The sequence below is a fragment of the Rhodococcus sp. BP-241 genome (assembly GCF_019836145.1).
Classification (GTDB): domain Bacteria; phylum Actinomycetota; class Actinomycetes; order Mycobacteriales; family Mycobacteriaceae; genus Rhodococcoides.
Genome location: NZ_JABUEI010000004.1, coordinates 226465 through 341807 on the forward strand (window position 1 = coordinate 226465; position 115343 = coordinate 341807).

Here is a 115343-nt window from a genome sequence, read left to right on the forward strand (position 1 = left end):
GCCGTGGCCGTCGCGACCGCTGCACGACTGGGCGAACTGCTGAGTGTCCAGGTACGGGACGCTCAGTCGGTGAACGGCGCGTCCCCGGAGTTCATGATCACGATCCAGCCGATCAACATCCCCACCGGAGCCGTGGAGCGAGTGTCGAGCCGTCTTCGCAATGCTGCGGTGGCCGGAATCGGCGGCATCGTGCTGCTGGTCGGCGCCATCTCCGTGGCCCGTGCGCTGGACGACCGTCGACGGACCCCGTCGAAGCCCCCGGTGGAGCCGTCGACTCGGACCCGGCCGGACGACGGGACGACGAGCACGCTCGACCTCCGTCGCGCGACACCCGTGTCGGACGATCAGGAGGTCACGCGTCCGGTACCCGTGGTGTCGGCTCTGCCGGCTCCCGAACCGTCCCTGCCGTCCCCACGGCCGCAGACTCCGGCGGCCACGCCCGCGCCCACCAGAATCCCGGCGCGGCCGCACGGTCGGCCCACCACGACGCCGACCGGCACGCCGATCGACCGGGTCGACGGCACCGGACCGAATCCCGTACCGGCACGGGAATCCGCCACCACACGCTCCGCGACCACCGTGGAGCCGAAGACCTCGACGAGACAACGCCCACCGAGCATGCCGTCGGTCATCCCCGCGCGTCGGCCGACACCGGCCACCACACCGGCTCTGACCGTGCAACATCGGACACCGGACGAGACGACCACGACGACCGTCACCAGGTCACGGACCGGCAGCTCCGTACGACCCACACCGCGCATCGGGCGACCGAACGGAGACACGGCCGATCGCTCGGCTCGGACGCGAGACGAAGCCGATCGTCAGTAGACGCCGTCGCGGTGCCACCGCCGCCATGCGGCCTGTGACCGCAGTCGGCGGGCGACCCTGTCGGCGACGTAGGACGGGCGGACAGCCGATCCCGCTCCGCGGCGCACTCTCGCGTCGACGGTGGCCCACGCCGTCGTGCCGATGATGCCCGGGTCGACGTCGGCCGCGAACCTTCGACAGCGGTCCACGAGGTCGAGATCGACCGCGCGCCGGTCGAAAGCCCCGCGGGCACGCTGCAGGGCGTCGCGAGCGAGAGCGTTCCGAGCGGCGGCGTACATCTCCGCGGCGCCGTCCACCTCACCTGCTGGACCGGAGAACAGGGTGTCGAAGGCCGCGCGCCGCTCCGACAGGTCGCGCATCGGATCCACCTCGCGGGCGGACAGACTGGCGGGGTGGTCGCGATGCCAGGCCTGATCCACACCGCGGATGTAGGCGACGTCCGCGAACGCTGCCAGTCTGAACCACATCTCCATGTCGTGGGTGTGGGCGAGCGGCATCTGACCTCCGACCTCGTTCACCAGCGACATTCGCATCATGACTTCCGGCGAGGTCACCACGTTGAGTGCATCGACGCACCGGTCGCGCAGCCATTCCCCGTCGGACCAGATGGTCACGTCCCTGATCCGGGTGGACGGCGCCGGACACACGTCCCCGGACACGTGCAGGGGGTGGCCGTACACCATTCCCACACCGGGCCGGTCCCGCAGCACTCGTGCGGACCGCTCGAGCGAGCCGGGTGTCAGCATGTCGTCGGCGTCCAGGCGTACCAGGAACTCCCCGCGTGCGCAGGCCAGACCATCGTTGAAGGTCTCGACCGGGCCGCGGTTGGTGGTGTGTGCCAGGACGGAGACCATCGAGAAGCGTTCCGCCAGAGCGGTGGCCACGGCGAGGCTGTCGTCCGTCGACGCATCGTCGACGATCACGACCTCCACGTCGACCTCCGTCTGGTCGAGGACGGACATCACCGCCGACGGCAGGAAGTGCGCGTAGTCGAAGCAGGGGACGACGACCGACACGGTCGCTCGTCGACCGTCAGCGGTACTCGCGAGCGGGAACGGGACCCGACGCACGGTGTCAGGCGGTCCGGCCGTCGGCGGACGACGCGACCGGTGACGGATGTACGACCCTGTACGCGAGGAACTTCGCAACCTCGCGAGCCGATCGCGCGAGCGCGCGTGGTTCACGCCCCGGCGCACTCGACAGGACGTCCTCGTACATCGACTCGAGTGCCGACGCCAGGACCGTCAACGAGTACCGTCGCCGAGCCAGTTCGAGGCCGTACGCACCCAGTTCGGTGCGCAGGGCCCGGTCATCGAGCACGCGCACGATCTCCGGTTCGAAGTCGGCGGCACCGCGCCCTCCCCGGCCGAACCATCCCGCGTAGAGGAACTCGTCGACGGTGTCGGGAGTCAGCAGCTTCCAGTAACCGCCCTCACCCTGCACCACCAGAGGCTTCCCGAACGCGAGACCCTTCAGGGCCGAGCTGCCCATCCCGATCATGACGTCGGCGGCGTCGTACGCCGGCCGCGGATCGAGCAGCTGTCCCGTCACGTGGATCACGGTGCGGCCGTGATCGGCATTGACGATGTCCGCTCGTCGCCTGACCTCGTCGAGACCGGTACCGTCTCCCACGATCACCATCGTCACGCGTCGATCGTGCGCGAGTCGGCCGAGAACGTCGAGGGCGACGAGTGTGCCCTCGAGCTTCTCGAGGTCGGAGGTCAGTCGGCAGACCGTGGTCACCACGATCTCGTCGTCCTCGAATCCGAAGACGGCGCGGGCCACCGCACGATCACCGGCAGTGTTGAGATCGGTGTCGATGGGCGGCTCGGTGAGTAGCACTCTCTCGTGCACCGCGCGCCTCTGGTCCACCATCTCGCGGGTACTGAGAGTCATGGGCAGATGCCGGGGCAGGAAATCGTCGACGACCATCGACAGCACCGTCATGAGTACGGGCACCCCGAACCTCAGGTGCGGCCCGAACGTCGCCTCCAGGCTCGGACCCCACTCGTACGCATGGATCAGATCGATACGTTCACGTCGGACGATGTCGACGAGCCTCCGGACGGACCCTGGTGACAGGTCCGCGTCGGTTCGTTTGACGATGCGGGGCACCCCGACCTCGTCGACGAGCGGATCGAGGACGCCGTGCGGTGCGTACAGCACCACGTGGTGTCCCATGTCGCGCACCTTGGCGGCCAGCTCTATCGCATTGATCTGGCTGCCTCCCATGGACATCTGGTGCGGTATGACGAGAATTCTCACGGCGTCATCACTCTCTCGACCTCGTTCCGAACTGCGAGCGTCAGTGCTGTGACCAGCGACCGACCGGATCGGTCCCAGGACCCCGGACGGCGCGCGCGCCCCATGGCGCTCGCTCTTCCCGTCACGTCGTGGTGGTCGACGACGTCGCAGAGCGCCGTGGCGAGCGCACCGGGTGTGGGTTGCGCCCACACCACACCGGGATGCACCACATCGGCGCGTGCTCGCGGCGACTCGTTGACGACGGGAACGGCGCCGCACATCGCCATCTCCTCCACCACCAGCGAGATGTTCGTGAACGAGAGCCCTATTCCTCCGACACACGAGTTGTACAGAGCCGCCAGCTCTTCCGGGGTGAGCACACCGTGCTCGACGGCGGGAGCGGACATGGTCAACGGACGCGGGCCGATCAGGTGAATGGTCTGATCGGGTCGTCGGGCGTGGAACTCGTCCAGCGCCACGCCGGCCAGAATCGACCCTCGTCGCGCCGTGTCCGGCCTCGAGTAGAAGGCGATCCCGTGACGGGGAGTCGCTCCGCGCAACCGATACGTGTCCGTGTCGCAACCGAACTCGATCACCGAACTGTCGACTCCCACGTTCGTGCGGATCTCGTCGTGCACCATGTGACCCAGTGCCAGAAGGTGGAAGCCGAAGCGGTAGGTGTCCTCCGCCAGTGCGTACTCACTGCCCGGCGGGTAGAAGTACGGTTCGTAGTCCTGCACGAAGTAGAGTCTCGTTCCGGGGATGTCACTCCGGCCGGCGAGGACGTGAGCCGACTGCCAGGACGTGGCGACGTACGCGTCCGCGACACCGAGGCCGGCGTCGATGTCCTCCACCGCGGCCCGGACATGTGGCCACCTGGCCCTGATCGTCTCTCGATTCCGCGCCAGATCGACCCCGTGCGGGTCGTACAGGAGAATTCGGCACTCGTGTCCGGCATCCTCCAGCGCCGCCACCATCCGGAACATCGTCGCGTGTCCCCCGGATGCTGCTCCCGGCGGAGAACACACCCATCCGACCACCAGCGCGTCGGACATCTGCCTCGTGGACGGCGGTGGCAGACGCACCGACGACGAGTCGACGATGTCGCCGACGCGGATCGGGAACTCCAGTCTGTGAGCGCCGGTCCGGTCGTAGAGACGGCGTACCACTCGCTGCGTCAACTCGTGAACCGAGCCCGAGGACACGAGCCTGCCGACGCGGGACGACCTCGTCACGACGACCCCCGGATCGCACTCACCAGTGCGGCGACCACCGTCTGTTGCTGCTGTTCGGTGATGTGCGGGTGCAGCGGCAACGACAGGATCTCACCGGCAGCCGCCTCCGCCACCGGGTGCGCCCCGACCCCACGCCCACGGTGCGCGAGGGCGGGTGTGAGGTGCAGTGGGACGGGATAATGCACTCCCGCACCGATACCCAGTTCGCCGAGACGCGTGACGACACGATCCCGATCCTGGACGCGGACCACGTAGAGGTGCCACACGTCGTCGTTCCCCGACGCCGACTGCGGCGTCACCACCTCGGGCACGTCGGCCAACATCTGCTCGTACCGCGCGGCCGCGGACCTGCGGCGGGTGTTCCAGTCGTCGAGCCGAGACAGCTTGAGCGACAACACGACCGCCTGCACCGCGTCGAGGCGGGAATTGAAACCGAGAATCTCGTGGTGATACTTCGCCACGCTGCCGTGCGCGCCGAGCATGCGCGCAGTCCGAGCGACCTCGTCGTTCGACGTCACCACTGCACCCGCGTCACCCACGGCACCCAGGTTCTTACCAGGATAGAAACTGGTGGCGGACACGTCGCCCAGCGTTCCGGCCGTCCGTCCACCCCGCCGTGCGCCCTGTGCCTGGGCGCAGTCCTCGACGATCGAGATTCCCGCGCGCGCGCACGACGACACCAGATCCTCCACCGGGGCCACCTGACCGAACAGGTGCACGGGAACGATCGCACGCGTGCGGGGTGTCAGGACCTCCGCACAGGATGCCGGATCGAGAAGCAGATGGTCCGGATCGACGTCCGCGAACACCGTCACGGCACCGATTCGCTCGACCGCTTCGGCGGACGCGACGAAGCTGTTCGCGGGAACCACCACCTCGTCGCCCGGGCCGACCCCCACACTGCGGAGGGCGATCTCGAGCGCGTCGGTCCCGTTCGCCACTCCGATGCAGTGCGTGGAGCCGAGATAGTCGGCGTACGCACTCTCGAACTCCCGGACCGGAGACCCACCGATGAACGCCGTGTCGTCCACGACCCGGCGGAGCGCCGGCCACAACTCGTCGCGGATCTCGCTGATCTGGGCGCCGAGATCCACCAGCGGGATCGGGCCTCCTGCAGGGCGAACTGCGGCGATCGACTGATCGACAGTCGTCATCGAACTACTCCTCGTCTCGGTGCTGCGGTGGTGTTCTCGTCGTTCATCAGGGCGACGACCCATCCGTGCAGGGCTGCGGCGTAGACGCACGCCGCCGCGCCGCCTCCGGTGACCACGGCGAGCCAGGGGTTCGAGATGAGGGACACTGCGGCGAACGCCGCGGCCGCTGCGGGCACGAAGGCCATCAGGGGACGAATCGCCGCACGACCCAGCGCGCCGATGTCCGCCCCTACTCGGTGCACTGCGATCAGATACAGGGGCAGGACGACGACGAGGCCCACCGCGGTGTGCGACCACCCGACACCCTCGATGCCCCCCACACGGGCACCGACGATGCTCGCCGGCACCAGGATTCCGATCCACAGCACCTGGATCGTCAGCACCACGCGCGATGCACCGTGTGCGAGCAGGTAGGTCGCGAAGAGATCGAACATGACTCGCAGTGTCGCGAACACTCCGAGGGCCACCAGGGCTCCTGATGCGTCGGTCCAGCGGTCGCCGTAGAGCACCGAGATGACGGGTGCGGCCATCACGGCGAGCAGCACCCCGGTCGGAAGAGCGCCTGCCCAGGTGAGCGCACCGGCCCGCGCGAGTGCGCCCCGCCGTCCGCCCACCCCCCCGGCCTGTTCGGACTCCCGTGCGAACCACGGTAGAGCCACCGCGCGCACGATGGTGCCCATCGCATTGGTCGGCCAGGTGGAGATGTTGAAGGCGAGTGCGTAGAAGCCGAGTGCGACGTCCCCCACGACTCTCGCCACCACGAGGTTGTCGATGCTCACGACCGACCAGGACAGCACGTTCGCTGCCGCGATCGGAGCTCCGAACGCCAGGGCCGGCCGCAGTCTCGACCGGTCGAACCCGAAGTGCGGCAGCATGTCCGCACGAAAGAACTGCACGCCCGTCGCACACAGCTGACCCGCGATCCGGGCGATGGCCAGCGACATCGGTCCCACATCGGCCAGTACCAGGACGACGGTCACCGCCGCACTGACGACGAAGTCGGCGGACGCGGCGGCCAGAAGGGACTTCTGATCGAACCGCCGCAACAGGAACGCGTACGGGACGACGCCCGCCGATGCCAGCGGGATCGACAGCCCGAGCACGGCCACGACCGCCGCCGAGCCCTCGACGGCGAACGTGCGCTCGATCAGCGGTGCGGCGGCGAGAAGCACCAGGGCGAAGACGCACCCGACGACGAGGCTGATGGTCGCCGTCGTCGGTGCGTCGCCGTGCGGGTCCTTCGACCGAACGAGGCCCGAGGACAGGCCCAGGTCGGCGATCGAGGTGAGAACCGTCGACACCGTCAAGGCGACCGCGAACACGGCGAAGTCCTCGGGCACGAACATGCGTGCCAGGAAGATGCCCACCCCGAGGCTGCCGAGACGAAGCCCGATCGATCCCACACTGCCCCAGGCGATGGCACCCTTCACCGAATGGTCGTCGGTGATCGTCACGGAACACTCACGGGCGCTGCGCCATCACCGTGACCACACGATGGTGCTCGTCGTCCGTCATCGCGTGGAAGAGCGGCAGAATCAGCGTCGACGCGGTCAGGTGCTCCGTCACGCTCAGATCACCGACGACCGCGTCGCTGCCCTGATATGCGGGCTGCACGTGGGAGGCCATGATGCCCCTGCGCGCCGAGATGTCGTCGGCCGCCAGATCACGGAGATAGTCGTCGCGGCTGCGCGCGGCATCCGGTCCGATCTCGACCCAGAACGACTGGAAGTTCGCCTCCCCGTTCTCGGGATCGGCCACGCATCGCAGACCGCGCACACCGGCGAACGCGTCCCGATACCGCTGCGCGAGTGCGCGACGCCGCTCGATGACGGCGTCCAGCCTGCTCAACTGGATCAGGCCTACCGCGGCCTGCAGGTCGGTCATGCGGTAGTTGTAGGCCACCTCGGTGTAGGTCTCGGCCGCGGGCAGAGTGTCCTCGTGCCGTGACGCCGCGGATCTGCTGGTGGCGTGCTCACGCAGTGACCGCGCACGGTGGGCCCAGTCCGCACGATCTGTCGTCACCATCCCGCCCTCCCCGGTGGTGAGGATCTTGCGGGGGTGGAACGACCAGGCCGCGATGTCCGCACCGACACCCACGGGGCGACCCCGGTAGGTCGCGCCGGCGCCGCACGCGGCGTCCTCGACGACCACGATGCCCAGCGGGTCGGTGACCTGCCGGATGTGGTCGATCGCCACCGGCACACCGCCCTGATCGACGGCGACGACCGCGCGCGTCCGAGGTGTCAGAACGGCCGCGAGCGTGGTCGCGTCCATGTTGCCCGTCGTCCGGTCGACGTCGGCGAAGACCGGTCGAGCCCCGACGTACCGCACCGCGTTCGCCGTCGCGACGAAGGAGAACGACGGCACGACGACGTCGTCTCCCGGTTCGATCCCCGCCACTACGAGAGCGAGGTGCAGGCCGGTCGTGCAACTGCTCACCGCGACTGCGTGGTGCACGCCCATGCGGCGCGCGAACGCGGCCTCGAACTCCGCCACACGCGGACCCTGTGCGATCCAGCCGGACTCGAGCGCCGCCGTCACTGCGGCGATCTCCTCGGCTCCCAGCCAGGGGCGCATGACGTCGAGCCGAGTCACGTCGTGGACGCCGTCAGACCGGAACCGGACGCCGTCAGGCCCGACACCGCGTGTCGACGCGGTCGCCACCAGTCGACGAGTGCCCGCAGACCGTCCTCCAGTTCGACCGACGCCGAGTACCCGAGATCCACTGCTGCGGATGATGTGTCGGCCAATCGTCGGGTCACGGCGTTGACCGTCCGGGCCGGCCCGAACTCGATCGGAAGATCCGAGCCCATGACGCGCAGCAACGCCTCCGCCAGCTCCCGCAGGCTCGTCTCACGACCACTGCCGATGTTGTAGACGCCGTCCACGATCGAGGACGATGCGGCGGCAATGTTGGCGCGTGCGATGTCCTCGGTGTACGCGAAGTCCATCGTCTGAGTGCCGTCTCCGAAGATCAGGGGTGAGCGCCCGTCGGTGATCCGCTCCATCCACCGAACGAGCACCTCGGTGTACAGACCGTGGACGTCCATTCTCGGTCCGTAGACGTTGAAGTACCGCAGGGACACGTGATCGGTGCCGTACATGGCGCGGAAACTCCGGAGCATGCCCTCGCCGAAAGACTTCGCCGCGCCGTAGAAGGTGTCGTTGTTGTGGTGGTGATGACGCTCCCCGGTCGGGAACGTCTCCGCGAGGCCGTACACCGATGCGGAGGAGGCGGACACGATCTTGTCGACGCCGTTCGCAGCGGCGGCCTCGAACACGGTGAAGGTCCCGTCGACCAATACCTCGAGTGCGAGCCGAGGCTCCTCGGCACACTGTGTGATCCGGATCGCCGCCTGGTGGAACACCACATCTGCGCCCGACACCACGTCGTTCACGAGATCGCGATCGCGGATGTCGCCTTCGACGAGTTCGACGCGCGGATCCTCGAGCGATTGCTCCAGGTTCTCGCGACGCCCCCGCGTGAGGTTGTCGAGCGCGATGATTCGAGAGCACCCGGCATCGACGAGCTGATCGACGATGGTCGATCCGATCGTGCCGGCACCGCCCGTGACGACAGCCGTGGCACCGTTCAGTTCGGTCATTCCATGTCCCCGGTCTCGGAGTCGACGTGGCGGGGCCGGACGGCCTCACCGTGGTGAGCGGCGCTGTGCGACGCGGCCTCGAGCACCGAGAGCACGCGGAGCCCGGCGGCACCGTCGGTGCGAGCGGGCCGATCCTCCCGGATCGCGGCCGCGAACTCGCCGACCATGAGCCGCAAGGCTTCCGTCTCCGCCAGGGCCGGCACGGTGATGTCGCCCAGCCGATACGAGACGGCGGCGCGTCGACGGTCGTCCTGGCTGGGCTGTCCCATCGTCACCCCACGGTCGTGGAGCGACACTCGCCGGATCGGGTCGAGGTCGTCCCAGACCAGGGTGCGGTGGCTGCCACCGATCACCATCTGACGAATCTTGGTTGGTGACAACCAGTTCACGGAGATGTGCGCGGACGCACCGTCACCGATCTCGACGGTGAGGTGCGAGACGCACGACTTCCCGGACCCCAGCGGGTCGGACTCCGTGGCCGACACCCGAGTCGGGGCCAGCCCACCCGGAAGGATGTAGTCGAGCACCGAAAGATCATGCGGTGCAAGGTCCCACAACACGTCGACGTCGGGCTGAATCAGTCCGAGATTGATCCGGGTGGACTCGATGTAGAGAATGCGGCCGAGCATTCCCTTCGCGATCACGTCGTGGATGTACTGCACGGCCGGTGTGTAGCAGTAGGTGTGGTCGATCATCAGGGTCAGGCCGGCGTCGCTCGCCGTCCGCACCATCTTGGATGCGTCCGCCGAGCCGGGGGCCAGCGGCTTCTCCACCAGCACATGCTTTCCCGCGTCGAGAGCCGCCAGGGCAATACTCGCGTGCGTCGCCGCCGGTGTGGCGATGGCCACCGCGTCGACATCGGCGCGCGCCAGGACGGCCTCGACACTGGTCTCCACGTCCACCGTCGACCGCTCGCCGACAACGGCGTGCGCTCGGGACTCGTCACGATCACAGACGGCCACCAGATCCCAGGCCGGGTGTGCCCGAAAGTTCCTGGCCAGGTTCGGTCCCCAGTAGCCGGCGCCGATCACGGCCACTCCGTAACGTCTCGTCATCGTGCCGTGGTGCCCTTCTTCTCGGTCGACGGATCCGAGTCCGCCACCAGGTAGGCGCCGCGGAGACGGAACCATGCTTCCGGACCCTGGACGACGTAGCGACGCGCGAGCCGCCGCGGCTCCATGGCCAGGCGGAACAACCATTCGAGCCCGTGTTCGCTGAAGAAGTGCGGCGCTCGTGAGACCTCACCGGCCATGAAGTCCGCGGCGGCACCGAAGGCGAGCAGCAGCCGCGCACCGGTCACGTCACCGAACTGCTCGATCCAGAGTTCCTGGGTCGGCTTACCCAGACTGACGACCACGATGTCGGCGCCGGCCGTCCGGACCTGCTCTGCCATCTCCCGTGCGAGAGTCGGACTTTCGACGGTCGTCCGGTCCGGTTCCCAGTACCCGACCACATCGATCGCCGGGTAGTCACGACGGAGCCGCTTGCCGAGCAACTCGTGCACCCGAGGAGTTCCCCCGACGAATCCGACGGAACTGCCCATGGTCTCCGCGACACGCAAGATGTCCGGGAGCAGATCCGATCCCGTCAACCTCGGCCACTTGGTCCCGGTCAGGTCGTTCGCCCTGTCGACGATCGGCTGGCCGTCGGCCAGAAGTAGCCACTCGTGGGTCGGGCGCTCGTCCGGCAGGTTGAGGCGCGACCGCTCGATGCCGCCGAAGTGGTGGATGTGGTCGAGATTCACCGACCCGATCGCCAGCGGTTTACCGCCTGCCAGCCGGTCACGAACCATGTCGAGCACGTGCGGCGAACCGCACAGATCGACGCGAGTACCTGCGACGATCATGCGTGCCGTCCGTTGCGGACACGAGTTCACCCGGCCGGGAGGACCGGGCCGGACGAGACGCTGCCCCTGGTGGAGCGGGGCGGGTGCGGGGGTGAGCCGCAGTTCAGTCGGGAGGGACGCATCGTCCGGCGCCCCGAGCGCCGTGGAACCGTTCATGAACTTCCTCGAATGATCAGCCTCGAACTGGACTTGCGGCAGAGCGGCAGGAGCGCGGGGACGAACTGCGTCCGACAGGACTGCAGCGATTCCCTCAGCCGCGAGCAGCACGACAGTTCTCGCGGCGAACTGTGCGGTTCGAACTGTAGGCCGAAACAGTCCACGAATCGCTTTTTGCTCGCTAAATCATTCGTTCGAATGAGAAATACACCGTATCGCGGTATGTACGAATGTATTTCGCAGACGCACCACGCACGTGATTGCGCCCGCGCATCCGCGAACTCGCGTCAGGCCCGAAGCCCCCGCCACGCGAGGCTCTCGAGAAGGTCGACCGCCTGGTGCACGTCGATCTCGCCGCCGGCGACCCTGTCGGCCACGGCCTCGCCGGCACCGACCAGGGCGACGGCCATCAGTCCGAAGTTGTGTTCCGGCCGCGGGTCCTTGGTGCTCATCTCGAGCAGCGACGCGGTGAGGCTGATCAACCGATCGCGGCTGCTCTGCACCTGACCGGCGAAGGCCTGCTGGCCGATCGCCTGCCGGTAGAGCACCATCCACGACGAGCGGTGCTCGTCCACGAACGTGAGGAACCCGAGCAATGCCTTGCGCAACTGCTCGCGGGGAGTGAGCGTCGGGTCCGCCGCGGGAGTCATCGCAGCGACGAACTCGAGGCCCTCCCGATGGATGCACGCGGCGAAGAGCTCGTCCTTGCTGCCGTAGTACAGGTACAGCATGGGTTTCGAGATCTCGGCCCGTGCGGCGATGGAGTCCATCGACGTGCTGTGAAAGCCGTTCTCGGAGAACACCTCGATGGCGGCGTCGAGCATCTGCTGCTCACGGACGGCGCGCGGCAACCGCTTGGTTCCGCCTGCCATGCGTCCTCCCCGGAGCTGTCCGCCGTACGACCTCCCGACTCTACGTCACCGTCCGCGGGACGAGTCAGGCGCAGCCGAGGGCTCCCTTGGCCGTGAGGACGGTCCGGGCCGCATCGTCCACGCGCGCATCGCTCAACTCCCCGGACGCCACGGCCGCCTCGAGACGGTCGAGGACGCTCGGCACCGCGTCGGTGGTGATCCAGAGGGCGACGTCGGCCCCGGCGACGAGGGCGGCCAGCGCCGCGTCCTCGATGCCCAGTCGCGACGTGATCGCCGCCATGCCGGACAGGTCGTCGGTGAAGATCGGGCCGGTGAACGGCGCCGCCCCGTAGCCGGTGCCGTCACGCAGCAGTGCCATCGCGGCGGGACTGATACTGGCGGGCACGCCCTCCGTCGTCAGGCCAGGAACGTCGAGGTGTCCGACCATGGCACCCACTCCGGTGGACACGAGATCGCGGAACGGAACCAGGTCGCGGGCCTGCAGTTCGGACAGCGGCGGTGTCGTGACGGCGCCGGTGTGCGAGTCGCCCGATCCGGAGCCGTGCCCCGGGAAGTGCTTGATCACGGGCATCACCCCGGCGTCGCGGAGACCGCGCGCAGCAGCTCCGGCGTACGCGACGACGGTGGCGGGATCGTCCGAGTACGACCGGTCACCGATCACCGAGTCGTCGGGCTGGCTGCTGACGTCCACGTCGGGAGCAAAGTCGACGGTGATGCCGAGATCCTTCAGTCCACGTCCGCGCTCGAGCCACATCTCGTAGGTCTGCTCGGGGGTCATCGTGGCGGCGGTCTCGCGTGCCGAGGGCACCGAACCGAGCAGGTCGGCTGCCCGCGACACCCGGCCGCCCTCCTCGTCGATCGTCACCATGACGGGCACGGTGGCGGCCGACTGCATGCGATCGACACCGCCGCCGGTGAGCATCGTCTTGTCGGTCCAGCTACCCACGAACACACCACCCACCTGCTCGGCGCCCACCACCGCCACGGCGTCGTCGGTCCCGGTGACCCCGACCGTCAACAGCTGGGCGAGCCGCTGCCGCAGCGTCATGGCGTCGATGGCGGTGGCGCACGCATCGGGTGTGGCCGCAGGCATCTCGGACGTCGACACGACCGCCGAGGGAGCCGAGGGCGATGCCGTGGCCGCGCCGGTGGTCGTGGGTGCGGGAGCCGCCGCGTCCCCCGTCCCGCACGCCGTCGTGGCGATCGCGCACGTCGCGACCAGGGTCAGAACTCGGCGCAGGTACATACCCGAAACGTTATCGCGTGAGCCTCCCCGCAACCCGACCGCGACGGTAAGATCGTCAGCCACCGCCACAAGCCTGGAGGCTCTCATGTCGTGTGACGTCATGTTGATCGCGTACGACGGTTCGGACAATGCGCGCAGGGCGGTGGACTACGCCGGCAGATTCCTCCAGGCGAAACGCGCCATCGTGCTCACCGCGTGGGAACCGATGGTGCGACAGGCGGCCCGCATGTCCGGCCTGTCCGGAGTGATGGCGCCGGAGTGGCTGCCGGACGAGCAGACCGAGGACATCGCACTCGCCGACGCGAAGGTCACCAACAGCGAGGGCCTCGAGCTGGCCGTCCGCGCCGGCATCAACGCCGACGGGCGCTGCGAGGAGTCGCACTCCGCCATCTGGACCACCATCGTCGAGACGGCGGACGAGGTGAACGCCGACATCATCGTCACCGGGACGCGCGGCCGGACCGGTCTGCGGTCGCTGCTGCAGTCGTCCTGTGCCGATCTCGTGCTCAAGCACAGCCATCGCCCTGTACTGATCGTGCCGCCCGGCAGATGAGTGAACGGGCAGGCCGGAGGCCGGTCGAGGTGAACGGGCAGGCCGGAGGCCGGTCGAAGTGAACGGGCAGGCCGGAGGCCGGTCGAAGTGATAGGTTCTGCTCGTGAAATCCGCAGCGATCAGTGCCGTCATCGGCGTCGTGCTGGGAGTGGCCGTGGTGTTCGGCGCCACTGCCGCCGCCTCGTCCGACACCCGCCCCGAGGTCGATCGTTCCGGTAACGCCGAGTCCTCCCTCCTCAACCAGGTCGAGTACGGCAGCCGCTGACGTCCGATGCTCCCGTCACCGCGCCCGTAGGGGCCCGGTGGCGTTTCTTCTCCGCGGTCGGTGCGCTGGTCCTGGCGTTCCTGCAGGCTCCCGGCCTGACCGTTGCCGACACCAAGTACGACCTGACGCAGAACCCGCTGGGGTTCCTCTCGCGTGCGTCCCACCTGTGGACGTCCGACGCCACCTTCGGCCAGGTACAGAACCAGGCGTACGGCTACTTCTTCCCGCACGGGTCGTTCTTCGCCCTCGGTGACGTGCTGGGGCTGCCCGGGTGGGTGACGCAGCGCCTGTGGTGGGCGGTGCTGATCTTTCTCGGGTTCTGGGGTGTCCTGCGGTTGTGCGAGGCCCTCGGGGTCGGGAGCCGCGGGTCGCGGGTGGTGGGTGCGCTCGCGTTCGTCCTCGCTCCGCGGGTGATCACCACCCTGGGGTCGATCAGTTCCGAGTCACTGCCGATGATGCTGGCGCCATGGGTACTGATCCCCCTGGTCCGCGTCTTCTCCGGCCGCTCCGTGAGCATTCCGCGCGCCGCCGCGTGTTCGGCGCTGGCCGTCGCGGCGATGGGTGCCGTGAACGCCGTGGCGACGGCGGCGGCCACCCTCGTGGCGATCGTGTGGTGGCTCGCGCACAGGCCGGACGCCCGGTGGCGCCGGTTCTCGCTGTGGTGGATCGGGTGTCTCGTCGCCGCGACGACGTGGTGGCTGGTTCCCCTCTTCATTCTGCGCGGCGTCAGTCCACCGTTCCTCGACTACATCGAGTCGGCCGGCACGACGACGCAGTGGGCCTCGCTGGTGGAGGTCCTGCGCGGCACGAGCAGCTGGACACCGTTCGTCTCGCCGGAACGCATCGCCGGCGCTGTGGTGGTGACACAACCCGCCGCGGTGATCGCCTCTGCCGTCGTGGCCGCGGCGGGAATGGCCGGGCTCTGCATGCGGTCGATGCCGGCACGCGGTCGGCTGGCCCTGGTGCTGCTGATCGGGCTCGTGGGCATGACCGCCGGGTACGTCGGCGGACTGGCCTCCCCCGTCTCCGAGCAGGTGCGACTGTTCCTCGACACCTCCGGTGCGCCGCTGCGCAACATCCACAAGCTGGAACCGGTGATCCGACTGCCGTTAGCGCTGGGCCTCGCACAGTTGCTGGCGCAGGTGCCGCTGCCGGGTTCGGTGCCGTCGCCTCGCTGGCGTCGCGCGGCGTCGCACCCGGAACGGGAGCCCCTCGTCGCTTTCGCCGCACTCGTCCTGGTGGCACTCACCGTCTCGACCTCGCTGGCCTGGACCGGGCGGCTCGCGCCGCGGGGCGCGTACGAGGCCGTTCCGGCCGAATGGTCCGACGCGGCGGGCTGGTTGGCCGACCACGCGGGCACCGGAGCCGAGGGGTCCCGCGCGCTCGTCGTTCCCGGTGCGCCCCTGGCCGCTCAGCTGTGGGGGCTGACGCGGGACGAACCGTTGCAGGCGTTGGCGGCCTCGCCGTGGGCCGTCCGTGACGCGGTCCCGTTGGTGCCGCCCGGCGCGATCCGCGCCCTCGACTCGGTGCAGCGGCTTCTCGCGGACGGCAGACCGTCCGACGGGCTCGCCGACACGCTGGCATCGATGAACGTCCGCTACCTCGTGATGCGCAACGATCTCGACCCCGAGACGTCGCGTTCGACCCGGACCTCGCTGGCGCACCAGAGCATAGAGAACTCGCCCGGGCTCGAGCGGGTCGCGACCTTCGGCGACGACATCGGGCCCGGACGGGTGGACGGCATCGTCGCCGACTCCGACCTGCGCCCCACCTATCCCGCGATCGAGATCTTCGAGGCGACTCCCGGCACCCCCGCCGTCGCCGGCCCGTACACGGTGGTGGCCGACGACGTGCCCCGAGTGCAGGGCGGGCCCGAGGTCCTCGCTCGCCTGAACGAGCACCGCGAGCGCGGCGGCCTGGACCCGACTCCGGCGGGACCGGTACTTCTCGACGGCGACGCCCGGGCCGCCGGGCTCACGGTCGACGACGTCCTGGTGACGGACACCCCGATGAACCGCGAGGTGGACTTCGGCTCCGTCGACGATCACAGCAGCGCCCTGCGCACATCCGACGATCCCCGCCGCACACTCAATCTCGTGTCCGACTATCCGGTCGACGGTGCGCCGCTGGTCGAGGGCGCGTGGTCCGGTGCCCGGGTGTCCGTCTCCTCCTCGGCATCGGACGCCACCCAGTTCGGCGGCGCCTCGCCCGGCAACGGTCCGGCGGCGGCCGTCGACGGCGACGCCGCGACGAGTTGGGTGAGCAACGGCCTCGAGAGCTCGGTCGGTCAGTGGATCCAGCTCGACCTCGATCGCCCGGTGCAGTCCGGCCTGCTCGACTTCCGCACCAGCCCCGGCGCTCTGGGGTCACCGGTGAAATGGGTCGAGATCGAGACGGACAACGGGACCGCAGCCGCACGCATCACCGAACCGGGCGATCCGGTGACCGTCTCACTGCCCGCCGGCACGACGACGCGGATCCGGGTGACAGCCACCGAGACCGAGAACGGTTCGGTCGGAGCACAGTTCGGCGTCAGCGACCTTCGCCTCACCGATTACACGGATCCCGATGCGCCGACACCGGTGGTCGTCCGGCACCTCACGGAGATGCCGGCTCCGGCCGACGGCGTCACGGTGACGGGATGGAATCTGGCACAGGAGCTTCCGGGCCGGACAGGCTGCGTCGACACGCCCGATCGGGTGCGCTGCGCCGGTGGCGTGGCCGTCGAACCCGAGGAACTCGACGGTTTCCAGCGCACGCTCTCGGTTCCCAGTGGCACGGCGGTGACCCCCGAACTCTGGCTGCGCTCGCGTCAGTCGTCCGCGCTGGAGGATCTCCTGCAGGACGCCACACGTCCGCGGGCTCGGGGTGCGGCCGAGGTCACCGACGTCCGGGGGTCGACCTTCGCCCTCACGGACGGCGACGACCGCACGTCCTGGACCGCGAGTCAGGACTCGATCGAGGGCCGGGCCGGAACGTATCCCACCGTCACTCTCGAACTGCTGCAACCCGTTTCGGTCGACGGGCTCGATATCGCCCAGAGCCTCGGCGCACTGCCGTCTCATCCGACCAGGATCGCGGTGAACCTCGGGACCGGCCCCCAGGTCCGCGACGTCGACGCGGACGGCGACACCAGAGTGTCCCTCGAACCGGCGGTGACCGACCAGATCATCGTCTCGCTGCTGGACTGGGACGACGTACTCGACCGCACGGCACTGGGATTCGACCAGGTACGGCCTCCCGGTCTGGCCGAGATCACGGTGCTCTCCGAATCCGGTACCGCGTCCGCGGGGGCGGCGTTCGATCCCGACCGCCCGATCGTGACGTCGTGCGCGACCGGCCCCACCCTGACCATCGCGGATCAGCTCGTCCGCACCGCCGTCTCGACGACGGCCGGGGCGTTGGCCACCGGCGCACCGATCCGTGCGTCTCTCTGCGAGGGCGATGTCCCCGTCGCGGCGAACGTCTCCAATCCTGTTCCGCTGCCCTCGGGTTCGCAGTCCGTGTCGGTGGACCCGGGCGACGCCTTCGTCGTCGACAGCGTCGTGCTGCGCACGGCACCACTCGCTGCGTTCCCGGGCGCCGGCCCCACGCCCGTGGCGGTCACCGCGGACGAGTGGACCGCCGACTCCCGCCGCGTCGTCGTGACCGGGTCCTCGACTCAGCGCATTCTCGTGGTGCCCGAGAGCACCAACCCGGGATGGGTGGCCACGCGCCCGGACGGAGAGGTGCTCGCCCCGGTGATCGTGAACGGGTGGCAGCAGGGGTGGATTCTCCCCGCCGGCCTCTCGGGCGAGGTGACCCTGACGTTCCCCGCCGACACCTGGTACCGCACGGCGATCGTCGCGGGCCTGGCGCTTCTCGCGGCTCTGGCCGTGATGACGATGCGGCGCCGCCCGTCGGACCCCGCGACGGCACCGACACCCACCTGGCGACCCGCCCTCGTCGGCCACGCGGGACTGTTCGCCGCCGTGTGGGTCATCGGTGGGCTCGCCGCACTCGGCTGGCTGGCGGTTCTCACCGTCGCGGTCGCCGCCGTCGACCATCACTGGGGAGCCCGTGTCCGCGGTCGTGTGCTCGTCGCGATCGCGGGGCTCGGACTCAGTGTCGCCGGGGCGATGCTGTCCACCGGCCCCTGGCGTGATCCCGACGGGTACGTCGGCCACTCGGCCGTCATTCAGCTCGCAGCGCTGGCATCCGTCGGCGCCGTGGCGCTCGCGGCGCTTCCCTCGTTCGCCCGGATCCGGTCGGCCCTGCGCGCTTCCCGCCGACGCAGTGCGACACGGACCGGCTCCTCCACCAGCGCGTAGCTCGCCGCGGCGACCGGCAGCGTCAACACGACCGTCGCACCGGCGACGAGGAGGAACTGCCCGCCGAACGGGGACACCCCCAGCACGGGGAACACCACGGCCAGCACCGCGAGGTGCCAGATGAAGATGCCGTAGGACCACCGGCCGATCATCAGCGCGAACGGACCCGACAGCCACCGGGTACGGACACCCGTTCCGACGGCCAGGGGCGCGATGAGACAGAACGCGACGACGGCGCCCAAGGCCACCTTGACCGCGAACTGCCATGCCGCCGGCGTCGTGAGGTCCTGCGCGCCCGCGATCGGTGTCGACGACGCCGCGAAGACCACCGCCGCGATGCCGGTGAGCAACCATCGTCGGCTCGCGATCCGGACGACCAGCGGGACAGCAGGCAGGTCGGAGACCGGTCGGGACTGAGCGGGCAGGTCGGAGACCGGTCGGGACTGAGCGGGCAGGTCGGAGTCTGATCGGGTCTCGCGTAGTGCCAGCTCGGCAGCAGCCTCGGCCACCACCATCCCGGCCGCGAACCACGCCAGGTAGCCGGGCAGCCAGTTCTCGATGTTCACGCCGTCCGCAGTGGAGATCGGGAGAAAGGTCCACCCGAGCGACAGGGCGGACACCCCGACCAGCACCGGCGTGCGCAGACGGGCTCGAGGTCCGCGGAGCGCGGCCATGGCGACCCCGATGAACGGGAGCAGCAGATAGAACGCCACCTCGACCGACAGCGACCACATCTGGGTCATGCCCTGCGTCAACGTCAACGGGACGAACACCTGCACGAGGGTCAGGTTGGCGATCCACACCCGGACGCCACCACCCGCACCCGGCAGCAGGGCCAGCACGACGACGACCACGAGCCAGTACGCGGGCAGGATGCGTGCCGCGCGGTGCACCAGATAGGTACGGACGGACGGCCTCGGCCGCGAGCCGCGCGCGGCGGCCGCGTGGGGTCGCCACAGCAGGAACCCCGAGAGCGCGAAGAACACGGCCACCGCGAGATCGAGACGGCCGAGCAGCGGGCCCACGAGGGGTGTGCCCGTCGATCCCGTCTGGAACGCGACGTGGGTCAGCAGCACGCCGACGGCCGCGAGACCGCGCATCCCCTCGAGCGCGGGCACGAATCCGCCGATGCGCGGATCGACGCGGGCCTTCTCTGCAGTGGTCATCGTCAGGAGAGTCTGCCGCATCGCACCCGAACTCGGAGCGGCCCAATACGTTAGTGTTCGACCCATCACGGCCGGTATGCACTGACAAGTGCACATGCACAAAGGGGACCTCCAGTATGGCGAACAGATCCACACCGACGCGTGTGATCCCGCCGATCCTCATCGGGCTCGGAGCTTTCTTCCTGGTCATCGCGATCCTGATCCCGCTGTACACGGTCGGGCGCCTCGAGAAGACGCCGCTGGACCTCGAGATCACCAGCGTGTCCACCGGCACCGGGTCGGTGCTCGATTCGCGTTCGCTCACAGCGGGTTCCGCCGTCGTGGATCAGAACGTCCCCCTGATCTCCCAGCGCTTCGTCACCACGGAGGAGCCGTCGAACTCCGACGTCATCACCGTGCAGGCCGGCTCGTCGCTGCGACGCACCGATCGACAGGGTGACACCGGTCTGCTCACCGCGACCGTCGACCGCGTGAGCCTGGACCGCGTGTCCTCCATGCCGGTCGACCCGGTCGGATCCATCCAGAGCCAGGCCGACAAGCCGGCCGAGGAAGTGCCGCACACCGGACTGCAGTACAAGTTCCCGTTCGACTCGCAGAAGCAGACCTACCCCTTCTTCGACACCGTGGCCCGCGAGAGCTACGACATGACCTTCGTCGAGGAGACGCAGATCGAGGGCGTCACGGTCTACCACTACACGCAGACCATCCCCGCGGTGGACCTGTCCGCCGTCGTCCCCTCGCCGGCCAACAAGCTCGCTCTCCCCGCGAGCACGTGGGGCGTCGACGGCGGCGCCACACCGATCACGATGACGCGGTACTACGAGAACACCCGGGACATCTACGTCGAGCCCGTCACCGGCGTCATCGTCAAGGGCCAGGAGGACGTGCACCAGTACTACGCACGCCGCGCCGGGACTCCCGAGGTGGATGTGGTCAAGGCCGTCATCGGCTTCGACGACAACACCGTCACCTACCAGCTCGGTCGCGCACAGGACGGCAAGGACCAGATCGCCCTGATCGGCCGCACCGTGCCGATCGTCGCCGGCGTTCTGGGCGTCATCCTCCTGGCAGTCGGCATCGTGCTGCTCCTGCGCGGCGGCCGCACCACCCGCGGAACACGTCCGGTGGCCGACGGACCCACGACCGGACCTCGTACCTCCGGCGCCGGTTCACCCGCACCGGACCACGACTGGACGACGGACCGTACCGAGGAGATCCCCCGCACCAACCTCCGCAAGGACTGACGTCTCCGGCCTTCAGGTCATGAATCGGCCGGCCTCCGGCCTTCCCGTCAGGGAAGTAGCAGCGTCACTCCTGCAGACTCACCGAGGGCGTCCAGCGCGAGCTGGGCGTCCTCGAGTCGTCTGCGGCCTCCGATCATCGATCCCACGGCGGCGTGCGGGAGAGTGCGCAACAGTTCGGGGTACTCGTGGGCGGCCAGCCCGTGGCTGCCGAGCACGTCGATCTCTCGCGCGATCACCACGTCCATCGACACGTGCCCGCCGCCCGGAAGCAACCCGATCTGCACGTGCCGACCGCGCCGTCGCAGACCCCGGATCGCCTCGTCCGCCAACCCGGCATGCCCGGAGCACTCCAGCGCGACGTGCATGTCGTCGACCGGCGTCTGCACCGTCCGAGCTGCTCCCAGTCGGCGCGCCAGGTTCAGCGCCGAGGTGGAGCGATCCACTGCCGTCACCTCCGCGCCGGCCCCGGACGCGATGATCACCGCGGACAGGCCGAGCCCACCGCACCCGTAGACGGCGACGCGCTCGCCTGCCACCACGCGGGCGCGGCGATGAACCGCCCGCCATGCGGTCGCGTACCGGCATCCCAGAGTGGCCGCCACGTCGAACGACACCTCGTCCGGCAACGCGATCAGGTTGGTCGAGGCATACCGGACGGCGACGAATTCGGCGTACGACCCGTCGTGTGTGAACCCGGGCTGTTCCTGACGGGGACACACCTGGTGGTCGCCGGCAGCGCACGTCGGACACGACCCACACGCACACACGAAGGGGGTGGTGACGCGACGACCGATCCAGTCGCGGTCGACGTCCGCACCCACGGCGACGACCGTTCCCGCGAACTCGTGGCCCGGAACGAACGGCAGTCGCACGTCCCCGTCGTGTCCCTGCCAGGCATGCCAGTCACTCCGGCACACCCCGGTGGCGGCCACCCGGATCACCGCACCGTCGGGAGCCGCGTCGGGACGGTCGATCTCCCGCACGGTTCCCGGTCGGCCGAACTCCTCGATCACCAGTGCACGCATGCACCGACACTACTGTCGAACGACCGGCCTCCGGCCTGCCCGCTACCCAGCTAGGCAGGCTCCGCCACCGTGTTGGTCACCGACCCGATGCGCTCGACCTCGAGGCGCACCACGTCGCCCGGCCGCACCCAGCGGTCGAGTTCCATCCCGCACCCCGACGGCAAGGTCCCCGAGGTCAGCAGCTCGCCGGGGCCGATGCTCTCGGACCTGCTGGCGTAGGCGAGTCCGTCCACCAGCGACCACCGGCCGCCTCGTGTCGACGTCTCCGACCACACCTCGCCGTTGACGGTGACGGTGCCGCGCAGATCGGTCAGGTGCGGCAGGACCTCGTCCGCGGTGACCACCTCGGCACTCATGGAACTACCGAACGTCTTGGTCTTCACGACGGGTCCGAAGGGACCGTTGCGCTGCTCGTCCCACTGCACGTCGCGCGCGCTGAAGTCGTTGAACACCACGAAGCCGCCGATCGCCGCTTCCGCTTCGGCCGTCGAGGCGCTGACGACGGGCCGGACCACCAGGGCGCCGAACTCGAGTTCGAAGTCCAACAGCTCGGTGTACGCGGGCCACGACATGGGTTCGCCGTCGCCGACGACGGAGAGGTGATTGCCCGTGTAGTAGATCGGGTGCTCGACTGCCGCGGCGCCCGGCCGCAGAGGCGGGAACGGCTTCCGCGCGATCGCCTGGAACGCCTTCGCCAGTGGCACGACGGCGGGCAGGTTGCGACGCACCATCTGCTCGGCCGCCTGGTGCCAGTGCTGGTCCCACCCCGCGAAGCAGCGAAGCGATCGCGGCTCGAACGGCAGGGAGGCGAAGGACGTCGACGCAGTGGCGGTCCCGGCGGTGGCGGCCCGGTCCACGAGATCGCGCGCCACGTCGCGAGCACGCTCACCGGCACCGAGGAACTCGACGATTCCGCTCGGAAGTTCCTCTCCACCAGCAGCTCTCAGATCGACCCACGTTCCCGTGGTCTCGTGCAGCACGTCGATCCCCGTCATGCCCCTACGCAGCCTCACGGACCCACCCCCCGGATTCGGTCATCCACCGATCCAAGCACACGGACACGCCCGAGCGCGCTGGTCGAGACCACAACAGATGCGACCGCAGCGCATGCCGCGGCCACGACGACGAGCTCGGTCGCGCTGTCGACGATCGTCAGCACGAGGACGGCCTCGACCAGCAGCACGGTCCACGCCGCCAGCGCCGAGCGCGTGTCGCCGCGGGCCACGGCCGCCAGGAGACCGCACTGCACCACGGCCAACAGCGCGCCCTGCGCGGCGAACAGCCACAGCAGGTACTGCACCGGCGCGTAGTCCGCGCCCATCACCAGCGGAACGATCGGCCCGACGATCGCGGCACCCACCACCACGACGGATCCGACGCCGAGCAGCACCAGCAGGGCGGTGCGGACCGCCGACGCCGACCGACGCGGATCCGCCATCCTCGGGTACAGCACCACGCCGACCGACTGCGGGAGCCAGAAGGCGGCCTTCGCGGCGACGGCGCCGAGCGCGTAGACACCCGCGGCCTCCGGGTCGAGGACGCGTCGGGCCAGCAGGAGGTCGACCGAGGACAACGCGACGATCACGAGTTGGACCTGCGATGCGGCGAGCACGTCACGCCAGGTCCCGGCCGCGGCGGGCCGGTCGTGCTCGTCCGTCTGCTCGGCGCGGTCGACGACGATGCGCGCGGCCAGCGCCATGACCGCGGTCCCCACCGCACCCGCGACCAGGGCTGGTCCCACACCTCCGCCCAGCACCAGGGCGGTCACGGCGGGCACCACCTTCGCCAGGCCGCTCGCCGCGAGCACACCGCCGAGGGCACCGAAGTGCGAGTCTCCCTGCAACAGGCCCTGTTCAGTGGCCAGCAGCACGAGGAACGGCGCCGTCACGACGGCCGCCGCCGTGGTCACGACGTCGGTGTGGAGCAGAGCCGCCACGACGGGAGTCGCGACGACGGCGAGACCGGCGACGACCACGGCGTACAGGTGTCCGAGCCTGCGGGAGACAGCCACCGAACGACCGCGCACCCGGTCACGCGCCACGACGGTCTGCAACGCCAGCGCCGGCACCGCGAGTACCAGCTGGGCGGCGAGCAGCGACGCGAAGACCCCGTAGCCCTGCGGCCCGAGCACACGCCCGGCCGGGAGGTGCAGCAGATACGAGGCGATGTTCGCCGCCATCGACCCCGCCGTCACGATGCTCACCCCGGCCACCACGGTGGAGGTGCGCGCAGGGATCATGCCCTCATGATCGCAGGGTCGAGCAGGACAGCCGGGGCGTGGTCCCTCGCCTGGTCCGTCGTGCTCACCGGTGTCGTCCTCGGCCCGCTCCTGCGTGTGCTGCTTCCGGGTGGCGGCCACCTACTGCTGCGTGACGCGGTGTCGACGCCCCGGTCGTATCTCACCGACTCGGCCCTGGGCCTGTCCGACTCGGCAGCTCGGGCGGTTCCCCAGGACGCCGTCGTCGCGGTCGCCACAACGGTCGTCGACGGCGGTGTACTGGTCGTCGGACTGCTCGCTCTCGCTCTGATCGCCGCCGGGTGGGGCGCCGCGCAGATGACGGCGCGAGTGCTCGGCGGCGCCTCGACCGGCCCTCGTCTGGTGGCCGCCACGGTGGCCGTGTGGAACCCCTATGTGGCCGAACGTCTGCTGCAGGGACACTGGAGCCTGCTCGTCGGCTACGCGGCTCTCCCCTGGACGGTCGTCGCGACCATGACCCTCCGCGACCGCGGTGACCTGCGGTCCGCTGCGCCCCTCGTGCTGTGTCTCGGCATCGCCGGGCTGACCCCGACAGGCGTGCTGCTCTGCGCCGTTCTCGCCGTGGTGGTCCTGGCCGCACCGGGAGGGGCACGCCGCGTACGGCGGCTCGTCGTCGTGGCTGTCACCACGGTGATCGTGTCGCTGCCCTGGCTGGTGGCCACCGCCGTGTCCGGGGCCGGCACCGGCGCCGATCCGGCGGGTGTCGCGGCCTTCGCGGCGCGGGCCGAGCCCGGACTCGGGACGATCGGAGCGCTCGCCGGTCTGGGCGGCATCTGGAACGCGGACGCGGTTCCCGGCAGCCGAACCAGCCTGTTCGCCGTCGTCGGCACCGCCGTGCTGCTCGGCCTGGCCGCCGCCGGACTCCCCCGTCTGCGCCGGACCGCATCGCCCGTGGTCGCGACGCTCCTGCTCACCGGCGCCGTGTCCGTGGTGCTCGTCGCCCTCGCCGCCACCCCGATCGGGCTCGACGTCGGCCGATGGGCCGCCGAGTCGGTACCCGGTGCCGGGCTGTTCCGGGACGGTCAGAAATGGGTCGCCCTGTGGATGCCGGCACTCGCCCTGAGTGCGGGCGCCGCGGTCGATCGACCCGGTCGCAGCGGGACGCGTCCCCGGCTCGCAGCCGTGTCCGCCGTCGCCGGGCTGCTCGTCGTCCTGCCTGATCTGGCATGGGGGGTGCACGGCGCGCTGCGTCCGGTCGACTACCCCGCCGGGTGGTCCTCGGTGATCGACGGTGTCGGACCGTCCGACGCTCTCGTGGCCGTCCTGCCGACAGGTACCTTCCGCCGGTTCGACTGGTCGGGCGAGGCACCGGTCCTCGATCCCGCTCCGAGGCTGCTGGACGCCGACGTGCTCGGCACCGGAGATCTCCCGGTGGGCGGGACGGTCGTCCGGGGAGAGAACACCGTCGCGGGGCGAGTCGAAGGCCTGCTCCTGGCCGGTGCCCCGGCGAGCGACCTCGCCGCACTCGGAGTCGGGTGGATCCTGGTCGAGAGGTCGGCAGGCGAGAGCGGGAACTCCGCACGCACCCTCGCGGGCCTGGAACCCGTGTACGCGGACGCCGATCTCACGCTGTACTCACTCGCTGATCCGGTTCCTCGTGCACGCTCGGATCGTCTGCCGGCGATCGTCGCTCATCTGCTGTGGGCGGCCGCCGTCCTGATCTCGGCGGGCGTCGCCGTCACGAGAGCGCGTCGCACCCGGACTCGCTGATTCCGGACCGACCGGCCCCCGGCCTACCCGCGACCACCTACCGACCGGCCTCCGGCCTACCCGCGACCACCTACCGACCGGCCTCCGGCCTACCCGCGACCAGCCCGGACACCGCTCGGCCGTGTACTCGCTCGCGCAGCACCGACTCCACCGCTCGCGCGCACCACGTCCACGAGAACTCCCGGGTCCGCAGCCGCGCCTTCTCCCCGAGCTGCCGACGGAGATCGCCGTCGTCCAGCAGGGTGCGCACCGCGTCGGTCAGTTCGTCGACGTCGGAGTCGCGGCTGAGCCACTCGTCGCCCACCAGGACGCCGGTGACGCCGTCCACCACGGAATCGGTCAGCCCCCGAGAATGCCGGTAGCCGACGGTGGGGACACCGTGCTGAGCTGCCTCGACGACGGCGAGTCCCCACCCCTCCTTCCGGGACGGGAGCACGTGGATCCACGACTGCGACAGGATCTCGTGCTTGCGGGTCTCGGACACGTGACCGTGGAAGGCCACGGCGTCGGCCACGCCACGCGCGCGGGCGTGGTCGCGCAGGTTGTCGTCCCACCACCCACCGCCGATGACGTCGAGGCGCAGGGCGGGCGTCGCATCGCGCAGCGCGGCGACGACGTCGATCGCGTCCTCGATCTGCTTGTGCGGGACGAGCCGGGACAGGACGGCCAGCGTCGGGGCGTCCGCACGCGTGTCCGGATAGCCCACCGTGACGGAACCAGGAATGTCGTCGACACCGTTGCGGACGACGGCCACCCTCTCGCGGTCCACGCCGAGGGCGATCAGCTCGTCCGCCGAGGGAAGCGACACCGTCAGGTACTGCGAGCGTCGATGGACCCGCGGCGACAGCCTGGACTCGATCCACCATCCCAGCCGCGCCATGACCGCACCGGCCACCGGCCATTGTTCGCGGTGACAATGGTGGACCAGCACGGTGACGGGAGCCGCCGTCACGAGTCGTGCGAAGAACGGGATGCCGTTCTGTGTGTCGATCACCGCGTCGGGCTTCAGTCCCGCCAGGGGACCGAATCCGAGCCGCCCGGCGAGGAGCGCTCCGAGTGCTCGCGGATAGACCGTCAGGCGCCCGCCGCCGCGGCTGACGCGCATACCGTCGATCGTGTCCGACGCTGGTGCGCCGGGGTAACCGGCCGTGCGCAGCGTGACCTTGATGCCTCGCGACGCCAGCCCTGCCCCCACGTGCTCGAGATAGCGCTCGCTACCACCGCCCTGTGGATGGCCGCTGTCACGCCAACAGAGCAGCAGCACCTCACGTAACTCCGTCATCTGCTGTCACCCCCGTGGCAGTCTTTCATTCGTTCGAACGACACAGAATGGCTGTTTCGGCCCCCGAAAAACCGGTAAGTTTCCTTTTAGGGTCGGGAAAACCCACTGCAGTGAGGCTCATGTCATGACGTCCGGGTTGATCGATGGCAACACTCTCGACGGCGTATCTTCCACCACTCTGTACACGCTCCACAATCGAGCCGCCTTCGCCGACGGCCCCGACAAGGTCATCGACGACCCGATGGCGCTGCGCGTCCGCGACGCCATCGAGTACGACTGGTCCAAGTTCGGAACCCCCGTGGCCGCCGCGGCGTTGCGCGCCCGCACCTTCGACTCCGCGGTGAGTGCGTACCTCGCCTCGCGGCCCCACGCCTCCGTCGTCGCGCTGGGCGAGGGACTGCAGACGGCGTACTGGCGACTCGGGCGGCCGGACACCACGTGGTACTCCGTGGACCTCGAACCGGTCATGGAGCTTCGTGCCCGCGTCCTGCCGCGCGAGGACCGGATCGTTCCCGTCGCGGCCTCCGCGTTCGATCTGACCTGGGCCGACGGCATCGACCCTGAGCCGGGCGTCTTCGTCTCCGCAGAGGGACTGCTGATGTACTTCGACGAACCCACCGCGATGGATCTGATCACCCGGTGCGCCGAGCTCTTCCCCGGTGGCGGCATGATCTTCGACTCCATTCCCGAGTGGTTGTCCCGCAAGACCGTCGCAGGGGTCAAGCTGACCGAGCACTACACGATGCCGGCCATGCCCTTCAGTATGACGTCGAGCCGTGGGCGTTCGCTCGCCGACGAGATCCCGGGCGTCGCCTCGGCGACCGATGTCTTGTTCCCTGCACACAAGGGCGCGTGGAAGTTCAACTCCATGCCGCTGGTGGCCGACAGCCCGCTCTTCCGCAACCGACGCACCTCCGTCACTGTGCTGCGCTTCGCCGCCTGACCCGCGGGCCGTGAGCCCGGCGAGCCAGGTCGACCGGGCGCTACAGTCTCCACTCGTGCCCTCGTCTCCCGTCACCGCCGGACTCGCTCGACGGGCCACCCTTCGACGGTCACTCTCGCTCGTGTCGGACTTCCGGTTCGAGCAGTCCGATCCCGCACGCTTCTACGGGGCGCTGGCCCGCGACACAGCGATGCTGATCGACGACCTGTGGACCGGGGCGACCGGAACGACTCTCGACGGACTGACGGTGCTCGACGTCGGTGGCGGACCCGGCTACTTCGCCGACGCCTTCGCGGACGCGGGTGCCCACTACGTCTCCGTGGAACCGGACGCCTCGGAGATGCACGCCGCGGGGCTCGACGCCCGCGGGTCCGTCCGAGGATCCGGTACCGCGTTGCCCGTCCGCTCGGACAGCGTCGACATCTGCCTCTCCTCCAACGTCGCGGAGCATGTCCGCCACCCGTGGATCATGGCCGAGGAGATGCTGCGCGTGACGCGGCCCGGCGGACTGGTGGTGTTGTCCTACACGATGTGGTGGGGCCCGTTCGGCGGGCACGAGACCGGACCGTGGCACGTGTTCGGCGGCGAGCGCGCCGCTCGCCGCTACGCGCGCGTGCACGGCGCCGAACCGAAGAACCGTTTCGGAGAGTCGCTGTTCCCGATCCGCGCCTCGCACGGATTGCGCTGGGCTGCAGACACGACCGAGGGAACGCTGCTGGCAGCGTTCCCTCGGTACCACCCCCGCTGGGCGTGGTGGTGTGTCCGCGTCCCCGGTTTCCGTGAACTCGCGGTCAGCAATCTCGTCCTGGTGATGCGCGCCGGAGGTCAGGAGACGACGGCGCCGTAACTCTCCGGATAGAACGCGGCCGAGAGGTACTCCTCGGTGACATACGCGAAACCTGCGTCACCCCAACCCGTTCCCCAGCTGTTGCGCACGATGAACCGGCCGTCCGCGCGATACCCGACGATGCACACGGCGTGACCGCCGCGCACTGTCGCGGAATCGAACGTGCCGACCAGACCGTCCGACCCGACCGACGTGAACGCATCGTCGACCGAGAATCCGGCGAGAATCGGTCCGCCCCGTGCCAGCCACAGCCGCCACTGCACCCGGTCCGCCGCGAGATCGACGTAGCTGATGCGGCGCTGGGCGATCCCCGCGTAGAAGGCGTTCTCGTTGCCGAGGAACATCGTCGTGTCGATGTCGAAGGGCAGGTCCGACTCCAGCGCGAACCCGAACGTGCGGCTCACGTCCATCGCAGCCTTGAGCGACGTTCCCGAACCCTCGACGAATCCCGTCGGTCGCGAGACGAACTCGTCCGACTCCTTCGACCCCATCCAGGTGAATCGCGGTGAGAGTCGGCAGTCCTGCGTGATGCGGCCGGCGTCGACCATCGTGCGGCGCCCGACTCCGTCCGCCGCGGCCCAGCCGACACACGATCCGGTCCGCCCCTGGTCCCCGACCGTCCACCAGTCGGCGCGCAGATCGACACTCGACGGTGGCACCGGCGCCTCCAAGGGTCCGCGGCCGTCGACATCCGCCACCGACCAGTTCCTCTCGGTCCCCACCGACGGATTCAGGTTGAAGATTCTCTCGTCCGGACCGACGTGATCACGCGACCGCGAGCGTCGCACCGCCGACGGTGTACGGGACGTCGTTGTTGTGGTCATGGTGATCCTCCTAGCGATCGAGCGGGACGGAGACCCGCACTTTCTTCTCGAGCTCGTGGCCGGCGGACACGAGATACCCTTCGTGCGCCCCGCGCACGGCGATGGTTCCGTCGTTGATCAGCCCCACCTCGCGACTGCCGGGAATCGGTTCCGCGTCCGACGGGATGTCGGGGTGCGCCGACGCCGCTGCACCGAGAAGTGCGCCGACCGTGGGGACGACACCGCCTCCGCCCGCAACGGGCACCGCGAGACGCGGCGTCGTCCGGACGGACCGGACCGGACGGACGGCGACGTCTGCCGACAGCGCACGTCCGGCTGCGTCGAGATGCACTCGGACATAACCCGACTCGGGTGTGATGACCCGAGATCCCTCGACGATCTGGCGGTACTCGACCGAGTACCCGGCAACGTGGGGAGCGACATTCTCGGATCCGTCCCCGCGGGCACCCGCCGCGCGCTGGGTGCGAACCAGATGGGGCTCGGTGTCCACCCCGGGAAGGTCGAGCGCCGACATCACACTCTGCGCGGAGACCGTGACATCCGCCGCCGAGAGTTCGCTCGATGCGCGACGGTCGGCATCACGTTCGTGCGCCAACGCGACCCGTGCGAGGTTCCCGTGCACGGTGGTCGCCCCGACCTCGCCGAGTGCACCGGTGAGCGAGACCATGTCGTCCCACTGCACCGACATCGCCTCGGCCGGAGGCTCGTTCGCCCCCACAGTCGGGGCCCCGACACTGCGTGCCGCATCGTAGTACGTCCACCACCACCAGTTCGAGGACGCCGGCGCTGCCATGATGGCGCGTTCGGCGAACACTCTGTCCTTCGCTTCGCCTTCCGTGGCCCCCATGCCGCACGCGGACGGCGCCTGATCGCGACCACCGTCCCACCCCGAGTTGAGCCACGCCGCCGAGAACGACTGTCCGGTGTTCCAGTGGTCCCAGAACCTGCGGCCGTACACGTCGACGTCCCAGCTCACCGTCTCCCACCCGAACAGCATGCGCATGCCGGCCGCGTGCGCCGCCCACGTGCGCCATGGGCTGTGTCCGCCGTGCACACGCAGCGACAGGCACGTCGACCAGAAGGCGTAGCGCAGACGCTCGTTGCCCCAGGTGATCTCGTCGGACCTGATCCAGTCCTTGCCGCCCCACGCCGCCCCCAGTGGTGCGTAGAAGACACCCGCACCGTCCATGGTGCCGTGACCCGAGTGGTAGAAGACCGACACGGCATCACTGCCGTACACACCCTGCCAGTCGTCGTACGGCTCCGCGTACTGCCAGAACTGCACCCCGGAGTCGCGAAAGCGAAAGTTGCCGGGAGAGAACCGGTTCAGATACGCGGCGAACCCGTCCGCGTCTCCGTGCGTCCTCGACAGCCCGCCCACACCCGGCACGAAGGTCTGGATGCTGGACGCGCCGTGGACACCCGTCGCTCTGGCGGCCTCGAAAGGCGATGCGGTGCGGTCGGATCCGGTGGTTCCGGGTGGTGTGATCGTGGTCATGATACGGCTCCCCGTCGGTTGGAAGAGTCGGCGCTTGTCGCCTCACTCACATAACCGAAGGAGCGCGGACCGCGTGCGGAGATACACCTACCATCCGTTTCCGTAACACAGAATCGGAACTCCGGTGCCGTGCAATCCGTCGGCGAACTCCGGGACGAGGGCGTCTGCGGGCGTCACGCCCGCGGCGATACGCCGATGGATCCGGGGCAGCACGTCCGCGGCGCGCGCGTCGTCGATGTTGGCGGGTGCCGCAACGACGCACCGCGCACCTGCGTGCAGCCACGCACGCGCCATCCCCAACGTGTCGTATTCGCCTACCGCACGGCCCATCTCGCACGCCGACACCACCACGAGGGAGGGCACCTGCGGAAGTTGGCACACGTCGTGCCCGAACCACGGGCCGTCGGCGAGGCGCATCGACGAGAAGAGCGGGTGCTCGCGGGAGAGGCCGCCGTGGGCCGTCACGTGAAGCGTGGCCGACTCCGCCGCGAGTGCCGACGCCCGCTCCGTCGTCGCCTCCGCGCCGACCACGCACGTACCCGACCACGCGTCCGCGACCGATGCCGCCTCACGCTCACCGTGGTCGGTTCCAGGCCCCGAGATCACCGCCGCCGGGCCCGACCATCTTTGTGTCCCTGCACTTCCCATCCACCACCCGACCGACACCGCCGACGACAACGACCGCCCGGCGAACGACGGCAACATCGCCCACGGAACACCACCGAGCACACCGGGCACGGTCAGCAGTACGCGTCGTCGACCCAATTCGTCGAGCGGTTCGACGAGCATCGCATCGAGCCGGGCCAGGCGGCGTCGGAGCGAGGTCGCCACGCCCGCGGCGAGCGACGCCCCGAGGTCGGCCGCAGCGAGATCCAGGTCGGCCGGCAACCCGGCGACGACCGCGTCCAGATCGGCCCAGGGGCCGAGATCGTGCAGTCTCGGACCACTCTCGGTGACCGTCAACGCGACGACGCGGTCCCGCAGCCACAGGTACGTCACCAGGTCGGCTCCGGCACTCTGCAGCGCGGACCGGGCGTCGTCGAGCCCGGGACGGTCGACCGGCCCCGGACGTGATCCCGTCCATCCCAGATCGCGCACCCACCGGTGCAGCTCCGTGACACGCGCGTGGTCGGACGAGTCGCGCAGCGACCGCAGTTCCGCCAACGCCACGCTCACGCGAGGATCACGCGGCGCGCCGACCGGGTTCCACGCCGCCGCCGCACCGCGAGCCCGCTCCGACCATGCCAACACCTCGTGCGGGTCTCCGGTCTCCCACGCGGAGGTCATGCCCTGCACCAACACTTCCCGTACCCGGTGCTGCGTCGCCACCTGCAGTCCGAGGCTGCCGAAATGCGTCTGCCAGTCGATGAAGTCGTCCATGACGGCGGCGACCCGGCGCAACGCGGACCGCGGGTCACCGCGGCGACGCGCGACCTCGGCGCGGTATTGCGCATCGAGCAGCCGAGTGGGTACCGGCGCATCGGGACGAACATCGATGCGCTGCGCGTAGTCCTCGGACGCATCGGGCCCGTCGGTGTCGAGCAGTCGCAACGCCACCCGCACTCTCAGGTCCGCCGCCTCGGACGTCAGGTGCTCACCGTCCAGACGTGACGCGAGGGACTCCGCCGCGGCCACGGACGCCGGCTCCGTCCCCGCGACCAGCCGTACGCGCATGCCGATCGCGTCGGCACGCACGGCGGAGACCTCGCTTCCATGGTCGCGGAAATGTCGAGCGGCATCGTCCGCCAGGCGGGCGGCTCGCCCCGGATCGTCGACGGCGACGAGCCGCGCGAGAGCGAGTTCCGCCTCCGCCCGCGTGTGCCATTCCGACGTCGACTCCAACAGCGCCAGAACCTCGGTGAGAGTGTCGACAGCGTCCCCGACCATCCCCGCTGCCTCGAGCACCTCCGCGCGGTCGAGATCGCACACCGCACGATGCGCGGCCGACAGGTGACGCAGCGTCAGGCGGGCCGTGGTCATCCGATCCAGCGCGCCCGCGAGATCGCCGGCGAGCAGATCGACGTACCCGCGGTTGTGTGTCACCTTCGCCAGTTCCACATCATCGCCCACCTCGGCGAACGCGTCGGCGGCCCGGTCGAGGTCGGTGGCAGCCGCGACCAGTTCCCTACGGCGCAGCAACACGTACGCCCGGTTGATGAGTGTGCGACCGCGCGCTGCGGGCAGGTCACCGAGATCACCGACTGCGCCGGCGAACAGTGTCAATGCGAGGTCGTCGTTCCCCGCCCGCACCTCGATCGCCGCGAGCCGCGCCAGCACCACGGCCCGACCGCCCGGACCGAGGTCGGTCCGGCCGGCGTCGTGGTCCCCCAGTTCGCGGCGACACCGCTCCCGCGCACCGGCCAACTCGCCCGTCTCGACCATGACCCAGGTGGCGGCGGCGATGACGTCCGCACGCACGACCCCGTCCGGTTCGAGGCTCTCCGCGCGCACCAGCAGTCGCCGGGCGTCGTCGTGACGCCCGGCGCTGATGAGCGCGAGTGCGGTGTCGCACAACGCGCGTGCGGACTCCGTCACGATGCGGGCATCACCGGCTTCCCCTCACGCGCGCAGCCGCTTTCGCGCGAAGTGCAGCATGTTCCTCGGAGATACGACCCAGCACGACCGCCACCGCGTCGGCCGCGGACACGGCTCCGCCTGTCAGCGCGGCGGCGATGCGGCCGGCCACGATCGGCGCAGCGAACGACGTTCCACTCCACACCCCGAAACCGCCGAGGAAGTCGTCCGGGTCGATGGTCTCGCGTGCGGCACCCGAGGTCGATGCGGACCGTGCGAGTGGGCTCGACCCGGCGTCGAAGTCAGGCATCGTGCTCATCACTGCCGCTCCTGTCATCGACGTCGTGACCCAGGCTCCCGCGTTGCTGAACATCGCAGGCGTTCCGTTGGGATTGTCGGCCGCGACGGCGACGAGCGGCGCGGCCCCCGCGACGACGGGGTCCACCGCGAACGCCGCGGGGTAACACGGACGGCTCGTCGCGTCGTTACCAGCGGATGCGACGACCGTGACGCCGAGAACCCGCAGATCGGTGAGGACGTCGCGCAGCAATGACGGGAACATCCGGTCCTCGACGTCCTCGTGGTAGTACCCGAGCGAGAGGTTCAGGACGTCGACGCGGTGCGCACCGTCCGCCTCGATCCAGTGCGCCAGACCGGACAGCGCTGCGATCAGATCGAACTCGTGGACGATGCCGTCCTTCTCCAGTACGCGAACGGCGAGGATGTCCGCGTCGGGCGCCTCCTGGTGTACCAGACCGGCGATGAACGTGCCGTGCCCCACGAGCGGATCCATCGCCCCGTCGAGTGGACCGAGCACGTCCGGGTGGACCTCCGGATCCGTCGCCGGATCATGCACCCCGATCACCGGATTCTGGTCCACCCCGCGCTCGACGAACGTCAGCCAGTCGTGCGCGCCGCACCCGGTGTCGAGTATCGCCACACGCGGTCGGGTGCTCGTCATCCGATCGTCGGGCGTACGCACCGGAGGTCTGCCCACGAACGCCACGGGCTGTCGGCCACCCGCTCCGGGGAAGGCGTACGACCCGGCGGGAGACCCGCCGGACACGAACGGGGACATGAAGGGCGACATGAACGGACTCATGAACGGCGACATGAAGGGGGACATGAACGGACTCATGAAGGGCCCGGCCGCCAGGACGTGTTCGAGGGTGACCGTCACGTCCGAATCAGTGTTCGCTTCGCGGAACGCGCGGAGTACTGCGACGGCGTCGACGTCGGGAGTCGGGGACGAGGAGGTCGCTGTGAGCAGCACCCGCTGCATCGACCGTTCCACTCCCTCGTCGTCGCGGGTGCGATCGCGGACCCGCACCACCCGGTTCACACCGCGATCCGCGTCGATCTCCCATCCGAATCGCTCCGCCGCCGAACGCAGGTCGGTGAGCGGATCGTCCTGGTGCGATGCCGACCGGTCCACCAGGAGAGCCGTCCGAAGGTACACCGTCGGCTGCTGGCGACCGCGGTCACCGGGCACTCCGACAGCGATGTCCGGTACTCGCGACCACCGCTCGTTCTCTGAAGGTCGCGGCTCGTTCTCGAAGGACGATGTCATGGGGGTTCCTCTCTCAGAGCGGCATGTCGGGAGTCTGGAAACGGCGGGCGCCGTCGGGCGCGAGAAAGCGGAGGCGCCAGTGGTCGCCTCGGATGCCGCTGAACTCGAAACGACCCTCCGCGTCGATCACGCCGACACGTTCGGCGTCGTCGATCACGAGGACGACACGGCCCGGTGGATACGCGGCGTCGCCCGGATCGCCGGCACGGGTGAGCCATCCGTCGAGGCGTCTGCTCGACGGCGACTCTGGAGCGAGGCGCACCACGACGGAGACCGAACCGAGGTCGAACTCGAACGTCGACACCTCCGACGACGACCGGATGCCCGTCAGGTCGCCGCCGACGAGTCTGAGCAGTGCCCAGTCCTCCTCGAGACCGGCGCCGGCGAGCACGGCGATCAGATCGTCCGCGAGTCCCGCGGGCGGTGGGTCGCGATGAGACCACATCTCCTGCAGTGCCTCGAGCAGATCCCTGTCTCGTGCAGACCAGACGTCACCCACGGGTCCAGCCCTCCTTCTCGAGCGACGAGCGCAGCGCATCGAGGCACCGCCTTCTGATGGCGCCGATACTGCCGACGGCGAGTCCCAGATCGGTTGCGAGAGTGCGGTAGTCGGTGGTGTCGAGACAGGCGACGACGCGGAGCAATCGCTGACACCGCTCGGACTGCGCTCCCACCTGTCGCCACAGAACCTCGCGATGCGACGCCTCCACCGCCTCGGTCTCGGCGGTTCCGTCGGCGACCAGCTCGGGGACCTCGACGGGGTCGAGCGGTGTCACCCGGCGATCGCGCCCCACCACGCGCCACGACTCCCGCCGCGCGCTGACCACCAACCACTTGCCGACGGCATCGCCGTCGCGCACCCGGTGCGGATCTTTGATCAACGCGAGCCACACCGTCTGCATAACGTCGAAAGCCTGGTCCTCGTCGGTGCCGGCCGCGCGCACCACGTGCCACAGAGGCGGCGTCAGCACCCGCACGAGATCGTCGAAGCGGGCTCGATCGCCGTCGTCCCGCCATGCCCGGAAGTGGTCGGCGGCGGTCGCCCACACGGCATCACCGGCCGGGTCCCGACGGGCCCGACCGAAGTGAGTCCCGAGCGCGCGTGCGTCACTCGGGACGGCGCCTCTCGGCCCCGGACCCCCGTCCATGGCATGAATTGTGGTCACACTCCACAGGAGTACGCCAGCCCTGCGGTGATACAGAGCGACTCGGGCTTCCCGTTAGGGTGGCGTGAATGACGACGACCGAGAGAACATCGCTCGCACTCGACATCGGTGGCACCAAGTTCACCGCCGCGGTGGTGGGTGCCGACGGACGACCGCAGGACCCCGTCGTCGTTCCGACCCCCACCGAGAACGTCTGGGCGGCGTGCGAGGAGCTTCTCCTCTCGGTGGTGTCCGCGGCAGGGGTCGAGTTCCAGGACATCGGGGCCGTCGGTATCGCCTCGGCCGGGCCCGTCGACACCGTTGCCGGCACCGTGGCGCCGATCAACATCGCGGAGTGGTACGAGGGCTTCGGGCTCGTGGAGGCCGTCCGCGGCGTGGTTCCGAACGCCACCGTGACCCTGGCACTCGACGGTGCGTGCGCGGCCCTGGCCGAGCATCGTTTCGGGGCCGCCCGCCACGTGCAGAACGTGCTGGGCATGGTGGTGTCGACCGGCATCGGCGGCGGCCTGGTCCTGGGCGGCGAGATCGTTCGCGGCCACAGCGGCAACGCCGGGCACGTGGGACACATCGTCGTCCCCGGATCCATCGAACCCTGCACCTGCGGCGGGGTCGGCTGTGTCGAGACGGTCGCCAGCGGCCCGAACGCGGTCCGTTGGGCCCGCGAGAACGGCTGGGATGGTGCCACCGGCATCGACCTCGCCGAGTCGGCCCGCGCCGCCGACCCGGTGGCGGTCGCCGCCCTCCAGCGGGCCGGCGTGGCGCTGGGACAGGCGATCGCGTCCGCCGCGGCGCTGCTCGACATCGAGACGGCCGTCCTCGGCGGTGGCTTCAGCGCGGCCGGCCCGGCGCTGTGGAACCCCATCCGCGAGACCGTCGCGTTGCACGCCCGGCTCGGCTTCCTCGAGTCGTTCACGGTGGTCCCCGCTGCCCTCGGGGCCGTCGGGACTCTCACAGGAGCGGCCGCACTGGTCACCCCGAGACAGCACTGACGCCCGCCCCCGTGATCGGGAGCGGGCGTCAGTGGTGGTGGATCAGGAGTTCAGGCGCTGCTTGAGAGCGTCGAACTCGTCCTGGATGCCGGTGGGGAGCTTCTCGCCGACGAAGTCGAACCATTCCTCGATGAGCGGGATCTCCTTCTTCCACTCGTCGACGTTCACCGCGAGCGCCTCGGCCACATCGGCCGTGGCGACGTCGAGTCCGTCGATGTCGAGCGCGTCGGCCGTGGGCACCACACCGATGGGCGTGTCGACACCGGCGGCCTTGTGCTCGATGCGCTCGACGATCCACTTCAGCACGCGGGAGTTCTCACCGAATCCGGGCCACAGGAAGCGCTTGTCGTCGCCGCGGCGGAACCAGTTGACGTAGAACACCTTCGGGAGCTTGGACTCGTCGGCGTTCTTGCCGAGGTCGATCCAGTGCTGGAAGTAGTCGCCGACGTTGTATCCGAGGAACGGCAGCATCGCCATCGGGTCGCGGCGGATGGTGCCGACGGTTCCCTCGGCCGCTGCTGTCTGCTCGGAACCGACGGTGGCGCCCATGAACACGCCGTGCTGCCAGTCGCGAGCCTCGGTGACCAGAGGAACGGTGGTCTTGCGACGGCCACCGAAGAGGATCGCCGAGATCGGCACACCCTGCGGGTCGTCCCACTCGGGCGCCATGGACGGGCACTGGGACATCGGCACGCAATAGCGCGAGTTGGGGTGCGCCGCATTGCTGTCCGAGTCCGGCGTCCAGTCCTTGCCGGTCCAGTCGATCAGGTGCTGGGGGTCGCCCTCGAGGCCCTCCCACCAGACGTCGCCGTCGTCGGTCTGCGCGACGTTGGTGAAGACGGCGTTGCCCTGATCGATGGTGCGCATCGCGTTGGGGTTCGAGTCCCAGTTGGTACCGGGCGCGACACCGAAGAAGCCGAACTCCGGGTTGACCGCGTACAGCCGGCCGTCCTTGCCGAAGCGCATCCACGCGATGTCGTCACCGATGGTCTCGGCGCGCCAGCCCGGAATGGTCGGCTGGATCATCGCGAGGTTGGTCTTGCCACAGGCGGACGGGAACGCCGCGGCGATGTAGTACGCCTTGTCCTCCGGCGAGATGAGCTTGAGGATCAGCATGTGCTCGGCCAGCCAGCCCTCGTCGTGGGCCATGGCCGACGCGATACGCAGCGAGTAGCACTTCTTGCCCAGCAGCGCGTTGCCGCCGTAGCCGGAGCCGTAGCTCCAGATCTCGCGGTCCTCGGGGAAGTGCGAGATGTACTTGGTGTCGTTGCACGGCCACGGGACGTCCTGCTGACCCTCGTCGAGCGGGGCTCCGAGCGAGTGCAGAGCCTTGACGAAGAAGCCGTCGTCCCCGAGCTTCTCGAGCACCTTCGCACCCATGCGCGTCATGACGCGCATGGAGACGACGACGTACTCGGAGTCGGTGATCTCGACACCCAGCTTGGGGTCGTCGGCCTCGAGCGGGCCCATGCAGAACGGGATGACGTACATGGTGCGACCGCGCATGCATCCGCGGTAGAGATCGCGCATCGTGCCGCGCATCTCCTCCGGGTCCATCCAGTTGTTGGTGGGACCGGCGTCGATCTCCCGAGTGGAGCAGATGTAGGTCCGCGACTCGACGCGCGCCACGTCGGACGGGTCGGAGTTGCCCAGGAACGAGTTGGGCTTCTTCTCGGCGTTCAGCCGAGTGAACGTCCCCGCGTCGACCAACTGGTCGGTGAGGCGGTTCCACTCCTCGTCCGAACCGTCGGCGAAGACGATCCGGTCGGGCTGGGTCAGCTCGGCCACGTCACGTACCCAGGCCAGCAGGCCTGCATGCGTCGTGGGCGGCGTGCCGTCGGTTCCGTTGAGACCCGGAATGGTCGCGGTCATCTTGTCTCCTGGGGTGGTGCAGGAACGTGTGGCCGTCACCGCCTCGGTCCGTCGATCGGCGCCGAACCGAAGTGCGTGAGCGAACCATGGGTTCCCAGTGGGCGGGGTAGTCCCGTGACCTTCGATCGACAGATCGCAGGGCCCCGAGTGTCCTGGACCTAGAGGTTAACGCTGTGAAGAACGGCCAGGGCACTCGGGGCATGTCCGTTCCGTCACAAAACCGATTCAGTGACCTGGCCGTAAAGCGCACTATGTCAGGACATTTGGTGTCTATCGCGTCACAGCGAGCCGCGCTCGGACGCACGCCAGACGGCGTCGGGACCGTCCGCGAGGTCGGTGGAGGACACCCACACGGTGTAGTCGCCGTCGGCCTCGAAGACCGTCGCACGGTCGACGTCGCCGTCACCGTCGAGATCGCTGAGAACCGTCATCTCCGTCGCACTCCGATGGAATGCCGACGCGTGGACGTCGGACAGACCTCCGTGCAACACCGCCGTGTCGGCGGTGCCGTCCCCGTCGAGATCGAGGGCGGGGTCGAACCCGTCGTCCGCGACACCCGGCCCGTCCGGGTCGAACGATCCCGACCACTCGGCCATCTCAGTCCCCCGTGTTCCTCGCTGTCGTTCCCACCTCGTGCTTGGACGCATCCAGCGAAGAGACGGTTCCCCGCCGCCCGAAAGTGAGGGCGACGCGGTCCAGCACGTCGAGATCCCGTTGATAGGCGGCCACCCGCGAGGCAGCTCGGGACGTGATGTCTCGGATCTCGCCGTCGATCTCCGCGATCAGCGCGTTCCGCCGGGCGGAGGCGTCTCTGACCTGCGCCGACAGTCTCGCGGTCAGCCACGAGTCGGCGATCACGAGACGGGACGCGGTGTCCCGTTCCCAGCCGGAGGCGGCATCGGCCACCACGTCCGCAGCCCATCGGCGCAGGCGCGCGCGGCGCGTCGAGAGCAGCCTCGTCCGCACCACCGCGGCGGCCATCATCGCGGCGCAGAGCACGGTCACGAACCCGGCCGACGCGCCGCCGAGGGAGGCCGCCCACACCGCCACCCGCCCCACCCCGGCACCCGCCGAGGCGCCGACGACACCCGCCAACACGTCGTCGACTCCCCACCCGGCCGACGGGGGCGGTTGGTGGGTCGTCGACGCGCGTTCGACCGGGGGTGCGGAGTCCACGGCGCCGACCGCGGTCAGCGCGGTGGTCACCTCGTCCGCGAGCCGACCCGTCGCCGCATCGATCTCCGCGGCGACCACGGACGGAAGGCGTCGGAGGTCGGCGAAGCTCGCGTCCCCGACGGCGGCGGCGACCCGCGCGCCCGTCTCCCGCCGATGCACGCCGACCCGGTGGGCGAGATCGAGGCGCAGCTCGGCCGTCGACCGCCGGAGGAGCAGTCCGTCGTCCGTCGCGATCGACGCGGCCCGGCGCCGGCGTTCCCGCGCGTCGGCGAGGTCCGCGCTGCCCGTGTCGCGTCGGGCTGCCGCTGTCAGTGCCGTGCGGGCCTCGGCCAGCGTACGGTCCACCGCCGTCCGCTCCGCCTCTGCCGGATCCACCCGGTCCGCTGCCCGAGCGAGCGCGTCCAGGATTGCATCGTCGTCGGGACCGCACACCACCACCGCGTCGGCGCGCGGGACCGACGCCGCCCATCGGGCGAGGACGCGCCGCGCGTCGTCCGGTTCGGCGGCGATCCGGAGCACCACCGGAAGATCGGCCGGGATCGACCGCGCCGCCCGGACGAGGGCACCGCCCGGCGGCAGGGCGGGATCCACCAGGACGAGTACGGCCGAGGCCGCGCAGACGGGACGGACGGACCATCCCGCGGAGGTCACCACCGCACCGACCGCCTCCTGGTCGAGACCCGGTGCCGCCAGAACGGCGACGGTGCGCGCCGGTGCGGGTCCTCGCCCCAGCCGACTCAGGGAGTCGGGACTCCACGTCCGCACCACTCGGGCCGCGTCGGCGGGCAGGTCGAGACTCACGCGCGTGCACCGCTCCGGACGTGAGCCACCTCGGGGGCGCGCAGGAACGTCTCGATCGACGACCTTCCGAGCGCACTCCGAGCGGCCACCGTCTCGACCGCGGCGAGCAGGGCGATGTCGCGGCACCTCGCCGCGCGCGACACCGCCGTCGCCCAGGCACGGGTGAGCGTGTCGACGTCGTCCACGCCGATCACGGGCATCCCGGCCGGCAGCACCGCGGCGACGGCGTCCGCGTCGATCGGGAGGTCGGTGCGCCCGAGGACCACGAGGGTGTCACCGCCGGGCCGTGCCGCCACCACCTCGAGGTCCGCGGCGCTCACGGTCCGAGCGACGACGAGCGCGAGAACGTCGTGGTCCAGGACGGGAGGAGGAAGGTCGGGGGCGTCCACCCCGTGCACCTCGGCCGCCTCGGGAAGGACCAGCGCCGTGACGACGCGGGACTTGCCCGCACCGGGGCGTCCCGCGACGGCGAGACGCACCGGGGAACGCCATCGCTCGATCACCGCCCGCAGAGCGGCGTCGTCGACGCTGCGTTCCAGCTCGGTCACCGCGCGGTGCAGCGCGCTCGACTCGGTACCCGGCATCCGTGATCCCCCGATTCTGCAGATGCGACGGGGCGATTCTCACACGCCGATCCCGGTGTCGGTAGGCCAGAGTCTCGACCTGAAGTCGAGACCCTGCTGTCACGAAATGCGTCCATGGGAGACAATGACAGGATGACCGACCCCCGTGCCGTGGACGCAGCGCCCGAGAACGGCCTGTCCGACGGTGCCGACGAGAGCCGGTCCGGCGGTTCCCGGCTGTATCCCCGGGTGACCAGTTTCCGGTCCCGACGCGGCGCGCTCACCGAACCGCAGCAGGCCTCGTGGGACCGGATGTGGCCCGGCATCGGCCGCGAGGTGGCCGACGAGCCGCTCGACGCCGCGTCGTGGTTCGGCCGGACCGCCCCGGTGGTTCTCGAGATCGGCTCCGGGACCGGCACCGCCGCGCTCGCGATGGCGGCCGCCGAACCGCACGTGAACCTCGTCGCCGTCGAGGTCTACCGACCGGGCATCGCGCAGACGGTCCAGGGGATCGAGCGAGAAGGTCTCTCCAACCTGCGCATTCTGCGGGGCGACGCTGCCGACGTGCTCGAGAACATGGTCGCTCCCGGTTCGCTCGCCGGCGTCCGAGTCTTCTTCCCCGACCCCTGGCCCAAGGCCCGGCACCACAAGCGCCGACTGCTGAAGGCCGCCACATTCGCCCTGGTGGCGGACCGTCTCGAGCCCGGCGGCATTCTCCACGTCGCCACCGACCACGCCGACTACGCGGAGTGGATCGAGGAGGTCGGTGACGCGGAGCCCGCTCTGACGCGGCTGCCGTTCGATGCCGAACGACGTACCGTCGAGGGGTCCTCCCTGTCCGTCGACCGTCCGGTGACGAAGTTCGAGGGCAAGGCCCAGCAGGTCGGCAGGCCGACGAGCGAGTTCGTCTGGGGCAGGCCATCCACCGGAGCGACCGACGTCGCTGCGGCGACGATCACGCGACGAGAGAGCGAGAACCCACTCCGATGAGCGTGGACGAACAGAACACGGACACGGCCGTGCTCGACGGCGCCGGTGATTCTCGCCATACCAAGAAGGTCCTGCTCGTCTGGGATGCGCCCAATCTGGACATGGGCCTCGGCGCCATCCTGGGCGGACGACCCACCGCCGCCTACCGCCCGCGCTTCGATGCGCTGGGCCGATGGCTGCTCGGCCGCACCGCCCAGCTCTCCGCGCACCAGACCGCGAGCCTCGAACCCGAGGCCACCGTCTTCACGAACATCGCCCAGGGCAGCGCCGACGTCGTTCGTCCCTGGGTCGAGGCCTTGCGTAACGTGGGCTTCGCGGTCTTCGCCAAGCCGAAGATCGACGAGGACAGCGACGTCGACTCCGACATGCTCGATCACATCGAGCTCCGCTCACGGGACCACGGTCTCGCGGGAGTGGTGGTCGCGTCCGCGGACGGCCAGGCCTTCCGGCTCCCACTCGAAGCCATCGCGGCAACGGGTGTGCCCGTTCAGATCCTCGGGTTCCGTGAACACGCCAGTTGGGCCGTCACGTCGGAGACTCTCGAGTTCCTGGATCTCGAGGACATCCCCGGCGTGTTCCGCGAACCACTGCCGCGGGTCAGCCTCGAGTCCCTTCCGGACGAGGGCGCCTGGCTGCAGCCGTTCCGTCCGCTGTCCGCCCTGCTCGTCGGGCGTCAAGGAGTGTCCTGAGTGTTTTCTCGCTGGGGAGATCTGGTTCACCGATCACGGTTCACCGTCATCGGTGTGATGGTCGCGTTCCTGCTGGGCCTCGCCGCGTACGGACTCAGCCTCAACGATCACCTGAGTCAGAGCGGCTGGGACGACCCGAACTCGGAGTCGGTGCACGCCGCCGTCACCGCGGACGGCACCTTCGGTCGCGACAGCACCGGCGACGTCGTCGCTCTCTACACCGCACCCGAGGGATCGACGGTCGACGACCCGGCGTTCCAGCAGACCGTCACCGCTGGTCAGGACGCCATGATGGCGGCGCACTCGGACAAGATCTCGAAGATCAACATCAACTACTTCCAGCAGCGGCTCCCCGCGCTGGCCTCGCCCGACAAGACGAAGGCGATCGCCACGTTCGCGATCGCCGGCGCGAACGACACGGAACTGACCAACAACTTCCGTGACGTGAAGGACGCGTTCGCCATCGACGGCGTCGACGTGCAGCTCGCCGGCCTCCAGCCCATCGCGAACGCGCTGAACGACACCATGGCCGGCGACATCAAGCGCATGGAGATCCTCGCCATCCCCGTGGTGGGCGTGCTCCTGTTCTTCGTGTTCGGCGGCGTCGTGGCTGCGGCGTTGCCACTGATCATCGGTGGTCTCACCGTGGTCGCGGCCAACGGCATGGTCCGGCTGTTCACCAATTTCGTCGAGGTCAACAGCTTCGTCGCGCCCGTCGTCTCGCTCATCGGTCTCGGGTTGGCCATCGACTACGCGCTGTTCATCGTCAGCCGGTTCCGAGAGGAACTGGCCGACGGCCGCACGACACAGCAGGCCGTGCAACGCTCCGTCATGACCGCGGGCCGCACGGTCGTCTTCTCGGCGACGATGATTGTCGCGAGCCTCGGCGGTCTGCTGCTCTTCCCGCAGGGCTTCCTCAAGTCCGTCGCGTTCGGTGCGATCGCCACCGTCGCGCTGGCGGCCCTGACCGCCATCACCATTCTCCCGGCGATCCTGTCGATCCTCGGCCCGCGCATCGACGCTCTCGGACTGAAGAGCATGCGCAAGACCAAGACGACCGAGGAGATCGAGTCCGGGCCGTGGGGCAAGCTCACGCGCTGGGTCATGCGGAACCCGCTCAAGGTGTGCGTGCCCATCGTCCTGGGCCTGCTGATCCTCACGCTGCCGGTCGGTGCCATCAAGTTCGGCGGCATCAACGAGACGTACCTGCCGCCGGACAACCCCACCCGTGTCGCCCAGAACGTGTTCGACGAGAACTTCCCGTCCTACCGCACCGAGCCGCTCAAGATCGTGCTCGAGAACGCGGAGGGTCCGCAGTTGGGCACGGTCCTGCGCGAGGCGTCCAACGCTCCCGGGCTCGTCGAACGGTTCTCCATCGAGCGCAACGAGAACGGTGTCGCCGTGCTCAAGGCGGGCCTGGTCGACCGCAACGTGTCGTCGCCGGCCATCGACTACATCCGCTCCATCGACGTTCCCGACGGGGTGACCCTGTCGGTCGGCGGCACGCCCGCCATCGAGCAGGACTCGATCGCGGCGCTCGTGGACCGACTACCCCTCATGGCGACGCTCGTCGTGCTGGTCACGACGCTGCTGATGTTCCTCACGTTCGGGTCGCTGGTGCTCCCCCTCAAGGCCATCCTGATGACCACGCTGGGCCTCGGCGCGACGCTCGGCATCCTCACGTTCATCTTCGTCGACGGCAACGGCGCGGGTCTGCTGAACTTCACTCCCGGGCCGATCATGGCCCCGGTCCTGGTGCTGATCATCGCGATCATCTTCGGGTTGTCGACGGACTACGAGGTGTTCCTGCTCTCCCGCATGGTGGAGGCACGAGCCCGCGGAGCCAGTACGACCGAGGCCATTCGCGTCGGTACCTCGCACACCGGTCGCATCATCACCGCGGCCGCACTGATCCTCATCGTCGTCACGGGCGCCTTCGCCTTCTCCGAGCTGGTGATGATGAAGTACATCGCCTACGGCATGATCGCCGCGCTCATCATCGACGCGACGTTGATCCGCATGTTCCTGGTCCCGGCGACGATGAAGCTGCTCGGCGACGACTGCTGGTGGGCGCCGCAGTGGATGAAGCGCATCCAGCAGAAGCTGGGGCTCGGCGAGCCGATCCTCGACGCCGAGATGATGCCCACCGATGTCCCCGAGCTCGTCGCGATCGGGTCCGCACCGCTCCCGGCGCGGACGCGGGAACCGCTCACCCAGCCGATTCCGCGGGTCATGCAGAGCGGCCCGTCGGCCGCTCGTGCAATGCCCGAGCGCGTCGCACCCGATCGTCCCCGGCCGGTCGCCCCGCGTCCGGCTCCCGAGCGCGTGCAGAAGCCCGCTGTGCAGGAACCCCCGGTGCAGCAGCCCGCCGCGCCGGAGCCCGTCGCACCGCGCGCCGTCGAACCCACGGCACCTCCCGTCGCACCCGCGCCCGCGCCCGCGGAGGAGATTCGGGTCGCCCGCCCGGCAGAGACCCGACCCGCCCGGGCCTCCGACGATCAGCAGAGTCGTCCGACGGCCGGTCCCGAGCCGACGTCGGCCGAGCCGGCACCGCGGAACGGCGCACCCGCCCCGCGCCCCATCGAGAGCTGGCTCGCCGAACTCCGCGCGCCGTCGGTCGCTCAGCGTTCGAACGGCTCGAACGGCTCGAACGGGCACGAGACCACGTCGTTCCGGTACGGCTCGGTCTCGGGCGACGGCATCGATATCGATCGGCCCCGCAACGGCGACAGCAACAGGAACGGCCACTCCAACGGCAACGGGAACGGCACCGGGAACGGTCACGGCAACGGAGGGCCCCACGGGAACGGCTCGCGCACCAGCGCCGAGGTCGATTCCTGGATCGCCGGTCTGCGCATGCCCGAGCGCGAGGATCGGCCGGCACCCGAGCCCGAGACCCACAACCCCTCCACGCCCGAGGTCCCCGAGCCCGACGAGACACCGCCGACGACCACATCGGGTCGCCGGCGGGCTCGGGACGGGGACGACGAGTCGGGCGGTCGTCACCACGGTCAGTCCGGTGCCATCAGTGTGAGCGAGTTGCTGGCCCGCCAGCGTCGGCAGTGACGGCGCGGTCCGCGAACGACCTCGCGTAGCGGGTGCCGATACCGAGCAGCATCACTCCCGCCACCAGGAACGCTGCGGCGCGGGGCAGTCCACCGAGTGCGCTGAGGTCGAACAGGAACAGCTTGGCGATGGCCGAGGCCGCGACGGTCAGACCTGCGGTGAGGACCGCGCGGGCACCGGTGGCGTCGGACAGACCACGCATCAGCAGTGCGACGGCGACGGTCATCCACACGATGGTCGCTGCGCCGTGGCCGACGACGAACCCGGTGCGGCCGCCGATCTCGATGCCGGTGATGACGCACACCGCCGTCGCACCGAAGAGGCCGGCGACTCCCGCCAGGCCGGCGGCGAGGGTTCGGAGCGTCGCGTCCTCGATGGTGCGCAGTGCCGCGAGCACTCCCGCCACAGCCATCGCGATCATGGCGACCGACGCGGGCACCGAGGCCCAGCCGGAGTCGAGCGCGCGAACGGGGCTGCTCAGCGAGTCGACCGAGGTGATCTGCGAGTGTGCGCTGGTTCCGAGGAGGGCGAAGAACGCGCCGGCTGCGGCCGACACACCCGAGCGGGTCCGGGCGCCGACGAGAAGCGCCGTGGTGGCGACCAGCAGCAGGGCGAGAATGCGGACCTGATCGGCCGTGCCCGTCACCAGCGCCGACGCCACCGCCACCGAGGCCGTCGCTGTGAGCACCAGACGAACCGTGGTGACCAGCTCGCGTCGAGCGACCAGGATCGCCACCAGTGCGAGCGCGACCGCAGCGTCGACGCCGCCGGCGACGGGGCGAGAGAACAGCGTCGCGGTGACGAGGACCGCGGCGGCGGTGGCCGCGATCGAGGCGAGCGACGCCGGGTCCACGGCGCGGTGGGCGAGGGTGGTCCACCAGGCGACGACAGCGGTGCCGAAGGACAGTCCCGCGACGACGAGCAGCGGCAGCAGATCGGCGGTCGGGACCGTCTCCACGTGGGCGAGCAGCCCGGCGAGCAGCACCGCTCCGACGACCGGGACGGTGCGGACGACGCGCAACCAGACCCACTGTTCGCGGACCTCGACCGGCGAGGCGGCGATCTGCACGACCACCAGGAATGCGAGGAGCGCCGGCGTGATGCCGCCCGTGGCGACGGGTGCCAGTGTCGCGATGCCGGCCACGACCATCACCGCGAGTGACTGCGACGACCAGCGCAGTGCGACCGCGACACCGAGCGCGGCGACACCGAGTCCCACCACGAGCCCGACGACGGGATGCACCCACCCGTACAGCGCGGTGACGGCGGCGAGGTCGAGATACAGCCCGGCGAATCCCGTCGCGGCGAGTGCGACGGCGCCGACGCGGCCACCGGGTCGGGCGACCACACGGTGCGCGGCGGCGACGAGCGCTCCGGACAGCAACGCACCCGCGGCGACACGAGGACCGGGCCCGAACCAGCCCGACTGCGCCGCGAGCACCACCAGCATCACGACACCGATGGCGGTCACCGCAGCGCCCGCGGCGGCAAGCACACGACTGACGACACCGTCGCGTTGCCACCACGGGGTGGTGTCACGGGGAGGCGTGGGCATCGGGCGCGGGATCGGCCGTACCGGGTGAGTCGACACCGGAGGACTCTGCACCTGTGGCCTCGAGACGGGGTGCTGCTGGGGGGGCCCCTGGAGCGGGGCCTGCATCGGCGAACCGTCGAGCTGCTGTCGGAGGAGACCCAGGTCGTGGCCGACGCGGGCGAGATGCTGCTGCAGGGAGGCGACCTCACCGGACAACACGTGCACGAGTCGCGGATCTATCGAGGGAGTGGTCATATCTCGATCGTGCTGGCCGGGGCCAACCGGGGGAACACGGGAAACTACTCGAGTCCGACGCCGTTCTACTCAGCCGAGGGTGCAGTTCCTACCCGAACATGCGCTTGATGGACGTCCCGAACGGGTGCTTGGCCGTGACGGATCCGAAGCGGATGCGTCCGCGCACGACGACGTGCAGTCCCCCTTCGACGGGCCGGCTGCGCACCTTGTTGGTCGCACTGCCGCCCATGGTGTCGACGCCGTCGAGATCCACCGACGCACCCTCGGGCACCACGACGGTGATGGTGCTGCAGTAGTCGTCCACGTCGATCCGCACCTCGCGCGAGGTCAGAACCGCGGAACTGAAGTCGAGGGTCACCGTGGCCATCTTCGACGCGACCCGGATGGCCGACGGCGCGGTCCAGGTACCGGAACGGGTGACCGTCGACATCGTGGCTCGGATGTCCACGGGTGCACCGTCGGTGGCCGGGTGTCCGGGTGCCGACGTCAGCGCGTCGCTCGGGACCACGGCGAGCGGCCCGGCCTGCTGGGGTGGGCCGCCCTGCAGTGTCATGCCCGGCAGGTCGACCAGCACCGCGTTGAGCTCACCGCGCGTCTTGGCCGCCAGTACCGAGTCCATCCGCTCGGTGAACTCGCCGAGCGACAGCATCCCCTGTCCGACGGCGCGTTGGAGCAGGCCGCCCACGTGCTCTCGTTCGGCGTCGCTCACGCGCATGTTCCTGGGGTCGGTGCCGTCTCCGGTCATGGCGACCAGAGTAGTGAACACGACGCCGTCACTGCAGCCCCTGCTCGAGCGCCCACCGGGTGAGTTCGACACGATTCGCGAGGTGCAGCTTGCGCAGGGTCGCCTGCACGTGGTTCTCGACGGTGCGATGACTGATACCGAGCCGAGTGCCGATCTGTTTGGCGCTCAACCCTTTCGCGACCATGCGCAACACCTCCGTCTCGCGTTCGGTCAGCACGGGAGGCGGTTCCGCAGCCGTGGGGGCGGCTGCCATGCGCCGGTACTCCCCGAGCACCAGCCCGGCCAGTCCGGGCGTGAACACCGCATCGCCGCGACTCGTCGCCTGTACGGCGGACACCAGATCGTCGATGGAGGCGCTCTTCACGAGGTAGCCGGTCGCCCCAGCCTTGACCGCGCCGAGCACGTCGTCCCGTTCGGCGGACGCGGAGAGCACCAGTACCCGACTGTCGGGCGAGACCGCCAGCACCGACGCGGTGCCCTCGGCTCCGGTTCCGTCTCCGAGGTCCATGTCCATGACGACCACCTGCGGCGACGTCGCCCGCGCACGCGCGGTGGCCGAGCGGACTCCGTCGGCGGTGGCCACCACACGGAAGCCCCGCGCGTCGAGGTCCCGCGCCACTCCGTCACGCCACATCGGGTGGTCGTCGACGACCATCACCGTCACCGAGGCGTCGGCGCTGTCCGTGGCAGCGTCAGTTCCCATTCCGTTCCCTCTCCTGGCCTGCTGTCCACCCTCGCACGCCCACCGATGGCTGCCGTCCGGCCCACGATCGAGCCGGAGACGCCGAGCCGTCCCTCCGCACGCGCCTCGTCGAGACGGCCGGGTGCCATTCCTGCTCCGTCGTCGCGCACCGTCACCATCACCTCGTCCCCCAAGTCCTCCACCAGCACGAACACGTGGACGTCGGACCCGCCGTGTCGATGCGCGTTGTCGACGGCGGCGAGCGTCGCGGCCGCGAGCTCCGACGCGGCCGACGCCCGGAGAACGACGGCCTCGGACGGCGCCGAGACCACGGCGCGCGTGCCCACCGCAGCGCGCACCAGCGCGGCCAGGTCGGCAGTGCCGTCGGTACGCCCGGTGGCCGACCCGGACAGCAGGGCGCGGAGCGCAGCCTCCTGGCTGCCGGCGAGATCTGCCAGTTCTGCTGCTGCGCCGCCGATCTCGTGGCCGCGACGACTGACCATGGCCAGCACCTGCAGCACACCGTCGTGCACCTCGCGGGCCAGGCGCTCGCGTTCCGCGGTCGCCGCGGCCAGGGCCACCGCCTCGTCCAGGCGGCTGCGTGCGAGGCGCGCCGTCCGCGCCGCGAGCCCCAGTGCCAGACCGACGGACAACAGCACGGGCCCGGTCGAGTCGCGCCACAACTCGCCGTCGACGGTGCCGCGCACCACGGCGATGGCGGCGGTCATCACTGCCGCCGAGGCGAGCCCCGCTCGGGGGCCTCCCAGGACGGCGGCACCGATCACGGCGTTGGCCACCCAGATCGTCGTCGGGAGCACCTGGTGGTCCTGGCGCCATGCCGGACTCGCCACCAGCAGCGTGCTGCAGATCAATGCCGGCGTCATCATCTGGTCGGCGACGACGACGGGGCGCCGCGCGGGCGTCGTCAGGGTCGCGACGGCCGCGATTCCGGACCAGATGACGGTGACGACGACGAACAGCCAGCTCAGGCGCGGTGCGTCGTACCGGTCCTGGACGACCAACTGGAACCCGACCACGTACAGGACGGTGACCAGTCGGAACGCTGCCGCGGCGCGCCACAGCGGTGCCTCCGCGACACCGGTGGCGTCAGCTCGCGGGACCGTCGACCTCGCCACGGCTCAGCTTCTGGTTCTCGGGGTGCGGACTGTTCGGCGCGGCCGGGAACATCGGTTCCGACGGATCCGTGTCGGCGATCTCCTCGTACGCCTCCTCGGGATCGTCGGCGAGCAGTGAGCGGATAGCGGTATTGGCCATCGCGACGAGCGGCACCGAGAGCAGGCCACCGATGATGCCCGCCATGACGATGCCGGTGGCGATGGCGAGCACCACGGCCAGGGGATGCACACGGACTGCGCGACCGAGCAGGAGTGGTTGCAGCACATGGCCTTCGACCTGCATCACGGCGATGACGATCGCGAGTGCGATGAGCGCCGTGATGAATCCCTTGGTCACCAGGGCGACGAGCACCGCGACGAAGCCGGTGAGCACCGCACCCACGATGGGAATGAACGCTCCGATGAACACCAGTGACGCCAGCGGAAGAGCCAGCGGGACACCGAGGATCGCCAGTCCCGTGCCGATACCGATGGCGTCCACGGCGGCGACCGCGACGGTGGCGCGCACGTACCCCACCAGCGAGCCGAACGCCTGGCTGCCTGCCAACCGGACGCGGCGGCGCGCCCGCGTCGGGACGATCCGGGACACGAAGTCCCAGATCTGCTGTCCGCCGTAGAGGAAGAAGATGAGGGTGAAGAGCACGAGCAGAGCCCCGGTGAGCATCTCGCCGATCACCGCGGCGGTGGTCAACGCGCCACTGGTGAGGGCTTCCTGATTCGACTGCACCGACCGGACCACCGAGTCGCCGGCACTGCGGATCTGGTCCTCGCTGAAGTGCAGGGGCCCCTGCGTCAGCCAGTCCTGGATCTGGGTGACGCTGCCGGTGAACTGCTCCGTGAGGGCGGGGACGCCCTCGATGAACTGCTCGACGACGAACGTCAGGATGCCCACCAGCAGCCCGAGACTGCCGAGGATCGAGACGATGACCGCGACGACGCGCGGGATGCCGCGCCGCTGCATCCAGTCGACGAGCGGGGAGAGCAGCGCCGACGCCAGCAGGGCGAGTGCCACCGGGACGACGACGCTCTCGAGCCGGTGCACGATCATGCCGATCACCACGAGACCGGCGAACAACACCAACAGACGCCACGTCCACGCAGCGCCGACACGTACCACAGGGTGTACCGACTCCGCCGGATCGTCCGTCACCGAGGAAGCCTAACCGAGCACCCGGTAAGTTGACCTCGTGCTGACGCTTCTACGTGCGGTCTCGTTGACCCTGAGAAGTCGCTGGCCGCTGTACCTCGCGTCGATGCTCCTGGCCAATCTGCTCGGCGCGATCCTGGTGTTCGCCTTCGTCCGGTACGGGCTGCCCATTCCCGAGAACGAGTCGATCGTCGTCGATCGGGTGCGCAATGTCTTCATCTTCGGGGCGTACCTGCTCTTCGCGGCCGTCGTCAGCCTCGCGACCGCCGCCGTCATGCTGCGCAGTGTCATGCGGTGGCAGATCCGCGGTGGACCGCCCAGTCGATCCGAGCAGATGGCCGCCCTGCACGCACCGCTGCGCCAGGCCATCGTGCACCTGGTGCTCTGGATCGTGGGCGGCGTCATCTTCATGCTGCTCACCGCGTCGGAGATGCCGTCGCTCGCGGTGGCCGTCGCGGTGACGGTCGCCATGTCCGCGGCGATCACCTTCGGCTTCACCTACATGCTGGGCGAACGCATCCTCCGGCCCGTCGCCGCGCAGGCGCTCAGCGAGGGCAGTTTCGACCGCACGATGACGCCCGGTGTGGGTACACGCATGGCGATGACGTGGGGACTGGGCACACTGATCCCCGTCGTCGGAATCCTGCTGCTGTGCGCGACCCAGCTGACCACCGACCTGGTCTTCTCCCCCGACTCGCTGGCCATCGCCATCAGCCTGCTCTGCGTGCTGGCGATCATTCAGGCGTTCTGTCTGTCAATGCTCACCGCCAGCCAGATCTCCGATCCCATCCGTCAGCTGCGCCGCGCCATCGAGAAGGTGCAGGAGGGCCACACCGAGGTCCAGGTCGAGGTGTTCGACGGCAGTGAGATCGGCCGTCTGCAGGTCGGCTTCAACCGGATGATGGCCGACGCGTCGGAGCGTGCAGTCCTGCGCGAGCTGTTCGGGCAGCACGTCGGTGAGGACGTCGCGCGGCGCGCCCTCAAGTTCGGCACCGAGCTCGGCGGCGAGACCCGATTCGTCGCGGTGCTGTTCGTCGACATGGTCGGCTCGACGGCCGCCGCCTCCGAACGTCCGCCCGGCGAGGTCGTCGACCTGCTCAACGACTTCTTCCGCGTCGTCGTCGACGTGGTCGACCGGCACCACGGCTTCGTCAACAAGTTCGTGGGCGACGCGGCGCTGGCCATCTTCGGCGCGCCCCTGGATCGCCCGGACGCACCCACCGCGGCACTGTCCGCAGCGCGGGAACTGCGCAGCGAGCTCACCGAGATCGCCGGACTCGACATCGGCATCGGCGTGTCGGCCGGACTGGCGGTGGCGGGAAACATCGGCGCCAAGGAACGCTTCGAGTACACCGTCATCGGTGATCCGGTGAACGAGGCGTCGCGCCTGACGGAACTCGCGAAGTTCACTCCCAGTCGGGTTCTCGCGTCGACGTCGGCACTGTACTTCGCCGACGAGGACGAGCAGTCCGAGTGGGAACTGGGCGAGAAGGTGCAGCTGCGCGGACGGCGGCGCGCGACGCACCTGGCCTCCCCGGTCGACTATCCGCGCTGATCGTCGGCACCGTTCGTTACTCTCGGTGCCGTGGTAGTTCCGGAGCAGGGCCGATCCGCTGGGTCGCCCCGCGCCGGTGGCAGATGGCGATGGCTGCGCTGGGTGGCCGCGGTCGCCCTCGTGGCGTTGCTGGTCGGTGAGGGTGTCTACCTGTGGCCGCGCCTGCACGAGTCGTGGCGCGCCCTCACCGAGATCCACTGGGGATGGGCCGCGGCCTGCGTCGTGATGCAAGCGATCTCGCTGTCCGCGTTCGCGCGTGTCCAGAAGCAGTTGCTGCGCGCGGGCGGTGTCCGCGTATCGCAGCGACGCTCGCTCTCCGTCATCTACGGCAGCACCGCCATGGCGCTGACACTGCCGGCCGGCCAGGTCTTCTCCACAGCGTTCACGTACCGCGAGACACGCCGCTGGGGCGCGAGCCCGGTGGTCGCGTCGTGGCAGCTCGCCATCTCCGGCGTCATCGCCGCGCTCGGGCTGGCTGTCCTGGGCGTGACGGGAGCCTTCCTCGTCGGCGGCAGCGCCAACACCCTCGCACTGATCGTCCCCGTCGCGGGCGTGATCGCCCTCATCGCCGGCGTGCGCTACGTCCGCTCCCACCCGCAGTCGATCGTGGGCATCGGCCGGTGGGGGCTGTCGAAGTACAACTCGCTGCGCAACAACGATCCCGACACGGGCATGGCCCGGCTGGACGAGATCGTCGAGCAGGTGAAGTCGGTACGCCTCGGTGCCCGCGACGGCACGGTGTCGCTCGGCTTCTCCGCGGTGCACCGCCTCGCGGACGTCGCGTGCCTCGGGTTCGCCTGCTACGCCATCGGCGCGGATCCGAAGATCTACGGGCTCCTCATCGCCTTCTCGGCCAGCAAGACGGTGGGGTCCATCCCCGGTGCGCCCGGTGGTCTGGTCATCGTGGACGCCACTCTCATCGCGACCCTCACCACCGCGGCCAGCATCAGCGCGTCACAAGCGGTCGCGTCCGCACTGGTGTATCGCCTGGTCAGCTTCATCCTGGTGGCACTCGTCGGCTGGGTCGTCTTCCTGATCCTGTTCCGCAAGCATCAGCACGAGGACCTGCACTTCGATCTCGCCGTCGAGCAGCGCGAGCGGACGGAACTTCGGGAGCGGACGGAACAGCCGTCGGCCACCCACCCGCTCGGCAAGGATTCTCCTCCGCGGGAATAGATGCGGACCGCGGTCCGGTTGTGTACTGTGAGGCTTGAACCTTCAACCACACAGGAGTTCGTCATGACTGCAGCAGTGTCCGTCCCCCAGCTCACCGCCGGCACGTGGGCCATCGATGCCACCCACTCGACCGTCGGGTTCACCGTCCGCCACCTGATGGTGAGCAAGGTCCGTGGCCGTTTCCAGACCTTCACCGGCACCATCACGGTCGACGAGAACGGCGCGCCCACCATCGACGCCGAGATCGACGTCGCCTCCATCACCACCGACAACGCGCAGCGCGACGGCCACCTCAAGACCGCCGACTTCTTCGAGGTCGAGAAGTTCCCCACTGCCACCTTCCGGTCCACCTCGGTCAAGGCCAAGGGCGACGACTTCGTGCTCACCGGTGACTTCACGCTGCACGGCGTGACCAAGTCCATCGATCTGAACGTCGAGTTCAACGGTGTCAACGCCGGCATGGGCAACGGACCGGTCGCCGGCTTCGAGGCCACCACCACGATCAACCGCAAGGACTTCGGCATCAGCATCGACATGCCCCTCGAGGGTGGCGGCGCCGTCGTCGGCGACAAGATCGGCCTGCTGCTCGAGATCGAGGCCGGCCACCAGGCCTGATCTCCTCCCGGAAAGACCCGCTCGACGCCCGCACAGCCGGCGCCGGTGCGGGTCTTTCCGCGTCTCGGCGCCTCGTAGTCTGGTGGCATGCCCGCGCGCACCCGCACTCCCGCCCTGTCGGCCCTCGCAGTGCCGGCGGTGATCGACGTCGTTCTCGTCCTCGTCTTCAGCGCCATCGGCCGAGGCAGCCACGAGGAGGGCGTGACCGTCGGGGGCACTCTGTCGACGGCCTGGCCGTTCCTCGTCGGCCTCGCCGTGGGATGGGCGGTGACCTACGCGCTGTACCGCGAGAAGTTCGTCGCGGTGTCCCTGGTCCCCACCGGGGTTCTCGCGTGGATCGGCGCCGTGGTCGTGGGCATGGTGCTGCGGCAGGTGTCCGGCGAGGGAACGGCCTTCAGCTTCATCGTGGTCGCGACGGTGACGCTGGCGGTGTTCCTGCTCGGGTGGCGTCTCGTCGCCCGCCTCGCGCAGCGTCGTCGCGCCTGACCCACACAGTTCCTCAGCCCAGCCACAGCCACGCTGCGAGGCCGAACCCGCACAGCGCCACGGCGATCCGGAGCGGATTCGGCGGAAGGTGTCTCACGATGCGCGGGCCGAGCGTTCCCCCGGCGATGGTGCCGATTCCCATCGCCAGTGCGGCGAGCCAGTTCACCTGGCCGGAGAACGCGAATATCACCGCGGCGACCAGGTTGGCCACGCCCAGCAGGTAGCTCTTGAGGAGCGTTGCGCGCCAGACGGTTTCGGCCGTGCAGATCAGCGTCAGCGCCATGAAGATGACGCCCGCACCCGCGCCGAAGTAGCCGCCGTAGATCGCGACGAGGAAGATCGCGCTCGGATACAGCACCGGGAACGTCCGGTCACCGGCGAGGACGCGGATCCGCGGCTGCAGCAGCATGGCGACGGATGCGAGAACGACCAGGATCGGCACGACCGCCTCGAACGTCTCCCCCGGCGCGCGCAGCAGGACGACGGCTCCCGCGATGCCGCCCAGCGCGGCCCACAGGGTGAGCCAGAGCAGCGAACGACCGCTCTTGGCAAGCTCTTTGACCGACGACGCGGTGGCACCCACACCGGCCCCGACGAGCGCCACGGTGTTGGTCACGTTGGCCGCGACCGGTGGCAGCCCCACCGCCAGCAGCGCGGGGTACGACACGAGCGACGCCAGGCCGGTGATGTAGCCGATGACTCCGGCACCGAAGCCCGCCGCGATCAGCAGGACGAACTCGGTGACGGTCACGGGGTGAAACGTAGCAAGCCGGTGATCACTCCGAGGGCGAGGCCATCTCGCGCATCAGCATGTTCGTCATGCGCGCCGCGGCATCGGTTCCGTCGGCGTCCTCGATGTAGACCGCGAAGGCCAGATCGCCCTTGGTGCCGAGGAACCAGCGATCGTCTCCGTTGTCCCCGGCGAGCCCGGTGACCGACGGATCGCTGACACCTTCGCTGCGGGCGTTGTCACGCAGTGTGTTCCGCAGCGAGGTCAGCACGGCCGGGGCGACGGGCGAGCCCGCACCGGACACCGTCGCCGGTGCGCCGCCGACGATCATCGGAGCCGGTGCCGATCCACGAGCGACGGCCGCCGCCATCTCGGCGAGGCCGAAGGGTGTCACCGTCATGCCGGATACGGACGACGTCCGGCTGACACCGCGGAACTGGTCCACCGCCGACTGGCCGTCGGGGAGCGAGGCGGTGACGGCGTCGAGACCGGGGATGTCGAAGGAGGTACCCAAGCCGAACTGGCGTGCGGCGTCGGAGAATCCGATCTTCTGGCGATCGGCCGACGCCTGGATCACGTCCACGAGCGTCCCGGCGGGATAGAGGCCGGTGAACGCCGGCGTGCCCTCGTCGTTGGCGTAACTGTTCTGCGCGGTGGCGACGACGGCGCCGGTGGACGGCTTCATGACCACGATCGAGGCCGGGGTCCCGACGCTGACGGCGGCGGTCTCCGCAGCGAGCTGCACGGCCGGGTCGAGAGTGGACGTGATGTCGGGTGATCCCGGACCCTGGAAACCTGCCAGTCGGGTGGTCTCGCCGTCGGTGTCCGCGACCTCGACAGCCCAGCCCGCGGTGGCGTCCCGGGAGTCCTGCCACACGGTCCGCAGCGAGTCCAGCACCGGCGACGTCAGCCGCCGGTCACCGGCGATGAGCTTGGGTTCCGCGTAGAGGACCACACCGGGGATCGCACGCAGGTCGTCCTCCAGCACGGCGTAGTCGTCGGCACGCAGGTTCACGGCGGTGATCTCGGCACCGGGGTCCGCCGCGACGTCGGCCTGGAGCGACTCGGACGTGATCAGCGGCGCCACGATGTCGATGACGTCGGCGAGGCGGGACGTCGTGTCGGCCAGGTCGGAGGTCGCGGAGGGATCGAGCCGCACGGAGGCGACGTTCTGTTCCGCCATCATCACGGCGCCCGAGGCGTCGAGCACGCGCGGTGCGGGTGCATCGGTCCGGGCGTAGCGGACGGACCCACCGGCACGCAGTTCCGGGGCGAGGATCGACGGATCCCACGAGATGCGCCAGCCGACGCCGAGCTTGCGCGTCGACCCCTGGGTGGTGACGCGCCACTCGCGCGAGTCCTGGCCGCGGGGTTCGCCGAACGACCAGGTGGAGTCGACGGTGAAGAAGCCGGACTCGTCGTCCAGGCCGATGTACTGCGACATGCGGCTCGTCGAGACTCCGGGCCCCATCGAGTCGAACATGGCGCCGATCGTTTGGGCCGCGGCATTGGGGTAGGAGGTCAGCGCGGCGGCCGCGGCCACGTCACGTTGATCGAGGGCGGCGACGAACCGGTCCACCAGCACCGCCGCCTCACTGCGAGGCTTGTTCACCACGAACGAGGCGACAGTCGCGAGCGACACGAACACTGCGAGCAGCGCGACGACGTACCTGGAACGCAGAACCATGCCCCAATAATCACATGAGTCACACCAGTAACACAGCACGGTGAGCACTCGGACCGGTCACGATCCGGTCACCCCGTGCGCCTTGTGCGTATCCAGGGGTGCGCAAAAGGCGCACAGGGCCGAAGGCCACTCAGCGCAGGAAGGATCCCGCCACCGTCAGCGCCGGCGCGGAGGAGTCGCCGCCCTCGACGAACACGGCGAACGCCAGGTCACCGCGGATGCCGACGAACCAGCCGTGCGCCGGGCCGCTCGCGACCTCGGCGGTGCCGGTCTTACCGAGCAGTCCGTCGATGTCCTGCAACTGCGTCGCCGTACCGGCGGTGACCGTCTCCCGCATCATGGCGCGCAGCTGGTCGGTCACCTCCGCCGGCGGGGCTGCGACGGTGCGATCCGCGGTACCGGGTCGTCCGGTGATCATGGTCGGCGACGGGGTGGATCCGTCCGCGATGGACGCCGCGACCAGGGCCATGCCGAACGGGGACGCGGTGACGGTGCCCTGCCCGATCGCGCTCTCGACGCGCTCGGCCGACGTCGTCGCGGGCGGAACGCTGCCGGTCACGGTGGTGAGCCCGGGTGTCAGGTAGTCGACGCCGAGCCCGAACTGCAGGGCCGCCTGCTGCAGCGCGTCGTCGGGCAGATCGACGGCCAGCTGACCCATGGTGGTGTTGCACGAACGCGCGAAGGCCGTCTGGAGCGGAACCGATCCGAGGTCGAAGTTGTCGTCGTTGGGGATGGTCCGGCCCTCGATGTTCGCGGATCCGGGGCACGGCACCACGGTCGTGGGGGTGACGGTGCCCGCCTGCAGTGCCGCCGAGGTGGTGACGGTCTTGAAGGTGGAGCCCGGCGGGTACAGGCCCGTGAGGGCGATCGGGCCCTGCGCGTCCGCGGCCGAGTTCTGCGCGACGGCCACGACGTCTCCGGTGGAGGGCCGGATCGCCACGACGGCCGCGGCGTTCGCTGTCGACGCGAGAGCGTTCTCCGCCTTGAGCTGCAACAGTGTGTCGAGCGTGACCTGGATGTCCGGGCCGACGGTCGCCTCGACGCCGGTCACCCGCTGGGCGACGGAACCGTCGGCGGCCACCAACTGCACGGCCCACCCGGCGGTGGCGTCCTGCTGCTCCTGCCACAGCTGCGCCACGTCGTTCAGCGCGGGAGAGGACAGTGCGCGATTCTCGGTCAGGAGCCGCGTCTGCGGCGCCAGAGTGACGCCGGGCAAGGCGGAGAGCAGGGACTCGATGGGGGCGAGATCCTCCTGCCGCAGGCTCACGGCCGTCACCGACGGAGCGCTCGACTGCGCGTCACGAAGGGATTCCGCCGTGACCGTCGGCGCGAACGGCGACACCAGTGCCGCGACGGCGCCGGGATCGGCGGTCTGGTCGAGATTCACCAGCGTCACCACCTGCTGCGACATGAGTGGCGCTCCCGAGGTGTCGACGACGCGAGGCGCGGTCGACGCGGTGACGGGCGTGTACCGAACCGTCGTCTCCGGAGTCAGGCCCGGTACGACGACACCCGGGTTCCAGGTGACCTTCAGCCCCTGTCCGCCGTCGGCGACGGATCCGGTCGTCGTGTAGGTCCAGACGCGTTCCGCGTCCGCCGGGGCCGACGTGGTGGGAGCTGCCGTGGTGGTCGCCGTCGCGGATGCGGTGCCGGTCGCGGGTGCCTCCGCATCCTCGGGCGGTGCAAAGGACCAGGAGGCGGACAGTGTGAACGTCTGCTGCTCGTCGTCTGCCTGGCTCACCGTGAACCGCGGTGTCGCCGTGACTGTTCCGCCACCGCCGAGTCCGTCGTACATCTGGGTGAGCACCGCGGTCGCTGCCGCCGGATCCGAGGTCAACTCTGCCGCGGCGCCCACGTTCTGTGTGCTGAGCGCTTCGGCGAACCGATCGGCCGTCACACGGGACGCCGGGGGCTCGTCGGCACTGCACGCGGTGGCGGCGAGCGCGACCGCGATGGTCGCGGCGGCGAGACGGAGTCCGCTGCTGGTGGAGGGGCCGAATCGGCGGGACGGTCGAGACATCAGCGAAGGCACGCACTGATAGTGCCCCACCGATCCGTCGGTCACACGACGCGACGAACTCTTGACGCTCGGCGCGACGTGTGTAATCTTGTAATCACTGGCGTTGTAATCAAGTAATCGCGCCACTGACGAAAGTAGAACATCATGAATCCCCATGACACCTTCCCCTTCGGAGAACGACCCTCCAGTCCCTTCGGTCGAGGTGACGCACCCCGGCGCGGTGGACCCCACGGACACGGCCGCGGTCGCGGCGCAAAGCGCGGCGAACGCGTCGGCCGGCCCGGCGGATGGCAGCAGAAAGACGTACCCGACGCAGGCGATGCGGAACAGTGGTTCCTGGGCCGCCTGCCCGACGACTGGTTCGACGGCACCGCCACGGTCGAGGTCGACCGCGAGGAAATCGTCGTGATCGGCGAACTGAACGCCCCCGAGTCCGATGCCGGCGTCGAGGGCCGCATCGCTCGATTCCGTGAGTCCACCCGCGACGATCGCATGCGTATCGCCGACGAGGCCGAGGCACGCTACGGCCGCAAGGTCGCCTGGGGTGTCACCATCGACGGCGACACCACCCTCTTCACCCACCTCGCGGTGCCGGTCATGACTCGACTGCGTCAGCCCGAACGCAAGGTGCTCGACACCCTCGTCGACGCCGGCGTCGCACGCTCGCGCGCCGACGCGCTCGCCTGGGCCGTACGCCTGACCGGAGACCACATCGACCCGTGGCTCGCAGAACTGCGCGAGGCCATGGCGAAGGTGGACGACCTGCGGGCCCAGGGACCCGACGTCCGGAACACTCACACTCAGGACGACGAGACCGACTGATTCACAGCCGTATTCGACATCTCTGTTGACCGTTCTGCGCTGCCGACCTAGAGTTGGTAGCTCATCGTCCCCGACGAACGGACAGGCAGTTGCTCCTCTCGTAAGTAGTGCGGATCCCACCGACGCGCACGTCGCGGTGGCACGACACTCCTCTCGAGGTGCTCCATGTCAGTATCACCCTCCGTCGTTCTCTCCGATCTCACCTTCTCCTGGCCCGACGGCCGGCCTGTCCTCGACGGCCTGGACGCATCGTTCATGCCGCGCCGGACCGGCCTCGTCGGCACCAACGGAGCGGGCAAATCCACTCTGCTGCACCTGATCACCGGGCGGTATCGACCGCAGCGCGGGTCCGTGCGCGTCACCGGCACCGTCGGCCATCTTCCCCAGCAGGTGGTCACGAACGTCTCGGACACCGTCGCTGATCTCCTCGGCATCGGAGACGTCCGACGGGCCCTGGCACGCATCGAGCACGGCAGCACCGATCCCGACGACTTCACCGTCGTCGGGACGGACTGGGACGTCGAGGAGCGCACTCTCGCGTTGCTCGACTCGGCCGGCCTCGGCGAGAGTCTGGGCACGGCAGCAGATCTCGATCGACCGATGAGAACCCTGTCGGGGGGCGAGTCGACGCTCGTCGCACTCGTCGGTCAGGTGATCCGGCGGCCCTCCGTCCTGCTTCTCGACGAGCCGACGAACAACCTGGACCGACGCGCTCGATCCGCTCTGGGACGAGTACTCGACGAGTTCTCCGGCGCCGTCGTCGTCGCGAGTCACGACCAGGGCCTGCTCGACACCATGGACGACATCGCCGAACTCCACTCGGTACGGTCGTCGCCCGCGTCGCTCCGGATGTTCGGCGGCAACTGGACGCACTACCGGAGCGTCGTGGAGGGCGAGCAGGAGGCGGCGCGGGCCGCGGCGCGGTCGGCCGATCAGGATCTGCGCCGGCAGAAGCGGGATCTGGTCGAGGCGCAGACCACTGTGGCCCACCGGCGACGGATGGGAGAGAAAGCATCTCGCGAGAAGCGGGTACCGAAGATCGTCGCCCACAACCGGCGCAGCGCCGCACAGGAGTCGGCTGCCAAGTACCGCATCGGACACGAGGACCGCGTGGCGGATGCCCGCGCCCGCGCCGACGAGGCGCACGAGATGATTCGTGACGACACCGAGATCGTGGTGGATCTGCCCGAGACGGCGGTGCACGCGTCGAAGTCGGTGGCGTCGACGGGCGAGATGCTGCTCGATCTGGACGGTCGGTACCCGGACAGGACGGTCGAACTCACGATCATGGGCCCGGAACGCATCGCGCTCGTCGGGGACAACGGAGTCGGCAAGACGACTCTCCTGCGATCTCTGGCGCCGTCGGTGCCGACCGCGGTGCTGCCGCAATCCCTCGACGTGTTCGACGACGATGCGTCCGTGGTGGAGAACGTCCGCCGCGCGGCACCGGACACGTCGATCACCGACGTCCGAACTCGGCTCGCTCGCTTCCTCTTCCGCGGTCGGCGGGCCGACGCGGTGGTGCACACCCTGTCGGGCGGGGAACGGGTGCGCGCGGCCCTCGCGATGCTGCTGCTGGCCGATCCGGCTCCACAGCTGCTCATTCTCGACGAACCGACGAACAACCTGGATGTCGCGTCCAGGACGCACCTGAGCACGGCGCTGTCGTCGTATCGGGGAGCCCTGATCGTGGTCAGCCACGACGAGGCGTTCCTCGATGCGCTGGGGATCACGCGGCGGGTCGATCTGACCGCCGACGGGCTCACCTCGACGTCCACCTGAGATCGCCCACCTGCGACCATGGCACCGTGGACTTCGCGACGAACCCGGTGGACGGCACCCGCATCGCCTGGTCGGTGACGGGTGACCCCACCGGCCCGCCGGTGATGTTGGTGCACGGCAGCCTGTTGTCGCACCAGATCTGGCGCACGTTCGGATACGTGCGCGCACTGCGCGACACGTACCGCCTGATCCTCGTGGACCAGCGTGGACACGGCCGAAGCGATGCTCCCCGCACCGTCGACAGCTATTCGATGGACCGCATCAGCGAGGATCTCGTCGCTGTCCTCGATGCAGTCGACGTACACGCGGTGCACTACGTCGGCTATTCGTTCGGCGGGCGGTCCGGTTTGAACCTGGTCACCCGCACTCCCGAGCGGGTCGCCTCCTTGGTGGTCGGCGGCGCTGGATCGGGGCCGCAGAAGGGCGCGCTGGACAGCCTGTTCTTCGACGGCAGCGCCGACGTCCTCGCCGAACGGGGAATGGACGGGTTCGTCGACGAGTGGGCGAACCGCCGCGGCTTCCCGGTGGACTCCGGCACCCGAGCCGCGTTCCTGCGCAACGACTCCGAGGCACTGGCCGCGTACTTCCGGGCTTCGGACGACGATCCCGGCATCGCCGACGACGCCGTCCGCGCCATCACCGCGCCGACACTGTTCTACGTCGGCTCCCGCGACATCCAGCGTATCGACGACACCCGTCGCACCGCATCGCTGATCGCCGGCTCCGAGTACGAAGAGCTCCGCGGGTACGACCACGCGACGGCTGTGGCCGCCCCGGAGGCCGTCGAGCTGGTGTCCGGGTGGCTGGGGACGGTCACGTCGTCGGAGCGGTGAGCGGATCGGGCGCTCGCCGTGTACGGCCGGTGTCGGACACGACGGCGAAACCTTCCCGTGCCCAGTACTCGAATCCCCCGATCAGCTCCCGCACGCGGGAGTAGCCGAGGCGACTGAGCGTCAGGGCCGCTCGGGTGCTGCCGTTGCATCCCGGTCCCCAGCAGTAGACGACGATGTCGGCGTCGCGATCCGGCTCCACCTCGGCGATGCGCGTGCCCAGATCGGCCCCGACGATGTGCACCGCTCCGGGAATGCGTCCCGCACTCCAGGACGCGTCCGAACGAACGTCGATGAGCAGCGGCCCCGCACCGCGGGATCGCTCGGCGGCGAGATCGGCGGGATCTGTCTCGAACCTCAGTTTCGCGGCGAAGAAGTCGGCGGCGGACGGTGTCTGTTGCATGACCTCAGCCAATCCTGTTCGGGCGACTGGGAGAAGTGATGATCACCGGCTGATCGCACGATCCGGCGTCGATCGGCCGGTATCGTTTTCTTTGTGCCGCGTAATCCACACCCCGAGGTCGACGAGATCGACCGACGACTGCTGGACGAGCTGCAGAGTGACGGGCGCGCGAGCGTTGCACATCTGGCCCGAGTGGTGAACCTGTCGTCGAGTGCGACGGCCGACCGCGTCCGTCGCCTGACCGACATCGGCGTCATCACCGGCTACTCCGTCACTGTCGACACCGAGGCGCTCGGCTACACCGTCACCGCATTCGTCCGCCTGGCGTACCCGTCGGGCAATTACGGTCCGTTCGACGCACTGGTGGCGTCCACCCCGGAGATCATCGAGGCGCATCACGTCACGGGTGACGACTGTTTCATCATCAAGGTCCTCGCCCGCTCGATGCGGGATCTCGAACGCGTCACCGGCCGGCTCGCCACCCTCGGCTCCATCACCACCAACGTCGTGTACTCGAGCCCTCTCCCGCGTCGGCGCATCGCTCCTGCGTGACGGCCCGCCGGTGGCCTGGACCTTCGATCAACGCACGTCGCGCAGCCATGCGATGCCCACGGTTCCGAGAACAGTGACCACGGTGAACGTCGTCCTCTCGAAGCCGTCCGGCCGCGACCGTCTCAGGTGAGGCGGTTCCCACGTCGGACGCGCTGCGACAACGGGTGTGCGCACCCCTTCTAGTGACCGCACACCCCTCCCCACCGGCCGCAGACCGTGTGCGCTCACCGCTGGGGGTGTGCACACGGCTTGCGGCCGCACCTACGGGCCCGTCGGTAGCCTGGCGAACATGGCGTCACGGTTCTGGTCCCTGCTCGGTCGTTCGGTCGCGAAGGGGCATGCGCGGTCGCGAGGTGCCGTGGATGCCGCCCGAGCGCTCGAGGTCCGCCACCGCGACCTCGACGCGGACGGTCTGCGTGCCGCGGCCGACGGTCTGCGCGGAGCCGGCTCCCTCGACGTGCCCGCGTTCCTCGCGCTCGCGCGCGAGGCGTCCGATCAAGCGTTGTCCCTGCGCCCCTTCGACACTCAGCTCTACGGAGCCGTACGGCTGCTGGAGGGCGACGTGATCGAGATGGCGACGGGCGAAGGGAAGACGCTCTCCGGCGCCGTCGCGGCCGCCGCCTACGTGCTGCAGGGCAGGGACGTGCACGTGGTGTCGGTCAACGACTTTCTCGCGCGACGCGACGCCGAGTGGATGGGCCCGTTCTACGACGCGCTCGGAGTCACGGTCGGGTGGATCACGGCGGAGTCGACGGCGGACGAGCGGCGCGCTGCCTACGGGTGCGATGTCACTTACGCCTCGGTCAACGAGGTGGGCTTCGACGTACTGCGCGACCATCTCGTCGACGACGTCGACACGCTGGTCTCCCCTACCGCGGACGTCGCCGTCGTCGACGAGGCCGACTCGGTGCTCGTCGACGAAGCTCTGGTGCCCCTGGTTCTCGCCGGCTCCATCGATCAGGACGTGTCGGCCGACGACGTGCTCGACGCCGTGCGGTCTCTCGACGCTGACACCGACTGGGAGGTCGACACCGACCGTCGCAACGTGTTCCTGACCGATGCCGGGGCCGAGAAGCTCGAGGACGCACTGGGCGGGATCGATCTGTACAGCGAGGAGCACGTCGGCACCACGTTGGTGCGCGTCAATCTCACCCTGCACGCAGAGGTGTTGGTACGCAGGGATGTCGACTACATCGTGCGGGACGGTCGGGTACAGCTGGTCAACGCCTCCCGCGGCCGTGTCGCGGAGCTGCAGCGTTGGCCGGACGGTCTCCAGGCCGCGGTCGAAGCGAAGGAAGGCCTGGCGCGCACGGAGACCGGGCAGGTCCTGGACACCATCACCGTGCAGGCCCTGATGGGTCGGTACCGCCGCGTGTGCGGAATGACCGGAACGGCTCTCGCAGCAGGAGAACAGCTTCGGACGTTCTACGGCCTCGGGGTGTCGGTGGTCGAGCCGAACGAGCCGCTCGTCCGCGTCGACGAGGTCGACCGCGTGTACGCCACCGCTCCCGAGAAGAACGCGGCCGTCGTCGCCGCGGTGCTGGAAGCCCACGCCACGGGGCAGCCCGTGCTCGTGGGGACGCACGACGTCGAGGAGTCCGAGTCTCTGGCCGCCCGCCTCGAGGACGCCGGAGTGCCGGTGGTCGCCCTCAACGCGAAGAACGACGCGGAGGAGGCCGAGATCATCGCGCGGGCCGGACTGCGCGATGCGGTGACCGTCTCGACGCAGATCGCCGGCCGCGGCACCGACATCAGGCTCGGGGACGGCGTGACCGACCTCGGCGGCCTTCTCGTGATCGGCACCGCGCGGTACGTCACCGAGCGCCTCGACAACCAACTACGGGGACGCGCAGGGCGACAGGGTGATCCGGGCCGCTCCGTGTTCTTCGCCAGTTGGGACGACTCGCTGGTGACGCGCTATCTCGAGAAGAGCGACCGACCCGGCCACCCCGACGACACGGGTTTCCTCGAGTCGGAGGTCGCGGCCAAGCGCATCGACCACGCGCAGCGCGTCGCGGAGGGCGCGATGCTCGACACCCACGCGTCCACCTGGCGGTACAACCAACTGACCGCCCAACACCGCGACATCCTCGACACGCGTCGGGCCGCGTTGCTCGGCACCGACGAGGCGTGGGACCTGCTGGCCACCCGCAATCCCGAGCGTGCCGCGGAACTGGAGGCCGTCGACTCCGACGCCCGCGTACGCGCCGCCCGGCGCATCGTTCTCCACCATCTCGACCGCGCGTGGTCCGACTACCTGGCGCACCTCGGCGATGTCCGCGAGAGCATTCATCTCCGGGCACTCGGCCGACAGAACCCGCTCGACGAGTACCACCGCATCGCGATCGAGGCGTTCGCCGAGGTGCAGTCCCGTGCCCTCGAGGAGTCCGACCGCACCTTCCTGACCTCGACGATCACCGACGACGGTGTGGACCTCGAGTCGGCGGGGCTGGTGCGTCCGTCTTCGACCTGGACCTATGTTCGCGAGTCGCACCGTCCACTCGCGTTCTGAGTGGCCTTCGGCCCCGTGCGCCCTTTGCGTATCCGGAGATGCGCAAAAGGCACACGGGGGACGAAGTCCCACTATTGCGAGTGATCACTCTCTAAGTTACGGTGAGCCCATCGCACAGTGATGGAGGTCACATGAACGAGTCGCACTTCGATGTGGTGATCAGCGGCGGGACCGTCTTCGACGGAGATGGTGGGCCGGGAGTTCGCCGCGATGTCGGCATCGTCGACGGCGTGGTCCGTGCCGTGTCCTCGGACGCGCTCGACGTCGGACCGGACACCGAGGTCATCGACGCCACCGGCCAGTGGGTCATGCCGGGATTCGTCGACGTGCACACTCATTACGACGCGGAGGTCCTGGTGGGGCCGGGCCTGAGCGAGTCGGTGCGCCACGGCGTGACGACGGTGCTGCTCGGCAACTGTTCGCTCTCCACCCTGTACTCCACTCCCGTCGACATCGCCGACCTGTTCAGCCGCGTCGAGGCCCTCCCCCGCGATCACGTACTCAAGGCCGTCGACACGCACAAGACCTGGTCGGGCCCGGAGGAATACATCGCCGCGCTCGAGCGCCTCCCGCTCGGACCGAACGTCGCTGCGCTGGTGGGGCACTCGGACCTGCGCGCCCACGTCATGGGACTCGACCGGTCGACCGACCGCTCCCAGCGACCGACGCGCGAGGAGACGGCGCAGATGGCGGACGCTCTCGAGAAGGCACTCGACGCGGGCATGCTCGGCATGTCCACGATGACCAATCCCTGGGACAAGCTGGACGGGGATCGATACCGCTCGCGCTCGCTGCCGTCGTCCTACGCGTCGTGGTCGGAGTTCCGGCGTCTGCACAAGATCCTGCGTCGCCGCGGCCGTCTGCTGCAGAGCATTCCGAACCTGAACACCAAGTACGACATGGTGTTCTTCCTCGGCGCCGCGACGGGCATCGGCCGACGCGCACTGAAGGTCTCGCTGCTGGCCGCCGCCGACGCCAAGGCCTCGCCGTGGATCCACCACATCTTCGGTCCGCTGGCCGCTGCGGTGAACGGACCGGGCAAGGGGCAGTTCCGCTGGCAGCACCTGCCCACGACGTTCGACGTCTACTCCGACGGAATCGACCTGGTCGTCTTCGAGGAATTCGGTTCCGGCAGAGCAGCTCTGCACCTTCGTGAGGAGCTCGGCCGTAACGAACTGCTGAAGGACGAGGCGTATCGACGCTGGTTCCGCGCCGACTTCGAGAAGAAGTTCTCCTCCCGTGTGTGGCACCGAGACTTCGGCGACGTCATCATCACCGAATGCCCCGACTCGTCCGTCATCGGCAAGAACATCGCAGAGTTGGCACGGGAGCAGGGGATCCACGTCGTCGACGCCTTCCTCGACCTGGTGGTCGAGCACGGCCGGAAACTACGCTGGCACACCACCATCGCCAATCATCGCCAGAAGCAGATGGACAAGCTGATCACGAAGCCCGGTGTGACGGTGGGGTTCTCCGATGCCGGGGCGCACCTGCGCAACATGGCGTTCTACAACTTCGGCATCCGCCTGCTGCGGCGCGTGAACGACGCCCGCGAGTCGTTCCTGACGGTCGGCCAGGCGGCTCACAAGCTCAGCGGCGAACTCGCCGACTTCTACGGCGTCGACGCCGGCCACCTGCGTCTCGGCGATCGCGCCGACATCGTCGTGGTGAATCCCGCCGGCCTGACGGACGAGGTCGACGCGTACAACGAGGAGACGATGCCGGAATTCGGGGGTCTCAGCCGCATGGTCAACCGTAACGACACCGCGGTCACCGCGACGCTCGTCGGCGGACGAGTCGCGTATCGCGAGGGCCGATTCGCCTCCTGGTTCGGGGTGTCCGAGCGGGCGGGCCGATTCCTGCGAGCGGGCGTGAGGACACCTGCGGCCACTACCGTGTCCGTGTGAGACGAACGCAGGAAGAGCGCCGCACCGACACCATCGCGCGACTCCTCGACGCGACCATCGCGTCGCTGTGCGAGAAGGGTTACGCCGCCACGACGGTCAACGAGGTGGTGACCCGCGCGGGAGTGTCGTCGGGTGCGCTCTTCCGGCACTTCGCCACCCGTCTCGATCTCGTCGTGGCCGCGGCGGACGAGGTCCGGAGGCGCCAGTTCGAGGAGTTCCGCGCCGGGCTGTCCGGCTTCGGCTCGGCGTCCGTCGAGCACTGCCTGACGTTGCTGCGCGCCGCGTGCCGGGCGCCGATCAACGGTGCCTGGTACGAGCTGCTCATCGCCGCCCGGAGTGACGATGCACTGCGGGAGCGTCTCGTTCCGTTCACCGTGCGCTACCACCAGGAGATCACCGACCTCGGACGCTCGCTGCCGATCGCCGGCAACATTCCCGCGGCGGAACTCGATACGGTGCTCTTCACGGTGGTACACCTCCTCGACGGGGAAGCCCTCTCCGCCGTGGTGCATCCGCAGCCCGAGCAGGAGGAGGTGCGGCTGCACCTCGTCGCGCGACTGCTCCGAGGAGAGTCGCTGTACAGAAGGAGCGAGGCAGGATGACCGAGCCGCACAGCAGGTGGACCGCTCACTCGACGGGTGCCGCACTGGCCGTGTTCGAGTACGGCGATCCGGAGTCGGACACGACGGTGCTGCTCGTGCACGGGTATCCGGACGACCACACCATGTTTCACCCGATGATCGACGCCATCGGTGATCGCGCCCGCGTCATCGCCTACGACACGCGCGGTGGTGGCCGCACCGTCGTCGAGCACCCGGAACGGTCCGAGTCGTTCGCCATCGAACGCCTGGCCGACGACACCTATGCGGTGGTCGAGTCGATCCCCGATCTCCGCGGAGCGGTCCACGCCTTCGCCCACGACTGGGGTTCGGTGCAGATGTGGGAGCCGATGCGCGATCCCCGCGCCGCCGAGGTGTTCGGATCGTTCACCTCCGTCTCCGGTCCCAGCATCGACCACCTCCGCGAGACGTCGCGTCGGCGCGGACTGCGGCCCACCCAGTGGCCGTCGGTGCTCGGTCAGCTCGCCCGGTCGTGGTACATCTGGGGCTTCCACGTGCCGGTCCTGGGAAAGTACGTTCCGACTCTGTTCGTCCAGGCCGGTCCCGCGGACCCCGCTCCCGCCGCGGATCCGCTGAACATGCAGCGCGGTGTCGAGCTCTACCGCGCCAACATCATTCGGCGCATGCTGTCCGGGCCACCACCGCGGTGCGACGTACCCACACTCGTCGTGGTTCCGCTGAAGGATCGCTTCCTCTCCCCCGATCTGGTCCAGGACGTCGACCGCTGGGTCCCCGACCTGACCGTCCTGGAGGTCGACGCGAAGCACTGGTGGCCCTGGAGTCACCCGGGAGACGCGGCGGACGTGCTGCTCGACCACGCCGGCCGGGACCGATAGCCCCGGCGTCAGGTCTCGGTCGTGTCGACCGGACTGCGGCGCCGACGGATCACCCCGGTGACGACGGCCGTGATCGCGCCGACAGCGAGGACGATGGCCGAGGCGAACGGGAGCCTGGTGTCGACGAGACCCAGCACGACGACGACGGGAATGGCCAGCGCCGGCCACGGGAACACCGTTCTCCAGTCGCCGGAACTCCAGCCGAGAACGGCGCAGATCCCGACGACGAACAGCGCCACCCCACCGGACAGGGCCCAGCGCCCGGCATCGGTCAGTTCGCCGACGGGATGCAGGACGTACTGCTGGATCCCGACGCCGAGGAGAGCGACACCCAGGGTGAGAGGGAGGTGCCCGTAGACGTACCCGTCGGCACGCCCACTGCCCACCACCCGCTCGTCGTCCTGGATCTCCGTCTTGGCCTCCGCGCCGCCGATGTCGAAGTACATCCACCACACGGCTGCAGCGATCGTGAATCCGAGTGCCGCGACGGCGACGGACGAGAACATCCAGTGGGTGTCGTGCATCCCGAGCACCACAGCCGAGATCGACTCACCGAGAACGAGAATGACGAAGAGCCCGAACCTCTCCGGCAGATGCTCGAGGTGCAGCGGAACATCCGGTCCCCAGTGGGTCGCGGCGAACGGCGCCGCGGCCTCCACCATGATTCCCACCGCCCACAGCAGGTAGGTGATCGGTGACGGGGTGAGCAGCGAGACCGTCCAGATCACGATACTGACGCCGGTGGCCGCGAGGTACAGATCGATCGTGACGCGGACGTCGGGGATGTGCCGCCGTGCGCGAAGATACAGACCGGCGAGAATCACCCGCGTCGCGATGTACCCGGCTCCGAAGGCGACGGTCCCGTCGCTGCCCACCGCCGTCGCGGCACTGGCGGCCATCACCGCCACGGCGAAGGTGGCGGCGAGTTTCAGCAATCGGTACAGGACGTCGTTCGTGTCGAACCTGTTGGCGTACAACGTGGTGGTCACCCATGACCACCACGTGACGGCGAAGATTCCCGCGAACTCGGCGATGCCCTGCCAGCGAAGGTCGTCCTTCAGTGCGAGTGCGAGTTGGTGCACGACCAGCACGTAGGCGAGGTCGAAGAACAGCTCCAACCGGGTCGCGCCGCGATCGGCCTCGGTCCGCAATTTCGGCGGTCGCACGAGCGGAGTGCGCTGGTCGGCTCCCGCGTCGGTGTCGTCGTCCGGTGTCGTTGCCACGTCATCACCACTCTGCAGTTGCGACCCGGACAGACCTCGCGGATCGGGCGATCAGCCGACGATGCGCGACACTACGCCGCGAGTGACCTCCTCGGGACGGAACTGCTCGCTCGCGTACGCGGAGATGGCGACCACTCCGCCGGCCAACGCGGGGACGACCCACTGCAGTGCCTGGAGTTTCTTCTGCGCGGCCGCCACGTGCGGTGGCGTGGACGCGGTGGGCGTGGTCCCGTCGGAGGCTGGTACCGCACCTTCCTTCGAGACCGTCTGTCCCAGAACGCGGCTGTACGCGGTGACCGCCAGTGCGGCCGCCGTGAGCGCGGTCTTGGCGACGGCCATCGAGGCGACGCCGTCCTGCGCCTTCAGACGTCCGTAGTCGTTCTTCAGCAGTGCTGTCGCACCGGCGAGATGGACACCGATGGCCGCGGCGTTGACCGGCGTCCACCGATCCCATCCCTCGTTGGTGACAGCCCCGGTGGAGGCGGCGGTGTCGGCGTTCGACGACGCCTCGTTCAGTGCGACGGCATTGGCGAGGGTTCCGCCGAACCAGGCCGCGAGTCCGACATCGTGGAGCAGGTGGGCAAGGGTGGCACGGGCCATGAGAATCTCCTGTGTCGAGAGCGAGTGCCTCGAACTACCCTCGTGCCGTGCGCTGAAACGTGTCGACCGGTCCAGGACGTCGACCGCCGGGTGCCGGACCTGACCGTCCCGGAGGTCGACACGAAGCACTGGTGGCCCTGGAGTCACCCGCGAGACGCGGCGGACGTGCTGCTCGACCACGCCCACAGGAACCGACAGCCCGCAGGCGAGTGTGAGTACACACGATCGACGAACACTCTGCCGATCCGCAGAATCACCGGCGATCCTGTGGCCGCACGCTCACATGCGAGGTCCCGCGACGGTGGACGGGTGTGGGAACGGTCTTCCCGGCACGTTCCCACACCCGAGTCTTGCCCCCTGCTGCTCAGGCCCCGATCCGCTCCCCCGAGGTCGGGTGGAACAGGTACGCGGTGCCCTCCTGCTTGGTCAGCGTGACTTTCTCGCCGATCCGCGCGGGTGCCCTCCTGGGAGAGCGTGCCACGATCGTGGCCGGTGTGCCGTCCGAGGCGCGGATCCGGGTGTCGTCGAAGCTGGCGTAGAGGTAGCTCTCGTTGCCCAGTTCCTCCACGAGGTCGACGGTGACCAGCAGTCCGTCGTCGTCCGCGGAGCCGATCGCGAGCTGTTCTGGACGCAGGCCGAGGGTCACCTCGTCGAGTCCCGCGGCGGCGATGGCGGTGAGCTGGTCGCGCTCGAGGGGGACGGTGCGCTCACCGACTTTCAGGCCGCCGGACACGACGGGCACCGTGAACAGGTTCATCGCCGGCGAGCCGATGAATCCGGCCACGAAGGCGTTGACCGGGTGGTCGTAGAGCTCGGTCGGCGCGGCGAACTGCTGCAGCTTGCCGTCCTTGAGGATCGCGACGCGGTCGCCCATCGTCATGGCCTCGACCTGGTCGTGGGTGACGTACACGGTGGTCGTCCCCAGCCGACGCTGCAGCGCGGCGATCTGCGTGCGTGTCTGTACCCGCAGTTTGGCGTCGAGGTTCGACAGCGGCTCGTCCATGCAGAACACCTGGGGCTCACGGACGATCGCGCGGCCCATGGCGACGCGCTGCCGCTGACCGCCGGAGAGCTTGCCGGGCTTGCGATCCAGGTACTCAGTGAGGTCGAGGAGTCGGGCCGCCTCGGCGACGCGGGCCTGACGCTTCTCGAGGCTGACCCCGCGCATCTTGAGCGCGAAGCCCATGTTCTCGCCGACGGTCTTGTTGGGGTAGAGCGCGTAGTTCTGGAACACCATCGCGATGTCGCGGTCCTTGGACGGCACACCGACCATGTTCTTCCCGCCGATCTCGATGGCACCGCCGTCGATCTCCTCGAGACCGGCGAGCATCCGCAGCGCGGTGGATTTCCCGGAGCCCGACGGGCCGACCAGGACGACGAACTCGCCGTCCTGGATGTCGAGGTCGAGCGAGTCCACCGCCAGCTTGTCGGCGCCGTCGTAGATGCAGGACGCTTGCTTGTACGAGATTGCAGCCATGGTTCTTTCTCCTACTTGATGGCGCCGAAGGACAGGCCGCGCACAAGCTTGTTCTGCGCGAACCATCCGGCGAGGACGACGGGGAGGGCTGCGAACGTCGCAGCGGCGGAGAGCTGGGCCCAGTACAGGCCCTGCCCGGTGATGAAGCCGACGAGGTAGACCGGAATCGTCTGTGCCTGAACGGCGGTGAGGTTGACGGCGAAGAAGAACTCGTTCCACGAGAAGATCACACAGATCAGCGACGTGGCCGCGATGCCGGGCGAGACCAGCGGCAGGATGACCTCCCGCACCGATGTCCACAGCGAGGCCCCGTCCATGCTCGCGGCCTCGAGCAACTCGCTCGGGACCTCGAGGAAGAACGACCGCATCATCCACACCGCGATCGGCAGATTCATCGCCGTGTACAGGATGATGAGCGCCCAGATGTTGTCGAGCAGACCGATGTCGCCGACGATGACGTACAGCGGCACGATGGCCGCCACGACCGGCAGCATCTTCGTCGAGATGAAGAAGAAGAGCACGTCCTGCGTCTTCTTCACGGGACGCAGCGACAGGGCGAATGCAGCCGGGACACCCAGCAGCAGAACGAGAATCGTGGACACGACGGTCGCGAAGGCCGAGTTGAGCAGCGTGGTGCCGATGCCGCTCTCGAGAACGCCGCGGTACTGGTCGAGGGTCGGGGTGAAGAAGATCTTCGGCGTCGCGGTGTACGCATCGGCTTCCTGCTTGAACCCGGTGATGACCATCCACAGGACCGGGAAGAAGAAGGCGATGCCGGCGACCCAGGCGACGAAGGACCAGATCGATCCGGGCCCCCATCGCTTCTTGCGTGTGATCGGCGCGGTGACGCTCGGAGTTCCGCTGCCGGCGCTCCGCTCGGTGGTGGTACTCATCAGGCAGCCTCCTCTTTCCCGCTGAAGCTCGTGAAGATCAGTCGCAGCGCCAGTGTGCTGACGACGATGGTGGCCACCACGGTGACGACGCCCATGGCCGCGGCCTGGCCGATGTCGAAGCCGAGGAACGCTCGTTGATAGATGTAGAACGGCAGGTTCGACGACGCCACACCCGGGCCGCCGGACGTCATCATGTAGACGGCGTCGAAGGTGTTGATGAGGTAGATGGCGCCGAGGACCGCTCCGAGCTCGATGAAGCGTCGCAGATGCGGCAACGTCAACTCGCGGAACAGTGCGACGGGCCCGGCGCCGTCCACCCGCGCAGCCTCCGCGATGTCCTTCGGCATCGACTGCAGTCCCGCCAGGATGAGCAGCATCATGAAGGGGGTCCACTGCCAGACGAGGTTGGTCATGACCGCGGCGAGCGGGAACCGCGAGACCCAGTCGATCTGGTCGACCCCGAACGGGCTGAGCACGAAGTTGATGAGGCCGAACACCGGGTCGAACATGGTGGTCTTCCAGATCAGTGCACCGGCGACCGGGGTGATGAGGAACGGAGTGATCAGCAGGGTGCGGATCAGACTGCGGCCGATGAACTTACGGTCCAGCAGCAGTGCGAGCACCAGGCCCAGCGCCACCGAGATGATCACCGTGCCCACGATCATGATCACCGTGTTGAACGCGACCGAGCGGAACTGGCTGTCCCGGAACACGTCCACGTAGTTGTTCAGACCGTTGAACTCCCGCGATCCGGGGCGCACCAGGTTCCACGACTGCGTCGAGTAGTACAGCGTGAACAGGAACGGGATCTGCGTGACGACGATCGCGAAGACCATGGCCGGCAGCAGGGGACCGCGGCGCCGCCACCCCTCCGCCTTCGAGATCACCCGTTCGCGAGGAACGAACGGCGTCTCGGATCTCGCCGAGCCGACTTCGGTCGTGGTCATCACTGATCCTCCTGATACGTCTTGCCGACCACCTCGGCGTACTGCTGCGCTTGAGCGAGCGCGTCCTGGACGCTGATCTGTCCTGCCACGGCGGCGCTGATCTGCTGACTGACCCGAGTGCCGAGATCCTGGAACTCGGGGATGGTGAGGAACTGGACGCCGGTGTACGGCACCGGATCGACCGTCGGGTTCAGCGGATCGGCATTGTTTATCGAGTCGAGCGTGACCTGACCGAAGGCGGCCGACGCCTCCTTGTACTCCGGGATCTCGTAGGTGGACAACCGGCTTCCCGGTGGCACCCGCTCCCAGCCGAGCTCGGTGCCGACCTTCTTCAGGTACTCCTTGTTCGTCATCCACGACACGAACTTCCAGGCGTCGTCCGGGCTCTCCGACGTCGTCGGGATGCCGAGCGACCAGGAGTACAGCCAGCCGTTGTCGCCCTTTGCCGCCGACGGGGCCTTGGCGTACCCGATCTTGCCGACGACGTTGCTCGACGTGGGGTCCTCGAGCACCGACACCGCCGAGGTGGCGTCGTACCACATGGCCGTGTTGCCCTGTGCGAGTTGCGTTCCGCACTCGCTGAAGCCGCTCGTCGCCGCGCCGGCCTGTCCGTGCGACCGGACCAGGTCGACGTAGAACTGCACGGCTTCCTCGACCTGCGGACTGTCGAGTTGCGCGTTCCAGTTCTCGTCGTACCACCGGCCGCCGAAGGCGTTGATGACGGTGTCGAGGGGCGCGAGCACCTCGCCCCAGCCGGGCTTGCCACGCAGGCAGATGCCGGACATGCCCGGACGGTCGAGTGTCGCGGCGGCCTCGGCCACCTGGTCCCAGGTGGGCTCGGCCGGCATCGTGATGCCCGCTTCCTCCATCAGGTCCTTGCGGTACATGAGGAAGGACGACTCACCGTAGAACGGCACCGAGTACATGCTTCCCTCGTAGGACAGCGACTCCTTGAGCGACGGGATGAAATCGTCCTCGTCGTATCCCGGTGTGGCCTGCGCGTACTCGGACAGATTGGTGAGCCACCCGTTCTCGGCCCATTGCGGCGTCTCGTAGTTGCTGATCATCACCACGTCGAACTCACCACCGCCCGTGGCCACCGACGCCGTGATCTTCGCGCGCGCCTCGTTCTCGGACAGCGAGACGAACTTCAGGTTCACACCCGGGTTCTCGGCCTCGAACTCCGGTGCGAGCGAGATCGCGTCGGACATCTGCGAGTTGGAGACGATGGCCACGGTGATGGTCGTGCCGCCACCGTCACCTCCGAACGATCCCGCGCCCGCGCAGCCGCTCGCCGTCAGCACGGTGGCTGCGGCGAGGGCGGCGAGTGGGACGAATCGTGATGTCACGTCGGTACTACCTCGATTCCTTCATGGGGTTGCTGCCGTGCTCGTCGAGAAGGTCCAGAGCACAGGCGATATCGGTCACCAGGACGGTGGCGAGACGGCCGCGCAGAGCGGCCCGGATCGCGGCGTGCTTGCGCGCACCGCCGGAGATGAGGAGCGTGGTGACGCAGTTCCGGATGTCGTCCAGCGGCACCGAGACCGTGCGGTCGGTCAGTGAGCTGTCGACGTCGGCGCCGTCGGAGTCGAAGAACCGACCGCCGATCTCACCGACCGCACCGAGTCGATCGAGTTCGGACAGGAGGTCGGCGTCGAGGAAGCTTCCCTCGAACAGCGTCGTCGACGTCGACACCGGGCCCAGTCCGAAGAACATGAGATCCGCGGTGCGTCCGGCGTCGAGCGCCTTGGACATCAGCGAGTCCTGTTGCAGCGCCACGACCGTCGCCGGGTCGGCGTAGAGAGGGGCGTTGAGCCGCATCGGCGTCGCCTGCAGTTGCTCGGCGCAGCGGGTGAGGACGAAGTCGACACCGGTCTGGTAGTCCGCGGTGCTCATGGATCCGTCCAGCTGCACCACGCGGGCGCAGCGGCTGCCGCGTCCCTGGAGCGACTGCGCCACCGCGACCGTCTCCGGCCCCCACGTGAAACCGAGCGTGTGAGCAGGCTGCACGCGCCGGGTGAGGATGCCCGACGCGGCGCGCCCCACCGCGTCGTACCGACCGCCGGCGTCGTCGATGGTCGACGTGACCACCAGCGCCTCGTCCAGGCCGTACCGCTCCTCGAGTCGACGTTCGAGATCAGTGTGCACCGATCCGCTGATCTCCTCGGGCACGTGGATCTCGATGCGCACGAGCCCGTTCGCCCGAGCCCGAGCGACGAGTCGACCTGCCGTGGGACGGGAGACACCGAGCTTGGTGGCGATCTCCGCCTGGGTCGCGCCCTCGACGTGGTACATCGTCGCCGCACGCAGCGCGAGCCTCAGCTCGTCGCTCGAACTCGGCGTCGTCACGATGTCGCTCCCGGTCGTCGAGGTGAGCATCTGCTCACCTGGTGTTCATCTGCTCACTTAAGCTAACATCCAGGTGTGATCCACACAACAGTCGATTCCATGCGTGCCGCAGTTCTCACCGAACCGGGACACATCGAGACGCAGACGCGACCTGTGCCGACGCCGAACGCAGGTGACGTCCTCGTCCGGGTGGCATCCGTCGGGGTCTGCGGATCGGATGCGCACTACTACCGCGAGGGTCGCATCGGCGACTTCGTCGTCGAGTCGCCGCTCGTTCTGGGCCACGAGGCGTCGGGTGTGATCGTCGCCGTCGGTGACGGCGTCTCCCCTCGGCGAGTCGGGTCGCGAGTGTCCATCGAGCCGCAACGACCCGATCCCGACAGTCGCGAGACCCGATCGGGCCACTACAACCTGTGCCCCCACATGGAGTTCTATGCGACCCCTCCCGTGGACGGTGCCCTCTGTGAGTACGTGACCATCGGATCCACGTTCGCGCACGACGTACCCGACGCCGTGTCCGACGACGCCGCGGCCCTCTTCGAGCCCCTGTCGGTGGCCATCGCGACCGCACGCAAGGGCGGGATCACCGGCGGCTCGCGAGTGTTGATCGCGGGCGCCGGGCCGGTCGGAGTGCTCACGGCGCAGGTCGCACGCGCCTTCGGCGCCACGGAGATCGTCGTGTCGGACATCTCGGCCGACCGCCGCGCCAACGCCACGCGGTACGGGGCGACCCGCGTGATCGACCCGGCGGACGAGTCGGTGCACGACCTCGACGTCGAAGTGTTCGTCGACGCGTCGGGCGCACCCCGCGCAGTGCAGGACGGGATGCGCGCCGTGCGCCCTGCGGGCAGAGTGGTGCTCGTGGGCATGGGCGGAGACGAGTACCCGATTCCCGTGTCCGTGATCCAGAACCGGGAACTGTGGGTCACCGGCGTCTTCCGCTATGCCGACACCTGGCCCACCGCACTGGAACTCGTCCGCACCGGACGAGTCGAGCTCGACAGCATGGTGACGGGTCGGTTCGACCTGGATCATGTCGAGGACGCACTGAATCACGACCGCACCGACGGCAGCATCAAGGCTGTCGTCACCGTGACACCCAGTCAGGAGACCCTCTCGTGAAGCTGTCCGCCGCCACCCTCGCCCAGCTTCCCGACGACGTGGACGTGCCACGGTACGACCGCTCGGCGATCACCACCGGGATCGTCCACTTCGGTGTCGGCGGCTTCCACCGTGCGCACCAGGCGATGTACGTCGACCGGCTGCTCCGCACCGACTTCGAGTCCGCGTCGAGCTGGGGCATCTGCGGCGTGGGCGTGCTGCCGGGTGATCGCCGTATGAAGGACGTCATGGACGCCCAGGACTGTCTCTACACCCTGGCACTGCGGCACTCCGACGGCTCGTGGGACACCTCGGTCATCGGATCCATCACCGAGTACCTCTTCGCGCCGGACGATCCCCAGGCGGTGATCGAGAAGCTCGCCCACGCCGACACCCGCATCGTCTCTCTCACCGTCACCGAGGGCGGCTACAACTTCTCTGCCACCACGGGCGAGTTCGACGCCGAGAACCCGGCTGTGCGAGCGGATCTGGCCCCCGATGCGGTACCGGGCACGACCTTCGGACTGGTGTGCGAGGCGTTGTCCCGCCGGAAGGATCGCGGGCTCGCGCCGTTCACCATCATGTCGTGCGACAACATCGAGGGCAACGGACACATCGCCCGATCGACCTTCACCGCGTTCGCCCGCCTGAAGGATCCCGCACTGGCACAGTGGATCACGGACACCGCGCAGTTCCCCAACTCCATGGTCGACCGCATCACGCCCGTCACCACACCCGACGTCGTCGACCAGCTCGCCTCACGGTGCGACCTCGAGGACCGGTGGCCCGTGGCCGCGGAGCCGTTCACCCAGTGGGCGCTGGAGGATCACTTCACCCTCGGCCGGCCGCCGTTCGAGGACGTGGGCGTGCAGGTCGTCGACGACGTCACACCGTACGAGCTGATGAAGCTGCGTCTGCTCAACGCGAGCCATCAGGCCCTCTGCTACGTCGGATACCTCAGTGGCTACCGGCTCGTGCACGACGTCACGCAGGACGCACTGTTCGCCGAGTTCCTGTTGCGCTACATGGACGAGGAAGCCACTCCCACGCTGCAGCCGGTTCCCGGAATCGACCTGGCCGAGTACAAGAAGACGCTGATCGAGCGCTTCTCCAATCCGGAGATCCGGGACACCGTGGCCCGGCTCTGCGCCGAGTCGTCGGACCGGATCCCGAAGTGGCTGGTCCCGGTGGTACGCACGAACCTCGAGTCCGGAGGGCCGGTCGCACTGTCCGCCACGGTGATCGCGAGCTGGGCGCGCTACGCCGAGGGTGTCGACGAGCAGGGTGAGCCCATCGAGATCGTCGACCGTCTGAAGGACACGCTCACCCCGCTGGCTCGGCAGCAGCGCGACGACCCCCTCGCGTTCGTGCGGAACCGGGAGTTGTTCGGGGATCTGGTGGACGATCCGCGCTTCGTCGACGCCTACACGTCGGCTCTCGACTCCCTGCACACTCGCGGAGCCCGCGCCACCGTGGAGTCGTCGGTGCGCTGACGCCCGTGAGCCTTGTGCGCATCCCTGGACACGCACAAGGCTCACGGGGGCCGAAGGCCCACTACAGCCGCTGCAGCACCTCGGCGAAGGCCAGCTCGGCGGCACCGATCACCGAGATCCGCCGACCCAGGCCCGAGACGTGCAGTTCCACCCCGTGCTGGCGTCCGACCAGGCACTCCCCCACGCCCTCGGTGATGCGTGCCATCGCCGAGGGCACCCGGAGAACGTCGGCGAAGAGGCCGCCGAACACGACGACGCGGGGGTCCACCATCGTGACGATGGTGCAGACGCCCGTCTCCAGTGCCTCGATGTAGCTCTCCGGCAGGGCACCCCCGGCGGCGGCGACGTCGGCCAGTGCGCGCCCGATCGCGGACGGCGTCGCGGGTTCCGGCATCGCGAGTGCCCGGCGCAGTGCGTCCTGCCCGACGGACAGCTCCCAGCACCCGTTGCTTCCGCAGCTGCAGAGGCCCCCGCCGGCGGCGGTCCGCATGTGTCCCACCTCGCCGGCGTAGCCACCGGAACCGCCGAGAAGTGATCCGGCGCTGAGTATTCCGGCACCCACACCGAACTCCGCGAAGAGGTAGACCACGTCGTCCACGCCGCGGGCGCATCCGCGGGTGTGTTCCGCGACCACTCCCAGATCGGACTCGTTGGCGACGATGCACCGCACCCCGACCGCCTCACCGATCAGACGACCGAGCGGAACGTCGGTCCAGCCGAGGTTGGGTGCGACGCGCACGAGACCGTCGGCCGACCGCACGAGACCGGGTACGGCGACACACACTGCACGCGGGGCCGATCCCACCCGATGGGTGAGCTCGGTCGCGGCATCGGCGATGCGGCGCACCAGGTCCGCCGGGTCCGGGCCCGCTCCCGCCTCGTAGTCGAGATCCGCCAGAACCGCTGCGCCCCAGCCGATCGCGGAGACGGACAGCCAGTCGACGGCCGCGTCGACCGCGAGTACCCAGGCGGCGGACGGGATGGGGTCGACCACCAGCGACGGCCGGCCGGCCCCGCCACCGGACGACGGATGTTCGGAGACCAGGCCGTCGGCGACGAGGTCGTCGACGAGAGTCTTGACGGTGCTCCGGTTCAGCGAGAGGTCCTCCGCGAGTTCCGCCCTCGTCCGAGCCCCACCGAGGTGGACACTACGGACGAGGGCGGAACGAGCCGGTCGGCCTGTCACCGACCAGTCGGAGCTCGTCGACGCGACAGTGCGTCGACACTGGCCGCGAGCAACAGCACGAGACCGGTGACGATGGAGACCACCGCCGCGGACTGCCCCTGCAGGCGCAGTCCGTTGTCGATCACCGCGATGACGGCAGCACCGATCACCGCGTCCCGCACGCGACCACGTCCACCGAAGAGCGACGTTCCACCGATGACGGCGGCGCCGACGGCGAACAGCAGCGTGTTGCCGCCACCCGCCTGCGGATCCACGGATCCGACCTTGGACGCTGCCACGATGGCGCCGAGTGCCGCGATGGTCGAGCTGACCACGAAGACACTCATGCGGATGCGCCGGACGTCGATACCCGCTCGCCGCGACGCCTCCGCGTTGCCACCCACCGCGTAGACGTGCCGACCGTAGGACGTCCGGTCGAGGACGAACGTGGCGAGCACCAACACGAAGAGCACGATCGGAACGACGTACGGCACACCGGCGATGGAGAGCACCGCCGGGTTGGGGCTGCGGTTCACCGTCATCGCCCACGTGGCGAGGGCGGCGAACACCGTCAGTGCCGCGATCTTGACCAGCAACAGCGACGTCGGGGGAGCCGTCAGTCCCTGCTTCAGCCGAGTGCGCTGGCGCGAGAGGTTGATCGCCGCGAATCCGCCGACGACCGCCGCGAACAGCACCCAACTCGCCCACACCGGGAGCGACCGGTTGGCCACCGCGAAGAGCACGGTGTTGTCGGAGATTCCGAGGGTGCCGCCCTCACCGATCAGCTGCAGCACCACACCGCCCCAGGCGAGGAACAGTGCCAGCGTGACCACGAACGACGGGATGCCGACGCGGGAGACGAGGAACCCGGTGAGGCAGCCGATCGAGGCACCGACGCAGATCGCCAGCACGATCTCGATCCACGGATTCGCGGGCACCCCGAGCAGCGCGATGGCGAGTGCGATCGCGGCCGGCACGATGGCCGCCCACAGTCGCGTGATCGCCGCGAGCACTCCGGCCACCACCAGAACGGCGCAGAACGTCAGGAACACACCGGTTCCCATGCCGCCGAGCAGGTTTCCCCCCTCCGTGTAGTGCAGGGCGAGAATCGCCGCCGCCACACCGGAGCCGGTGCCGGCGGAGAGGTCGATCTCACCGAGGAGGAGCACGAACACCAGCCCCATGCCGATCAACGCGGTGGCCGCTCCCTGGGTGAGCAGATTGGCCACGTTGTTGAGGGTGAGGAACTGCCCCGACAGCGACGAGAACACGACGAGCAGGACGACCAGCCCGGCGAGTGCGGGCAGTGCCCCCAGCTCGCCGCCGCGCAGTCGTGCCACGTAGTCGCGTCCGGCGTCGCCGAACGATCGCCGATCGGTGTCCATCGAGAAGTCGGACCGGGCGCGGTCCTGTTCGGGCGCGGCGGTCATATCGTCACCGCCTTCGCCTCGGCCGACGGAAGACCGAGGTCACCGCTGCGGCCGGTCGTGATGAGCTCGACGATGCGTCCGACGGACACGTCCGCCGTGCGCACCTGCGCCGCCATCCGCCCCAGGAACAGGGCGGCGACGGAGTCGGACACCTCGACGACGTCGTTCATGTTGTGGCTGATGAGCAGCACTCCCACACCCGAGTCCGCGAGGCGGCGAACGAGGTCGAGGACCTGTCGCGTCTGCGCGACTCCCAGTGCGGCCGTGGGCTCGTCGAGCAGCACCACCTTCGACTCCCAGAGTACCGACTTGGCGATGGCGACGGTCTGCCGCTGTCCACCGGACAGCGACGCGACCGGGGTGCGCACCGACTTGACGGTGCGCACCGACAGCGACGCGAGGGTGTCGCGCGCCGCCTGTTCCATCGATGCCTCGTCGAGCAGACCCTTGGCCGTACGCTCACGGCCGAGGAACATGTTCTGCACGATGTCGAGGTTGTCGCACAGGGCGAGGTCCTGGTACACGACCTCGATACCCAGCGCCGCAGCCTCTTTCGGATTCGACACCGACACCGGCTCGCCGCCGAAGCGGACCTCGCCGGAGTCGGTGCCGTGAATTCCTGCGATGCACTTGATCAGCGTGGACTTGCCCGCGCCGTTGTCACCGACCAGTGCAGTGACCTCTCCTGCCCTGATCGTCAGATCGACGTCGTGCAGGACGTGCACCGGACCGAAACTCTTGTTGATGCCCTGCAACTGCAGGACGGGCTCTCCCGCGGCGGTCATGGTGGTCAGGAGATTCCCGCGTCCGCGCAGGCCTGAGCCACGTCGCCACTGCACAACGCGTCCGCCGAGACGGCGCCGCCGTCGACGGCGACCTTGACATTGTCGCGCGTGATGGTGACCGGGTCCAGCAGGACCGACTTCACCTGACGGTTGCCCTCGGGGTCCTCCGACGTCGCCGTCGCCTTGGCGTCGGCAGCGGCGGTGTCACCCTTGGCGAGGTCGATGGCGAGCTCGGCGGCAGCGGCCGCCTCCTTCGCGACGTCCTTGTAGACGGTCATGCACTGGTCGCCGCGGAGCACGGCCTTCAGTCCGTCCTCGGTGGCGTCCTGACCGGTGACCGGCACGGTGCCGTTCAGGCCGTTCTTCTGCAGGACCGTGATGACGGCGCCCGCGAGTCCGTCGTTGGCGGCGAGAACGCCGTCGACCTTGCCGCCGTTGGCGGTGAGCAGCTGCTCGAAGGTGGTGCCGCCGACCTGGTTGTCCCACTCGGGGATGGCCTGGTCGCCCGCGAGGCGCAGGTCGCCGGAGTCGTACTTCGGCTGCAGCACCTCGAGCGCGCCGGCCTTGAACAGCGTGGCGTTGTTGTCGGTCGGCGAGCCGTTGATCTGGATGATCTGCGCGCCGGGCTTCGCGCCCACGCAGTCCACCAGACCCTGACCCTGCAGGTTGCCGACGGTGGTGCTGTCGAAGGAGACGTAGTAGTCGGCCGAGCCGCCGAGGGTGAGTCGGTCGTAGTCGATGGTGGCGACGCCCGCTTCGGTGGCCTTCTTCTGCACGGCGGCACCGGACTCGGACGAGAGATTGCTCATCAGGATGACCTTCGCACCCTGGCTGATCATCGAGTCGGCGATGGACGAGAACTTGGTGGTGTCGCCCTCCGCATTCTGGATGATCGGATCGAGACCCGCGTCGCTCAGCGCCTTCTGCAGGAGCGGTCGGTCCTGCGACTCGTAGCGTGCGGACGACTTGGTGTCGGGCAGGATGACGCCGACCTTGGTGCCGCCGTTGCCGGATCCGCCGGAGTCTCCGCTGCCGCTGTCGCTGCTGGAGTTGCTGCCACACGCGGTGAGTGCCATGACCAGACCGATACCCGCCGCGGTGAGGGCGAGCCTTGTGTTCTGCATCGATCGTCCCTTCGGTTGTATGTTGCGGAGCACAACATATTCCTTCAGGTGTGATCTAGGCAATAGGCTGTCCGACACGGTGACGCCGGTCACCCTTCAGCGATCGACGTGCACCTCCGCCACGGTCCACGCGTGCGCCTGCTCGCTCAGGGTGAAGCCGAGGCCAGGACGTTCGGACAGGTGCATCCGCCCGTCCCGCGTCTCCAGGTGCTCCTCGAACAGCGGATCCAACCAGTCGAAGTGCTCCACCCAGGTCTGCAGAGGATAGGCAGCCGCGAGATGCAGGTGGATCTCCATCGCGAAGTGCGGCGCCATCTGCAGGCCGTGATGCTCGGCGAGTCCTGCGAGCTTCAGGAACTGCGTGATCCCACCGATGCGCGGCGCGTCGGGCTGGATGATGTCGACGGACCCGGCCTCGATCAGGCGCACGTGCTCGCCGACACTGGCCACCATCTCACCGGTCGCGATGGACGTGTCGAAGGTCCGCGCGAGCATGGCGTGGCCCTCGGCGTCGTAGGCGTCGAGTGGTTCCTCGATCCACACCAGATCGAACTGTTCGAGAATGCGGCACATCCGGGTCGCCGTCGGTCGATCCCACTGCTGGTTCGCGTCGACCATCAGGGGCACGTCGTCACCCAGGTGCTCGCGCACTGCGGTCACCCGAGCGATGTCCTGGCGCCAGTCCGGCTGTCCCACCTTCAGTTTGATACCGCCGATGCCGGCCGCGAGAGACGCGGTCGCGTTCTCCAGCACCTCCTCGATCGGGGTGTGCAGGAAGCCGCCGGACGTGTTGTACGTCTGCACGGCATCACGGGTGGAGCCGATGAGTTTCGCGAGCGGGAGCCCGGCTCGCTTCGCCTTCAGGTCCCACAGTGCGATGTCGACGGCCGCGATCGCCTGGGTGGCGACGCCGCTGCGACCGACGGAGGCACCGGCCCAGACGAGAGAGCTCCAGATCTTACCGATGTCACTGGGATCCTGACCGATCAGCACAGGCGCGATCTCTCGCGCGTGGGCGAACTGCGCAGGGCCAGAGTCGACTACACACCCGACTCGGCCACCGTCGACGAGATGCACCTCGCTGCCATGACCCACGCCGACGACGAGTCGAACGCTACGGGGCGCTGACCTACCCGGCACCCTCCGTCAGGTCCCGCACCTCGGCGTACCGTTCGCGCACCGCCGGGGTCGGGTCCGCCTCGTACCGGGGAATGTCCGCCGCGGCCCAGGTGGGCGGTTCGGCCCCGCCGGACAGCACCCAGGCCGCCTGGCGCGCGGCCCCGTCGGCCACGTACTCACCGGGCGGCGGGACGTCGACGGGCATGCCGAAGACTCCCGGCGCGAGGACGCGCACCGCCTCGGATTTCGCGCCCCCGCCGACGAGCAGCACTCGCGACACGGTCGCACCCTGCGCCACCAGGTGGTCGATCCCGTCGGCGAGACTGCACAGCAGACCCTCGATCGCGGCGCGCGCGAGGTGCGCCGGGGTCGAATTACCCAGGCGCAGGCCATGAATCGCGCCGGTCGCGTCGGGCCGGTTCGGTGTGCGCTCCCCCTCGAGGTACGGCACCATGACCAGGCCCTGGCTCTCCGTGGACAGCGCGAGCCGCGACAGCTCGTCGTGGTCGACGCCGAGCAGGCGCGCGGTCGCATCGAGCACGCGCGCGGCGTTCAGCGTGCAGACGAGAGGCAGTTGACGACCGGTGGCGTCGGCGAAGCCGGCCACCAGTCCCGACGGGTCGCGAGGAGCCACGGCGGACACGGCCGAGACGACGCCGGACGTGCCGATGGAGACCACCAGGTCACCCTCGCCGGCACCCAGAGCCAGTGCCGCAGCGGCATTGTCACCGGTTCCGGGCCCGATGGCCGCGCCTCCGGAAGTCGTGCCGATCCGTGTCGAGGGCGCCGCCACGGTGGGCACGTGCGGGGTGCGCCCGCGTAGCGCGAGACCGAGCAGATCGACGCGGTACTCGTTCGTGGCCGCCGAGAAGTATCCCGTGCCGCTGGCGTCACCCCGATCCGTGGCCAGGGCGTCGAGTCCGCGAGCACCGCCGAGGCGCCAGGACAGCCAGTCGTGCGGAAGACAGACTGCCGCAGTGCGATCGGCGTTCTCCGGCTCGTGATCCGCGAGCCACCGCAGCTTTGCCGCGGTGATGGACGCGACCGGCACCACGCCCACGGCGTCGGCCCACTCCTGGCCTCCACCCAGCTCGGTCACCAGGTCGCGCGCCGACTCGGCGGAGCGAGTGTCGTTCCACAGCAACGCCGGTCGGACGGTCTCGCCCGCCTCGTCGAGACACACCATGCCGTGCTGCTGCGCTCCGACGGAGACCGCGTCGACGCCGTCCATTCCACCGGCGTCCGCGAGAGCGGTCTCGAGAGCCTCGTGCCACCGGGCCGGGTCGATCTCGGTGCCGTCGGGATGGCCGGCCCGACCGTGGCGGACCAGCTCACCGGAATCCGCGTCCCGAACAACGATTTTGCACGACTGGGTGGACGAATCGACACCCATCACCAACGCCACGACCTCGCCCCTTCACCGTCACGTGCGTTCCGGCAGCTCACCGGTCCGAGCAGTTCACGCTACCGTGAAGCCATGGCCGCCCACGACGAACCGCGAGAAACCGAGGACGCCCGGTTTCGCCTCGAGGTCATGGGTGCGGCGCTGGAGCTCTTCGAGAGCAAGGGGTACGAGGCCACCACGGTCGACCAGATCGCGGAGAGCGCGGGGCTGTCGCGCCGCACGTTCTTCCGGCAGTTCCGGTCCAAGGAGGATGTGGTCTTCCTCGACCACGACGCCACCCTCGCCCATGTGCAGGACTTCCTGGGAACGACCGACCTCGACCCGTACGACGCCGTGTGCGAGGCCGCCGCGCGCGTGTTCGCCCGGTTCTCCGGCACGCCGGACACCACCCGTCGCCGCTACCGCGTCCTGCAGACGGTGCCCGCCCTGCGCGAGCGCGAACTGGTGATGGTGCTGCGGTACGAGCGCGTCTTCGTCGACACCCTGCGCCGCGGCGCCCCGACGCAGGAGCCGCTCTCCCTGGTGCAGTTCGCCGCCGCGGTCACGGCGACGCACAACTACCTGCTGCGTACGTGGCTTCGCGACGGGGCCCGAGTGGAGGTCGAGGACGTCCGGCGCGCCCTCGGGGCGGTGAAGCGGCGGTTCGTCACCGACACCGCGGGAGACCGGCCCACCGCACTCGTGTTGCCGCCGGGGACGTCGGTCGCCGACGTCACGACCCTGCTCGCACAGCACTTCGGGGACGGTCTCACCACCACCCCGTGACCTCGCCGAGCGTGCTGTCGACCACCGGCACGAGCGACCGGACGTACGTCGCCGACAGGTGGTGGGAATCGTGGTAGACCAGCACGTTTCCTTCGACGACGCGACACACGTCGGGACCGCAGACCGCATCGGAGAAGTCGACGGGAACCACCGAGGGGAACGGCAGCGACGCGGCGCGGGCCGGATCGATCTCGGACAGGACCTCGCTGCGCGGCAGTCCGCACGACTCGCTGTCGCCGCCGTCGGCAAGGCAGTCCGCGGCGCGATACGGGACGCCCTCCCGGCTGAGCCACGGAGTGTCCCGCACGGCCACGACGGGAAGGGCGAGCGCGGAGAAGCGTGCCCAGACGTCGAGGTACGCGTCGGGTGTGACGTCGCCGAACTCCGTGGGGCTCGGCCGCGTCGAGGTGGTGAACACCCAGTCGGGGCGGTCCGACGCGAGGATGTCGAGCACGTCCGAGGACCAGTCCCGGCAGTCCGGGTAGGGCAGATCCACCAGGAGCGGCTCGCCGATGTCGAGCGGGCACCCCATCTTGAGGTAGGTCACCACGGCGAACCCGCGATCCCGGCCGATCCGGTCGAGTGCGGGGAGCCAGTGCTCGGCGTGCGATCCCCCGGCCAGGGCAAGGGTGCGCGTCGCGTCGGGATCGCCGTACACGCACGAGATCACCTCGCGCTGCGTCATGTCCGCGATGCAGCCGTCCAGCGTCGACTGCGGCAGGTCCAGGTCCGCATCGAGCACGGTGGGTCGCATCGGAGCGTCCGGCACGGGAACACCGTCGACGAGCGCGAGCGCCCCCGGGTAGCGATCGTCGGAGCTCACGTCGGCGGTCGGCTGGGCCGTCGCTCGATCGAGGTAGCCCTGCCAGGTCGCGCTCGCCGCGGCGAGGCCGATCGCTCCGACGGTCACCAGGGCGGTGAGGACGCCGCGGCCCGCGCCCCGACGGTGCACCGGCTCCTCCACCCACGAGCGTGTGGCGACGGCCAGGGCGATCGAGACGACCACCACGGCGGATCCCGTCACCACGGTCACCGAGTGCCCGGTTCCGAGCACCGCGATGAGGATCGGCCAGTGCCACAGGTACAGCGGGTAGGCGATGGAGCCGAGGAACTGCAGTGGGCGGGACTCGAGAGCACGGGTCACGGCCGGTGCTCGTGACTCGGGAGCACCCGCACCGGCAAGCACCAGCAGCATCGCGGCCCCGACCGGCACCAGCGCGGCAGGACCGGGGAACTGCGCCGCACCGTCGACGAGGAACCCACAGCCCACCAGTGCGGCGAGTCCGACGACGGCGGACGCGGCCCGTAGCGCGGCCGGCAGCACCACTCGACCGATCACCAGCCCGGCGATCGCGCCGACCGCGAGTTCCCACGTCCGCGCCCCGGTGTCGTAGTAGGCCCACCCCTGGTGGGTGCGGCCGATGTCGGCCGCATAGGTGAACGACACCGCGGCGGCGACCGCGAGCACCGACACCAGCACCGGTGTGGTCAGGTCCCGACGACCACACCGACGGCACGCCGCGGCGACGAGGAACACCCCGGCCGTGACACCGACGTAGAACTGCACCTGCACGGACATCGACCACAGGTGCTGGAGCGGACTGACCGACAGATCGGCCGCCGCGTAGTCGGACGCGGTCCGCGCGAGCTCCCAGTTCTGGACGTACGCCAGCGACGCGAGGAGCTGCCGCGTCGTCGCGTCCCACATCGTGAAGGGTCGGTCCCACACGGTCCAGAGGGCCACCGCGCCGAACACCACCACCGCCGCGGGGTACAGGCGTCGGGCGGTGCGGACGACGAGGGGCCGCAGGACCGGACCGTCGGCTCGCTCGACGCGGCGCAGCACCATCGACGTGAAGAAGAAGCCGGACAGGACGAGGAAGACGTCGACACCGCCCGAGACCCTGCCGAACCAGATGTGGAAGACGACCACGAGGGCGATCGCCAGCCCGCGGAGACCGTCCAGATCGACGCGGTGGCCCGGCCTGCGCGCGCCGACTGCCCGGGCACCCGGCGCACGGGTCGTCGCCTGGTGGTGCACGACCACCAGAATAAGGGACGGACGGTACGGGTCCGGAGCACCCACACGTGACCAGTGACACCAAGTGCCACGCAGCCATGGTCACCGGCCGGTCGGTCCGGTACGCTGGCCACATTCCGTGACACCGAGTGCCACGACCCTCTCACCACGACGAACGGACATCCCATGGCCGGCAACCCCAGCTTCGACCTCTTCCAGCTCGCCGACGAGCACAACGAGCTCCGCGAGGCCATCCGCGCACTCTCCGAGAAGGAGATCGCGCCGTACGCCACCGAGGTCGACGAGCAGGAGCGCTTCCCCGACGAGGCCTTGAAGGCTCTCAACGCCTCCGGCTTCAACGCGGTGCACATTCCCGAGGAGTACGGCGGCCAGGGCGCCGACTCCGTCGCGGCCTGCATGGTGATCGAGGAGGTCGCCCGCGTGTGCGGTTCCTCCTCCCTGATCCCCGCCGTGAACAAGCTCGGCACCATGGGCCTCATCCTCAGCGGCAACGAGGACCTCAAGCAGAAGGTGCTGCCCTCCATCGCCGAGGGCGAGATGGCCTCCTACGGACTGTCCGAGCGTGAGGCGGGCTCCGACGCCGCCGGCATGAAGACCCGCGCCAAGGCGGACGGCGACGACTGGATCCTGAACGGCTCGAAGGCGTGGATCACCAACGCCGGCAAGTCGACCTGGTACACCGTCATGGCCGTCACCGATCCCGAGAAGAAGGCCAACGGCATCTCGGCGTTCATGGTGCACAAGGACGACGAGGGCTTCTCTGTCGGCGAGAAGGAGCGCAAGCTCGGCATCAAGGGCAGCCCCACCCGCGAGCTGTACTTCGAGAACTGCCGCATCCCCGGAGACCGCATCATCGGTGAGCCCGGCACCGGCTTCAAGACGGCACTCGCGACGCTCGACCACACCCGTCCCACCATCGGCGCGCAGGCCGTCGGCATCGCGCAGGGCGCTCTCGACGCGGCCATCGCGTACACCAAGGACCGCAAGCAGTTCGGCAAGGCCATCAGCACGTTCCAGGGCGTCGAGTTCATGCTCGCCGACATGGCGATGGAGATCGAGGCGGCCCGCCTCATGGTGTACTCGGCAGCCGCTCGCGCCGAGCGCGGCGAGAAGAACCTCGGCTTCATCTCCGCCGCCTCCAAGTGCTTCGCCTCGGACGTCGCCATGAAGGTGACCACCGACGCGGTGCAGCTCTTCGGTGGCGCCGGCTACACGCGCGACTTCCCGGTCGAGCGCATGATGCGTGACGCCAAGATCACGCAGATCTACGAGGGCACCAACCAGATCCAGCGCGTCGTCATGTCGCGAGCACTGCTGCGCTGACGCCGGTGGCGGGACCGCCGTGCGTCACTCGCTCGGCGGTGCCGCCCGCAACCGGTCGATCTCGCGCCGGTCCCGCTTCGTCGGCCTCCCGGCTCCGCGATCGCGAACGGGCACCGCGGCGAACAGTTCCCGTGGCGGTGGGGGTGGGCTCCGGTCGATGTAGCACGCCACCGCGGCCGGGGCTCCCACTCGCTTGTTCACGAGCTGAGTGACCTCGACGATCTTCTCGAATCCCCCTGCGCGGATGCGTACCTCGTCACCGGGCACCACGTGCTGCGCCGGTTTGGCGGCGCTGCCGTTGATCTTCACGTGTCCGCCGCGGCACGCCGACGCGGCGGCAGAGCGCGTCTTGAACAGCCGCACCGACCACGTCCAGGCGTCTATGCGCGTCACAGCTCGTGCACCACGACGTCCGAGACGGCACCGCCGCTCAGGGTCAGCGTCATGTAGGTGCAGTGCGGTTGCCGCCGACGGTCGGTCGGCGAACCCGGGTTGAGCAGGCGCATCCCGTTGGAGGACAGCGTGTCCCACGGAATGTGGCTGTGCCCGAACACGAGCAGGTCGGTGTCCGGGAATTGCGCGTCCATCCGCTTCTCCCGTCCCCCCTTCGCCCCTGTCTCGTGCGTGACGACCATGCGCACACCCTCCACCGTCCGCCGTGCGACCTCCGGCAACCGCGCACGAAGATCGTCACCGTCGTTGTTGCCCCAGCAGGCGAGCAGATCGGGCGACCGCTCCTCGAGCGCGTCCAGCAACGACGGCGCCATCCAGTCACCCGCGTGCACCACCAGGTCGGCCGCGTCCACCGCGTCCCACACCGCGGCGGGCAGATCCCGCGCGCGGGTGGGGACGTGGGTGTCGGCGAGCAGCAACAACTTCACGTCAGTCTTTCGGCCCGCCCGCGACGTACACGACCTGACCGGACACGAATCCTGCACCCTCACTGCAGAAGAAGGATGCCGTGTGGGCGATGTCCTCGGGCTGACCGATGCGGTTGACCGGGATCTGCGACGCGGCACCCTTCTTGAAGTCCTCGAACGGCACGCCGACGCGCTCGGCCGTCGCCGCCGTCATCTCCGTCTCGATGAAGCCGGGTGCGATCGCGTTGACGGTGACGTTGTAGCGGCCCAGCTCGATGGCGAGGGTCTTGGTGAAGCCCTGCATGCCGGCCTTGGCGGCCGCGTAGTTGGCCTGACCGCGGTTGCCCAGCGCCGAGGTGGACGACAGGTTGACGATGCGTCCCCACTTGGCCTCGACCTGATGCTTCTGCACCTCGCGGGACATGAGGAACGATCCGCGCAGATGCACGCCGAGCACGGCGTCCCAGTCGTCGACCGACATCTTGAAGAGAAGATTGTCGCGCAGGATGCCGGCGTTGTTCACCAGCACCGTGGGCGCCCCGAAGTCGGTGGCGATGCGCTCGACCGCAGAGACGACCGACTGCTCGTCCGCGACGTTCGCGCCGACGGCGATGGCCTGACCACCGGCTGCGGTGATCGCGTCGACCGTGCCGGCACACGCCGCCTCGTCGAGATCGACGACGGCGACACCGAAGCCGTCCGCGGCGAGACGTCGGGCGACGGCGGCACCGATTCCTCGCGCACTTCCCGTGACGATTGCTGTCCTGACCTGCTCGCTCACGACTACCCTCTTTCTCATCTCGGCCCCGAAACCCCGCGGCTCCCACTCTTTCTATCAAGTCACAGGAGTCGGCGGACCACCCCTGCTCGAGAAAGAGGCTCACCATGACGACCCGACTCAATCCGTACCTGTCGTTCCGGGACACGGCGCGGGAGGCGATGGAGTTCTATTGCACCGTGTTCGGCGGAGAACTCACGCTGTCGACGTTCGGTGACTCGGGCATGCCCGTCGAGGAGTCCGAGTCGGGCAACGTCATGCACGGTCAGCTCGACACCCTGAGCGGCTTCACGTTGATGGGCGCCGACACTCCGTCGTCGATGGAGGTGAGCACCAACGGCACGGTGTCCCTGAGCGGCGACGACGAGGCAGAACTGCGCGGCTACTGGGACGCGCTCGCCGAGGGCGGCACCCTCGGCGTCCCGCTCGAGACGGCGCCCTGGGGCGACACCTTCGGGATGCTCACCGACCGGTTCGGGATCGGCTGGATGGTGAACATCGCCGGCAGCTAGCTGCCGAAGGTCACATGGCCGGCAGCTAGCTGCCGACGGTCACATGGCCGGCAGCTAGCTGCCGAACGCGAGCGGCAGCTCGCGACGGAAGGTGACCTCGTCGAACTCCCGCCCGTACTCGTCGACCGCGGAGATGCGCATCCGACTCGGTGTGATGCCGGGGATCCCGGGCGTCACGTCCGCGCGGACGAACGAGTAGTTGCGGAATCGCACCCGTGACCAGGTGAGCGACTCGGGCACCTTCGAACCGTCCGCGGCGACGACGTAGCTGTTCGGCACCGACGTGTCGGCCACCTCGTTGCCGCGGTAGCTCTCGGGTTCGCCGTCCTGGAACCCGTAACGCGGGCGCCCACCGCCGCCCACCGTGTAGTAGACGGTGCCGTCCGAGACCGAGGTGACCTCCGACCGGTCACCGGCGACGCGGGTCGGCGAGCCGCCGCGGATCGGATCGGACCGCTCGAACACGTGGTTGTGCGCCTGCAGCACCACATCGACGTGGTACCGGTCGAAGAGCCCCGCCCACGCACTGCGGACGCCGCCGTCGCTCGCGTGGTCCTTCGTCGTCGAGTACGCGCAGTGGTGGAAGAAGCAGACGATGAAGTCGACGGCCGGATCGGCCCGGTAGCGCGCCAGGGTCGACTCCACCCATCCCGTCTGACGTCCGCCGCTGTAGCCCGTGTTCGCGCGGATCTCGTTCGAGACGTCGTTGGCGTCGAGCGAGAGCACGGCGACGTTGCCGTGGACGAACGAGTAGACCGACGGGCACCCGGCGGGGCCGTTGTCCGGCTGGTCCAATCGTGCTGCGTGGCCGCCGTATCCGTTCGGCCCGTACAGCGCCTCCATGTCGTGATTTCCGGTCGCGAAGAGCCAGGGCGTCGACGCCGCGCTCTGCTCGATCGCCGCGAGGTAGCCGTCCCAGACGTACGGGTTGAACTTGTCGAAGGCCTTGTCGACGGTGCCGCCACTGGGTACGAAGCGAGGAGTGCGGCCCTGTCCCGACGGGTCCGCGTACGCGATGTCGCCCGCGAGAATGTGGAAGTCGGGCCGCGAGTCGGCGATCTGGCGCACGATGTTGGCCGCGTGCTTGGCCGACGGCTCGTTGTCGGGCTTGTAGTACAGATCGTCGTAGTCACCGGGCTTCAGGCCGGGAGGCTGGGTCGGCGTCTCGTCGACGCCTTGATCTCCCATCATCGTGAACCGGAACGGCGCGAGCCGGCCCGGCGGCAGAGCCGGTGCGGCACTGCGGACATCGCTGACGTAGCCGTCGGCGGTGCGCCACCGGTAGTAGTGCGGAAGACGCGGAGTGAGCCCGTCCACCGGAACGTGCACGTAGAACTGCTCGGCCGCCAGGATGCCGCCGTCGGACCGCGGTACCTGGCTCACCAGGTTGCGCACCTCGGCCGACGTCGTGGCGCCCAGTGCCGGGGTCGGACCGTGGTCGAGAAACACCCCGGTGAGTCCGGGATTGCGGGAGAGCTGCGCCGAGAACCGGAGCTGCGTCGCGGCGTCGGAGCCGAAGGAGAGATGCCGTCCTCCGACGGTCAGCGGCGCGTCCTGCGCGTAGGCGACGCGATTCCAACCGGGGTTTCCCACCCCGGCCGCCGCGGCGACGGCGGCCGCACCCACGAGGAAGTTGCGACGGGACACCCGATGGCGACGGAGATTGCTCAGGTGCCAGTCGTGCTGCTCGGCGATGGAAGCGTTCGCCGCGATGTGGGCGGGGACTCCTGTGTCGACGATCTCCCCGGCCGGATTCAGTGCGTTCTCCACCATGGAGACGACGCTGCTCCCGTCACCTCGACGTCAGGCGCACGGCAGGCGAGCAGGAGCCGAACCGAATGTGAACAACGATGCAGCACATGACATTTCGGTCCGACCGGACAAAACCACCAGTCAGTACTGGCGGACCGACAACTCCACGGCCACCTGAAGGTACTCGGCGACGGTGCGCGCGATGGAGACCGGCTTGTCGGGGAGCACGATGTCCGGCACGTCGATGTGCACGCTCGCCGAGCGGTACCTGCCGGGCGGCGGTCCGTAGTGCAGCCCCATCACCACGAGCCTCGGTTCGACGCCGCGAGTCCGTGCGCGCGCGACGATGTGCCCGATCCCGCTCCCGACGTGCTGGAGCACCGTCGGATCACCGTCGTTGCACGTGCCCTCCGGGAAGATCGCGAGATCGTCACCACGAGAAAGCCTTTCGGCACACACGTCCATCATGAGATTGCCGGCCCGAGACACGGCGCGCAGACCGTGGTCGCGGCTGCGGAACACCGGGATGCCGCCCATCATCTCGATGCGACGTCGTTGCGACGTCCGCTCGGCGATGCGGCGGGTCCGCGGGCGGTTCGGTTCGGTCTCGACGAACAGCTCGTCCTTGGCCAGGACGCGGGTGCGGCCGATGACGGGCCGCAGCGCGCTGGACCACGCGGCGGCGGCGACCGTGTACGGGTCGGTCTCGCTGACGTGGTTCACGGCCAGGATGAACCGCGTGTCGTCGTAGATGAGGGCGCGGAGGCGTTCGCGAGCACCGTCGCCGTACCGGACGCGGGGTCGGAACCGTCCGGCGAGAGCCCCGTAGGCGAGCCGCGTGACGCGTCGATTCTGCTGATGCTCCCGGTAGTACTCGTACACGGCGTCGGCGTTCTCGAGGGCGACCACGGGGCGATCCATGCTCGAATCGTAGGTGTTCGCCCTGTTCCACCTATTTGTTCTGACAAATCGAGCGCGCCGTGTATGGTCTGGGTCACAGACGGAAACCCCGTCGGAGGCGGACCCGCAGGTCGGCCACGTGAAGTGAGAGGAACGGGCACCGTGACCACCACCACAGCCCCGCACCGCGTCGTCGTCGTCGGCTCCGGATTCGGCGGCCTGTTCGCGACCAAGGCCCTGCGCCGCAGCGACGTCGACGTGACGATCGTGGCGCGCACCGCGCACCACCTCTTCCAGCCGTTGCTCTACCAGGTGGCCACCGGGATCCTCTCCGAGGGCGAGATCGCGCCCTCCACCCGTCTCATCCTCAAGAACCAGGCGAATGCCGCCGTCGTGCTCGGCGACGTCACGGAGGTGGACCTCGAGGCGCGCACCGTCGTCTCGGTCAGCCGTGGCCGCGTCACCGTCACTCCGTACGACAGCCTCGTCGTCGCCGCGGGCGCCGGCCAGTCCTACTTCGGCAACGATCACTTCGCCGAGTTCGCCCCCGGCATGAAGACGCTCGACGACGCCCTCGAGCTGCGCGGGCGCATCATGAACGCGTTCGACGCCGCCGAACTCACCACCGACCCCGTCGAGCGCGCACGGCTCCTCACGTTCGTCGTCGTCGGCGCCGGCCCCACGGGTGTCGAGATGGCGGGCCAGATCGCCGAGCTCTCGCGCCGCACCCTCGCCGGAACGTTCCGCACGATCGACAGCCGCGACGCCCGCGTGATTCTGCTCGACGCGGCCCCGAAGGTGTTGCCGCCCTTCGCCGACTCGCTGGGCGAGAATGCTCGACGACGTCTCGAGAAGGTCGGCGTCGAGGTCGAGCTGGGCGCCGCGGTCACCGACGTCGACGCCGACGGATTATCGGTCCGCGACAGCGACGGCACCGAGCGCCGCATCGAGTCCTCCTGCAAGGTCTGGTCGGCCGGTGTCTCCGCGAGCCCGCTCGCGGCACAGCTCGCGGCGAAGTCCGGGGCCGAGGTCGACCGCGCGGGCCGCGTGCTCGTCGAGGCCGATCTGACACTGCCGGGCCACCCCGAGGTCTTCGTGGTCGGCGACATGATGGCGCGCGACAAGCTCCCCGGCGTCGCCCAGGTGGCGATCCAGGGCGGCCGCTACGCCGCGCGGTGCATCACTGCCGACGTCCGCGCCGCTGCCACCGACACACCGCGCCCCGAGCGCACCCCGTTCCGCTACCGGGACAAGGGCAGCATGGCGACCGTGACGCGATTCTCGGCTGTGGCGCAGGTGGGACCCGTCAAGATCACCGGCTTCCTGGCATGGCTGATGTGGCTCGCGGTGCACCTCGTCTACATCGTCGGATTCAAGAGCCGACTCACCACCGTCTTCAACTGGACGTGGACGTTCCTCGGCCGAGCGCGCACCCAGCTGACCGTCACGCAGCAGCAGATGCACGCGCGCACGGCACTCGGCAGGCTCGTCGTGCTCGAGGACGCCCGCCGGGAGCGGGACACGGGAGCCCCGGCACGCGAGGACGCTCGCGCCAGCTGAGTACTGTTCCGGTACATGGGCAGTCGACTCTCCGCTCTCCTCGTCGCCTCCCACCCCGGCCCCGCCGCCGCGGTCACGACGTTCGTCGCACTGCTGTCGGTCAGCATCGGCCCACCCTCGGCGGGGCTCCTCGTCGTCGTGGTCGTGGCGGTGCTGAGCGGGCAACTGATCGTCGGTTGGACCAACGATCTGATCGACGCCCCGCGGGACACCGCGGTCGGCCGCACGGACAAACCGCTCGCCGTCGGCCGCCTCGACCCCGCCACCGTGCGGGTGAGCGTCGCGGTCGCGGCGGTGGTCTGCGTGGTGTTCTCGATGCTGTGCGGCGTCGTCCCGGGTGCGGTGCACCTCGTGCTGGGAGTCGGGTCGGCCCTCGCCTACAACCTCGGTCTGAAATCCACCGTCGTGTCGTGGCTGCCGTACACCGTCGCGTTCGGATCGGCGCCCGTGGTCGTCTCGCTCACCGTGGCCGACGCGATGCCGCCGTGGTGGATGATCACGGTAGGGGCGCTGCTCGGCTTCGGCGCCCACCTGGTCAACGTGCTGCCCGACATCGCCGACGACACGGCGACGGGAGTCCGCGGGCTGGCACACCGACTCCCTGCTCGCGTGGTCGCTCCACTCGCCGCGGGGGTGCTTCTCACCGCATCGATCGTGGGGGTCGTGGGGAGCGGGGCTCTCGGGCGCACCGGGGTGTCGACCGCAGCGGGCGGAGCCGCTCTGGCCGTCGTGGTCGTCGCCGCATGGATCGCGTCGACGAGCAGCGGGCGGACACCGTTCCGCGCGGCCATCGTCATCGCCGGCGTGACAGTGCTGGTGCTACTGCTTCCGCGCTGACGTCTCGGCGGCAGCAGTCAGGTCGCCGGCGGCCTCGAGGTCGTCGGTGTCGCGGAACACCAGGCACCCGTTGTCCAGGGCCACCGCCCACCGGTGCGCCACGGCCCAGTCCCGACCCACGGACGACGAGTCCACGAAGTCGGCGAAGTCCTCGACGATCGATCCCGTCTCGAGAGGCCACGTCGTCGGATCCGAGTCGCGGTCGATCGAGTGCCGGGTGCGTACCCGCGCACCGACCTCGAACGTCGGCGGCGGCCCGGTCGGCTCCTGCGGCGTCGCTGCTCCGGGGTTGTTCAGGGTCGATGTCATGGCGGCCTCCTGCTGGTTCCTCGGCGCGGTTTCCCCTTTTCACACAGTTCACACATGGAACACCGAGATTCTCGTGATCTGATGGTGGGATGGCCATCACTTTCACCACACGCGTCCCGGAAGGTCCGATACGAGGCGGTGTCGTCGTCGTCCAGGAGGCGTTCGGCGTGACCGACCACATCGCGGAGGTCTGCGGCCGCTTCGCCTCGGCGGGATGGATCGCCGTGGCCCCGCATCTCTTCCACCGGGCCGGTGATCCGGTGGTGTCGTACGACGACATGAGCACCGCGATGGACCTCATCGGCGCACTGAAGGCCGAGGAGATCGACCAGGACGTCGATGCCGCGTTCGACGAGTTGGCCGGGTACGGCTACGGACCGAGCGGGTGCGCGATCGTCGGGTTCTGCATGGGCGGCACCGTCGCCTTCGAGACGGCGGTGCGGCGTCCACTCGGTGCCGCGGCCACGTTCTACGGCGGCGGCATCCGCGAGGGTCGCTTCGGCTACCCGCCGCTGCTCGACGGCGCCACGGCACTGCGAACGCCGTGGCACGGGTTCTTCGGCGACCTCGACACCGGGATCCCGGTCGACGACGTCGATGCGCTGAACGCCGCCGTCACCGATGCGCAGGTGGACACTCGCATCGCCCGCTATCCCGACGCCGAGCACGGGTTCCACTGCAACGATCGACCCGCCGTCTACAACGAACGGGCGGCGTACGACGCGTGGTCGCGCACCCTCGACTGGTTCGATCTGCACGTGGATCCGGCCGGGGAACAAGGACGGGCCCCTCGCGGTTGAGCCGGGCAAGTAGTTGATTCGTCAACTTTATCCCAGGAGGCCGACATGCCCGCAGTGACCGTCGACAACGTTCTCGCGCTCCCCCGCATCTCCACGCCGCAGCCCGGCTCGGTGAACCGGCCGGTCCGCGCCGTCACCACTGCCCCCACCGGCTACGAGGGCGAGGGGTTCCCGGTCCGACGTGCCTTCGCGGGCGTCGACATGAAGTACCTCGACCCCTTCGTCCACATGGACCAGATGGGCGAGGTGAACTACGCGCCGGGCGAGCCCAAGGGCACACCGTGGCACCCGCACCGCGGCTTCGAGACGGTCACCTACATGATCGACGGGATCATGGACCACCAGGACTCGCACGGCGGTGGCGGTTCCATCACCGGCGGCGACACCCAGTGGATGACCGCGGGCAGCGGCATCCTGCACATCGAGGCCCCGCCGGAGCACCTCGTCGTCTCGGGCGGGCTGTTCCACGGCGTGCAGCTGTGGGTCAACCTCCCGCGCAACAACAAGATGGCGGCGCCGCGGTACCAGGACATCACCGGCCGCGAGGTCGCTCTCCTCTCGAGCCAGGACGGCGGCGCGCTGGTGCGCGTCATCGCCGGCGAGATGGACGGCCACGAGGGACCGGGATCGACCTACACGCCGATCACGCTGTCCCATGTCACCGTCGCCCCGGGTGCCTCGGTGACCCTGCCCTGGAACGCGCGCTACAACGCCATCGCCTACGTGCTGGGCGGATCCGGCACCGTCGGCACCGAGCGGCGGCCCGTACGCACAGGTCAGACCACGGTCTACGGCTCGGGCGACACCTTGACCTTCGCCGCCGCCGAGGGCACCGAGTCGATGGAGATGTTCGTTCTCGGAGGCGAGCCGATCCGCGAGCCCGTCGCGATGGCCGGGCCGTTCGTCATGAACACCAAGGCCGAGGTGCTCCAGGCGTTCGAGGACTTCCAGTCCGGGCGGTTCGGTCAGCCCTGATCGAGCGTCCCTCGCCCGATCACCATGGTGGCGTCCCGGTCCTCGTCGTGTACCACCGTCGGCTCCAGACCGGCGGCAGCGAAGATCTGTCGCACCGTGTCGGCCTGGGCCGCGGACGCCTCCACGATCAGTGATCCGCCGGGTGCCAGCCAGTCGCGTGCCTGTGCGGCCACGCGGCGCTGGACGTCCAGTCCGTCCGGTCCACCGTCGAGGGTGACGCGGGGTTCGTGATCCCGCGCCTCGGGCGGCATGGTCTCGATGGCCGACGAGGGAACGTACGGCGTGTTGGCGGTGACGACGGCGATCCCGTGGCGCAGGTGCGTCGGTATCGCGGCGAAGGTGTCGCTCTCGAAGACCGTGCAGCCCGGCAGATTTCGACGAGCGCACGCCACCGCCACCGGGTCGATGTCGGAGGCGTACACCGTGGACCCCGGCGCCGAGCGCACCACCGCAGCGGCCACGGCACCCGAGCCGCAGCACAGATCGAGCAGCACGCCGCCGCCGAGTCGGCCGAGCGCCGCGTCCACCATGGCCTCGGTCCGTCGGCGCGGCACGAAGACGCCGGGCTCGACGAGCACGCGGCCCCCGTGGAACTGCGCCCACCCCACGATGTACTCGAGCGGCTCCCCGGCGACACGGCGCGCGATCCAGTCGGCCAGCGTGCTCTCGTCCGGAGCCTCGCCGATCAGCAGAGCTGCCTCGTCCTCGGCGAACACGCATCCGGCCGCCCTCAGCACGGCGACCGTCCGCGAGGTCACTCCGCGACGAGCCGCTCGATGGCGTGCAGGGGGATCGAGAGCCAGGTCGGGCGGTTGCGCGCCTCGTAGACGGCCTCGTACACGGCCTTGTCCAGCTCGTACGCTCGCAGCAGCGCCCACGAGATGCGCGGGTCGTGTCCCGCCACCTCGGTGTAGCCGTCGCAGAATGCGGACACGTTGCGCTCCACCCACTCCCGCGCCACGGGCTCGAGTCGCGCCCGTTCGTGCGGATCCTCGATCTCGACGACGTGGCTCATGGCGGCGTAGTCGAAAGAGCGGATCATTCCTGCCACGTCGCGCAGCGTGCTGTCCGGAGTGCGCCGCTCCTCGAACGTCTTCGACGGTTCGCCCTCGAAGTCGATGAGGACCCACCGCTCCGACGTGCGGAGCACCTGCCCCAGATGCAGGTCACCGTGGATGCGCTGGGTGTCGATGCCGCCCGTGCCCGCTGCCTGGTCGATGAGGGCCCGGATGCGCGGGAGGTACTGCTCCAGGTCGGCGATCACGGGCAGTGCCGTCTCCACGCGAGCGGAGATGTCGGCCGCCGTAGCGGCCGCCGGCGCCAGGGACGTGCCCAGCACCGACGCGAGATCGGCGTGCACGGAGGCGACGGCGCGGCCCAGCTCGCGGGCCTCGCTCGTGAAGTCGGACGTCGTCACGTCACCGCTGGCCAGGACGTCCCGCACGCTGGCCTGCGCGGTGGTCCACCCCTCGGTGGATCCCGCCACGAAGTCCTGCGCCATGGCGAGGGTCGTCTCGGTGTGGTCGATGTGCGCTTCCATCCATCCGCGCAGCGGCGCGACGTTCTCGCACCCCGCCTGGCCCAACGCCCGGTGCAGCTCCACGTCGGGATTGATGCCGATCGTGACGCGCCGGAAGATCTTCAGCAGATGGTGGTCGCCCAGGATGACCGACGTGTTCGACTGTTCGGCGCCCAGCACCTTTCCGCGCAGGCCGGTCTGCAGGTCGCTGCCCGGCATCGCCAGGAAGCGCACCTCGCCGGTCCCGCCGGTGGCCAGGAGGTCGGAGTAGACCGAGATGGCATCGGGATCACGCAGGGCGTCGAACACCACCGCGCCGCCGTCCCGAGTGACGACCCACGGGTCGAGGTCCTCGTCCACCGAGGCTCGGACACCGAGGGGCACCTGGAAGATCTGGGGCTCGGTGCCCTCGAGGTCCACCCGCACGAGTACGTGCTCGACCACGAGCTCGGACGTGGTGGCCAGCGTCTCCCGCGTGAGCAGATGCACTCCGGTGACGGTGTGACCCTTGGCGGAGAACCACCGCTGTTCCGGCAGCCAGGCGGCGAGTGCGCCGAGGAGGGCGCCCTCGTCGAGGGGTGGCGGCGCGACGGGCTCGTCGATGCTGTGCTGTTCCGTGGACATGAGCCTCGGTTACCCCGAATTCTCTCGTCGACAACGTGACCCTGCGCGGACCAGCGTAATGCCCCGTCGACCCCGCGCATCTCGTCCGGCCTGTCAGGATGGAGGCATGACCTCGGACGCATCACTCGCACGGCCCTCGGGCCTGGACCTGAAGTTCGTCGACGCCGCCACCAGAGCGCAGGACGATCTCTTCGAGCACGTCAACGGCCGCTGGCTGGCCGAGTACGACATCCCGGCCGACCGCGCCGTCGACGGCGCGTTCCGGACACTGTACGACCGGGCCGAGGAGCACGTCCGCGACATCATCCAGGTCGCGGCGGACTCCAGTCCGGCGCCCGGCTCGGACGCCGCGAAGATCGGTGACCTCTACAGCAGCTTCCTGGACGCCGACGCCATCGAGGCGGCCGGCACCGCGCCGATCGCCGACGAGCTCGCGGCGGTGGCCGACGCCACCGACAGCGAGGCGCTCGCCCGCGTACTCGGCACTCTGCAGCGCACCGGTGTCGGCGGCGCGGTCGCGCACTACGTCGACACCGACTCGAAGAAATCGGACCGCTACCTCGTCCACTTCTCGCAGTCCGGCCTCGGCCTCCCCGACGAGTCGTACTACCGGGAGGACGAGCACGCACAGGTTCGCGAGCAGTACGCCGAGCACATCGGCGCCATGTTCGCCCTCGCGGGCGTGACCCGTTCCGCAGCGAGCGTCCTCGATCTCGAGACCGCCCTGGCGGCGGGCCACTGGGACGTGGTGAAGCGCCGCGACGCCGATCTCTCCTACAACCTGACGACGCTCGCGTCGCTGCGAGCGGACGCGCCCGGCTTCGAGTGGGGCGCCTGGATCGAGGGCCTCGGCGCCGACGCGGACCGTCACTTCGCCGAGATCGTCGTCCGCCAGCCCGAGTTCCTCACCACGTTCGCGGAGCTGTGGTCGACGCGCAGCCTCGACGACTGGAAGGCCTGGACCACCTGGCGCATCCTCCACTCCCGCGCGCCGTACCTGACGTCCGCGATCGTCGACGAGAACTTCGCCTTCTACGGCCGCACGCTGACGGGAACCGAGACCAACCGCGAGCGCTGGAAGCGCGGCGTCTCCCTCGTACAGGATCTGATGGGCGAGGCGGTGGGAAATCTGTACGTACAGAAGCACTTCCCGGCCGATTCGCGGACGCGCATGCAGGAACTGGTGGCCAACCTCGTCGAGGCGTACCGGCGCAACATCTCCGACCTCGAGTGGATGAGCCCGGAGACGCGGACGGCCGCGCTGGCGAAGCTCGACAAGTTCACCCCGAAGATCGGCTACCCGGACACCTGGCGGGACTACTCCTCGCTGCTGATCGATCCGGCGGACGTGGTGGGCAACTACCGCCGCGGCTACGAGGCCGAGTACCAGCGCGATCTGGACAAGCTCGGTGGTCCGGTGGACCGCGGCGAGTGGTTCATGACCCCGCAGACCGTCAACGCCTACTACAACCCGGGCATGAACGAGATCGTGTTCCCCGCCGCGATCCTGCAGCCCCCGTTCTTCGACCCGGACGCCGACGACGCCGCGAACTACGGCGGAATCGGTGCGGTCATCGGACACGAGATCGGCCACGGATTCGACGACCAGGGAGCCAAGTACGACGGTGACGGCAACCTCGTCGACTGGTGGACCGACAGTGATCGCAGCGAGTTCGGCAAGCGCACCACCGCGCTGATCGAGCAGTACGACTCGTTCGAGCCGAAAGCCCTTCCCGGACACCACGTCAACGGGAAGTTCACGATCGGCGAGAACATCGGCGACCTCGGTGGTCTGTCGATCGCCGTCGAGGCGTACAAGATCTCACTGAACGGCTCCGCGGCCCCGGAGATCGACGGCCTGACAGGGCTCCAACGTGTCTTCTTCGGTTGGGCGCAGGTGTGGCGCACCAAGGCGCGGGACGCGGAGGCGCTGCGCCGCCTGTCCATCGATCCCCACTCGCCGCCCGAGTTCCGATGCAACGGCGTGGTCCGCAACCTCGACAGCTTCCACGAGGCCTTCGAGGTGACAGAGCAGGACGCGCTCTACCTCGATCCGCAGCAGCGCGTCCGCATCTGGTGATCTAGCGCAGGCGCAGGCCGGACTCGGGATCGAAGAAGTACACCTCACCCGCGTCCGGCCTGACGCGCAGGCGCTCGCCCGCACCGACCACGACGCGACGATCCACCCGCACCACCACGCGGCCACCGCGGGCCGTCCAGCCGGCGTCCGTCGGTCCGACCGAGTAGGCGAACGACTCCGCCCCCAGTTCCTCGACCAGCTCGGTGGCCAGCTCGACCGCCTCGGTGTCGGACTCGCCCACCAGTTCCCACGACTCGGGGCGGACCCCGACGACGATCCTCCCCTTGTGTGCGGCGGGCACCGGGATGCGCGCGCCACCCAGGACGGCGTGGCCGTCCACCACGTCCGTCTCGAGCAGATTCATCGCGGGCGAGCCGATGAACGACGCGACGAAGTCGTTGACCGGATTCGCGTACAGCTCACGGGGACTCGCGACCTGCTGCAGGAGTCCGCTCTTCAGGACCGCGACCCGGTCCCCCATCGTCATGGCCTCGACCTGATCGTGCGTCACGTACACCGTCGTCGTGCCGAGCCGGCGCTGCAACGACGCGATCTGCGACCTCGTGCTCACCCGGAGCTTCGCGTCCAGGTTGGAGAGCGGCTCGTCCATGCAGAACACCTCGGGGCGACGCACGATCGCGCGCCCCATCGCCACGCGCTGACGTTGGCCGCCGGACAGCTTGCCCGGACGCCGGCCGAGGAGGGGCTCGAGCTCGAGCATCCGAGCCGCCTCCTCGACGCGGACGGCCGTGTCCGCCTTCGACATTCCCGCGTTGCGCAGCGCGAATCCCATGTTCTCCGCCACCGTCATGTTCGGATACAGCGCGTAGTTCTGGAACACCATCGCGACGTCACGTTCCTTGGGTGCGAACCCGCTGACGTCCTTGCCGCCGATCTCGATGCGCCCGCTCTCGATCGCCTCGAGCCCGGCGAGCATGCGCAGGCTCGTCGACTTGCCGCATCCCGACGGTCCGACGAGCACGAGGAACTCGCCGTCCGCGATGTCCAGACTGAGCGCGTCCACCGAGGGAGTCGGTGCTCCCGCGTAGCGGTGGGTCGTCTCCACGAAATGTACCGAGGCCATGACAGAGGTGGTCCGCTTCTACTTGGGCAGCTTGGGAGTGATCTGGCGATCGATGATCTGCTGCAACTGATCCTGCACACCCGAGAACGTCGACGCGACGTCGGCGTTCTGCAGGGCGATCTGCTCGAGACCCGCACCGATGATCTGATCGCCGCCGGGCACGAACACGCGGGCGTAGTCCTGCGACCGGGTCCGCGCGAGCTGGTCCACCGCGGTCCGCGAGCGGGGGTTCTGCTCGAGGAACGCGACCTCGGAGGCGTCGGTGGCGGACGACTTGCGCACCGGCATGTAGCCGACGTTCTGCGAGAAGTACGCCGTGTTCTCGGTGTTGGTCACGAACTCGATGAACTTGAGCGCGTTGATCTTCCGCTCGTCCGGGATGTTCGCCGGGATGGCCAGTCCGGCGCCACCCGTCGGGCACCCGGGAGTGCCCGCCTCGGCGGGGAGGAACGCCGTGCCGAAGTCGAACTTCGCGTTCTTCGTGATGCCCGACAGGTCGCCGGTCGACGCGATGGTCGAGCCGAGCAGGCCCGCGGAGAAGTCGTTGGCGATGTCGTTGGACACGGCCGCGTACTTCTTCGTGTGGATCATGTCCTTGAGGAAGTTGCCGGCCTCGATGGTGCGCTCGTCGGTGAACTTCAGATCGAACTCGTCGGAGTAGCTGCCGCCGAACGTCCAGATCGGGCCCTCGAAGGTCCACCCCAGGTAGTCCTCCGCGTTGCCCCAGCCGTGCGCGAGCTTGCCGGATCCGATGGCGCGCTGGATCTCCGGGCCCCACTGGTCGAACTCCTGCCACGTGGCCGGCCCGCGATCCGGGAGTCCGGCAGCAGTCCACACCTCGCGGTTGTAGTAGAACAGCGGGGTCGAGCGGGCGTAGGGCAGCGCCCACGTCTTGTCGTTCCAGTTGTAATCGGCGACGAGCGAGTCGACGTAGTCGCTCGTGTTCACGCCCGCCTGCGAGAACAGGTCGTCCAGCGGCGAGATCGCGCCGAGCAACGCGAAGTTGAACCACCACACGTCCGAGAGCAGCACGACGTCCGGCAGCGACCCGCCCGACAGCGCCGCGTTGAACTTCTGCGCGATCTCCTCGTAGTTCTTGCCGCCGTCGACCATCTGCACCGTCAGGTCGGGATTGGCCGTCTGGAAGCGCGAGATGAGCTCGTTCTCGATGTCCTTCGAGCTACCCGGGTGGGACGACCAGAACGTGATCGTACTGGCATCGCCACCACCGGACGCCGACGAGCTGCTCGTCGAACTCGTTCCGGCACAGGCGGTGAGAGCGGCGCCCGCGGCGACGGCACCGGACAGTCCGAGGAATCCGCGGCGAGAGAATGGCTGCATCATGTGCTCCTTGTTCATAGGTTGGTCAGCCCTTGACGGCGCCGGAAGTGAGGCCCTTGATCATGTGACGCTGGAGAGCCAGGAAGACGATCAGAATGGGGAGCATCGTCAGGACGGTGCCGGCCATGACGGGCCCCCAGTTGGTGACGCCGTCGTTGTTCTGCAACTGGGTCAGGCCCACCGGCAGCGGCGCGACGGACGAGTCGTCCGACATCAGGAACGGCCAGAGGTACTCGTTCCACTCGTTCACCACGGTGATGGTGGCGAACGCGACCATGGTCGGGCCCGACAACGGCAGGACCACCCGGAACAGCAGGCGGACCGGGCCGGCGGCGTCCATGCGGGCGGCCTCGATGATCTCCTGCGGTATCGACAGGAAGTGGTTGCGCATGAGGAACGTTCCGAATGCCACGCCCGCCAGCGGCACGATGATGCCCTGGAAGGTGTTGCGCCACCCCAACTGCGCCACCAGCGCGTAGTTGGAGATCACCGTGATCTGGTTCGGCACCATCAGTGCCGCGATGATCACGAGGAAGACGATCGTCTTACCCGGAAAGCGCAGGAAGACGAGGCCGTAGGCGCTCAGCACGCCCAGCGCGAACTTCACGACGGCCAGGATGCTGGTGATGATCAGGGAGTTCTTCAGGAACGTCCAGAACGGAACGGTGGTCGTCGCCTCGTCGTAGTTCTCCGGGCGGAACACCGCGGGCCACCAGACCGACGGCTGCACGTAGATGTCACCGCGCTCCTTGAACGAGGTGACGACGATCCAGAAGAGCGGCAACCCGATGATGACGATGACCACGACCATCGCTGCGTAGCCGAAGAGTGCGGAGAGTCGACGACGGCGGGCGGCGTCCCGCGCCGGGCGGGCATCGTCGGCAGTGGCGGCGGCCGGCGCCCTGTCGATCACGCTCATCGCGCGTCACCTCGATCCATGACTCGCACCTGCAGGACGGTGATGATCAGCAGCACCAGGAACATGATCGTGGCGACGGTCGCGCCGTAGCCCGCCCGGAAGTTCCTGAATGACTCCTCGTACACCTGATAGACCATCGTGGTGGTGCCGGTACCCAGCGGACCGCCCCGCGTCATCACGTTGATGATGTCGAAGACCTGCAACGAGTTGAGCATGACCGTGATGGACAGGAAGAACGTGGTGGGACGCAGCTGAGGAAGCGTCACCTTGCGGAACGTCGTCCACCGACTGGCGCCGTCGATCTGCGCGGCTTCGGTCAAATCCTGCCGAAGACCCTGCAGCGCTGCGAGATAGATGACGAAGGCGTAGCCCAGGTTCTTCCACAGGTACGTCACGGTGATCATGAACAGCGCCCACCCGGGGCTCTGGTAGAAGTCCGGCACTCCCTCGAAGCCGAACCGCCGCATGACGTCCTGGATCAGGCCGAAGTTCGGATCGAACACGAACTGGAACGCCACACCGATGGCCGCGCCGGAGATGACGAACGGAGCGAAGACGGCCGAGCGGACGATGTTGCGGCCGCGCAACTTGCGATCGAGGAGCATCGCCAGGACGAGTCCGAGGAGCATGCTGCCCGCCACCGCCGCGATGGTGAAGATGACGGTGTTCGACACGATCTGCCACGTGTCGCTGCGCCCCCACCATTCGCGATAGTTCGAGAGACCGATGAAGGTCGACGTCGGCGACGAGATGTTCCAGTCGAAGAACGAGAGCCTGATGTTGTCCAGCAGCGGCCGGTAGGTGAACACGCCCAGCAGGACCAGGTTCGGCCCGACCAACACCAGGAACAGTGCGTAGTCGCGCCACGGTCGACGGAGGAAAGATCGTTGTGCGGGTGGCAGTTCCGGCAAGGTGCGCTGGACCACCGGCCGCGATCGCGGCGGGCTTGCTCTCACCGGTGGGACATTAGCGTAGGTAAAGCGAACGAATGGTGAACATGGACCGATCAGTATCGGTCCGAGATGTGATCGTTCAGAGTTGCCAGTCGCCGAGGCCGTCGCGGCCGTTCAGAATGCCGCCGTCGGTGTTCTGCACCACCACCGGATCACCCTTCTGGGCCGTCTCGAAGAACCATTTCGCGTCCTCGGTGCTGACGTTGAGGCAGCCGTGGCTGACGTTCTCGACACCCTGGCTGTCCACCGACCACGGCGCGGCGTGGACGAAGATGCCGCTGTTCGACATGCGGGTGGCGTACTCCACGTAGGTCCGGTAGCCCTCGGGCGCATCGACCGGCACGCCGTAGGTGGACGAGTCCATGTACATGTCGCGGAAACGCTCGCCGACGATGTAGGTGCCGTTGGGCGTCTCGTGGCCGACCTTGCCCATCGAGGTGGGCATGGTGCGCACCACCTCGCCGTTGCGCGTCACGGTGATGGTCTTGGTGTCGTCGTCGGCCGTCGTGACGATCGCGTCGCCGACGGTGAAGGTGGACGACGCATCTCCCGCGGTCACCGTCACGGTCGTGTTCGCCGGCCAGAAGACGTCGGGTCGCCAGCGGACCTGGCTGTCGGAGAACCAGAAGAAGCGGCCGGCGACGTCGCCGGCGGACGTGGTCACGTCGATCGCCCGCTCGGCGACCGCGCGGTCGTCGATCGGGGCGGCGAACCGGACGATGATCGGCTGCGCGACACCGACGACCTCACCTGCGGACGGGTTCAGCGCGGGAGCGGAGAAGTTCGCGGGACCACGCGGCGCCTCGACGGGTGCGGGCGGGGCGACCGGCGGTGTCGGGACACCGGGCGCGGGGGCGGTGATGCCGGGGATCGGCGGGAGCGAGATGTCCGGGCCACCGGGCCACAGCGGCGCCGCGGACGCGGGCACGGCCACCCCGACGGTGACGGCGGCCGCGGCGAGGACGCCTGCAGCCGAACGAGCGAGGAAACGAACCGAACGTCGAGCACCCATGCTTGTGAACCATCCCTAGCGAAGTCGCTTTACCTGATCGCACCGCAATTAACACATACGGGTGGTCCCCATCGCCAATCGGGTAATGTGGTGAGACACCCGGGAGGGCGCTGACTGCGCCGTGTCGGGATGACGTAGGACTCCTGTCAAACCACGGCGGCGGTCGAGGGTCGAGCACGTTCCTCGCGAACGCGCCGACATGACGGAAGGGCACACGCCGTGGTGATCGACGACCGAACCAACACAGCCGGAAGCAGGCCGGCCCGTCCCGTGCTGTTCTCCGGCGACCGGGACGGGGGCGGACTCAGCGATCTGCTCGGTCCCGAGAGCCTCCGCACGTCGTTCCAGCGCATCATCGATCTGCAGACCGATGCCATCGTCGGGTACGAGGCGGTCGTTCTGGGTCCCGCCGACTCGTCGTTCGCCGACCCCGTGTCACTCGCGTCGGCCGCGAAGTCGATGGGCATGACACCCGACCTCGACGCCGCGCGGTGGAACGGAGCGCTGAGCGAGGCCGCGCGCGCCGAGCTTCCTCGTGAACTGCCCCTGTTCATCGCGGTCGACCCCGACTCCCTCACGGAACTGCCCGATCTGCGGGACCACGACATGGGCGGCGCGGTGCTGCAGTTCGACGAGACCGCGCTCATCCGACGACCGGCGCACCTGATGCAGGTGGTCGCCGAGGTCCGACGACTCGGCTGGGCCATCGCCGTCGACCACGTGGGAGTACGGCCCGAGTCCCTCGCTCTGCTCCCGCTGCTCGAGCCGGACGTGATCAAGCTGGACCGGACCCTTCTGGCCACACGCCCCAATCGCTTCACGGCCCGCGTGGTCAACGCCGTCGCGGCCCAGGTGGAGCGCACCGGCGCCGTGGTCATGGCCGAGGGCATCGACACCCCACGAGCAGCGCTCACGGCGCAGGCCATGGGAGCGCGCGTCGGCGAGGGCTCCCTCTACGGATCGACCACCGACCTCTCCGTCGACAGTCCCGTGGGATCACCTCTCGAGTTCGAGATCGCACGCGATCGCGGCTTCACCCCGATGTCGACGCCGTACAACCTGGCTGCCGGCGGTCGCGACGTACGCCGCGCGAGCAAGCGTCTGCTCATCGAGATCAGCAAGAACCTCGAGGCGATGGCGACCGACAGCCAGCAGACCGCGCTGATGCTCGGAGCGTTCCAGCACGTCAAGCACTTCACGCCCATCACCGGACGACGGTGGGAGCTGATGGCCATGAACGCGACGCTCGTCGGCGCGCTCGCGGAGAACATCGGCACCGAGCCTGCCCCGAAGATCCGCGGCGCCAACCTCGCCGCGTCGGACGCGTTGCGCGAGGAATGGGACGTCGTCGTGCTGACGCCCCACTTCTCCGCGGTGCTCGCGGCCCGCGACCTCGGCGACACCGGACCCGACATGGAACGTCGGTACGACTACGTGCTGTCCCACGACACGACGCTGACCATCGAGTGCGCGCGGTCCCTCATCGCCCGGCTGCCTCCCGAACGAAGCGGTTCCTGGTAGAAGGCGCCTGCTCAGACCTCGTCGGGGACGATGACGGAGTGGACGAAGCGCATCTTCTCCAGCACCTTCGCCGGCAGGACGAAGGGGTAGAGGTCCTGGTGTCCCATGGACCTGTTCAGCTGGTTGAGTGCCCACGTCAGCGGTAGCCACCAGTCGATGATCCGGCTGAAACCGACGTCTCCGGCCAGTGGCGCCTCGAAGGTGGATCCGGCGGGCGCGAAGGCGTAGGCCGCAGCGGTGTCCAGGGTGTCCCGGATGTGCAGGTAGTGGGCGAACGTCTCCGCCCAGTCCTCGGCCGGATGCATCGTCGCGTAGGACGACACGTAGTTCTTCTTCCAGCCGTCCGGTGCACCCTCGCTGTAGTGCCGATCCAGTGCCGCCTGGTAGTCGTCGTCCGGGTTGCCGAAGAGTTCCTCGAACCGCGCGCGATGCTCACCGCTGCCGATCAGCACCATCTGATAGAAGTGGCCGATCTCGTGCCGGAAGTGGCCGACGAGCGTGCGATAGGGCTCGTCCATCGACACCCGCAGCTGCTCGCGGTGCACGTCGTCGCTCTCGGCGAGGTCCAGCGTGATCAGACCGTTGGCATGACCGGTGATGACGTTGCGGTTGGCGCTCGAGAGCAGGTCGAACGCGAGACCACCCTCGGGGTTCTCGTCCCGCCCGATGATCGGCAGGTGCAACTCGTCGAGCTCGAGCACCACCCGGCGCTTCGCCGTCTCCGCGGAGGCGAACTCGGCGATGGCCTCCTGGTCGGAGTCGGCGGGCCGCGTGCGGGTGAGGGCGCAGGACAGGCACAGCGTGTCCCCGTCCGTCGCGTCGACCAACCAGTTGCACTGCGCCAACCTGATGTTGGCGCAGCGTCGCCAGGTGGTGCCGTCCACGACCACGGACAGATCGTCGTCGAGCACCTGCATGCTGCGACTCGGCAGGTGGAATCCCAGCCTGCTGTCACAGCTCAGGCAGATGGAGTTCTCGAACGACAGCTGTTGACCGCACTTGCGGCAGAAGAAGACTCGCATGACTCGTGGAACACCCTTCTCGACAACGCTACGACGCTCAGCCTACGCAGATGCGGGGTCGCTCCGGACCACACCGAGACCATGCCCCCGAGCCGGTGTGACCTGCGACGCCGGGGGGTTTGAACGAGGGGCCGACGGTGAATCCACGGTGCATGACTGACACGACGCAGAAGACGGCCTCGTACACCGTTCCCGGCATGGACGTCGCCGACGGTGCCCATGTGGCGGAGGTCCTCCAGGACCGCCTCAACGCCCTGAACGACCTGCATCTGACGCTCAAGCACGTGCACTGGAACGTCGTCGGACCCAACTTCATCTCCGTCCACGAGATGCTGGATCCCCAGGTCGAGGCCGTGCGCGGCTTCGCCGACGACGTCGCGGAGCGCATCGCGACGCTGGGCTCGTCCGCACTCGGCACCCCCGGCACCATCGTCTCGCAGCGCAAGTGGGACGACTACAGCATCGGCCGCGCGCCGGCCATCGAGCACCTCGGCGCGCTCGACCTCGTCTACACCGGCGTGATCTCGGACTACCGCGCAGCGATCGAGGAGGTCGGCAAGGTCGACCCCGTCACCGAGGACCTGCTCATCGGACACAGCGGCCAGCTGGAGCTGTTTCACTGGTTCGTGCGTGCACACCTCGAGAACGCGGGTGGCCAGCTCTCGACGGCCGGCGCCGGTTCCGAGAAGGAAGCGGCACGCGACGCGAGCTGACACTCCGTCTCCACCGTACGAGCTCACAGCGCTGCACCCCGCGAGGGGTGCGGCGCTGCTGTAGTTTCGTGCGGTGACGGAGTCGATCACCGCGCATCGGACGCGGTTCAGAGGCCTGGTCGACAAGATCGCCGACGCGCGTCGGGGAGACAGCAGCGAGACCGTCGCTGCCGCGTTCCTCCTCGTCGCCACCGTGGTGGCGCTGATCTGGGCGAACTCGCCGTGGGGTGAGACCTACCAGTCGTTCTGGCACACCCCGCTGTCGATCACGCTGGGTGATCAGGGCATCGAGCTCGACCTGCAGCACTGGGTCAACGACGGTCTGATGGCTCTGTTCTTCTTCGTCGTCGGGCTCGAGGTGAAGCGGGAGTTCGCCATGGGCGAGCTCCGCGACCGGTCCCGCGCCGCCGTTCCCATCGTGGCGGCGATCGCCGGGCTCGCACTGCCCGCGGCGTTGTTCCTTCTCCTCAATCCCACCGGGCCCGAAGCCGCGGCGTGGGGTGTCGTGATCTCGACCGACACCGCGTTCGTGGTCGGGCTCCTCGCGGTCGTCGGACCCGCCCGAGCCGTGCGTCTGCGCATCTTCCTGCTGACCCTCGCCGTCGCCGACGACGTCGGCGCACTCGCCATCATCGCGGTGTTCTACACCGACGAACTGCGGATCGGGCCCCTGCTCGTGTCCGTGGTGGGCCTCGCTCTGATCGCGTCGCTGCGCGGCCTGCGGGTGTGGCGCGGCGCGGGCTACGGACTCGTCTCGGTGGTCACCTGGGTCGCCATGTACGAGTCCGGCGTCCACCCCACTCTCGCGGGCGTCATGATCGCCCTGATCCTGCCCGTCTACCCGCCGCGGCGGCGTGAGGTGGAACATGCCGCCGCGCTGACCCGGGCGTTCCGACAGTCCCCCAATCCGGAGTACGCCCGCGCCGCGCGGCTCGGACTCGAGCGCGCCGTCTCGGTGAACGAGCGGCTGATGCGGCTCTACCAGCCGTACACGGCCTTCATCATCGTGCCGATCTTCGCCCTCGCGAACGCGGGTGTGGTCCTGAGCTCGGAGACGCTGCGTGCCGCCGCCACGTCGTCGCTGACCTGGGGCATCGTCGTCGGCCTGGTGCTCGGCAAGTTCGTCGGCATCACGACGGCGAGCGCGGTGTTCGCGAAGCTCCGGCCGGGATCCATGACGCCGGGGCTCACCTTCCCCCAGATCGCCGGCGGCGCCGCGCTCTCCGGCGTGGGATTCACCATCTCGCTGTTCATCGTCGATCTCGCGCTGGACGACCCGGCTCTTGCAGATCACGCCCGCGTCGGCGTGCTCAGTGCCTCCGTGATCGCCGCGCTGCTCGGCTGGCTGGTGTTCTCGCTCGGCAACCGATTCGCGCCGCCGCCCGCGGAACCGTCACTGGACCTCCTCCGCCGCGTGAGCCCGAAGCGGGACCACATCCGCGGACCGGTGGACGCGCCGCTCACCATCGTGGAGTACGGCGATTTCGAGTGCCC

The 115343-nt window shown here is 69.1% G+C and carries 99 protein-coding genes and 1 pseudogene (2 of these 100 only partly in view); 37 read left to right on the plus strand and 63 right to left on the minus strand.

What is annotated here, in order from left to right; all coding sequences use genetic code 11:
* On the plus strand, nucleotides 1-828 hold the 3' portion of the coding sequence (locus HQ308_RS10310; protein WP_222646326.1) for a hypothetical protein. It extends 378 nt beyond the left edge of the window; 828 of the gene's 1206 nt are visible here — the last part of the coding sequence; its start codon lies off the left edge, out of view; the stop codon is at nucleotides 826-828.
* On the opposite strand, the gene HQ308_RS10315 is transcribed toward HQ308_RS10310, so the two are convergent.
* The 11 genes from HQ308_RS10315 to HQ308_RS10365 form a co-directional block, all read right to left on the minus strand.
* Nucleotides 822-1844 (minus strand): glycosyltransferase family A protein, encoded by a 1023-nt coding sequence (locus HQ308_RS10315; protein WP_222646327.1) that lies wholly within the window; start codon nucleotides 1842-1844, stop codon nucleotides 822-824. The genes HQ308_RS10310 and HQ308_RS10315 overlap by 7 nt on opposite strands.
* A 58-nt stretch (nucleotides 1845-1902) precedes the next feature.
* On the minus strand, nucleotides 1903-3093 hold the full coding sequence (locus HQ308_RS10320) for a glycosyltransferase (protein WP_222646328.1): 1191 nt from the start codon (nucleotides 3091-3093) through the stop codon (nucleotides 1903-1905).
* Nucleotides 3090-4307 (minus strand): hypothetical protein, encoded by a 1218-nt coding sequence (locus tag HQ308_RS10325; protein ID WP_222646329.1) that lies wholly within the window; start codon nucleotides 4305-4307, stop codon nucleotides 3090-3092. The genes HQ308_RS10320 and HQ308_RS10325 overlap by 4 nt, the downstream gene beginning before the upstream one ends.
* Nucleotides 4304-5461 (minus strand): DegT/DnrJ/EryC1/StrS aminotransferase family protein, encoded by a 1158-nt coding sequence (locus HQ308_RS10330; protein ID WP_056441287.1) that lies wholly within the window; start codon nucleotides 5459-5461, stop codon nucleotides 4304-4306. The genes HQ308_RS10325 and HQ308_RS10330 overlap by 4 nt, the downstream gene beginning before the upstream one ends.
* Complete coding sequence (locus HQ308_RS10335) at nucleotides 5458-6915, minus strand: oligosaccharide flippase family protein (protein WP_056441285.1); 1458 nt, start codon at nucleotides 6913-6915, stop codon at nucleotides 5458-5460. Before HQ308_RS10335 ends, HQ308_RS10330 begins: the two co-directional genes overlap by 4 nt.
* Nucleotides 6916-6922: 7 nt before the next feature.
* Complete coding sequence (locus HQ308_RS10340; RefSeq protein WP_222646330.1) at nucleotides 6923-8056, minus strand: DegT/DnrJ/EryC1/StrS aminotransferase family protein; 1134 nt, start codon at nucleotides 8054-8056, stop codon at nucleotides 6923-6925.
* Nucleotides 8053-9066 (minus strand): SDR family NAD(P)-dependent oxidoreductase, encoded by a 1014-nt coding sequence (locus HQ308_RS10345; protein ID WP_222646331.1) that lies wholly within the window; start codon nucleotides 9064-9066, stop codon nucleotides 8053-8055. Before HQ308_RS10345 ends, HQ308_RS10340 begins: the two co-directional genes overlap by 4 nt.
* Nucleotides 9063-10121 carry a Gfo/Idh/MocA family protein gene (locus HQ308_RS10350; protein WP_222646332.1) on the minus strand — a complete coding sequence of 353 codons (1059 nt, stop codon included), beginning with the start codon at nucleotides 10119-10121 and terminating at the stop codon, nucleotides 9063-9065. The genes HQ308_RS10345 and HQ308_RS10350 overlap by 4 nt, the downstream gene beginning before the upstream one ends.
* Nucleotides 10118-10912, minus strand: coding sequence for a WecB/TagA/CpsF family glycosyltransferase (locus HQ308_RS10355; protein WP_222646333.1), 795 nt, complete (start codon nucleotides 10910-10912; stop codon nucleotides 10118-10120). The genes HQ308_RS10350 and HQ308_RS10355 overlap by 4 nt, the downstream gene beginning before the upstream one ends.
* Before the next feature lie 443 nt (nucleotides 10913-11355).
* A complete protein-coding gene (locus tag HQ308_RS10360; protein WP_027506190.1) occupies nucleotides 11356-11940 on the minus strand; it encodes a TetR/AcrR family transcriptional regulator in 585 nt (194 codons plus the stop codon).
* A gap of 64 nt (nucleotides 11941-12004) precedes the next feature.
* Complete coding sequence (locus HQ308_RS10365) at nucleotides 12005-13186, minus strand: glycoside hydrolase family 3 N-terminal domain-containing protein (protein ID WP_056441275.1); 1182 nt, start codon at nucleotides 13184-13186, stop codon at nucleotides 12005-12007.
* Nucleotides 13187-13271: 85 nt separating this feature from the next.
* Here HQ308_RS10365 and HQ308_RS10370 point away from each other — a divergent pair, with 85 nt between their 5' ends.
* From HQ308_RS10370 to HQ308_RS22935, 3 genes are all read left to right on the plus strand, one after another.
* Nucleotides 13272-13739 carry a universal stress protein gene (locus HQ308_RS10370; protein ID WP_027506188.1) on the plus strand — a complete coding sequence of 156 codons (468 nt, stop codon included), beginning with the start codon at nucleotides 13272-13274 and terminating at the stop codon, nucleotides 13737-13739.
* A 103-nt stretch (nucleotides 13740-13842) separates the two neighbouring features.
* On the plus strand, nucleotides 13843-14004 hold the full coding sequence (locus HQ308_RS10375; protein WP_231476388.1) for a DUF2613 domain-containing protein: 162 nt from the start codon (nucleotides 13843-13845) through the stop codon (nucleotides 14002-14004).
* On the plus strand, nucleotides 14001-18314 hold the full coding sequence (locus HQ308_RS22935; RefSeq protein ID WP_222646480.1) for an alpha-(1->3)-arabinofuranosyltransferase: 4314 nt from the start codon (nucleotides 14001-14003) through the stop codon (nucleotides 18312-18314). The genes HQ308_RS10375 and HQ308_RS22935 overlap by 4 nt, the downstream gene beginning before the upstream one ends.
* A gap of 17 nt (nucleotides 18315-18331) precedes the next feature.
* Here the strand turns inward: HQ308_RS22935 and HQ308_RS10385 are convergent.
* Nucleotides 18332-19576: pseudogene (locus HQ308_RS10385) on the minus strand (acyltransferase family protein); the annotation flags it as partial.
* Nucleotides 19577-19596: 20 nt separating this feature from the next.
* On the opposite strand from HQ308_RS10385, the gene HQ308_RS10390 reads away from it, so the two are divergent.
* The gene (locus HQ308_RS10390) at nucleotides 19597-20724 is read left to right on the plus strand and encodes a DUF3068 domain-containing protein (protein WP_056441268.1); all 1128 of its coding nucleotides are present in this window, start codon (nucleotides 19597-19599) and stop codon (nucleotides 20722-20724) included.
* Between the two features lie 47 nt (nucleotides 20725-20771).
* On the opposite strand, the gene HQ308_RS10395 is transcribed toward HQ308_RS10390, so the two are convergent.
* From HQ308_RS10395 to HQ308_RS10405, 3 genes are read right to left on the minus strand one after another with little or no spacing between them, the layout of a single operon-like run.
* Nucleotides 20772-21749, minus strand: a complete 978-nt coding sequence (locus tag HQ308_RS10395; RefSeq protein ID WP_222646334.1) for an alcohol dehydrogenase catalytic domain-containing protein — start codon at nucleotides 21747-21749, stop codon at nucleotides 20772-20774.
* Between the two features lie 50 nt (nucleotides 21750-21799).
* Nucleotides 21800-22762: a fumarylacetoacetate hydrolase family protein gene (locus HQ308_RS10400; protein ID WP_222646335.1), complete on the minus strand. Its 963-nt coding sequence runs from the start codon at nucleotides 22760-22762 to the stop codon at nucleotides 21800-21802.
* On the minus strand, nucleotides 22759-23988 hold the full coding sequence (locus HQ308_RS10405) for a polysaccharide biosynthesis protein (protein WP_222646336.1): 1230 nt from the start codon (nucleotides 23986-23988) through the stop codon (nucleotides 22759-22761). Before HQ308_RS10405 ends, HQ308_RS10400 begins: the two co-directional genes overlap by 4 nt.
* A gap of 6 nt (nucleotides 23989-23994) precedes the next feature.
* Between HQ308_RS10405 and HQ308_RS10410 the strand changes: the two genes are divergently transcribed.
* Nucleotides 23995-25716, plus strand: coding sequence for a hypothetical protein (locus tag HQ308_RS10410; protein WP_222646337.1), 1722 nt, complete (start codon nucleotides 23995-23997; stop codon nucleotides 25714-25716).
* A 70-nt stretch (nucleotides 25717-25786) separates the two neighbouring features.
* On the opposite strand, the gene HQ308_RS10415 is transcribed toward HQ308_RS10410, so the two are convergent.
* Nucleotides 25787-26998: a glycosyltransferase family 4 protein gene (locus HQ308_RS10415; protein WP_222646338.1), complete on the minus strand. Its 1212-nt coding sequence runs from the start codon at nucleotides 26996-26998 to the stop codon at nucleotides 25787-25789.
* Nucleotides 26999-27122: 124 nt separating this feature from the next.
* Here HQ308_RS10415 and HQ308_RS10420 point away from each other — a divergent pair, with 124 nt between their 5' ends.
* Together HQ308_RS10420 and HQ308_RS10425 are read left to right on the plus strand one after the other, a co-directional pair.
* Nucleotides 27123-27941, plus strand: coding sequence for a class I SAM-dependent methyltransferase (locus HQ308_RS10420; RefSeq protein ID WP_222646339.1), 819 nt, complete (start codon nucleotides 27123-27125; stop codon nucleotides 27939-27941).
* Between the two features lie 55 nt (nucleotides 27942-27996).
* A complete protein-coding gene (locus HQ308_RS10425; protein ID WP_308115742.1) occupies nucleotides 27997-28788 on the plus strand; it encodes a class I SAM-dependent methyltransferase in 792 nt (263 codons plus the stop codon).
* Here HQ308_RS10425 and HQ308_RS10430 read toward each other — a convergent pair.
* The 6 genes from HQ308_RS10430 to HQ308_RS10455 form a co-directional block, all read right to left on the minus strand.
* The gene (locus tag HQ308_RS10430) at nucleotides 28767-29612 is read right to left on the minus strand and encodes a C1 family peptidase (protein WP_222646341.1); all 846 of its coding nucleotides are present in this window, start codon (nucleotides 29610-29612) and stop codon (nucleotides 28767-28769) included. The two genes, HQ308_RS10425 and HQ308_RS10430, sit on opposite strands and share 22 nt — an antisense overlap.
* 10 nt (nucleotides 29613-29622) lie before the next feature.
* Complete coding sequence (locus HQ308_RS10435; protein WP_222646342.1) at nucleotides 29623-31110, minus strand: DUF6345 domain-containing protein; 1488 nt, start codon at nucleotides 31108-31110, stop codon at nucleotides 29623-29625.
* A gap of 87 nt (nucleotides 31111-31197) precedes the next feature.
* Nucleotides 31198-33645, minus strand: coding sequence for a CHAT domain-containing protein (locus HQ308_RS22940; protein ID WP_222646343.1), 2448 nt, complete (start codon nucleotides 33643-33645; stop codon nucleotides 31198-31200).
* A gap of 10 nt (nucleotides 33646-33655) precedes the next feature.
* The gene (locus HQ308_RS10445) at nucleotides 33656-35194 is read right to left on the minus strand and encodes a S8/S53 family peptidase (RefSeq protein WP_222646344.1); all 1539 of its coding nucleotides are present in this window, start codon (nucleotides 35192-35194) and stop codon (nucleotides 33656-33658) included.
* A gap of 13 nt (nucleotides 35195-35207) precedes the next feature.
* Nucleotides 35208-35693 carry a hypothetical protein gene (locus tag HQ308_RS10450; RefSeq protein ID WP_222646345.1) on the minus strand — a complete coding sequence of 162 codons (486 nt, stop codon included), beginning with the start codon at nucleotides 35691-35693 and terminating at the stop codon, nucleotides 35208-35210.
* Complete coding sequence (locus tag HQ308_RS10455; protein ID WP_222646346.1) at nucleotides 35686-36360, minus strand: RNA polymerase sigma factor; 675 nt, start codon at nucleotides 36358-36360, stop codon at nucleotides 35686-35688. Before HQ308_RS10455 ends, HQ308_RS10450 begins: the two co-directional genes overlap by 8 nt.
* A 68-nt stretch (nucleotides 36361-36428) precedes the next feature.
* Here HQ308_RS10455 and HQ308_RS10460 point away from each other — a divergent pair, with 68 nt between their 5' ends.
* Nucleotides 36429-37349, plus strand: a complete 921-nt coding sequence (locus tag HQ308_RS10460; RefSeq protein ID WP_222632181.1) for an ROK family protein — start codon at nucleotides 36429-36431, stop codon at nucleotides 37347-37349.
* Between the two features lie 42 nt (nucleotides 37350-37391).
* Here HQ308_RS10460 and HQ308_RS10465 read toward each other — a convergent pair whose 3' ends face one another.
* The 4 genes from HQ308_RS10465 to HQ308_RS10480 form a co-directional block, all read right to left on the minus strand.
* Nucleotides 37392-39221 (minus strand): phosphoenolpyruvate carboxykinase (GTP), encoded by a 1830-nt coding sequence (locus tag HQ308_RS10465; RefSeq protein WP_027506179.1) that lies wholly within the window; start codon nucleotides 39219-39221, stop codon nucleotides 37392-37394.
* A 278-nt stretch (nucleotides 39222-39499) separates the two neighbouring features.
* Entirely contained in the window at nucleotides 39500-39817 is a 318-nt protein-coding gene (locus HQ308_RS10470; protein WP_051613439.1) for a DUF6802 family protein, read from the minus strand.
* 1 nt (nucleotide 39818) lies between these two features.
* A complete protein-coding gene (locus HQ308_RS10475) occupies nucleotides 39819-41198 on the minus strand; it encodes a hypothetical protein (RefSeq protein ID WP_222646347.1) in 1380 nt (459 codons plus the stop codon).
* Entirely contained in the window at nucleotides 41195-41782 is a 588-nt protein-coding gene (locus HQ308_RS10480) for a hypothetical protein (protein ID WP_027506177.1), read from the minus strand. Before HQ308_RS10480 ends, HQ308_RS10475 begins: the two co-directional genes overlap by 4 nt.
* A gap of 132 nt (nucleotides 41783-41914) precedes the next feature.
* On the opposite strand from HQ308_RS10480, the gene trmB reads away from it, so the two are divergent.
* From trmB to HQ308_RS10495, 3 genes are read left to right on the plus strand one after another with little or no spacing between them, the layout of a single operon-like run.
* Complete coding sequence (trmB, locus tag HQ308_RS10485; RefSeq protein ID WP_231476385.1) at nucleotides 41915-42751, plus strand: tRNA (guanosine(46)-N7)-methyltransferase TrmB; 837 nt, start codon at nucleotides 41915-41917, stop codon at nucleotides 42749-42751.
* Nucleotides 42748-43440, plus strand: coding sequence for an NYN domain-containing protein (locus HQ308_RS10490; RefSeq protein WP_027506176.1), 693 nt, complete (start codon nucleotides 42748-42750; stop codon nucleotides 43438-43440). The genes trmB and HQ308_RS10490 overlap by 4 nt, the downstream gene beginning before the upstream one ends.
* The gene (locus HQ308_RS10495; RefSeq protein WP_222646348.1) at nucleotides 43441-46506 is read left to right on the plus strand and encodes an MMPL family transporter; all 3066 of its coding nucleotides are present in this window, start codon (nucleotides 43441-43443) and stop codon (nucleotides 46504-46506) included.
* Here the strand turns inward: HQ308_RS10495 and HQ308_RS10500 are convergent.
* From HQ308_RS10500 to HQ308_RS10520, 5 genes are all read right to left on the minus strand, one after another.
* Nucleotides 46466-48295 (minus strand): DUF2339 domain-containing protein, encoded by a 1830-nt coding sequence (locus HQ308_RS10500; protein ID WP_222646349.1) that lies wholly within the window; start codon nucleotides 48293-48295, stop codon nucleotides 46466-46468. The two genes, HQ308_RS10495 and HQ308_RS10500, sit on opposite strands and share 41 nt — an antisense overlap.
* A gap of 88 nt (nucleotides 48296-48383) precedes the next feature.
* Nucleotides 48384-49040, minus strand: coding sequence for a DUF1707 domain-containing protein (locus tag HQ308_RS10505; RefSeq protein ID WP_037186162.1), 657 nt, complete (start codon nucleotides 49038-49040; stop codon nucleotides 48384-48386).
* A 28-nt stretch (nucleotides 49041-49068) separates the two neighbouring features.
* The gene (locus HQ308_RS10510; protein WP_222646350.1) at nucleotides 49069-49743 is read right to left on the minus strand and encodes a response regulator transcription factor; all 675 of its coding nucleotides are present in this window, start codon (nucleotides 49741-49743) and stop codon (nucleotides 49069-49071) included.
* On the minus strand, nucleotides 49701-50858 hold the full coding sequence (macS, locus tag HQ308_RS10515) for a MacS family sensor histidine kinase (RefSeq protein ID WP_222632192.1): 1158 nt from the start codon (nucleotides 50856-50858) through the stop codon (nucleotides 49701-49703). The genes HQ308_RS10510 and macS overlap by 43 nt, the downstream gene beginning before the upstream one ends.
* Nucleotides 50830-52008, minus strand: coding sequence for an AI-2E family transporter (locus HQ308_RS10520; protein ID WP_308115743.1), 1179 nt, complete (start codon nucleotides 52006-52008; stop codon nucleotides 50830-50832). Before HQ308_RS10520 ends, macS begins: the two co-directional genes overlap by 29 nt.
* A gap of 103 nt (nucleotides 52009-52111) precedes the next feature.
* Here HQ308_RS10520 and HQ308_RS10525 point away from each other — a divergent pair, with 103 nt between their 5' ends.
* The 4 genes from HQ308_RS10525 (at nucleotide 52112) to HQ308_RS10540 (ending at nucleotide 55837) form a co-directional block, all read left to right on the plus strand.
* Nucleotides 52112-53560 (plus strand): adenylate/guanylate cyclase domain-containing protein, encoded by a 1449-nt coding sequence (locus HQ308_RS10525; RefSeq protein ID WP_037186160.1) that lies wholly within the window; start codon nucleotides 52112-52114, stop codon nucleotides 53558-53560.
* 30 nt (nucleotides 53561-53590) lie between these two features.
* The gene (locus tag HQ308_RS10530) at nucleotides 53591-54736 is read left to right on the plus strand and encodes a YbhN family protein (RefSeq protein WP_051613437.1); all 1146 of its coding nucleotides are present in this window, start codon (nucleotides 53591-53593) and stop codon (nucleotides 54734-54736) included.
* 63 nt (nucleotides 54737-54799) lie between these two features.
* Nucleotides 54800-55351: a YceI family protein gene (locus HQ308_RS10535; RefSeq protein ID WP_027506170.1), complete on the plus strand. Its 552-nt coding sequence runs from the start codon at nucleotides 54800-54802 to the stop codon at nucleotides 55349-55351.
* 87 nt (nucleotides 55352-55438) lie between these two features.
* Complete coding sequence (locus HQ308_RS10540) at nucleotides 55439-55837, plus strand: DUF3054 domain-containing protein (protein WP_222632196.1); 399 nt, start codon at nucleotides 55439-55441, stop codon at nucleotides 55835-55837.
* Between the two features lie 13 nt (nucleotides 55838-55850).
* Here the strand turns inward: HQ308_RS10540 and HQ308_RS10545 are convergent, their stop codons facing one another.
* The 3 genes from HQ308_RS10545 to HQ308_RS10555 all read right to left on the minus strand — a co-directional run bounded on the left by HQ308_RS10545 (nucleotide 55851) and on the right by HQ308_RS10555 (nucleotide 60286).
* Nucleotides 55851-56588, minus strand: coding sequence for a sulfite exporter TauE/SafE family protein (locus HQ308_RS10545; RefSeq protein WP_222646351.1), 738 nt, complete (start codon nucleotides 56586-56588; stop codon nucleotides 55851-55853).
* A gap of 25 nt (nucleotides 56589-56613) precedes the next feature.
* On the minus strand, nucleotides 56614-58254 hold the full coding sequence (locus HQ308_RS10550; RefSeq protein WP_222646352.1) for a penicillin-binding protein: 1641 nt from the start codon (nucleotides 58252-58254) through the stop codon (nucleotides 56614-56616).
* Nucleotides 58255-58384: 130 nt separating this feature from the next.
* On the minus strand, nucleotides 58385-60286 hold the full coding sequence (locus HQ308_RS10555) for a penicillin-binding transpeptidase domain-containing protein (protein ID WP_308115744.1): 1902 nt from the start codon (nucleotides 60284-60286) through the stop codon (nucleotides 58385-58387).
* Nucleotides 60287-60418: 132 nt separating this feature from the next.
* Here HQ308_RS10555 and HQ308_RS10560 point away from each other — a divergent pair, with 132 nt between their 5' ends.
* From HQ308_RS10560 to HQ308_RS10570, 3 genes are all read left to right on the plus strand, one after another.
* Nucleotides 60419-61096 carry a hypothetical protein gene (locus HQ308_RS10560; RefSeq protein ID WP_261775949.1) on the plus strand — a complete coding sequence of 226 codons (678 nt, stop codon included), beginning with the start codon at nucleotides 60419-60421 and terminating at the stop codon, nucleotides 61094-61096.
* Nucleotides 61097-61261: 165 nt separating this feature from the next.
* Nucleotides 61262-62878 (plus strand): ABC-F family ATP-binding cassette domain-containing protein, encoded by a 1617-nt coding sequence (locus HQ308_RS10565; RefSeq protein WP_222646353.1) that lies wholly within the window; start codon nucleotides 61262-61264, stop codon nucleotides 62876-62878.
* A gap of 26 nt (nucleotides 62879-62904) precedes the next feature.
* The gene (locus tag HQ308_RS10570) at nucleotides 62905-63711 is read left to right on the plus strand and encodes an alpha/beta fold hydrolase (RefSeq protein ID WP_222646354.1); all 807 of its coding nucleotides are present in this window, start codon (nucleotides 62905-62907) and stop codon (nucleotides 63709-63711) included.
* Here HQ308_RS10570 and HQ308_RS10575 read toward each other — a convergent pair.
* On the minus strand, nucleotides 63692-64111 hold the full coding sequence (locus HQ308_RS10575) for a rhodanese-like domain-containing protein (RefSeq protein WP_222646355.1): 420 nt from the start codon (nucleotides 64109-64111) through the stop codon (nucleotides 63692-63694). The genes HQ308_RS10570 and HQ308_RS10575 overlap by 20 nt on opposite strands.
* Nucleotides 64112-64204: 93 nt before the next feature.
* Between HQ308_RS10575 and HQ308_RS22945 the strand changes: the two genes are divergently transcribed.
* From HQ308_RS22945 to HQ308_RS10600, 5 genes are all read left to right on the plus strand, one after another.
* Nucleotides 64205-64663 carry an Lrp/AsnC family transcriptional regulator gene (locus HQ308_RS22945; RefSeq protein WP_222646356.1) on the plus strand — a complete coding sequence of 153 codons (459 nt, stop codon included), beginning with the start codon at nucleotides 64205-64207 and terminating at the stop codon, nucleotides 64661-64663.
* Nucleotides 64664-64952: 289 nt separating this feature from the next.
* On the plus strand, nucleotides 64953-67175 hold the full coding sequence (gene secA2, locus HQ308_RS10585) for an accessory Sec system translocase SecA2 (RefSeq protein ID WP_222646357.1): 2223 nt from the start codon (nucleotides 64953-64955) through the stop codon (nucleotides 67173-67175).
* 131 nt (nucleotides 67176-67306) lie between these two features.
* Complete coding sequence (locus tag HQ308_RS10590; protein WP_222646358.1) at nucleotides 67307-69082, plus strand: amidohydrolase family protein; 1776 nt, start codon at nucleotides 67307-67309, stop codon at nucleotides 69080-69082.
* Nucleotides 69079-69684, plus strand: a complete 606-nt coding sequence (locus tag HQ308_RS10595; protein ID WP_222646359.1) for a TetR/AcrR family transcriptional regulator — start codon at nucleotides 69079-69081, stop codon at nucleotides 69682-69684. The genes HQ308_RS10590 and HQ308_RS10595 overlap by 4 nt, the downstream gene beginning before the upstream one ends.
* Nucleotides 69681-70538: an alpha/beta fold hydrolase gene (locus HQ308_RS10600; protein ID WP_222632210.1), complete on the plus strand. Its 858-nt coding sequence runs from the start codon at nucleotides 69681-69683 to the stop codon at nucleotides 70536-70538. The genes HQ308_RS10595 and HQ308_RS10600 overlap by 4 nt, the downstream gene beginning before the upstream one ends.
* An 8-nt stretch (nucleotides 70539-70546) precedes the next feature.
* On the opposite strand, the gene HQ308_RS10605 is transcribed toward HQ308_RS10600, so the two are convergent.
* The 7 genes from HQ308_RS10605 to HQ308_RS10635 all read right to left on the minus strand — a co-directional run bounded on the left by HQ308_RS10605 (nucleotide 70547) and on the right by HQ308_RS10635 (nucleotide 78057).
* Nucleotides 70547-71761, minus strand: a complete 1215-nt coding sequence (locus HQ308_RS10605) for a low temperature requirement protein A (RefSeq protein WP_308115745.1) — start codon at nucleotides 71759-71761, stop codon at nucleotides 70547-70549.
* Between the two features lie 51 nt (nucleotides 71762-71812).
* A complete protein-coding gene (locus tag HQ308_RS10610; protein ID WP_222646360.1) occupies nucleotides 71813-72361 on the minus strand; it encodes a hypothetical protein in 549 nt (182 codons plus the stop codon).
* Nucleotides 72362-72725: 364 nt separating this feature from the next.
* On the minus strand, nucleotides 72726-73838 hold the full coding sequence (locus HQ308_RS10615) for an ABC transporter ATP-binding protein (RefSeq protein WP_027506158.1): 1113 nt from the start codon (nucleotides 73836-73838) through the stop codon (nucleotides 72726-72728).
* Between the two features lie 11 nt (nucleotides 73839-73849).
* The gene (locus tag HQ308_RS10620; RefSeq protein ID WP_027506157.1) at nucleotides 73850-74731 is read right to left on the minus strand and encodes a carbohydrate ABC transporter permease; all 882 of its coding nucleotides are present in this window, start codon (nucleotides 74729-74731) and stop codon (nucleotides 73850-73852) included.
* A complete protein-coding gene (locus tag HQ308_RS10625) occupies nucleotides 74731-75678 on the minus strand; it encodes a carbohydrate ABC transporter permease (protein WP_027506156.1) in 948 nt (315 codons plus the stop codon). Before HQ308_RS10625 ends, HQ308_RS10620 begins: the two co-directional genes overlap by 1 nt.
* On the minus strand, nucleotides 75678-77027 hold the full coding sequence (locus tag HQ308_RS10630) for a sugar ABC transporter substrate-binding protein (protein WP_027506155.1): 1350 nt from the start codon (nucleotides 77025-77027) through the stop codon (nucleotides 75678-75680). The genes HQ308_RS10625 and HQ308_RS10630 overlap by 1 nt, the downstream gene beginning before the upstream one ends.
* Nucleotides 77028-77034: 7 nt before the next feature.
* A complete protein-coding gene (locus HQ308_RS10635) occupies nucleotides 77035-78057 on the minus strand; it encodes a sugar-binding transcriptional regulator (protein ID WP_222646361.1) in 1023 nt (340 codons plus the stop codon).
* A gap of 69 nt (nucleotides 78058-78126) precedes the next feature.
* Here HQ308_RS10635 and HQ308_RS10640 point away from each other — a divergent pair, with 69 nt between their 5' ends.
* Nucleotides 78127-79149 (plus strand): NAD(P)-dependent alcohol dehydrogenase, encoded by a 1023-nt coding sequence (locus tag HQ308_RS10640; RefSeq protein ID WP_222646362.1) that lies wholly within the window; start codon nucleotides 78127-78129, stop codon nucleotides 79147-79149.
* On the plus strand, nucleotides 79146-80621 hold the full coding sequence (locus HQ308_RS10645) for a mannitol dehydrogenase family protein (protein WP_222646363.1): 1476 nt from the start codon (nucleotides 79146-79148) through the stop codon (nucleotides 80619-80621). Before HQ308_RS10640 ends, HQ308_RS10645 begins: the two co-directional genes overlap by 4 nt.
* 61 nt (nucleotides 80622-80682) lie before the next feature.
* Here the strand turns inward: HQ308_RS10645 and HQ308_RS10650 are convergent, their stop codons facing one another.
* From HQ308_RS10650 to HQ308_RS10675, 6 genes are all read right to left on the minus strand, one after another.
* Nucleotides 80683-81807, minus strand: a complete 1125-nt coding sequence (locus HQ308_RS10650) for an ROK family protein (protein ID WP_027506151.1) — start codon at nucleotides 81805-81807, stop codon at nucleotides 80683-80685.
* Complete coding sequence (locus HQ308_RS10655; protein WP_222646364.1) at nucleotides 81804-83216, minus strand: sugar ABC transporter permease; 1413 nt, start codon at nucleotides 83214-83216, stop codon at nucleotides 81804-81806. Before HQ308_RS10655 ends, HQ308_RS10650 begins: the two co-directional genes overlap by 4 nt.
* Nucleotides 83213-84001, minus strand: coding sequence for an ATP-binding cassette domain-containing protein (locus HQ308_RS10660; protein WP_037186144.1), 789 nt, complete (start codon nucleotides 83999-84001; stop codon nucleotides 83213-83215). The genes HQ308_RS10655 and HQ308_RS10660 overlap by 4 nt, the downstream gene beginning before the upstream one ends.
* Nucleotides 84002-84006: 5 nt before the next feature.
* Entirely contained in the window at nucleotides 84007-85125 is a 1119-nt protein-coding gene (locus HQ308_RS10665; protein WP_222632227.1) for a sugar ABC transporter substrate-binding protein, read from the minus strand.
* A gap of 96 nt (nucleotides 85126-85221) precedes the next feature.
* Nucleotides 85222-86265 carry a mandelate racemase/muconate lactonizing enzyme family protein gene (locus tag HQ308_RS10670; RefSeq protein WP_308115746.1) on the minus strand — a complete coding sequence of 348 codons (1044 nt, stop codon included), beginning with the start codon at nucleotides 86263-86265 and terminating at the stop codon, nucleotides 85222-85224.
* Complete coding sequence (locus tag HQ308_RS10675) at nucleotides 86255-87649, minus strand: xylulokinase (RefSeq protein ID WP_222646365.1); 1395 nt, start codon at nucleotides 87647-87649, stop codon at nucleotides 86255-86257. The genes HQ308_RS10670 and HQ308_RS10675 overlap by 11 nt, the downstream gene beginning before the upstream one ends.
* Nucleotides 87650-87721: 72 nt before the next feature.
* Here HQ308_RS10675 and HQ308_RS10680 point away from each other — a divergent pair, with 72 nt between their 5' ends.
* On the plus strand, nucleotides 87722-88414 hold the full coding sequence (locus HQ308_RS10680; protein ID WP_027506144.1) for a TetR family transcriptional regulator: 693 nt from the start codon (nucleotides 87722-87724) through the stop codon (nucleotides 88412-88414).
* Here the strand turns inward: HQ308_RS10680 and HQ308_RS10685 are convergent.
* Nucleotides 88398-90455, minus strand: coding sequence for an acyltransferase family protein (locus HQ308_RS10685; RefSeq protein WP_222646366.1), 2058 nt, complete (start codon nucleotides 90453-90455; stop codon nucleotides 88398-88400). The two genes, HQ308_RS10680 and HQ308_RS10685, sit on opposite strands and share 17 nt — an antisense overlap.
* A gap of 165 nt (nucleotides 90456-90620) precedes the next feature.
* Between HQ308_RS10685 and HQ308_RS10690 the strand changes: the two genes are divergently transcribed.
* Nucleotides 90621-91778 (plus strand): acyl-CoA dehydrogenase, encoded by a 1158-nt coding sequence (locus tag HQ308_RS10690; RefSeq protein WP_222646367.1) that lies wholly within the window; start codon nucleotides 90621-90623, stop codon nucleotides 91776-91778.
* Nucleotides 91779-91802: 24 nt separating this feature from the next.
* On the opposite strand, the gene HQ308_RS10695 is transcribed toward HQ308_RS10690, so the two are convergent.
* Genes HQ308_RS10695 through HQ308_RS10705 form a run of 3 tightly spaced genes read right to left on the minus strand, consistent with a single transcriptional unit; the run spans nucleotide 91803 to nucleotide 93419 of the window.
* On the minus strand, nucleotides 91803-92171 hold the full coding sequence (locus tag HQ308_RS10695; RefSeq protein WP_027506141.1) for an RNA-binding S4 domain-containing protein: 369 nt from the start codon (nucleotides 92169-92171) through the stop codon (nucleotides 91803-91805).
* Nucleotides 92168-92659 (minus strand): metallophosphoesterase family protein, encoded by a 492-nt coding sequence (locus tag HQ308_RS10700; protein ID WP_222646368.1) that lies wholly within the window; start codon nucleotides 92657-92659, stop codon nucleotides 92168-92170. Before HQ308_RS10700 ends, HQ308_RS10695 begins: the two co-directional genes overlap by 4 nt.
* 1 nt (nucleotide 92660) lies before the next feature.
* On the minus strand, nucleotides 92661-93419 hold the full coding sequence (locus tag HQ308_RS10705; protein ID WP_027506139.1) for an SDR family oxidoreductase: 759 nt from the start codon (nucleotides 93417-93419) through the stop codon (nucleotides 92661-92663).
* 104 nt (nucleotides 93420-93523) lie between these two features.
* Here HQ308_RS10705 and HQ308_RS10710 point away from each other — a divergent pair, with 104 nt between their 5' ends.
* On the plus strand, nucleotides 93524-93928 hold the full coding sequence (locus HQ308_RS10710) for a VOC family protein (protein ID WP_222646369.1): 405 nt from the start codon (nucleotides 93524-93526) through the stop codon (nucleotides 93926-93928).
* 54 nt (nucleotides 93929-93982) lie between these two features.
* On the opposite strand, the gene HQ308_RS10715 is transcribed toward HQ308_RS10710, so the two are convergent.
* Together HQ308_RS10715 and HQ308_RS10720 are read right to left on the minus strand one after the other, a co-directional pair.
* Entirely contained in the window at nucleotides 93983-95701 is a 1719-nt protein-coding gene (locus tag HQ308_RS10715) for a metallophosphoesterase (RefSeq protein WP_027506137.1), read from the minus strand.
* Nucleotides 95702-95821: 120 nt separating this feature from the next.
* Nucleotides 95822-96601 carry a 1-acyl-sn-glycerol-3-phosphate acyltransferase gene (locus HQ308_RS10720; protein WP_027506136.1) on the minus strand — a complete coding sequence of 260 codons (780 nt, stop codon included), beginning with the start codon at nucleotides 96599-96601 and terminating at the stop codon, nucleotides 95822-95824.
* Nucleotides 96602-96742: 141 nt separating this feature from the next.
* Between HQ308_RS10720 and HQ308_RS10725 the strand changes: the two genes are divergently transcribed.
* Nucleotides 96743-98140 carry an NAD(P)/FAD-dependent oxidoreductase gene (locus HQ308_RS10725; protein ID WP_308115747.1) on the plus strand — a complete coding sequence of 466 codons (1398 nt, stop codon included), beginning with the start codon at nucleotides 96743-96745 and terminating at the stop codon, nucleotides 98138-98140.
* Between the two features lie 15 nt (nucleotides 98141-98155).
* On the plus strand, nucleotides 98156-98977 hold the full coding sequence (locus tag HQ308_RS10730; RefSeq protein WP_222646371.1) for a UbiA family prenyltransferase: 822 nt from the start codon (nucleotides 98156-98158) through the stop codon (nucleotides 98975-98977).
* On the opposite strand, the gene HQ308_RS10735 is transcribed toward HQ308_RS10730, so the two are convergent.
* Nucleotides 98960-99286: a hypothetical protein gene (locus tag HQ308_RS10735; protein ID WP_222646372.1), complete on the minus strand. Its 327-nt coding sequence runs from the start codon at nucleotides 99284-99286 to the stop codon at nucleotides 98960-98962. The genes HQ308_RS10730 and HQ308_RS10735 overlap by 18 nt on opposite strands.
* Before the next feature lie 89 nt (nucleotides 99287-99375).
* Between HQ308_RS10735 and HQ308_RS10740 the strand changes: the two genes are divergently transcribed.
* Complete coding sequence (locus HQ308_RS10740) at nucleotides 99376-100086, plus strand: dienelactone hydrolase family protein (protein WP_027506133.1); 711 nt, start codon at nucleotides 99376-99378, stop codon at nucleotides 100084-100086.
* 45 nt (nucleotides 100087-100131) lie between these two features.
* A complete protein-coding gene (locus tag HQ308_RS10745) occupies nucleotides 100132-101061 on the plus strand; it encodes a pirin family protein (RefSeq protein WP_222646373.1) in 930 nt (309 codons plus the stop codon).
* Here HQ308_RS10745 and HQ308_RS10750 read toward each other — a convergent pair.
* A complete protein-coding gene (locus HQ308_RS10750; protein WP_222632243.1) occupies nucleotides 101052-101819 on the minus strand; it encodes a putative protein N(5)-glutamine methyltransferase in 768 nt (255 codons plus the stop codon). The two genes, HQ308_RS10745 and HQ308_RS10750, sit on opposite strands and share 10 nt — an antisense overlap.
* Entirely contained in the window at nucleotides 101816-103204 is a 1389-nt protein-coding gene (locus HQ308_RS10755; protein ID WP_222646374.1) for a phosphotransferase, read from the minus strand. Before HQ308_RS10755 ends, HQ308_RS10750 begins: the two co-directional genes overlap by 4 nt.
* A gap of 106 nt (nucleotides 103205-103310) precedes the next feature.
* On the opposite strand from HQ308_RS10755, the gene HQ308_RS10760 reads away from it, so the two are divergent.
* Complete coding sequence (locus HQ308_RS10760) at nucleotides 103311-105284, plus strand: M13 family metallopeptidase (protein WP_222646375.1); 1974 nt, start codon at nucleotides 103311-103313, stop codon at nucleotides 105282-105284.
* Between the two features lies 1 nt (nucleotide 105285).
* Here HQ308_RS10760 and HQ308_RS10765 read toward each other — a convergent pair whose 3' ends face one another.
* From HQ308_RS10765 to HQ308_RS10785, 5 genes are all read right to left on the minus strand, one after another.
* Complete coding sequence (locus HQ308_RS10765) at nucleotides 105286-106368, minus strand: ABC transporter ATP-binding protein (protein ID WP_222646376.1); 1083 nt, start codon at nucleotides 106366-106368, stop codon at nucleotides 105286-105288.
* Nucleotides 106369-106386: 18 nt separating this feature from the next.
* On the minus strand, nucleotides 106387-107709 hold the full coding sequence (locus tag HQ308_RS10770) for an ABC transporter substrate-binding protein (RefSeq protein ID WP_222632671.1): 1323 nt from the start codon (nucleotides 107707-107709) through the stop codon (nucleotides 106387-106389).
* A gap of 25 nt (nucleotides 107710-107734) precedes the next feature.
* On the minus strand, nucleotides 107735-108628 hold the full coding sequence (locus HQ308_RS10775) for a carbohydrate ABC transporter permease (RefSeq protein WP_222637930.1): 894 nt from the start codon (nucleotides 108626-108628) through the stop codon (nucleotides 107735-107737).
* Nucleotides 108625-109584: a carbohydrate ABC transporter permease gene (locus HQ308_RS10780; protein ID WP_051613419.1), complete on the minus strand. Its 960-nt coding sequence runs from the start codon at nucleotides 109582-109584 to the stop codon at nucleotides 108625-108627. Before HQ308_RS10780 ends, HQ308_RS10775 begins: the two co-directional genes overlap by 4 nt.
* A gap of 76 nt (nucleotides 109585-109660) precedes the next feature.
* Nucleotides 109661-110593, minus strand: coding sequence for a L,D-transpeptidase (locus HQ308_RS10785; protein ID WP_027506123.1), 933 nt, complete (start codon nucleotides 110591-110593; stop codon nucleotides 109661-109663).
* A gap of 219 nt (nucleotides 110594-110812) precedes the next feature.
* Here HQ308_RS10785 and HQ308_RS10790 point away from each other — a divergent pair, with 219 nt between their 5' ends.
* Nucleotides 110813-112114, plus strand: coding sequence for an EAL domain-containing protein (locus tag HQ308_RS10790; protein WP_235578864.1), 1302 nt, complete (start codon nucleotides 110813-110815; stop codon nucleotides 112112-112114).
* A gap of 11 nt (nucleotides 112115-112125) precedes the next feature.
* On the opposite strand, the gene HQ308_RS10795 is transcribed toward HQ308_RS10790, so the two are convergent.
* The gene (locus tag HQ308_RS10795; RefSeq protein ID WP_222646377.1) at nucleotides 112126-113136 is read right to left on the minus strand and encodes a putative zinc-binding metallopeptidase; all 1011 of its coding nucleotides are present in this window, start codon (nucleotides 113134-113136) and stop codon (nucleotides 112126-112128) included.
* A gap of 152 nt (nucleotides 113137-113288) precedes the next feature.
* On the opposite strand from HQ308_RS10795, the gene HQ308_RS10800 reads away from it, so the two are divergent.
* On the plus strand, nucleotides 113289-113849 hold the full coding sequence (locus tag HQ308_RS10800) for a Dps family protein (protein ID WP_056441116.1): 561 nt from the start codon (nucleotides 113289-113291) through the stop codon (nucleotides 113847-113849).
* Between the two features lie 115 nt (nucleotides 113850-113964).
* Nucleotides 113965-115343: the 5' portion of a Na+/H+ antiporter NhaA gene (nhaA, locus tag HQ308_RS10805; protein WP_261776018.1), read on the plus strand. 466 nt of this gene lie beyond the right edge of the window; 1379 of the gene's 1845 nt are visible here — the first part of the coding sequence; its start codon is at nucleotides 113965-113967; its stop codon lies off the right edge, out of view.

Coding starts and splice junctions, on each gene's coding strand:
- HQ308_RS10360 (WP_027506190.1), bottom strand. CDS start 11,940: ATGGCAGGCGGAACCAAGCGGTTGCCGCGCGCCGTCCGTGAGCAGCAG.
- HQ308_RS10370 (WP_027506188.1), top strand. CDS start 13,272: ATGTCGTGTGACGTCATGTTGATCGCGTACGACGGTTCGGACAATGCG.
- HQ308_RS10715 (WP_027506137.1), bottom strand. CDS start 95,701: ATGGTGGAGAACGCACTGAATCCGGCCGGGGAGATCGTCGACACAGGA.
- HQ308_RS10480 (WP_027506177.1), bottom strand. CDS start 41,782: ATGCCGGGTACCGAGTCGAGCGCGCTGCACCGCGCGGTGACCGAGCTG.
- HQ308_RS10395 (WP_222646334.1), bottom strand. CDS start 21,749: ATGCGTGCACTGGTGATCGAGGAGTTCGGCCGACCGGGAACCGTGCGG.
- HQ308_RS10525 (WP_037186160.1), top strand. CDS start 52,112: ATGCTCCTGGCCAATCTGCTCGGCGCGATCCTGGTGTTCGCCTTCGTC.
- HQ308_RS10590 (WP_222646358.1), top strand. CDS start 67,307: ATGAACGAGTCGCACTTCGATGTGGTGATCAGCGGCGGGACCGTCTTC.
- HQ308_RS10600 (WP_222632210.1), top strand. CDS start 69,681: ATGACCGAGCCGCACAGCAGGTGGACCGCTCACTCGACGGGTGCCGCA.
- HQ308_RS10730 (WP_222646371.1), top strand. CDS start 98,156: ATGGGCAGTCGACTCTCCGCTCTCCTCGTCGCCTCCCACCCCGGCCCC.
- HQ308_RS10470 (WP_051613439.1), bottom strand. CDS start 39,817: ATGGCCGAGTGGTCGGGATCGTTCGACCCGGACGGGCCGGGTGTCGCG.
- HQ308_RS10680 (WP_027506144.1), top strand. CDS start 87,722: ATGGCCGCCCACGACGAACCGCGAGAAACCGAGGACGCCCGGTTTCGC.
- HQ308_RS10745 (WP_222646373.1), top strand. CDS start 100,132: ATGCCCGCAGTGACCGTCGACAACGTTCTCGCGCTCCCCCGCATCTCC.
- HQ308_RS10720 (WP_027506136.1), bottom strand. CDS start 96,601: ATGGATCGCCCCGTGGTCGCCCTCGAGAACGCCGACGCCGTGTACGAG.
- HQ308_RS10465 (WP_027506179.1), bottom strand. CDS start 39,221: ATGACCGCGACCATTCCGGGTCTCAACGGAACCGACGGCACGCCGCCC.
- HQ308_RS10795 (WP_222646377.1), bottom strand. CDS start 113,136: ATGCGAGTCTTCTTCTGCCGCAAGTGCGGTCAACAGCTGTCGTTCGAG.
- HQ308_RS10665 (WP_222632227.1), bottom strand. CDS start 85,125: ATGCAGAACACAAGGCTCGCCCTCACCGCGGCGGGTATCGGTCTGGTC.
- HQ308_RS10550 (WP_222646352.1), bottom strand. CDS start 58,254: ATGGTTCTGCGTTCCAGGTACGTCGTCGCGCTGCTCGCAGTGTTCGTG.
- HQ308_RS10390 (WP_056441268.1), top strand. CDS start 19,597: ATGGCGAACAGATCCACACCGACGCGTGTGATCCCGCCGATCCTCATC.
- HQ308_RS10350 (WP_222646332.1), bottom strand. CDS start 10,121: ATGACGAGACGTTACGGAGTGGCCGTGATCGGCGCCGGCTACTGGGGA.
- HQ308_RS10610 (WP_222646360.1), bottom strand. CDS start 72,361: ATGGCCCGTGCCACCCTTGCCCACCTGCTCCACGATGTCGGACTCGCG.
- HQ308_RS10420 (WP_222646339.1), top strand. CDS start 27,123: ATGACGTCCGGGTTGATCGATGGCAACACTCTCGACGGCGTATCTTCC.
- HQ308_RS10615 (WP_027506158.1), bottom strand. CDS start 73,838: ATGGCTGCAATCTCGTACAAGCAAGCGTCCTGCATCTACGACGGCGCC.
- HQ308_RS10765 (WP_222646376.1), bottom strand. CDS start 106,368: ATGGCCTCGGTACATTTCGTGGAGACGACCCACCGCTACGCGGGAGCA.
- HQ308_RS10620 (WP_027506157.1), bottom strand. CDS start 74,731: ATGAGTACCACCACCGAGCGGAGCGCCGGCAGCGGAACTCCGAGCGTC.
- HQ308_RS10735 (WP_222646372.1), bottom strand. CDS start 99,286: ATGACATCGACCCTGAACAACCCCGGAGCAGCGACGCCGCAGGAGCCG.
- HQ308_RS10660 (WP_037186144.1), bottom strand. CDS start 84,001: ATGACCGCCGCGGGAGAGCCCGTCCTGCAGTTGCAGGGCATCAACAAG.
- HQ308_RS10710 (WP_222646369.1), top strand. CDS start 93,524: ATGACGACCCGACTCAATCCGTACCTGTCGTTCCGGGACACGGCGCGG.
- HQ308_RS10435 (WP_222646342.1), bottom strand. CDS start 31,110: ATGACCACGATCACACCACCCGGAACCACCGGATCCGACCGCACCGCA.
- HQ308_RS10540 (WP_222632196.1), top strand. CDS start 55,439: ATGCCCGCGCGCACCCGCACTCCCGCCCTGTCGGCCCTCGCAGTGCCG.
- HQ308_RS10365 (WP_056441275.1), bottom strand. CDS start 13,186: ATGTACCTGCGCCGAGTTCTGACCCTGGTCGCGACGTGCGCGATCGCC.
- HQ308_RS10430 (WP_222646341.1), bottom strand. CDS start 29,612: ATGACCACAACAACGACGTCCCGTACACCGTCGGCGGTGCGACGCTCG.
- HQ308_RS10560 (WP_261775949.1), top strand. CDS start 60,419: ATGAATCCCCATGACACCTTCCCCTTCGGAGAACGACCCTCCAGTCCC.
- HQ308_RS10740 (WP_027506133.1), top strand. CDS start 99,376: ATGGCCATCACTTTCACCACACGCGTCCCGGAAGGTCCGATACGAGGC.
- HQ308_RS10565 (WP_222646353.1), top strand. CDS start 61,262: ATGTCAGTATCACCCTCCGTCGTTCTCTCCGATCTCACCTTCTCCTGG.
- HQ308_RS10655 (WP_222646364.1), bottom strand. CDS start 83,216: ATGACCGCCGCGCCCGAACAGGACCGCGCCCGGTCCGACTTCTCGATG.
- HQ308_RS10460 (WP_222632181.1), top strand. CDS start 36,429: ATGACGACGACCGAGAGAACATCGCTCGCACTCGACATCGGTGGCACC.
- HQ308_RS10775 (WP_222637930.1), bottom strand. CDS start 108,628: ATGAGCGTGATCGACAGGGCGCCGGCCGCCGCCACTGCCGACGATGCC.
- HQ308_RS10405 (WP_222646336.1), bottom strand. CDS start 23,988: ATGATCCCTGCGCGCACCTCCACCGTGGTGGCCGGGGTGAGCATCGTG.
- HQ308_RS10535 (WP_027506170.1), top strand. CDS start 54,800: ATGACTGCAGCAGTGTCCGTCCCCCAGCTCACCGCCGGCACGTGGGCC.
- HQ308_RS10625 (WP_027506156.1), bottom strand. CDS start 75,678: ATGACCACGACCGAAGTCGGCTCGGCGAGATCCGAGACGCCGTTCGTT.
- HQ308_RS10770 (WP_222632671.1), bottom strand. CDS start 107,709: ATGCAGCCATTCTCTCGCCGCGGATTCCTCGGACTGTCCGGTGCCGTC.
- HQ308_RS10355 (WP_222646333.1), bottom strand. CDS start 10,912: ATGATCGTCGCAGGTACTCGCGTCGATCTGTGCGGTTCGCCGCACGTG.
- secA2 (WP_222646357.1), top strand. CDS start 64,953: ATGGCGTCACGGTTCTGGTCCCTGCTCGGTCGTTCGGTCGCGAAGGGG.
- trmB (WP_231476385.1), top strand. CDS start 41,915: ATGACCGACCCCCGTGCCGTGGACGCAGCGCCCGAGAACGGCCTGTCC.
- HQ308_RS10690 (WP_222646367.1), top strand. CDS start 90,621: ATGGCCGGCAACCCCAGCTTCGACCTCTTCCAGCTCGCCGACGAGCAC.
- HQ308_RS10640 (WP_222646362.1), top strand. CDS start 78,127: ATGCGTGCCGCAGTTCTCACCGAACCGGGACACATCGAGACGCAGACG.
- HQ308_RS10760 (WP_222646375.1), top strand. CDS start 103,311: ATGACCTCGGACGCATCACTCGCACGGCCCTCGGGCCTGGACCTGAAG.
- HQ308_RS10505 (WP_037186162.1), bottom strand. CDS start 49,040: ATGACCGGAGACGGCACCGACCCCAGGAACATGCGCGTGAGCGACGCC.
- HQ308_RS10330 (WP_056441287.1), bottom strand. CDS start 5,461: ATGACGACTGTCGATCAGTCGATCGCCGCAGTTCGCCCTGCAGGAGGC.
- HQ308_RS10500 (WP_222646349.1), bottom strand. CDS start 48,295: ATGACCACTCCCTCGATAGATCCGCGACTCGTGCACGTGTTGTCCGGT.
- HQ308_RS10345 (WP_222646331.1), bottom strand. CDS start 9,066: ATGACCGAACTGAACGGTGCCACGGCTGTCGTCACGGGCGGTGCCGGC.
- HQ308_RS10410 (WP_222646337.1), top strand. CDS start 23,995: ATGATCGCAGGGTCGAGCAGGACAGCCGGGGCGTGGTCCCTCGCCTGG.
- HQ308_RS10635 (WP_222646361.1), bottom strand. CDS start 78,057: ATGCTCACCTCGACGACCGGGAGCGACATCGTGACGACGCCGAGTTCG.
- HQ308_RS10490 (WP_027506176.1), top strand. CDS start 42,748: ATGAGCGTGGACGAACAGAACACGGACACGGCCGTGCTCGACGGCGCC.
- HQ308_RS10785 (WP_027506123.1), bottom strand. CDS start 110,593: ATGGGTGCTCGACGTTCGGTTCGTTTCCTCGCTCGTTCGGCTGCAGGC.
- HQ308_RS10510 (WP_222646350.1), bottom strand. CDS start 49,743: ATGGGAACTGACGCTGCCACGGACAGCGCCGACGCCTCGGTGACGGTG.
- HQ308_RS10755 (WP_222646374.1), bottom strand. CDS start 103,204: ATGTCCACGGAACAGCACAGCATCGACGAGCCCGTCGCGCCGCCACCC.
- HQ308_RS10415 (WP_222646338.1), bottom strand. CDS start 26,998: ATGACGGAGTTACGTGAGGTGCTGCTGCTCTGTTGGCGTGACAGCGGC.
- HQ308_RS10445 (WP_222646344.1), bottom strand. CDS start 35,194: ATGACATCGTCCTTCGAGAACGAGCCGCGACCTTCAGAGAACGAGCGG.
- HQ308_RS10575 (WP_222646355.1), bottom strand. CDS start 64,111: ATGCAACAGACACCGTCCGCCGCCGACTTCTTCGCCGCGAAACTGAGG.
- HQ308_RS10800 (WP_056441116.1), top strand. CDS start 113,289: ATGACTGACACGACGCAGAAGACGGCCTCGTACACCGTTCCCGGCATG.